Origin of the sequence: Bacillus shivajii (genome assembly GCF_020519665.1) — a bacterium.
Taxonomy (GTDB): Bacteria; Bacillota; Bacilli; order Bacillales; family Salisediminibacteriaceae; genus Bacillus_CA; species Bacillus_CA shivajii.
This window is the reverse complement of the sequence record NZ_CP084703.1, coordinates 576,716-692,058: the sequence shown is the minus strand read 5'-3', so window position 1 is coordinate 692,058 and position 115,343 is coordinate 576,716. Positions and strand designations below refer to the sequence as shown.

99 protein-coding genes, 1 pseudogene and 3 riboswitches (2 of these 103 running past the window's edge) are annotated in these 115,343 nt (G+C 38.4%); of the genes and pseudogenes, 30 read left to right on the top strand and 70 right to left on the bottom strand.

Annotated features, from left to right (window positions below; all coding sequences use genetic code 11):
* From LGQ02_RS03355 to rlmD, 3 genes are all read right to left on the bottom strand, one after another.
* On the bottom strand, window positions 1-481 hold the 5' portion of the coding sequence (locus LGQ02_RS03355) for an aldo/keto reductase (RefSeq protein ID WP_226516824.1). It extends 455 nt beyond the left edge of the window; 481 of the gene's 936 nt are visible here — the first part of the coding sequence; its start codon is at window positions 479-481; its stop codon lies off the left edge, out of view.
* Between the two features lie 253 nt (window positions 482-734).
* Window positions 735-1,730 (bottom strand): L-glyceraldehyde 3-phosphate reductase, encoded by a 996-nt coding sequence (gene mgrA, locus LGQ02_RS03350; RefSeq protein ID WP_226516823.1) that lies wholly within the window; start codon window positions 1,728-1,730, stop codon window positions 735-737.
* Between the two features lie 243 nt (window positions 1,731-1,973).
* Window positions 1,974-3,353: a 23S rRNA (uracil(1939)-C(5))-methyltransferase RlmD gene (rlmD, locus tag LGQ02_RS03345; RefSeq protein WP_226516822.1), complete on the bottom strand. Its 1,380-nt coding sequence runs from the start codon at window positions 3,351-3,353 to the stop codon at window positions 1,974-1,976.
* A 299-nt stretch (window positions 3,354-3,652) separates the two neighbouring features.
* On the opposite strand from rlmD, the gene LGQ02_RS03340 reads away from it, so the two are divergent.
* On the top strand, window positions 3,653-4,669 hold the full coding sequence (locus LGQ02_RS03340) for a YecA family protein (protein ID WP_226516821.1): 1,017 nt from the start codon (window positions 3,653-3,655) through the stop codon (window positions 4,667-4,669).
* Window positions 4,670-4,727: 58 nt separating this feature from the next.
* On the opposite strand, the gene LGQ02_RS03335 is transcribed toward LGQ02_RS03340, so the two are convergent.
* Window positions 4,728-5,150, bottom strand: a complete 423-nt coding sequence (locus LGQ02_RS03335) for a hypothetical protein (protein ID WP_226516820.1) — start codon at window positions 5,148-5,150, stop codon at window positions 4,728-4,730.
* Window positions 5,151-5,451: 301 nt separating this feature from the next.
* Here LGQ02_RS03335 and LGQ02_RS03330 point away from each other — a divergent pair, with 301 nt between their 5' ends.
* The 7 genes from LGQ02_RS03330 (at window position 5,452) to LGQ02_RS03300 (ending at window position 11,181) form a co-directional block, all read left to right on the top strand.
* The gene (locus tag LGQ02_RS03330) at window positions 5,452-7,206 is read left to right on the top strand and encodes a carbon starvation CstA family protein (RefSeq protein WP_226516819.1); all 1,755 of its coding nucleotides are present in this window, start codon (window positions 5,452-5,454) and stop codon (window positions 7,204-7,206) included.
* Between the two features lie 186 nt (window positions 7,207-7,392).
* The gene (locus tag LGQ02_RS03325) at window positions 7,393-7,644 is read left to right on the top strand and encodes a cory-CC-star protein (RefSeq protein ID WP_226516818.1); all 252 of its coding nucleotides are present in this window, start codon (window positions 7,393-7,395) and stop codon (window positions 7,642-7,644) included.
* A gap of 55 nt (window positions 7,645-7,699) precedes the next feature.
* Entirely contained in the window at window positions 7,700-8,668 is a 969-nt protein-coding gene (locus tag LGQ02_RS03320) for an ArsA family ATPase (RefSeq protein ID WP_319003509.1), read from the top strand.
* Window positions 8,665-9,300: a pyridoxamine 5'-phosphate oxidase family protein gene (locus LGQ02_RS03315; RefSeq protein ID WP_226516817.1), complete on the top strand. Its 636-nt coding sequence runs from the start codon at window positions 8,665-8,667 to the stop codon at window positions 9,298-9,300. Before LGQ02_RS03320 ends, LGQ02_RS03315 begins: the two co-directional genes overlap by 4 nt.
* A 137-nt stretch (window positions 9,301-9,437) precedes the next feature.
* Window positions 9,438-10,259, top strand: coding sequence for a YihY/virulence factor BrkB family protein (locus LGQ02_RS03310; RefSeq protein ID WP_226516816.1), 822 nt, complete (start codon window positions 9,438-9,440; stop codon window positions 10,257-10,259).
* A gap of 110 nt (window positions 10,260-10,369) precedes the next feature.
* Window positions 10,370-10,750 (top strand): DUF5665 domain-containing protein, encoded by a 381-nt coding sequence (locus tag LGQ02_RS03305; RefSeq protein ID WP_226516815.1) that lies wholly within the window; start codon window positions 10,370-10,372, stop codon window positions 10,748-10,750.
* Window positions 10,738-11,181 (top strand): DUF948 domain-containing protein, encoded by a 444-nt coding sequence (locus tag LGQ02_RS03300; RefSeq protein WP_226516814.1) that lies wholly within the window; start codon window positions 10,738-10,740, stop codon window positions 11,179-11,181. Before LGQ02_RS03305 ends, LGQ02_RS03300 begins: the two co-directional genes overlap by 13 nt.
* 163 nt (window positions 11,182-11,344) lie before the next feature.
* Here the strand turns inward: LGQ02_RS03300 and LGQ02_RS03295 are convergent, their stop codons facing one another.
* Together LGQ02_RS03295 and LGQ02_RS03290 are read right to left on the bottom strand one after the other, a co-directional pair.
* The gene (locus LGQ02_RS03295; protein ID WP_226516813.1) at window positions 11,345-11,485 is read right to left on the bottom strand and encodes a hypothetical protein; all 141 of its coding nucleotides are present in this window, start codon (window positions 11,483-11,485) and stop codon (window positions 11,345-11,347) included.
* A 324-nt stretch (window positions 11,486-11,809) separates the two neighbouring features.
* Window positions 11,810-13,315, bottom strand: coding sequence for an AbgT family transporter (locus LGQ02_RS03290; protein ID WP_226518202.1), 1,506 nt, complete (start codon window positions 13,313-13,315; stop codon window positions 11,810-11,812).
* Between the two features lie 414 nt (window positions 13,316-13,729).
* Here LGQ02_RS03290 and LGQ02_RS03285 point away from each other — a divergent pair, with 414 nt between their 5' ends.
* The 3 genes from LGQ02_RS03285 (at window position 13,730) to LGQ02_RS03275 (ending at window position 17,285) form a co-directional block, all read left to right on the top strand.
* Window positions 13,730-15,547: a dihydroorotate dehydrogenase gene (locus LGQ02_RS03285; RefSeq protein ID WP_226516812.1), complete on the top strand. Its 1,818-nt coding sequence runs from the start codon at window positions 13,730-13,732 to the stop codon at window positions 15,545-15,547.
* Between the two features lie 285 nt (window positions 15,548-15,832).
* On the top strand, window positions 15,833-16,063 hold the full coding sequence (locus LGQ02_RS03280; protein ID WP_226516811.1) for a hypothetical protein: 231 nt from the start codon (window positions 15,833-15,835) through the stop codon (window positions 16,061-16,063).
* The gene (locus LGQ02_RS03275) at window positions 16,047-17,285 is read left to right on the top strand and encodes a DUF418 domain-containing protein (protein ID WP_226516810.1); all 1,239 of its coding nucleotides are present in this window, start codon (window positions 16,047-16,049) and stop codon (window positions 17,283-17,285) included. Before LGQ02_RS03280 ends, LGQ02_RS03275 begins: the two co-directional genes overlap by 17 nt.
* Window positions 17,286-17,363: 78 nt before the next feature.
* Here the strand turns inward: LGQ02_RS03275 and LGQ02_RS03270 are convergent, their stop codons facing one another.
* Window positions 17,364-18,326 carry an ABC transporter permease gene (locus LGQ02_RS03270; RefSeq protein ID WP_226516809.1) on the bottom strand — a complete coding sequence of 321 codons (963 nt, stop codon included), beginning with the start codon at window positions 18,324-18,326 and terminating at the stop codon, window positions 17,364-17,366.
* Window positions 18,310-19,278 (bottom strand): ABC transporter ATP-binding protein, encoded by a 969-nt coding sequence (locus LGQ02_RS03265; protein WP_226516808.1) that lies wholly within the window; start codon window positions 19,276-19,278, stop codon window positions 18,310-18,312. The genes LGQ02_RS03270 and LGQ02_RS03265 overlap by 17 nt, the downstream gene beginning before the upstream one ends.
* A gap of 453 nt (window positions 19,279-19,731) precedes the next feature.
* Here LGQ02_RS03265 and LGQ02_RS03260 point away from each other — a divergent pair, with 453 nt between their 5' ends.
* On the top strand, window positions 19,732-20,637 hold the full coding sequence (locus tag LGQ02_RS03260; protein WP_226516807.1) for a hypothetical protein: 906 nt from the start codon (window positions 19,732-19,734) through the stop codon (window positions 20,635-20,637).
* Window positions 20,638-20,848: 211 nt separating this feature from the next.
* Here the strand turns inward: LGQ02_RS03260 and LGQ02_RS03255 are convergent, their stop codons facing one another.
* Window positions 20,849-21,763 (bottom strand): diacylglycerol kinase, encoded by a 915-nt coding sequence (locus tag LGQ02_RS03255; RefSeq protein ID WP_226516806.1) that lies wholly within the window; start codon window positions 21,761-21,763, stop codon window positions 20,849-20,851.
* A 189-nt stretch (window positions 21,764-21,952) separates the two neighbouring features.
* Between LGQ02_RS03255 and LGQ02_RS03250 the strand changes: the two genes are divergently transcribed.
* Both LGQ02_RS03250 and LGQ02_RS03245 read left to right on the top strand, forming a co-directional pair.
* Complete coding sequence (locus LGQ02_RS03250) at window positions 21,953-22,423, top strand: hypothetical protein (RefSeq protein WP_226516805.1); 471 nt, start codon at window positions 21,953-21,955, stop codon at window positions 22,421-22,423.
* 87 nt (window positions 22,424-22,510) lie between these two features.
* The gene (locus LGQ02_RS03245) at window positions 22,511-23,662 is read left to right on the top strand and encodes an amidohydrolase (protein ID WP_226516804.1); all 1,152 of its coding nucleotides are present in this window, start codon (window positions 22,511-22,513) and stop codon (window positions 23,660-23,662) included.
* 84 nt (window positions 23,663-23,746) lie between these two features.
* Here the strand turns inward: LGQ02_RS03245 and LGQ02_RS03240 are convergent, their stop codons facing one another.
* Window positions 23,747-24,304 carry a group-specific protein gene (locus tag LGQ02_RS03240; protein ID WP_226516803.1) on the bottom strand — a complete coding sequence of 186 codons (558 nt, stop codon included), beginning with the start codon at window positions 24,302-24,304 and terminating at the stop codon, window positions 23,747-23,749.
* A gap of 184 nt (window positions 24,305-24,488) precedes the next feature.
* Between LGQ02_RS03240 and LGQ02_RS03235 the strand changes: the two genes are divergently transcribed.
* Window positions 24,489-24,740, top strand: coding sequence for a hypothetical protein (locus LGQ02_RS03235; RefSeq protein ID WP_226516802.1), 252 nt, complete (start codon window positions 24,489-24,491; stop codon window positions 24,738-24,740).
* A gap of 47 nt (window positions 24,741-24,787) precedes the next feature.
* Here the strand turns inward: LGQ02_RS03235 and LGQ02_RS03230 are convergent, their stop codons facing one another.
* Complete coding sequence (locus LGQ02_RS03230; RefSeq protein WP_226516801.1) at window positions 24,788-25,237, bottom strand: hypothetical protein; 450 nt, start codon at window positions 25,235-25,237, stop codon at window positions 24,788-24,790.
* 379 nt (window positions 25,238-25,616) lie between these two features.
* Here LGQ02_RS03230 and LGQ02_RS03225 point away from each other — a divergent pair, with 379 nt between their 5' ends.
* Entirely contained in the window at window positions 25,617-27,086 is a 1,470-nt protein-coding gene (locus LGQ02_RS03225; RefSeq protein WP_226516800.1) for an amidase family protein, read from the top strand.
* 474 nt (window positions 27,087-27,560) lie between these two features.
* Window positions 27,561-28,007 (top strand): GIY-YIG nuclease family protein, encoded by a 447-nt coding sequence (locus tag LGQ02_RS03220; RefSeq protein WP_226516799.1) that lies wholly within the window; start codon window positions 27,561-27,563, stop codon window positions 28,005-28,007.
* Window positions 28,008-28,218: 211 nt separating this feature from the next.
* Here the strand turns inward: LGQ02_RS03220 and LGQ02_RS03215 are convergent, their stop codons facing one another.
* From LGQ02_RS03215 to LGQ02_RS03145, 15 genes are all read right to left on the bottom strand, one after another.
* Complete coding sequence (locus tag LGQ02_RS03215; RefSeq protein WP_226516798.1) at window positions 28,219-28,671, bottom strand: GNAT family N-acetyltransferase; 453 nt, start codon at window positions 28,669-28,671, stop codon at window positions 28,219-28,221.
* Window positions 28,672-28,764: 93 nt separating this feature from the next.
* Window positions 28,765-29,130 (bottom strand): DUF3221 domain-containing protein, encoded by a 366-nt coding sequence (locus tag LGQ02_RS03210; protein ID WP_226516797.1) that lies wholly within the window; start codon window positions 29,128-29,130, stop codon window positions 28,765-28,767.
* 1,258 nt (window positions 29,131-30,388) lie between these two features.
* Window positions 30,389-31,822: an Asp-tRNA(Asn)/Glu-tRNA(Gln) amidotransferase subunit GatB gene (gene gatB, locus LGQ02_RS03205; RefSeq protein WP_226518201.1), complete on the bottom strand. Its 1,434-nt coding sequence runs from the start codon at window positions 31,820-31,822 to the stop codon at window positions 30,389-30,391.
* Window positions 31,823-31,835: 13 nt separating this feature from the next.
* Entirely contained in the window at window positions 31,836-33,290 is a 1,455-nt protein-coding gene (gene gatA, locus LGQ02_RS03200) for an Asp-tRNA(Asn)/Glu-tRNA(Gln) amidotransferase subunit GatA (RefSeq protein ID WP_226516796.1), read from the bottom strand.
* A gap of 13 nt (window positions 33,291-33,303) precedes the next feature.
* Entirely contained in the window at window positions 33,304-33,594 is a 291-nt protein-coding gene (gatC, locus tag LGQ02_RS03195) for an Asp-tRNA(Asn)/Glu-tRNA(Gln) amidotransferase subunit GatC (RefSeq protein WP_226516795.1), read from the bottom strand.
* A 178-nt stretch (window positions 33,595-33,772) separates the two neighbouring features.
* The gene (locus LGQ02_RS03190) at window positions 33,773-35,173 is read right to left on the bottom strand and encodes a sodium/glutamate symporter (protein WP_226516794.1); all 1,401 of its coding nucleotides are present in this window, start codon (window positions 35,171-35,173) and stop codon (window positions 33,773-33,775) included.
* Window positions 35,174-35,326: 153 nt separating this feature from the next.
* Window positions 35,327-36,778 (bottom strand): sodium/proline symporter PutP, encoded by a 1,452-nt coding sequence (putP, locus tag LGQ02_RS03185; protein WP_226516793.1) that lies wholly within the window; start codon window positions 36,776-36,778, stop codon window positions 35,327-35,329.
* Window positions 36,779-37,464: 686 nt separating this feature from the next.
* The gene (locus tag LGQ02_RS03180) at window positions 37,465-38,718 is read right to left on the bottom strand and encodes a CamS family sex pheromone protein (protein WP_226516792.1); all 1,254 of its coding nucleotides are present in this window, start codon (window positions 38,716-38,718) and stop codon (window positions 37,465-37,467) included.
* 96 nt (window positions 38,719-38,814) lie between these two features.
* Entirely contained in the window at window positions 38,815-40,821 is a 2,007-nt protein-coding gene (gene ligA, locus LGQ02_RS03175) for an NAD-dependent DNA ligase LigA (protein WP_226516791.1), read from the bottom strand.
* A gap of 12 nt (window positions 40,822-40,833) precedes the next feature.
* Window positions 40,834-43,098, bottom strand: coding sequence for a DNA helicase PcrA (gene pcrA, locus LGQ02_RS03170; protein ID WP_226516790.1), 2,265 nt, complete (start codon window positions 43,096-43,098; stop codon window positions 40,834-40,836).
* Between the two features lie 64 nt (window positions 43,099-43,162).
* Complete coding sequence (locus LGQ02_RS03165; protein WP_226516789.1) at window positions 43,163-43,849, bottom strand: heptaprenylglyceryl phosphate synthase; 687 nt, start codon at window positions 43,847-43,849, stop codon at window positions 43,163-43,165.
* Window positions 43,850-44,055: 206 nt separating this feature from the next.
* A complete protein-coding gene (locus LGQ02_RS03160; protein ID WP_226516788.1) occupies window positions 44,056-45,057 on the bottom strand; it encodes a nuclease-related domain-containing protein in 1,002 nt (333 codons plus the stop codon).
* 473 nt (window positions 45,058-45,530) lie between these two features.
* Window positions 45,531-45,830 carry a YerC/YecD family TrpR-related protein gene (locus tag LGQ02_RS03155; RefSeq protein WP_226516787.1) on the bottom strand — a complete coding sequence of 100 codons (300 nt, stop codon included), beginning with the start codon at window positions 45,828-45,830 and terminating at the stop codon, window positions 45,531-45,533.
* Window positions 45,831-45,879: 49 nt separating this feature from the next.
* Complete coding sequence (locus LGQ02_RS03150) at window positions 45,880-46,980, bottom strand: DUF3048 domain-containing protein (protein ID WP_226516786.1); 1,101 nt, start codon at window positions 46,978-46,980, stop codon at window positions 45,880-45,882.
* An 81-nt stretch (window positions 46,981-47,061) separates the two neighbouring features.
* Entirely contained in the window at window positions 47,062-48,807 is a 1,746-nt protein-coding gene (locus LGQ02_RS03145; RefSeq protein ID WP_226516785.1) for an adenine deaminase C-terminal domain-containing protein, read from the bottom strand.
* Between the two features lie 100 nt (window positions 48,808-48,907).
* Between LGQ02_RS03145 and LGQ02_RS03140 the strand changes: the two genes are divergently transcribed.
* Both LGQ02_RS03140 and LGQ02_RS21450 read left to right on the top strand, forming a co-directional pair.
* Entirely contained in the window at window positions 48,908-49,183 is a 276-nt protein-coding gene (locus LGQ02_RS03140; protein ID WP_226516784.1) for a YgaP family membrane protein, read from the top strand.
* A gap of 59 nt (window positions 49,184-49,242) precedes the next feature.
* The gene (locus tag LGQ02_RS21450; RefSeq protein ID WP_404802376.1) at window positions 49,243-49,359 is read left to right on the top strand and encodes an EYxxD motif small membrane protein; all 117 of its coding nucleotides are present in this window, start codon (window positions 49,243-49,245) and stop codon (window positions 49,357-49,359) included.
* A gap of 37 nt (window positions 49,360-49,396) precedes the next feature.
* Here LGQ02_RS21450 and purD read toward each other — a convergent pair whose 3' ends face one another.
* The 26 genes from purD to LGQ02_RS03010 all read right to left on the bottom strand — a co-directional run bounded on the left by purD (window position 49,397) and on the right by LGQ02_RS03010 (window position 78,148).
* Window positions 49,397-50,653, bottom strand: a complete 1,257-nt coding sequence (gene purD / locus LGQ02_RS03135; RefSeq protein ID WP_226516783.1) for a phosphoribosylamine--glycine ligase — start codon at window positions 50,651-50,653, stop codon at window positions 49,397-49,399.
* A gap of 84 nt (window positions 50,654-50,737) precedes the next feature.
* Entirely contained in the window at window positions 50,738-52,276 is a 1,539-nt protein-coding gene (purH, locus tag LGQ02_RS03130) for a bifunctional phosphoribosylaminoimidazolecarboxamide formyltransferase/IMP cyclohydrolase (RefSeq protein ID WP_226516782.1), read from the bottom strand.
* Window position 52,277: 1 nt separating this feature from the next.
* Window positions 52,278-52,862, bottom strand: coding sequence for a phosphoribosylglycinamide formyltransferase (gene purN / locus LGQ02_RS03125; RefSeq protein WP_226516781.1), 585 nt, complete (start codon window positions 52,860-52,862; stop codon window positions 52,278-52,280).
* Window positions 52,859-53,893, bottom strand: coding sequence for a phosphoribosylformylglycinamidine cyclo-ligase (gene purM, locus LGQ02_RS03120; RefSeq protein ID WP_226516780.1), 1,035 nt, complete (start codon window positions 53,891-53,893; stop codon window positions 52,859-52,861). Before purM ends, purN begins: the two co-directional genes overlap by 4 nt.
* Before the next feature lie 15 nt (window positions 53,894-53,908).
* Window positions 53,909-55,324, bottom strand: coding sequence for an amidophosphoribosyltransferase (gene purF, locus LGQ02_RS03115; protein ID WP_226516779.1), 1,416 nt, complete (start codon window positions 55,322-55,324; stop codon window positions 53,909-53,911).
* The gene (gene purL, locus LGQ02_RS03110; protein ID WP_226516778.1) at window positions 55,300-57,531 is read right to left on the bottom strand and encodes a phosphoribosylformylglycinamidine synthase subunit PurL; all 2,232 of its coding nucleotides are present in this window, start codon (window positions 57,529-57,531) and stop codon (window positions 55,300-55,302) included. The genes purF and purL overlap by 25 nt, the downstream gene beginning before the upstream one ends.
* Window positions 57,515-58,198, bottom strand: coding sequence for a phosphoribosylformylglycinamidine synthase subunit PurQ (purQ, locus tag LGQ02_RS03105; RefSeq protein WP_226516777.1), 684 nt, complete (start codon window positions 58,196-58,198; stop codon window positions 57,515-57,517). Before purQ ends, purL begins: the two co-directional genes overlap by 17 nt.
* A complete protein-coding gene (gene purS / locus LGQ02_RS03100) occupies window positions 58,195-58,449 on the bottom strand; it encodes a phosphoribosylformylglycinamidine synthase subunit PurS (RefSeq protein ID WP_226516776.1) in 255 nt (84 codons plus the stop codon). Before purS ends, purQ begins: the two co-directional genes overlap by 4 nt.
* Window positions 58,437-59,162 carry a phosphoribosylaminoimidazolesuccinocarboxamide synthase gene (gene purC / locus LGQ02_RS03095; RefSeq protein ID WP_226516775.1) on the bottom strand — a complete coding sequence of 242 codons (726 nt, stop codon included), beginning with the start codon at window positions 59,160-59,162 and terminating at the stop codon, window positions 58,437-58,439. The genes purS and purC overlap by 13 nt, the downstream gene beginning before the upstream one ends.
* A 105-nt stretch (window positions 59,163-59,267) precedes the next feature.
* Window positions 59,268-60,566 (bottom strand): adenylosuccinate lyase, encoded by a 1,299-nt coding sequence (gene purB, locus LGQ02_RS03090; protein ID WP_226516774.1) that lies wholly within the window; start codon window positions 60,564-60,566, stop codon window positions 59,268-59,270.
* Window positions 60,567-60,577: 11 nt separating this feature from the next.
* The gene (purK, locus tag LGQ02_RS03085; RefSeq protein ID WP_226516773.1) at window positions 60,578-61,720 is read right to left on the bottom strand and encodes a 5-(carboxyamino)imidazole ribonucleotide synthase; all 1,143 of its coding nucleotides are present in this window, start codon (window positions 61,718-61,720) and stop codon (window positions 60,578-60,580) included.
* On the bottom strand, window positions 61,717-62,202 hold the full coding sequence (gene purE, locus LGQ02_RS03080; protein WP_226516772.1) for a 5-(carboxyamino)imidazole ribonucleotide mutase: 486 nt from the start codon (window positions 62,200-62,202) through the stop codon (window positions 61,717-61,719). The genes purK and purE overlap by 4 nt, the downstream gene beginning before the upstream one ends.
* 206 nt (window positions 62,203-62,408) lie before the next feature.
* Window positions 62,409-62,510: riboswitch (purine riboswitch) on the bottom strand.
* A 752-nt stretch (window positions 62,511-63,262) separates the two neighbouring features.
* Window positions 63,263-63,484: an NETI motif-containing protein gene (locus tag LGQ02_RS03075; RefSeq protein ID WP_226516771.1), complete on the bottom strand. Its 222-nt coding sequence runs from the start codon at window positions 63,482-63,484 to the stop codon at window positions 63,263-63,265.
* Window positions 63,485-63,490: 6 nt separating this feature from the next.
* A complete protein-coding gene (locus LGQ02_RS03070) occupies window positions 63,491-64,030 on the bottom strand; it encodes a DUF2179 domain-containing protein (protein WP_226516770.1) in 540 nt (179 codons plus the stop codon).
* A gap of 234 nt (window positions 64,031-64,264) precedes the next feature.
* Window positions 64,265-64,783 (bottom strand): isoprenylcysteine carboxyl methyltransferase family protein, encoded by a 519-nt coding sequence (locus LGQ02_RS03065; protein ID WP_319003507.1) that lies wholly within the window; start codon window positions 64,781-64,783, stop codon window positions 64,265-64,267.
* Window positions 64,780-65,883, bottom strand: coding sequence for a type III polyketide synthase (locus tag LGQ02_RS03060; RefSeq protein ID WP_226516769.1), 1,104 nt, complete (start codon window positions 65,881-65,883; stop codon window positions 64,780-64,782). The genes LGQ02_RS03065 and LGQ02_RS03060 overlap by 4 nt, the downstream gene beginning before the upstream one ends.
* A 399-nt stretch (window positions 65,884-66,282) precedes the next feature.
* A complete protein-coding gene (locus tag LGQ02_RS03055; protein WP_226516768.1) occupies window positions 66,283-67,596 on the bottom strand; it encodes an NCS2 family permease in 1,314 nt (437 codons plus the stop codon).
* A 142-nt stretch (window positions 67,597-67,738) separates the two neighbouring features.
* Window positions 67,739-67,839: riboswitch (purine riboswitch) on the bottom strand.
* 100 nt (window positions 67,840-67,939) lie between these two features.
* Window positions 67,940-69,478, bottom strand: a complete 1,539-nt coding sequence (gene guaA / locus LGQ02_RS03050; protein WP_226516767.1) for a glutamine-hydrolyzing GMP synthase — start codon at window positions 69,476-69,478, stop codon at window positions 67,940-67,942.
* A 240-nt stretch (window positions 69,479-69,718) separates the two neighbouring features.
* Window positions 69,719-69,820: riboswitch (purine riboswitch) on the bottom strand.
* A gap of 110 nt (window positions 69,821-69,930) precedes the next feature.
* On the bottom strand, window positions 69,931-72,210 hold the full coding sequence (locus LGQ02_RS03045) for a DUF4129 domain-containing transglutaminase family protein (protein ID WP_226516766.1): 2,280 nt from the start codon (window positions 72,208-72,210) through the stop codon (window positions 69,931-69,933).
* Complete coding sequence (locus LGQ02_RS03040) at window positions 72,211-73,455, bottom strand: DUF58 domain-containing protein (RefSeq protein WP_226516765.1); 1,245 nt, start codon at window positions 73,453-73,455, stop codon at window positions 72,211-72,213.
* Complete coding sequence (locus LGQ02_RS03035) at window positions 73,452-74,375, bottom strand: AAA family ATPase (protein ID WP_226518199.1); 924 nt, start codon at window positions 74,373-74,375, stop codon at window positions 73,452-73,454. Before LGQ02_RS03035 ends, LGQ02_RS03040 begins: the two co-directional genes overlap by 4 nt.
* Window positions 74,376-75,029: 654 nt before the next feature.
* Window positions 75,030-75,320 carry a hypothetical protein gene (locus LGQ02_RS03030; protein WP_226516764.1) on the bottom strand — a complete coding sequence of 97 codons (291 nt, stop codon included), beginning with the start codon at window positions 75,318-75,320 and terminating at the stop codon, window positions 75,030-75,032.
* A gap of 153 nt (window positions 75,321-75,473) precedes the next feature.
* Window positions 75,474-76,115 (bottom strand): nitroreductase family protein, encoded by a 642-nt coding sequence (locus LGQ02_RS03025; RefSeq protein ID WP_226516763.1) that lies wholly within the window; start codon window positions 76,113-76,115, stop codon window positions 75,474-75,476.
* A gap of 289 nt (window positions 76,116-76,404) precedes the next feature.
* Window positions 76,405-77,034: a YpjP family protein gene (locus LGQ02_RS03020; RefSeq protein WP_226516762.1), complete on the bottom strand. Its 630-nt coding sequence runs from the start codon at window positions 77,032-77,034 to the stop codon at window positions 76,405-76,407.
* Window positions 77,035-77,128: 94 nt separating this feature from the next.
* Window positions 77,129-77,536: a potassium channel family protein gene (locus LGQ02_RS03015; protein WP_226516761.1), complete on the bottom strand. Its 408-nt coding sequence runs from the start codon at window positions 77,534-77,536 to the stop codon at window positions 77,129-77,131.
* Between the two features lie 129 nt (window positions 77,537-77,665).
* The gene (locus LGQ02_RS03010; RefSeq protein ID WP_226516760.1) at window positions 77,666-78,148 is read right to left on the bottom strand and encodes a hypothetical protein; all 483 of its coding nucleotides are present in this window, start codon (window positions 78,146-78,148) and stop codon (window positions 77,666-77,668) included.
* Between the two features lie 374 nt (window positions 78,149-78,522).
* Between LGQ02_RS03010 and LGQ02_RS03005 the strand changes: the two genes are divergently transcribed.
* Window positions 78,523-79,413, top strand: a complete 891-nt coding sequence (locus LGQ02_RS03005) for a helix-turn-helix domain-containing protein (RefSeq protein WP_226516759.1) — start codon at window positions 78,523-78,525, stop codon at window positions 79,411-79,413.
* A gap of 549 nt (window positions 79,414-79,962) precedes the next feature.
* Here LGQ02_RS03005 and LGQ02_RS03000 read toward each other — a convergent pair.
* The 5 genes and pseudogenes from LGQ02_RS03000 to betB form a co-directional block, all read right to left on the bottom strand.
* Window positions 79,963-80,994: an aromatic acid exporter family protein gene (locus LGQ02_RS03000; protein WP_226516758.1), complete on the bottom strand. Its 1,032-nt coding sequence runs from the start codon at window positions 80,992-80,994 to the stop codon at window positions 79,963-79,965.
* A gap of 387 nt (window positions 80,995-81,381) precedes the next feature.
* A complete protein-coding gene (locus LGQ02_RS02995) occupies window positions 81,382-83,088 on the bottom strand; it encodes a methyl-accepting chemotaxis protein (protein WP_226516757.1) in 1,707 nt (568 codons plus the stop codon).
* A 645-nt stretch (window positions 83,089-83,733) separates the two neighbouring features.
* Entirely contained in the window at window positions 83,734-84,702 is a 969-nt protein-coding gene (locus LGQ02_RS21575) for a methyl-accepting chemotaxis protein (RefSeq protein WP_449727686.1), read from the bottom strand.
* Window positions 84,703-84,741: 39 nt separating this feature from the next.
* Window positions 84,742-85,662 (bottom strand): annotated as a pseudogene (locus tag LGQ02_RS21570) (PDC sensor domain-containing protein); the annotation flags it as partial.
* 352 nt (window positions 85,663-86,014) lie between these two features.
* The gene (gene betB, locus LGQ02_RS02985) at window positions 86,015-87,487 is read right to left on the bottom strand and encodes a betaine-aldehyde dehydrogenase (protein ID WP_226516755.1); all 1,473 of its coding nucleotides are present in this window, start codon (window positions 87,485-87,487) and stop codon (window positions 86,015-86,017) included.
* Window positions 87,488-87,777: 290 nt separating this feature from the next.
* Here betB and cudC point away from each other — a divergent pair, with 290 nt between their 5' ends.
* Window positions 87,778-88,329 carry a choline uptake/conversion transcriptional regulator CudC gene (gene cudC / locus LGQ02_RS02980; protein ID WP_226516754.1) on the top strand — a complete coding sequence of 184 codons (552 nt, stop codon included), beginning with the start codon at window positions 87,778-87,780 and terminating at the stop codon, window positions 88,327-88,329.
* A 172-nt stretch (window positions 88,330-88,501) separates the two neighbouring features.
* Window positions 88,502-89,377, top strand: coding sequence for a glycine betaine ABC transporter substrate-binding protein (locus LGQ02_RS02975; protein WP_226516753.1), 876 nt, complete (start codon window positions 88,502-88,504; stop codon window positions 89,375-89,377).
* A 125-nt stretch (window positions 89,378-89,502) separates the two neighbouring features.
* Here LGQ02_RS02975 and LGQ02_RS02970 read toward each other — a convergent pair whose 3' ends face one another.
* Window positions 89,503-90,570 (bottom strand): GGDEF domain-containing protein, encoded by a 1,068-nt coding sequence (locus tag LGQ02_RS02970; RefSeq protein ID WP_226516752.1) that lies wholly within the window; start codon window positions 90,568-90,570, stop codon window positions 89,503-89,505.
* Window positions 90,571-91,488: 918 nt separating this feature from the next.
* Between LGQ02_RS02970 and LGQ02_RS02965 the strand changes: the two genes are divergently transcribed.
* From LGQ02_RS02965 to LGQ02_RS02945, 5 genes are all read left to right on the top strand, one after another.
* Complete coding sequence (locus LGQ02_RS02965; RefSeq protein ID WP_226516751.1) at window positions 91,489-93,018, top strand: spore germination protein; 1,530 nt, start codon at window positions 91,489-91,491, stop codon at window positions 93,016-93,018.
* Window positions 93,005-94,102, top strand: coding sequence for a GerAB/ArcD/ProY family transporter (locus LGQ02_RS02960; protein WP_226516750.1), 1,098 nt, complete (start codon window positions 93,005-93,007; stop codon window positions 94,100-94,102). Before LGQ02_RS02965 ends, LGQ02_RS02960 begins: the two co-directional genes overlap by 14 nt.
* The gene (locus LGQ02_RS02955; RefSeq protein WP_226516749.1) at window positions 94,099-95,223 is read left to right on the top strand and encodes a Ger(x)C family spore germination protein; all 1,125 of its coding nucleotides are present in this window, start codon (window positions 94,099-94,101) and stop codon (window positions 95,221-95,223) included. Before LGQ02_RS02960 ends, LGQ02_RS02955 begins: the two co-directional genes overlap by 4 nt.
* A gap of 636 nt (window positions 95,224-95,859) precedes the next feature.
* Window positions 95,860-96,264 carry a MarR family winged helix-turn-helix transcriptional regulator gene (locus LGQ02_RS02950; RefSeq protein WP_226516748.1) on the top strand — a complete coding sequence of 135 codons (405 nt, stop codon included), beginning with the start codon at window positions 95,860-95,862 and terminating at the stop codon, window positions 96,262-96,264.
* 14 nt (window positions 96,265-96,278) lie between these two features.
* A complete protein-coding gene (locus tag LGQ02_RS02945; RefSeq protein ID WP_226516747.1) occupies window positions 96,279-96,869 on the top strand; it encodes a Spy/CpxP family protein refolding chaperone in 591 nt (196 codons plus the stop codon).
* Window positions 96,870-97,148: 279 nt separating this feature from the next.
* Here the strand turns inward: LGQ02_RS02945 and LGQ02_RS02940 are convergent, their stop codons facing one another.
* The 3 genes from LGQ02_RS02940 to LGQ02_RS02930 form a co-directional block, all read right to left on the bottom strand.
* A complete protein-coding gene (locus LGQ02_RS02940) occupies window positions 97,149-97,310 on the bottom strand; it encodes a hypothetical protein (RefSeq protein ID WP_226518198.1) in 162 nt (53 codons plus the stop codon).
* The gene (locus LGQ02_RS02935; protein ID WP_226516746.1) at window positions 97,307-97,753 is read right to left on the bottom strand and encodes a YaiI/YqxD family protein; all 447 of its coding nucleotides are present in this window, start codon (window positions 97,751-97,753) and stop codon (window positions 97,307-97,309) included. Before LGQ02_RS02935 ends, LGQ02_RS02940 begins: the two co-directional genes overlap by 4 nt.
* 446 nt (window positions 97,754-98,199) lie before the next feature.
* Window positions 98,200-98,688 (bottom strand): hypothetical protein, encoded by a 489-nt coding sequence (locus tag LGQ02_RS02930; RefSeq protein ID WP_226516745.1) that lies wholly within the window; start codon window positions 98,686-98,688, stop codon window positions 98,200-98,202.
* A 398-nt stretch (window positions 98,689-99,086) separates the two neighbouring features.
* Here LGQ02_RS02930 and LGQ02_RS02925 point away from each other — a divergent pair, with 398 nt between their 5' ends.
* Complete coding sequence (locus LGQ02_RS02925; protein ID WP_404802375.1) at window positions 99,087-99,920, top strand: hypothetical protein; 834 nt, start codon at window positions 99,087-99,089, stop codon at window positions 99,918-99,920.
* 502 nt (window positions 99,921-100,422) lie between these two features.
* Here LGQ02_RS02925 and betA read toward each other — a convergent pair.
* The 9 genes from betA to LGQ02_RS02880 form a co-directional block, all read right to left on the bottom strand.
* A complete protein-coding gene (gene betA, locus LGQ02_RS02920) occupies window positions 100,423-102,108 on the bottom strand; it encodes a choline dehydrogenase (RefSeq protein ID WP_226516744.1) in 1,686 nt (561 codons plus the stop codon).
* 793 nt (window positions 102,109-102,901) lie between these two features.
* Complete coding sequence (locus tag LGQ02_RS02915; protein ID WP_226516743.1) at window positions 102,902-104,134, bottom strand: DUF438 domain-containing protein; 1,233 nt, start codon at window positions 104,132-104,134, stop codon at window positions 102,902-102,904.
* Window positions 104,135-104,535: 401 nt separating this feature from the next.
* Window positions 104,536-105,354 carry an ABC transporter ATP-binding protein gene (locus LGQ02_RS02910; protein ID WP_226516742.1) on the bottom strand — a complete coding sequence of 273 codons (819 nt, stop codon included), beginning with the start codon at window positions 105,352-105,354 and terminating at the stop codon, window positions 104,536-104,538.
* 190 nt (window positions 105,355-105,544) lie between these two features.
* Window positions 105,545-106,330 carry an IucA/IucC family C-terminal-domain containing protein gene (locus LGQ02_RS02905; protein ID WP_226516741.1) on the bottom strand — a complete coding sequence of 262 codons (786 nt, stop codon included), beginning with the start codon at window positions 106,328-106,330 and terminating at the stop codon, window positions 105,545-105,547.
* Between the two features lie 26 nt (window positions 106,331-106,356).
* Window positions 106,357-107,388 carry a FecCD family ABC transporter permease gene (locus LGQ02_RS02900; RefSeq protein ID WP_226516740.1) on the bottom strand — a complete coding sequence of 344 codons (1,032 nt, stop codon included), beginning with the start codon at window positions 107,386-107,388 and terminating at the stop codon, window positions 106,357-106,359.
* Entirely contained in the window at window positions 107,385-108,395 is a 1,011-nt protein-coding gene (locus tag LGQ02_RS02895; protein WP_226516739.1) for a FecCD family ABC transporter permease, read from the bottom strand. Before LGQ02_RS02895 ends, LGQ02_RS02900 begins: the two co-directional genes overlap by 4 nt.
* Window positions 108,396-108,533: 138 nt before the next feature.
* Complete coding sequence (locus tag LGQ02_RS02890) at window positions 108,534-109,562, bottom strand: ABC transporter substrate-binding protein (RefSeq protein ID WP_404802402.1); 1,029 nt, start codon at window positions 109,560-109,562, stop codon at window positions 108,534-108,536.
* 275 nt (window positions 109,563-109,837) lie between these two features.
* Complete coding sequence (locus LGQ02_RS02885; protein WP_226516737.1) at window positions 109,838-110,479, bottom strand: vitamin K epoxide reductase family protein; 642 nt, start codon at window positions 110,477-110,479, stop codon at window positions 109,838-109,840.
* A 385-nt stretch (window positions 110,480-110,864) separates the two neighbouring features.
* Window positions 110,865-111,605 carry a Fic family protein gene (locus LGQ02_RS02880; RefSeq protein ID WP_226516736.1) on the bottom strand — a complete coding sequence of 247 codons (741 nt, stop codon included), beginning with the start codon at window positions 111,603-111,605 and terminating at the stop codon, window positions 110,865-110,867.
* A gap of 812 nt (window positions 111,606-112,417) precedes the next feature.
* On the opposite strand from LGQ02_RS02880, the gene LGQ02_RS02875 reads away from it, so the two are divergent.
* Both LGQ02_RS02875 and LGQ02_RS02870 read left to right on the top strand, forming a co-directional pair.
* The gene (locus tag LGQ02_RS02875) at window positions 112,418-113,299 is read left to right on the top strand and encodes a patatin-like phospholipase family protein (RefSeq protein WP_226518196.1); all 882 of its coding nucleotides are present in this window, start codon (window positions 112,418-112,420) and stop codon (window positions 113,297-113,299) included.
* A gap of 975 nt (window positions 113,300-114,274) precedes the next feature.
* Window positions 114,275-115,343 carry the 5' portion of a bifunctional metallophosphatase/5'-nucleotidase gene (locus LGQ02_RS02870; protein ID WP_226516735.1) on the top strand. 539 nt of this gene lie beyond the right edge of the window, so 1,069 of the gene's 1,608 nt are visible here — the first part of the coding sequence; the start codon lies at window positions 114,275-114,277; the stop codon falls past the right edge of the window.

The window sequence follows — 115,343 nt, the reverse complement described above, 5'->3', positions numbered from 1 at the left end:
ACATCTCTTCACTTGTATCTACCGAAGCGCCATAAGCAGCGATTTTCCCTTCTTTTTTTAAATTCTCCAGTTCTTCAAAATGTTGCATATTACCATTCAAATACTGAAAGGGTGGATTATGTAAAAGAATCGAATCAAGATAATCAGTTTGGAGTCGTTTTAGGCTTTTATCAACAGATTTTTCTATCTCATTTGGGTCAAAGTTGATCTCACCATTATCTTGATGACCAAATTTACTACTTATGATCACCTTATCCCTCTTCCCTCTCAAAGCCTTCCCGAGGATTTCTTCACTTTTTCCTAAAGCATAATTTGGAGCTGTATCGAAGAAATTGCACCCTAATTCCAATGCTTTATCAACAATATTTATCCCTTCACTTTCTGTCATTGATCCCCAATTTTCTTCATTGCCTAACTGCCATGAACCTAATCCAATTTCAGATACAAACTTCCCAGTACTCCCAAATGGTCTTTGTTTCATAATTTTTCCCTCCTCTATTAATTCTTTCAGTTCTCCTTCTTGTTATCTTGAGTTAATACTCAAATATTATTATGCTATACTCCATCAGTAAAAAGCACGGTTTACACATCTGTAAACCGTGCTTTTTTATTGAATTTTCACAAATTAAGCTACAAATAAAGGTACAAATTAGTGTACATTTTTATTTGCAATTTACAATTTTGCGATAGGATACGGAACCCGTTACTGGAATCCTGTGTACTTTTTTTATTCTTTAATCGGGGTTTAATATGTTATCAATTAACTGTAGCTCTTCTGAATTAAATTCCAGATTATTGAGAGTCGCTACATTCTCTTCAAGTTGGCTTACTTTGCTTGCGCCTATTAAACAAGAAGTAATCATTTGCTCACGAAGTACCCATGCAATTGCCATTTGCGCAAGGGATTGATTACGTTGTTGCGCTACTTCGTTTAATTTCTGTATCTTTTGAATGACCTCATCCGTTATATCGCCACGATTTAAAAAGCTGTTTTCTTTAGATGCACGTGAATCTGCAGGAACACCCTTTATATATCGGTTGGTTAATAACCCTTGAGCAAGTGGAACAAAGGCAATACAACCTGCACCTTCCTCTTTTAGAAGTGAGGTTAACCCATCCTCAACCCAGCGATTAAACATTGAATAAGCCGGCTGATGAATTAGTAACGGAGTTTCTAATTCTCTTAAAAGATTGATCGCCTGCTTCGTTTCCTCTAACCCATAATTAGAAATCCCCACATAAAGGGCTTTGCCTTGCTTGACGATATGATCAAGAGCCATCATTGTTTCTTCAAGAGGTGTTTCTGGATCTGGTCTGTGATGATAAAAAATATCAACGTACTCCAGTCCCATTCTATTTAAACTTTGATCAAGACTTGAAACTAAGTACTTCTTTGATCCCCCATCACCATATGGACCCGGCCACATTCCGTAACCTGCTTTTGTAGAAATGATCATTTCGTCTCTATAACCAGCAAAATCTTGACGCAATATCTTCCCAAAATTTTCTTCTGCCGATCCAGGTGGTGGGCCGTAATTATTTGCAAGATCAAAGTGAGTAATTCCTAAATCAAATGCTTTTCTAATGAGAGAACGTCCATTTTCAAAGACATCTTCCCCACCAAAGTTATGCCACAGTCCTAGTGAAAGAGCTGGTAGTTTAATACCAGATTTACCACATCGATTATAAATCATTGATTCATATCTTTGCTCATTCGGTTGATAACCCATTATTAATTCCTCCTTATTTGAAGCTTTATTACCAAGATAGATGGCTGTTATTCAATTGTTTTTTCAACGGGATAATTTTATCCTAATTGCAGTATTTAATCAAAAAGGGGTACTTCATAATCATTCAAAGCTCTTTTTGCAGCCATTCACAATCTTTTGCGAGGCTCCATTCCCTAATAACGAAGCCAGATTTTAAATGAAAAGAGACTTTTCCAGCAATGAAAAAGTCTCTTTAGCTTAAGTTTAATTACCTGTATGCAGGAGTTGCGCCACGCACTCAACATGCCCCGTCTGTGGGAACATATCTACAGGTTGTACTTCTTTTGTTTCGTATCCATTTGCTTCTAAATACTTTAAGTCACGCGCAAGTGTCGCAGGGTTACAAGAAACATAGACGATACGGTTTGGATTCATGTTTACCATTGTTTCAAGTAATGATTCTTCACAGCCTTTTCGTGGCGGGTCTACAACAACGACTTCTGGACGAACGCCTTGAGCGTACCACCATGGCATGACTTTTTCTGCTTCGCCAACGGCAAAATCAACATTTTCGATCTCGTTTAATTTTGCATTATTTTTCGCATCAGAAATGGCTTCAGGAACAATTTCAACTCCGAGAACTTTTTTCGCTTGCTGAGCTAAAAACAAGCTGATCGTACCAATCCCGCAATACGCATCAATAACCGTCTCAGTACTTGTTAAGTTCGCGTATTCAAGTGCTTTATCATAAAGAACTTTTGTCTGCTCTGGATTTACTTGATAAAAGGAACGAGCTGATATCGCAAACTTAATGTCCCCGATATAATCGTGAATGACTTCTTCACCCCAAAGTACTTCTGTTTGCTCCCCAAAAATGACATTCGTTCGCTTCGGATTAATGTTTTGGACAATTGACTTTACGTTTGGTAGTTCTTTTCGGATCTCTTCTATTAAATTTTTCTTATTTGGGAGCTCTTTTCCTTTCGTAACAAGGACGACCATGAGTTCATCTGTCGTTTTACCGTGACGACTGACAACGTGACGAAGTGTCCCTTTATGTTTTTTATCATCATAACCACGAATGCCGTACTTTTTCGCAAGTTTCTTGACTACTTGAACGACGTCATCGTTTGATTCGTGCTGAATAGCACAACTTGGCATATCAACGATTTCATGGCTTCGTTCTGCGTAAAATCCTGCGATGAGTTTCCCGCGATCTTCACCAACAGGAACTTGTGCTTTGTTTCGATAGCGCCATGGCTCGTCCATCCCTAATGTTGGGTGAACACGGACATCTTGCAATCCGCCGATTCTAGCGAGGACTTCTCGAACGTACTTTTCTTTTTGTTTTAACTGGCCTTCGTAGCTTAAATGTTGCAACTGACAACCGCCGCACCTTTTAAAAATCGGACATGGTGGTTCAGCTCGGTCAGGGCTCGTTTCAGTGATTTCCATCAACCTAGCAAAACCGAAATTCTTTTTCACTTTCACGACTTTTATTTTTCCTGTTTCACCAGGGAGTGCGCGTTGAACAAATAAAGGAAATCCGTTTACTTTCGCTACTCCAGCTCCGTCGTGTGTTAAGTCTTCAAAGGTAACTTCTAATATTTCATTTTTTTCAACTGGGGCATTTTGTTGTGTCATCTTCTTAATCCTTTCCGTTCTCAAATTCTCTGCTCTTGATTGTACCACAATGATCGCTATTGAAAAAAATACATGGACTGATATGATAAGAGTGGTGACTTTTTTTTATGCTATTAGCATTTATTTTATTTATTGGTCGATAGTATATCTTTCAACTTAGGCTGTCGCTATTTGGCGGTAAGCTAAGTTTCGTTTTGCACTGTATGAATTTTCAAGTTCATTTAAAAATTAAATTATGAAAACACATGAGTTTTCGCCACTTTTGGTGATAAACTTAGTTTTTCTAATGAGGTGAAAGTATGGCAAAAATTGGACGTAACGATGCTTGTCTTTGTGGCAGTGGAAAAAAGTATAAAAAATGCTGTATGGGTAAGCAAAACAACGTAAGCATAACACCGCAAGATGCGAAGGATTTCCAAGAGCTTCTGCCTAGGTTATTCGATTATAGTAAGAAGTATGATGATGTATTACAACCGTTATACCAACGTTACACGAATACATTTGAGCGACTGCAAAGAAAAGATGCCCAAGCCTTTTCCCAGCTATTGTTTCATTGGCTCGTTTTCAACCATCCTAATGCTGGGGATGGCAAAACAATTTTAAAGAAATTTGTTGAGGAGCATCAATCTCAGTATTCGGATCGTTTTCAACGTTTATTAACGAAATGGAACGAAGAACTTCAGCCTCGGTTAATGTCTGTTGAGAAAAAAGAGAGTGAACAAGCTGTCCTTAAAGATGAGCTTGAGGGCAGTGTTGTTATTCCTGAACCTACAGGAGTTACTCAGCACCTTTCCGAGGGAGATTTATTAGTCGGATACCTTTATCCATCTCCAGCAGGAATTATTTTAGGTAGTGACGCAGTCGTTTTACCGAAAAAATATGAATCAGTGTTTTTAAAAGAATGGACAGAGTTGTACGATAACTATAATAAGAAAGAACAGAAGCAATCGTTTTACACTGCGAACTTTACATCAGTCGTTGGTGTGTTAACAATGATTGCCCTTAATAAAGTAGCAGGTTTCGAAGAGCAAGAGCTTTCAGAGCAAGCGAAAGGTGTATGGGCAGAGTTAACTTCTCATGTAAACTTGAATGATTATTCTTACGATGTTTTGCTAGATGCAAAAGCAAAATGGATGCAATATGTAGGTGAGAAACAGCCACGCATTCAAAAACCAGCTGTGTTTGCAGCAGCACTAGAGTATTGGATGACAAAGCAGGCGAATCAGTGGACAACCCTCACTCAAAAAGAAGCAGCGGCAAAGTACAAAGTATCCGCAGCAACCATCTCATCCCGCTTTAAAGAACTAAACGCATAATGTACGATAAAAAGTGCCAGGCACCTGGGGATTGATTTCCAGGCGCCTGGCGCTTTTCTTATGACATTGCTCCATTGTTTGGCATGTAGAAATAATGGCTAAACACTTTTGATAGATAAATTGAAAGGGTAATGGTTAAGGCGAATGATAGAATCGGATATACGAACATCATTGGAAGTGAATACGTATAAACAAGAGATTCAATCAACGAAAATATCCACCTTAAACTAATTAGTAAAATGAGAAAAAATGAAAATCTCATGAGTGGTAAATTATCAATAAGCCATGATGCTGACCACTTAGCAAAGATAACCGAAAAGATCAGTGCGAAGATAAAGAACGTTAACAATTGTAACAAATCATAACCAGGGGCTTGATAGAAGTTAAAAGGTATAGCCATCGAAATCTGTACAAACAAAAAATAACTAACGATCACGCCCGGAATGAACATAACTTTCTCTAGTTGTTCTTCCTTCATCATACCCCTCCTTTATACTTAGAGTTTTTCATGCCCAAAACTATCCTCTCCTATCGTAACACGTAATTTCTATTATTATCCAAGTGCCAGGCACCTGGAAAATGATTACCAGGTGCCTGGCACTGTAATTATTACTTAAATTTACTATATTTTAGTAATTTTAAGGAAATAGGCGTATATGCGAGAATACAGAGGAAAACACTCTATTTAAACGGAATTTTCATCAATTTACCTTCTTTTACTTTGTCCTAGTACAGTGACATAATATAACTGAATTTTCTAACTATAAAGGAGGAGAGGAAAAATGAGTGCAATTGTTTTAGCATTGATTGGAATGTTTGTCTTTTTTCTTGGTTATCGTTACTATTCAAAGTTCGTCGCCGAAAAGATTTACAGATTAGACCCAAATTACACGACTCCAGCACATAAATACAAAGATGGTGTCGACTTTGTCCCTACAAATAAGTTTATTTTATGGGGACACCATTTCACCTCAGTTGCTGGTGCTGCGCCGATTGTTGGTCCTGCTATTGCTGTATACTGGGGTTGGTTGCCTGCATTTATCTGGGTTGTTGCTGGTACTGTATTTGCAGCTGGTGTTCATGATTTTGGTGCCTTAGTTCTATCTGTTCGTAACAAAGGGCAATCAGTTGGAACATTAGCGAACAAATTAATTGGCCAACGTGCAAAGATTTTATTTTTATTTATTATTCTCATCCTAGTCCTCATGGTTAACGCTGTTTTTGCTTGGGTCATTTCCAACTTATTTATTAGCTTCCCTGCTGCTGTTTTATCCGTATTTATTCAAATTCCATTAGCGATTTGGATCGGTTATGTTGTGTATCGTAAGCAAGGTGGGATGCTACTTCCTTCTTTGGCAGCTCTGGCGACAATGTATATTGCTGCCATCGTTGCTTCACGTGTACCTGCATTACAAATAGACTTACCTAGCTATTTTGGCGGAGAAGAAAATATCGTTGCCTTTGGATTAAATGGCGTAGCGTTCTCTTTCTTCGTTTGGATTATTATATTAATGGTTTATGTATACATTGCTTCAACACTACCAGTTTGGAAACTTTTACAGCCTCGTGATTACATTAACTCTCATCAACTAGTCGTTGGACTTCTAATTTTATATCTCGGTCTCTTTTTCTCAAACCCAGAAGTTACTGCTCCAGCTACAAATGCTGCTGCAGATGTTCCTTGGTTCCCACTCTTGTTTATCACCATTGCATGTGGGGCAATCTCGGGTTTCCATGGACTTGTTTCATCCGGTACATCTAGTAAGCAGTTAAATAAAGAAACAGACGCTCGCTTTGTCGGCTATTTAGGGGCTGTCGGAGAAGGTTTACTTGCCCTTGCTGCTATTCTTGCAGTCGTCACATTGTTTAACTCTTCCGATGAATTTTTAGGGGTCTATAGTAGTTTTGGAGATGCGAGTAGCGCTGGACTTGGTTCATTTGTAGAAGGTGCTGGTCAGCTTGCCACTGGCATTTTCATCCCTGCGGACATTGCATCTACAATTGTTGCAGTGATTGTTGTTAGCTTTGCAGCGACAACACTTGATACATCTGTTCGTTTAATGCGATATATCATTTCTGAGCTTGGGCGTGAGTATAAGGTTAGACCTTTAACAAAAGTTCATGTCGCTACTACGGTCGCTGTTGTTTCAAGTGCGGCTCTTGTATTAATTCCAGAAGGACCACAAGGTTTCGGATCAGGTGGTTACGTATTATGGCCGTTATTCGGAACATCCAATCAACTTTTAGCCGGTATCACTCTTCTCCTCATTTCAATCTGGCTAAAACGACAAGGGCGAAATTATCTTGTCACTCTCATACCCATGGTCTTTTTAATGATCATGACGTTATGGGCAATGGGACAACAAGTCATCTTCCAATGGTCTGGATTAGGAGATGCAGAAATGAACCTTCTACTCTTCTTCCTAGGAGCAGTCATTCTTGTTTTCGCAGCATGGATTATCCTTGAAGCCTTTTCAAGCTTACGTAACAATAAACGATACGATCCAAAAGATGAAGACGAAGATCTTTCAGTTTAATAGAAAGAATAGTGAGCAGCCGTTTCGCTGTTCACTTTCTTTAATTCACATCCAATATTATCCAGGTGCCTGTAACCTGGATAATATTGTTATAAATGGTGTTAAATCAAATTATTACGCTTTTAAAGGGTTTCACATTTTTCTCATCGAATCATATAATTGAAGCTTTTTATAAGGGGGCTTATGATGAACATAAAGAAATTTTTTGAACTATATGATCAAATCCTTCGCCAAGGGCACCGTACAGAGATTGCCCGCGAACTCCGCGATGAAGATGATTTATTTATGCTGCTTTTATATTCCGATATGCTTGGCATTCCGAATCCAGCATTTTTTTATACATTAGAGTTATACCCGCATATGCTTGAACGTTTTCATGAATGGCATTTGAGAATGGGGATGGACAAATCACCGGTCAGTGGTTTTAGGTGCTGTTAACCATTGATTTCGATCTTCACCTCAAACGGGTGAAACATTTATTGGAGGGACATACATGGACATCAATATCGAAGAGAAAAACATCATTTTTATAGGTGGAAAAGGTGGAGTTGGAAAATCAACTTCCGCATCAGCACTTAGTTTAGCTGCTAGTAAAAAGAAAAAGCGTGTATTACTCGTTTCGACTGACCCTGCACATAACTTAAGTGATTTGTTTCATATTGAGCTTGGAAGTAAGCCTAAAGAAGTGTCAGACAACCTTTTCGTGATGGAGATCGACCCTGAAAAAGAAACAGACCGATACATACAACAAGTAAAACAGAACTTAGAAGGGCAAGTAAAAGCGACGATGATTGAAGAAGTTCACCGTCAAATTGATATGGCAAAAACGAGTCCTGGTGCTGATGAAGCTGCACTGTTTGATCGGATTACTTCACTTATTTTAGAGGAACTTCCAAAGTTTGATTTACTTATTTTTGATACAGCACCGACAGGTCATACTTTACGTCTTTTAACATTGCCCGAAGTCATGGGAGTTTGGATGGACGGGATGCTTGAACGACGAAAGAAAACAAATGAAGATTATACGCAATTATTAAATGACGGAGAACCTATTGACGACCCTATTTATCAAACGTTACAAAAACGTCGTGAGAAATTCTCGAAAGTACGAGATGTTTTGCTAAATAGAGATAAGACTGGATTTTTATTCGTAATGAATCCAGAGCGCTTGCCAATTCAAGAAGCTCGCCGCGGGGTTGACACATTAGAGAAGCACCGTATTCCAGTACTAGGACTGATTATAAACAAAATTTTACCTAATGAAGTAGACGGCTCGTTTTTTCAAAAACGAAAATTACAGCAACAAACATACTTAAGAGAAATCAATGAATCGTTTGAGGGGCTAAAACAAATTCACCTTCCACTATTGGAAGAAGATATTTCTGAACAAGCTCATCTATTGGACATGGCGAACCTGATTGGCAAACAACTATATCATCGCAAAACGGAGGCGAACCTATGAGTGCGATTCCATTTACAAATGTAATTACACATAAAGAGCAACTGTCCAATATATTAGGTGAACCAAGTTCATTGGCAAAAAATAAAGTGATAGACCTGCTAGATGAACATTGCAAAACCTATATCTCTTCTTCACCGTTTTTGATTTTATCAACGTCAGATAGTGAAGGAAAATGCGACAGTTCCCCACGCGGAGACGCCCCTGGTTTTGTCCATGTCATTGATGAAAAGCACCTTGTTATTCCTGAACGTCCAGGGAACAGGCGGGCTGATTCGTTAACAAATATCTTGGAAAATGGACATGTTGGTCTGTTATTTATGATTCCTGGCTTCGGCGAAACGTTAAGGGTTAATGGAAAAGGCTATCTTATACAAGATAGAGAGGTTCTGCAAAACATGGCCGTAAACGGAAAAGTCCCCCTTTTAGGCATTGCAGTTACTGTAGAACAAGCTTATATCCATTGTGCAAAAGCAATAAAACGCTCAAATTTGTGGGAAGGTGACAAATGGCCAACTGTTGAGCACTTATCATCAGCTGGAAAAATGCTAAAAGACCACGCAAATATGAAGGATCAGTCAGAATACGCTCTCAACCAGCAATTGATTGAAGGGTATAGCAACCGCCTTTACTAAAAAACACCATATTTAACCAAGTGCCAGGCACCTGGAAATTCATCACCAGGTGCCTGGCACTTGGTTTTTTTGTAATTCTTTTGTTATTGGGAACGATAATGATGAAAAATAGGCTTCTTGCAAAGGGGATTTATTAAATGTCAGTCATTAGTCAGGGGAAAGACCTTTTTCTTCGATTAAGAATTAATCATTTAATCGATGATGCAGCACAGCTTGCGTTTTATTTTTTTATGATGTTTTTCCCTTTTTTACTCTTTGCGGTTACCTTTATTCGCTATTTGCCTTTAGAATCGACAAGGTTTGTACAATATGTGATCTCTCATGCTCCGCCAAATGTCGGTCCACTCATCGAGCGAAACCTTACTGAACTAACGATCGATAAACGAGGCGGGTTGTTTTCACTCGGAATTGTAATTACATTAATTGCTACGAGTAATAGTATTCATGCAACGATTCGTTCTTTAAACAAAACATATGCAGTCGATGAGACAAGGTCTTTTTTTCTTGTACGCGGACTATCCATTGTTTTCTCATTGTTTGCGTTACTTGTTATCATTGTTCAGCTTACTTTACCTATTTTTATCGTAATGATCGATGAATATGTCGTCGCCCTTTATGATATTCCAAGAGACTCGATGTTCTCATGGGAAATCTCTTTATGGTTTCTTAGCTTAGCCTCTTTGTACGTTATCTTTCTCATTCTTTTTCGTTGGGCACCCAATCTCCCTTTACGCTTTCGTGACGTTTGGATTGGTGCACTGGTTTCGACAGTTATTATCCAACTGGCTACATGGGGGCTGACATTTTACGTTCGTTATATAGGTAACTTCACTTTTTTACACGGTAGCTTAAGTAGTGTAATTATTTTAATGCTGTGGTTTTACTTAATTGGACTAGGCCTTCTACTCGGCGGACAAGTAAATGCTTTTTTCAAAAAAGATAACGTATCATTCAAATAAATGACAGCACTTCTTTCGCAAAAAGAACGCCAAACGTTTACAATAGAATCAGGCAGGGAATTGTAAAAGCACTCACAAGTGGACAAGTTTCGCTAAAAGGAGTGCGTTATATGCCTTTGTCAAAGGACCAGGAAAGACGAAAAATCCAACCAAAACACCATAACAACTCAAAGCGGAACGATGAAAATGAACGATTCGAAAAGCTTCTAGATAAGCTTGAAGAAATGACGACAAAAGGTCGCTTAAAAGATATCGCTTATCACTTCACAAGTAAAAAAGAAGTGGTAAAGGTGAATCTGCTAGCTGGAGTTGCACGCGGAGTTGGCCTGACGATTGGTACAGCTATTTTTATCGGTATCTTCATTTTCGTTCTATATCAGATTGCCTCCCTCCCTGTCATCGGGGAATACATCGCTAATTTAGTTGATGTTATTGAGGCAAACCGCGAACAAACTACTATTTATCGAGGTGATTCAACATGGACTGGTTAGGTATTGGTGTATTCATTTTATCTTTAGGTTTTTCTGTACTCGTTTTTTACCTTATTCCTGTTTTAAAAAATTTAACGACAACGTTGTCACATACAGCAGATACTGTTAAAACAACGGAAAAAAGCATTGAAGAAGTGACAAGTGAAGCAACATTAATTCTTCACAATACAAACGAAACCTTGTTAGACGTAAATGAAAAAATTGGTCAGTTAAATCCACTTTTTAAAATAATTCATGACACTGGAGAATCCGCTCACCATTTAACATCTTCTATGGTCCGGCTAACATCTGATAAAGCAGAAAGAGCAAAAGCAGGAACTGATATATTAGATAAAAATGGTCTTGAAGGGATTTTGCGTGGTGCTGCATTCATTTACTACTTACGTAACGCTAAAAAACAGTATGATACGATGAAAAATAAAAAGGATTAAATTTATCGCAACAAGTAAAGCATACCTGCCACTAATTATTGTATGAAAAAGGGTTTTATGCTTCTTCTTGTTAACGACAGAAAAAAAGACAACCTGTCTTCTAATAGAGGGTTGTCTTTTTATTCGTCGTGATGATTAGCGTTCTCAACAAATCATACACTTATTACCTTTTTTCTATTCGTTGAAGCTTTCGAGATAGATTTTCATTTATAATATTCATCACTTCTTTCGTACACATATCAGGCCGCTCTTCACTTTCAGCCTTAATCTTTGACATGACTTCCTTTAAATCTTCGATACTCATGAACTCTCCTCCTAAAGTTCGCACGTATATTCTACTTTCCCGCTTCCTGTATAGATAATCATACATTCGGTTTAGCAATCATCTTTAAGTCCTCTTATAATATATAAATATTCACGAACTGAAGGACGGTTCATAGGGGAATTCATTAATCTGATTTATATACGAAACCAACGAATAAAGCATCCTAAAAAAGCCTAATGCACTCCAAATATTCATTCACCAAACAACCTATAGAACCATAAAGTTTATCATAATCATACAAAAAGGCTTATAAAGGTGCCTGGCACCTTTATAAGCCTTTTTTTGTATTTATAAGCTGATTGATTATCCTTCGTAATAGATTGGTGATCCTGGTCCTAAGTCAATACCGAACATCATCCAAACGATTAACATGATTGTCCAAATAATTGTAAATGCGATCGAGAATGGGAACATAACGGAGATTAGTGTACCAATACCCATCTTCTTATCGTATTTTTGTGCAAATGCAATAATGATCGCAAAGTACGTCATTAACGGTGTAATGATGTTTGTTGTTGAGTCTGCGATACGGTAAGCCATTTGCGTCATTTCCGGAGAGTATCCAAGATACATCATGATCGGAACAAATACTGGCGCCATCATTGCCCACTTAGCGGAAGCACTTCCGATAAATAAGTTAATAAAACCAGCAACGATGATAAAGCCAATAATTAACGGTATTCCAGATAAATTAATGCTATCTAAGAATTGTGCACCATAAACTCCGATAATCATTCCTAAGTTTGTTTCTGCGAAAAATGCCACGAACTGACCGGCAGTAAATGCAAGGACGATAAACATCCCCATTGACGCCATCGTATCAGACATTTGGTTTGCCACATCTTTATCGTTACGAATACCTTTTGTAGCAATTCCATACGCAAGACCTGGAATGAAGAATAATAAAGTAATAATTGGTACTAATGAACTCATAAATGGAGATTGAATGATCGCTCCATCTTCACCACGTAATGGTGCATCACTTGGAACAATTAATAATGCCGTTAAAACGACACCAACTAAAATAGCAATACCAGCCCAAGTAAGACCTTTCTTTTCTGTAGCGTCAAGACCTTGTATGTTCTCACGGAATTCACCTTTATATTCACCAAGACGAGGCTCAACAATTTTTTCCGTAACCCAAGCACCTACAAAAGTTAAAACAAATACAGAGGCGATGATGAAGTAATAGTTCATCGCAATGTTCATACCCTCAGCATAAGCTGGGTCAATTGTAGCAGCTGCTTGAATTGTTAGTTCCCCAAGTAACGGATCAGTCGCTGATAAGAATAAGTTCGCACTAAATCCAGCTGATACCCCAGCAAACGCTGCTGCAAGACCAGCAAGCGGATGACGACCAATTGCTGCGAAGATAACTGCACCTAATGGCGGTAAGACAACATACCCTGCGTCAGATGCAACACTAGACATGATCCCTGCAAAAACAAGTCCAGCAGTAATTAGACGCTTTGGTACAGATAATACAAATCCACGTAAGCACGCACTAATTAAACCAGTACGCTCAGCTAGTCCAATACCTATCATCGTCGCAAGAACAACCCCTAACGGAGCAAATCCGATGAAGTTATCGACCATACTCGTAAAAATGTATTCTACCCCTTCTGCACTCATGAGGTTATTAACCTCGACCATTGTCCCTTCTTCACCTGGGTGCTCAACACTGACACCAATCGCTGAAACAATTCCAGAGATCATAATGACAGCTAATGCTAAAATCGCAAATAATGTCACCGGATGAGGAAGTTTATTACCGAGTGTTTCAACACCGTCTAAGAAACGTTGAAACATACCTTTTTTCTTTTCCCCCACTCTTGAAAACCCCTTTCTTTTGTCAATAAAAATATAATATAAATGTTCTGAAAAATGCGATCAGTTTGTACAACTGACGACCTTATTATAAACATATAATAATCAAATATGAATACGCTTTCAAAAAGTTCGAAAAATCTAAACTATAATTCTTTTCTGATACGTTTTTTTGTGAAATCTATTAAAGCCTAGTATGATAGACTTCGTCTAGTAATGGAGAAACAATTCAACCTTTTATCTTCTGAAAAAATATATCAAAATAATTAACATATGTAACGTGCATGGACAAAATTTACATCCCTTCAATGACCCTGTATGATGTAAATAAATAACAAGTACACTTTATTAACATTAACATTAACATTCACATTCTTCACATAGGAGGCAAGGTAAATGCCAGATTGGTCATATCACCTCTTGTTTAAACCGGTACTTAATCACTTTTCACCAGAGCGTTCAAGAGCGTTCATACATAGAGCAATGAATGTAATCGCCTCAACTCCTGGGGGAAGACATGTCATTCATTTTCTTGGCCGAGAAGAATCTTCGCCCCTGCATAAAAAGCATGTCGAAGGAATCGACCTTTCTAATTCAATTGGGCTTTCTGGAAAATTAGACCCGCACCAATCAGGTACTAAAGCTTTTTCTCATTTAGGCTTTGGTTTTATTGAAATTGGGCCTATTACCAAAAGTCCAATTGACGTTAAAGCACCCATTGTAGACAGGAAAAACAAAGTCATTGACTTCCCTAGCGCGTTTGCATCCATCGGTTTAAAAAATACGAAAGAAAAACTGGACCACTTATCAATAAAACAACCATTATTCATTCGCTTATCCGGAAAACTAGAAGAGCTTTTGGACATGATTGATTCCTTATCGAACAATGCCAGTGCCTTTATCATCCATATCGATGATCTTTTAAACGTTGAACACACCCTTATAACTTCTCGCACGGAAAAACCAATATTTATAAGTGTGAATGCTCAGCAATTGAAAGATCTTCCCTTTAACAAGGTGTCCGATATTGAACGTCATTATTCAGGAATTGCCTTAGATGAACAACGAAGCATAAAAGATAAAACAAACCTTGATATGCTTATTAATGGCGTTAATTACTTACGAAGAAACGCTTTCACAAAAACAATCATTACTACGGGGGGAGTACTAGAACCCGATGATGCATTACAATTGTTCGATGCTAAAGCGGACCTCATTATGCTTTCTGGCGGCTATGTTTTTTCAGGACCTGGGCTACCAAAAAGGATAAAAGAAGCGCAACTAAATGACCAACATGAACCACGACCTCCGAAAGGTTGGGGCTGGTATTTCTTATTTGGCTTCTCTATGTTTATCGGTGGAATCATCGCACTTATTCTCAGTATGACGACTGTGATCCTCCCCTATGATGAACATTTTCTTGGGATGACGAGGGAAGAAATCATTGCGTATAATGAACGAATTTTTCACTTCATGGCTCATGATCGAATGACTCTAGCAGGGACGATGATATCTGGTAGCATTATCTATATGTCATTAGCCTGGTTCGGAATTAAAAACGGATTATTATGGGCTAAGCAAGCGACGGACACAGCCGCAATCATTGGTTTTTTAGGGATATTTCTATTTATTGGATACGGTTATTTCGATTGGCTTCACCTCATATTTTGGCTTATATTAGCACCATTTTTTATAACCGGGTTGATACAAACGAAACATATAAATGGAACACCAGCTTCTTCTAACCGGTTTAACGACAGAACATGGAAGCTGAGCATCATTGGCCAGCTCTCGTTTGTTATTTTAGGATTTTCCTTTGTCCTTGGTGGATTCATAATTTCATATATTGGTGTGACGGGGGTTTTTGTCGAGACGGATATACATTATCTCCACATGCCACCAGAGATGCTTCATGAGTTTAATGAACGGCTTGTTCCTGTCATCGCTCACGACCGTGCCGGGTTTGGTAGTGCATTATTAAGTGTCGGATTACTTGTCTTAATGCTTGCATTATGGGGATTTCATCAAGGAAAGCAGTGGATTTGGTGGACGTTTTGTCTAGGAGGGGTTCCTGCATTCGCCGCTGGAATCGGAGTACATTTCAGCATTCATTATACAGATTTCATTCACCTGTTACCTGCTTACTATGCCTTATTTTTATACATGATTGGTCTCATTACAACATTTCATTTTTTTCACCAAACGAGAGGATAGGCCTCTAAAGAAAACTCGCCGATTGGCGAGCCTTTTAGGCGAAGACAGAGGTGTTAGTTGCGACGAGCTTTACTTCTTGATTAAGCTTCGAGCTGCGACGAGTAACCGCAGGAGCCAACGCACAGGACGTGCTAGCACCGGTGTTGCGATAGGACATCGCGTTTTTAGCCGGTGAACTTATACTTAATTCTTGAAAATTTTTCACTACGTCGTGCTTCTACATCGCTAAAATTTTATAAACGCTTAACGTGAAAAAAGAATTTCAAACTTTAAAAGGATGATTTCATGAGTGAAAGAGTATTTGGAAATTTGATTCTTAGTTTAGCAATTGGAGTCGGTATATTTCTTCTGCTATCTTATTTGGCTGTAAGCTTCGATAAATATATCGCTATAACTGGTGGATTTGCTATTATAAGTAGCATTCTGCTTTGGATTGGCATAACTTTAATCGATTTACAAAAAAATGATTCCTCTCTTAATCATAAAGGAGAAACGAAAAATGACGATGAAAAATAAGACAGACATCACATCAACTATGACACCGATTGATTCGAAAAATCGGCTTCATCATATTGATAGTTTACGAGGCTTAGCTCTTCTTGGGATCTTACTAGTTAATATGTTCGCTTTTCAGTACGGCCTGATTGGCTACACGTACATTCTTCCTGAATTAAATACTGTTGACCGTACGACTTATCTTGTTATTGAGTGGTTATTGCAAGGAAGTTTCTACCCGATTTTTGCTATTTTATTTGGCTTTGGAGCCGCAATCATGTGGGAAAGGGCAGAAGAAAAAGGGCGGCCTTTCAAACGGGTCTTTGCTAGACGACTCATTCTGTTAATCTTGTTAGGCTGGCTCCACCTTCACTTTATTTGGGCTGGTGACATTCTCTTAACTTACGGTGGAACAGCACTGTTACTATTCTTTTTTTACAACCGCAAGAAAAAGACATTACTTGTATGGATCATAGCGCTAACAATTTTCATAAGTCTCACTGGATTTATGAGTGATGGGGAAGGTGACAAGTATTTTACCTTCAAACCTTTTGCCGATTATGAAGCTGAAGTTTTAGCAGAAGGCAGTTACAGTGACATCGTTGAACATCGTTTCACTAATAGTCCATTTGAGAAGATGAAGATGCCACCTGGAATCGACCCGTTAAAACAAGAGTTTATCATTGGCTTCACTGCCTTTTTCAGCTACGCAATTATGGTTATTCAGACGTTTATCCTATTTTTAATAGGTTTATTAATCACAAAATCACGCTGGTTGCATGAACTTGATAGAAATCAACATTCGTTTAAAAAAGTGGCGACAATTGCTATTACAGCCGGTTTAATTGTGAAAGCTGGAAATGTCTTTACGAATAGCGGCATATTAGAGTATTTTGGTTATTTCATCGGAGGACCTATCGCTGCAATTGGCTATATTGCTTTATTTGCCTTACTCTATTCGAAACTTCAGCAATACCTTTTATTCAATGGGTTTGGTTATGTCGGGAGAATGGCTCTTACAAACTATTTAATGCAATCTGTCGTCATGACAACGATCTTTTATGGATATGGCTTGGGTCTTTTCGGTCAACTTGGGACTTTAATCGCAATTCTTCTCGCAATGGTCCTTTTTGTCTTACAAATCATCTTTAGCCGCTTTTGGCTCGAACGCTATAAATTCGGTCCTGTTGAATGGCTCTGGCGTACCGGAACATATTGGAAGAAACAATCGATTAAAAAATAAACACTAATCCGTGATCCTTAAATAATATAGGAAACACCAGGTGTCAGGCACTTGGTGTTTTTTGGTAAAACTAGTTGATTAATAACTAATATCACGTTTTTGAAATAATAGTGTTGTTATCGATAAAAGGAGAATCATATAAACTGCTAATATCATTAATGAGAATGGCATTGTGACACCTTCCATTAAGGTGTCATGTGTTGCGTAATGCTGTAAATTTAAGTGAGGAATTAAGATAAATTTGTACCATACTGAATCTTCCAAAAGCATTGTAAACCCTTGTGACATGCTCGAGAAGAACAATGCAAAAATCCCAATTCCAACTGCTAAAGATTGACTCTTAAACAACGTTGATATCGAAAACGAAATAATAACAAACATAAACATATTCAGCGTATACAATCCAACCTTTGAAAGAAGCATTGTGCCAACGGTCGTTTGTATGATTTCACCATCAAACGGTCTTTCAATGATTGGAGCACTCAAACTTCCTTGCCCAAAAAAGATTGTTCCGACAAGCCAATTTACAATAACAAGCGTAATCACGAGAATCAATGAATAAAAAATCACTGTGAGAAACTTCGCTAAAAGAAATTGCCACCTTTCAAATGGTCGAATAACTAGCTGTTTAATCGTTCCACTGGCAAGTTCTGACGACACAATTGAACTGGCCACAATGACACTAAAAAGTGTAATAAACGAGGCAACACCAAGCATCACTTCATTCATAAAAACAAAGTTATTCGTTTCATAAGGGTTCACACCAGCATCTACCACTGCTTGATTGTATTCTTGTTCTCTCTCAAGCATTTCTCTTTCCCATTGTTCAACATCACCTGAACTTAAAGCCTCTTCATTATGTTCAATTTGAGTTTGTATGCCAACTTCCCAGTTCTCAGTGGTTCCTTCTGTATGAGGTTCATTAAAATTACTATAGATAAGCCCTGTGATAAAGGTAAATACAACGATAGCAATTAAAAAGATCCATGACTGTTTTTTTGCCCATAGCTTAATCCATTCATTTTTAATTAGCTGTATCATTATTTGCCACCGTCCCCTTATCTGTTTGATTAGCTGCAACCGATGTTAACTCAATAAATTTATCTTCAAGTGAAGTTTTCGCCGATTCAATCGCATATACATCGATTCCTGCCTTTACGAACATGCGATTGACTTTCGGTATATCGTCATTTAATAAATTGAAAGTAATTATTCGTTCACTTGCTTTTACGACCTCATATTGTACTTGTTCGGCTTTCTGTTTTGCCATTTCAATGTCACTGACTGTAAAACTTACTGGATTTAGCGATTTTTCGTTGCTTTGATCAAGTGATGACAACTCAGAAATATCAATGATTTTTCCCTTCTCCATAATCGTTACCCGGTCACACATAAGTTGCATTTCACTTAATAAATGAGACGATACGAGGGTAGATGTGCCTTCGGATGCAAGAACCTTCAAGTAATCACGAAGCTCTCGAATCCCTTGAGGGTCTAGCCCGTTTGTTGGCTCATCTAAAATTAACAGCGTCGGCTTATGTAAAATTGCCTGGGCTACACCTAAACGTTGCTTCATGCCAAGCGAATATTTTTTCACTTTGTCATTAATCGCATGATCAAGTTTTACGAGCTTTACAACTTCATCGATACGATCTTTTTCAATTGGAACACGTGCCATTCTCGCATATTGCAATAAATTTTTATACCCGCTCATATGATCATAAAATGCTGGATTTTCTACAATCGCCCCTACTTCACTCTTAATCATTTGACCATCTTGGTCCATATCTTTTCCGTTAATAAGTACCGTTCCTTCATTTTTTGAGATTAACCCAACAATCATACGAATCGTAGTCGTTTTCCCAGCTCCATTCGGTCCTAACAAACCCATAATTTCACCTTTTTTTACTTGAAACGTAGCGTTATCGACGATTCGTTTATTTCCCTTTACTTTTTTCGTCAACTCTTTGACGCTTAATGCATATTCACTCATCAGCTATCTCCTTCATTAAAGATTTTTTATAACAACGTTATTTACATGAAACAATTTCATAACTCAAAATAAGATGGGAAATTCAAAATGTGAGCGTGAACTCCACTTCAGACGGACGCTTTCCCGAGGGCTTGTCTTCAGCTAATTTCGATCACGGAAATTGATTCACATAGATTCCTAGAAAACCAACTAGGTAATTGTTCACAAATCTTTACGGGACCTGGTCCCTAACAATTTTCTGTGAATTTAAGTAAATGTTATAATTTCCCAACTATTTTGTGGTAAAATGTAATAATAAAATATTTGGATGGCTAAATTGTTCTACGTTAAAATCCCTAAATAGTTTCAGAGATTTAATTGTTTTTCCCTCATTTTTCCATAAAATGTGCCGATTTCATATAATCGTCCGGCTTTTTAACATGGAACTCACTTTGTCATACAAGGAGCGAATCGATGAAAAAACTTACAACAGTTCAATTTGAACAGGCTGCTCATTATGTCATGACGTACGGCCGTGAAGTTGATCAACGTTTGTTTGAATTTCATTTCTTAGATGGTTCAAATGATGATGTATTAAATGCTTTAGTGGCATATCAGAATGATGATGGTGGCCTCGGACATAGTATAGAACCTGATATCCGCTCACCTCATTCTAGTCCTATTGCTACCTCGATTGGGATGCAATTTGTCCGAGAAGTGAATGCACCATGGAAACATCCAATTGTAAAATCGATGATGAGTTATTTTACGAACGTATATGAGAAATATGGTTATTGGCCATTAAAGTTGTCTCACATGAATGATTATCCACGAGCTGACTGGTGGTCGTATTCGCAAGATACAAAGACATTTGAAGCAAATCCAGGTGCTGAAATTGTTGGCTATTATCACATCTATCCGCAATGCATGACACGCAACCTTTTGCCATCTTTGCACGACCACGTTTTTCAATACATTGAAAACGTGAACAAACCTTTAGAGTTCCATGAACTCTTATGCTATGTAAGACTAGTAAATGGAATGCCTGACCCTGGTAAAGCGATGATTATCGATATACTACGTGAGCAAGCGAAAGATATCATCACCTATGACACTGCAAAATGGAGTAACTATTGCGCTAAGCCCTTATGGTCGGCTCCAACACCGAACTCACCACTTGCGAATGTTTTAAGAGATGCCATCAATAAAAATTTAGATTATGAAATTGAAAACCAAACCTCTGATGGATCATGGGTTCCATTTTGGGAGTGGGGCCAATATCGAGAAGTATGGGAAGAAAAAGCAAAGCCTGAGTGGAAAAGCTGGCTGACCGTCCAAACATTAAAAGCTCTTCACGCCTATGAACGGATTGAAAATTAGCCCCAGCCTTTTAGGAGGTATTTTCAAAAAGCTCGATCGGCTATTATTTGTTCATTATTTTTTCGGAGCCCTCGGACTAATCAATTGGATTTTGATGATAATTTCTACCTTACTTTTTTGAGGAGTTTATGAATGACACACACTAAGCCCCCCTTAAATATATTCCGAAAAAGTTTAAAAGCAATTGGAGCCAAATACTCCAATTGCTTTTTTAATACAATTCCTGAAAGCAAGAAAGCTTCTTGTTTGGAATCATTACTTGTATATGATTATGCAAATTGACAAATTGTCCTGGTAACGTCCCACCATACTCACCATCGAGATTTAACTGTAACTGATCTCGACTATGAACTTTAATACGACTTGCTTGAACATAAATAATTCTTTCATCTTTAATATGTTCACCACGGAGTGCTGCCCCTGTCAATCTAACAACATCACCTAAATTCGTCTTCTTTAAAATGATTAAGTCGAAAAGCCCATCATTTAAAAATGCATTTGGCGCTAACTTTTCAAAACCACCGACTGAATTCGTATTTGATACGAGAAAGAGCATGATTTCTCCTTCAAACCATTTTCCATCATATTCAATCGTTACATGAGTTGGTTTTATTCTCGGAAGCTTTTCAAACCCTTTAACATAGTATGCAACTTGTCCCATCATCGTTTTTAAACGACTAGGCACTTCATATGTTAACTCTGTTAATGTCCCCGCTCCCGCAATATTAATAAAGTACTCTTCTTCCACTTTACCAACATCAAGGGATTGAAGACGCCCTTCTGTTAAAACATCACATGCCTTTACAATATCTCGAGGGATGTGTAGCGCTCGCGCAAAATCATTCGTCGTTCCTGCAGGAATAACCCCTAACGACGGACGAACCTCTTGTTCTGCAATTCCATTGACAACTTCATTAATTGTGCCATCACCACCTGCAGCAATCACAAAATCAAACCCACGTTCACACGCAAGCATTGCTGCACGTTTAGCACAATCTTTCCCTGTTGTTGCATGAGCAGAAGTTTCATAGCCTGCTTTTTCGAGTCGTTGTAATATATATGGCAATTGTTTTTTTACTTGTTCTCTACCAGAAGTAGGATTATAAATTAATCTCGCTTTTTTCATTGTTATTCTCCTCCGAGAATGGCATACTTTCGGCACTTTTACATCGTCAGTATATCATTGTTAGATAAGAAAGAGAATGAAAATCCTCCACCCGCCCAACGAACAAAAAATTTTTTTCTATTTGTGAGCAAAATCATAACCATTTTCTTTCCCTTTCTTGTAAAATAATAAAAAAGGAGGTTCACAAAAATGTCATCTTTCTTTCACAAATTGTTCATAAGTATGGTGTCTGTTGTGATGTTTAGTACCCTCATTGCCGGTTTTCATGTGTCGTTTTTAGGTCAAGAACAATTAAGTTTTGGTATGTTAGTAGGAATTTATACGTTCTATACAGCTCCTGTGTTTATTTTAGGAGGAATTCCTGCATCCTACATCATTGACCACTTACTAAAAAAACATAAAGATAAAATTGTCACAGAAGTACAGTCCTACGTTAAAACGTTCGGACTATATGGGTTAGCCGGAGTCATTGTTGCAATGATTTACTTCGGTGTCACTTCAATGGCAAGTGGCCAGTTTTTCTTTACGATTCAAGAATCCATTACGAGTATTATGATCGGTATTGCAGCATCGGCCGTATACTACCATATGCAATTGCTTCTCCAAATTACTTGGAATAACATTAAAAATAACCAATCATCTCGAGAACAAGAAGCTTAATCAGTTGATTTTGCTTCTTTTTTTTGCAGGAAAATTATTTTGAGTATCGAAATAAATTCTTATGAAACTTTAAAGGAGGTTCTTCAATTGAAAGCTTATACGAATGCAAAGATTTTAGACGGAAACGGTCAAACGTTCGAAAATGGGACGGTTCTTATTGATGAAGGGAAAATCATTACTGTCGGTGAAAACATAGACGTTCCAACTGATGCAGAGGTTATTGATTGTAATAGTGGATATGTTACACCAGGACTTATCGATGTACATACGCACCTTGGTGTCCATGAATCAGGGTTTGGTTTTGAAGGACAGGACTTTAATGAGACGTCCGAGCCGACGACACCTCACATTCGTGCACTTGATGGGATTAACCCGCTCGAAAAAGGTTTTGAAGATGCTCGCCAACACGGAATCACCACAACTCAAGTCATGCCTGGAAGTGCAAATGTTATCGGAGGAGAAATGGTTGTTTTAAAGACATTCGGTCATATCGTTGACGATATGTTGTTACGCTCTCCTTCCGGCATGAAAGGGGCCTACGGTGAAAACCCGAAGCGTGTTTACAGTGGCAAAAAAGTAAGCCCCATGACAAGAATGGGGACTGCGGCACTTATGCGACAAACATTTATGCAAGCACAAGATTACTTAAAGAAAAAAGAAGCAGGAGAAGTGAAAGAGAGAAACTTACGTATGGAACAGCTACTTCCGGTATTAAAAAAAGAGATCCCTCTCCGTACACATGCACACCGAGCAGATGATATTCTTACATCACTTCGACTTGCAAAAGAATTTGATATTGAAGTGACAATTGAACATTGTACAGAGGGGCATTTAATCGCTGAACGTATTGCAGAATCTGAAGTACAAGTCTCTGTAGGACCAACGATGTCAACGAGATCCAAAGTTGAATTGGCAGACAAAGGATACCATACACTGTTAGAGCTTAATAAATACAACATTCCATTTTCCATCACTACAGATCACCCTGTGATCGGGATTGAATATTTAACAACAGCAGCAGCTACCGCTGTCAAATTTGGTTTGAATGAACAATCAGCATTTAAAGCTATCACAAGCCAAGCTGCACGTCATATCGGTGTTGAAGGTCAAGTAGGAAGCTTAGAAGAAGGAAAAGATGCCGACCTTGTCATTTGGACGGAACACCCTTTCCACGCTTATACTCAAGTAAAAGAAACGATCGTTAACGGAATAACTGTTTACAAAAACGATGAACGTTAATAAATGAATGATTCACGATTCCCCCTAGGTACTAAGCAACCGGGGGGGATTTGGAATATTATGAGGTACATAGATTAAAACCCTCTAACCTTCATTCCATTTCACAACTTTCACATCACTAATATTTATTGTTCCTTTATAAAACACATGTGGTACATAGTGAAACAGACCAAATGGGCGATTTTCACGAATACTCTCTTTATAATATCCTTTCGTCTCAGGTCGCAAATTCTCCAACATTTGGAGCTCAGCACGTTTTATGAGCGTAATCTCAGAATCTAACAAATCTTCTCCTGGTCCTTGATAGGCCTCTGGCCGGTAATGGTAAAATGCAAATTCATTATCATCAGCAAATAACGATAGCGGAATTTGATAAAACGATAATTCCCTTTCTCGCATCCCTGCTTCCCGCAACGCATAATAAACTTTCCGTGGGTCAATAGGCAACATATGAATCACATCATTCCAATAACAATTCATTTTCGGGATTTTCCGCTTCAGAAGCTTCTTCCGTCTTGGGTGATCCATATACTTTTCAGTATACTTCTCATAAAGGTCTATTTCTGTTTCTTTTAACTTATTTAACGGCAAAAGATCCTTCCCTTTCATTTCTCTTGGAACGATATGATACAAATACGCCATACAAACCACTCCTCCCTTTTATTACATGGAGTATAACAGCGTTCTTATGAAAATCGCAGTCTATTTATGACACACATCATCTGGTATAATATAGGTAAGAAATCACGCAATTTAAGAGATCTTGAACTTCTCTCGATGACATACATCTTTTCAACGTTAACAAGCAAATGAGGTGCTGTAGTAAATGAAATTCTTACCTTATATTTTCTTATTTTTAATCGGTTTTCAAGCTTACTTATTGATGCATTTACTCTCTCCTACAGGTGCAGGTGAACCATCTGCCTTACTCGTTTCTGTATTAGGAGTGCTACTTGCGATCATCATTTTGATAAAAAAACAATCCTTTAGCTCTTATATAAAAACGATGGCCTTCACCGCCGGCGTTTTATCAGCAACCACAATTATTACTTACACTTATACAACACTTATATCATAAAAGCCGAGATACTCTGTCCATAGAGCTCTCGGCTTTTGTATGATTGTTTACTGTTTGTGGACCGTTAATTGCCATCTTTCCTTTTGGACTTTTCTTGCATAGCTTGCAAGCCACGTTAACAACACTTTCGTCAGTAGCACGATGACGACTGAATAAATGATTAAACCCATATTTGTGAAAACTAAGTCGGTCACTCGAGAATTTAATCCAATGATATAAAAAACAAATAACCCTACTTGAAGGAAAGTCACTACATATGGATAAATGATCCTTTTAATACGTCGCTGTACGGGAATAAAATGTAACCAATCAATGACTTGTAATGGAATGATCCAAAAGAACGTTCCTGCCGCAAATAGAACGACAGCTGTCCACGAATGTATTAAAACTTCTGTACCTGTAAATAAGGAAATCGAAGTAATGATTCCTGCAATCGTACCAATAAAAAAGCTAACAATACTTAATATAAAAAAGATGCACTTCACAAAGTCACTCAAACTATCCCTCCTAGTTTATCGAAACACGTTGAATAACAGTGTCTCCAACCCCCACCATATATATACAAGGTTACACCTCAAACACACGTTTGTGATTATATCATAGTGAGGATTAGAGTAAAGGCGAAGAAAAACGTGCTAATCGTAATCATCACTCTTCTGATTAGATAGGACTCTCTATCCTCACTTTTCTATAAACATGATCTTGTTTAATCATATATATAAGAAAAATACAAAAACTTACGCAATATTTATGTAAAAAAATTAGAAAACTCATTACTTATAAATTGTGAAATCTTACTTGATGCGCTACCATTAAAAACAATACAAATGAGACCACCAACATTTTTTCAAATGGACTAGGAAGGACATGATTCTTATGCTCAGCCCAAAATTACAGCATTTTTATGACGAAAAGTTAGAAGAATTAACAGTTGAAAAGATCCAACACTTATATGAAGAGGATACCTTAACCGCAAAAGAGCTCGTTCTCCTTTATTTTCAACGGATTTCACAGTTTGACAAAGGAGAAGATGGTGTAAACGCCATTTTAGAAATGAATCCTGATGCTCTCCATATCGCAGAGGCTTTAGATCATGAACGAAAATCGACCGGACCACGTAGTCCACTGCACGGCATCCCTGTTTTAATTAAAGATAACCTTGCCACTGCAGACAACATGCATACAAGTGCCGGATCATTAGCAATGAAGGACGCATACGCAAAAGATGACTCATTTGTCGTAAAAAAACTTCGAGAAGCTGGTGCCATCATTCTCGGCAAAACAAACATGACCGAATGGGCGAACTTTATGTCAGAGGGAATGAAAAGTGGTTACAGTTCTAGAGGAGGACAAGTCCTCAATCCATATGGGAAAGATTTTGACTGCGGAGGATCTAGCTCAGGATCAGGATCTGCCATCGCTGCAAATCTTGCGGTTCTAGCTATCGGTACAGAAACATCTGGTTCGATTTTAAGCCCTGCTAGCCAAAACTCATTAGTCGGCGTTAAGCCAACAGTCGGCGCGGTAAGCAGAACAGGCATTATTCCTATCTCGCATTCACAAGATACAGCTGGTCCTATGACTCGTACTGTGAAAGATGCTGCATTGATGTTAAATACGATCATTGCTGTAGACAATGATGATCCAGTAACAAAGACGAACGGGAAAATCTCTGAATTTGACTTCACATCAGTTCTAGACGAAAGCGGCTTACAAGGAGCAAAAATAGGTGTTGCCGACGACGGCTCATTCGATTACTTAACCGAGGAGAAAAAGCTCGTTATTGATGCTTCGATAAAGAAGCTCGAAGAGTTAGGAGCGAATGTCGTTCGAAATGTAACTCCCCCATCTAAAGAAGCCTCATGGAATATCGATGTTATGGTCCATGAATTTAAGCCAGCCTTAAATGCGTATTTACAACATTTTGCTGACAATACGACGATTCGTACATTAGCTGACGTCATTGAATTTAATCTAAAAGAACCTGAAAAGACACTTAAATTCGGACAAACTATTCTAGAAAAATCAGAAAGGACGAGTGGAACTTTAACAGAACCAGCTTATTTAACAGCACTCGCTTTCGACCAATATCAAGCAAAAGAAAATGGGATAGATTCAGTTATACAAGAACACGATCTAGACGCGCTCGTTTATCCTAACAATCTCGGAGCGTTCATTCCGGCGAAAGCAGGCTATCCTTCTGTAACTGTTCCTTCTGGATACACTTCAGATGGTGAACCCGTCGGTTTAACATTTACTGGTTCTGCATATTCCGAACCAACCTTACTGAAACTCGCATACGCTTACGAACAAGCGACGAAAACTCGAAAAGCACCAATTCTTTAAATAGTAGTCTCTTGCCCGAAGAGGTTCGGATCCATGATAGGATATGAACCAGGTTCGGTTGCTCTATAGATTATTAAAATAAAGAAAGACCTTACTTGAACTTTAACGAGTTCAGTAATGGGAGAGAAAACACTAAATTACACACTAAATAGGAGTACAATTCGTATAGCGTTTCGTACTCCTATTTTTATTGATATGACAACGTTTATTTTTTAAACACCCAGATTGACATAGTAAATAGCAACCATATTAGAGAACTTACATAGATTTATGTACAGCGTGTAATTAAGGTGCTAAAACGAGTGTTAAAAGATATGTTATTTTAAATGTGATATGTGATGAAAACGGTTCGTTCTATTTTTTGAAAAGGAAATTTGGGATTTTAAGTTAAGATGTATATGAGAGAAATAGAATGAGCTTATTCAACGGCAGTTTAGTGCAAGAAAATCTATGATATTATTAGGAGTGAGCAAAATGGGGATGAAAACAACAAGGAAAAATTTTACTGAATGGGAAATAAAGTATTTAAATCACCCTTTATCGTTTGATGATGTATGGGAATTAGGAAAAGAAAAATATAGGTTCGATACGCAAGATTTAATAGGTATATATGTGTTTCAAAACATCAAAACTAATCGATTTTATGTAGGTAGTTCACATCATATCTTTGGCAGGTTAAAATCTCACGCATCCTCTATGAAATCAGGAAAACATAGTTATCAAGAGATAAATGAGGATTTTAAAAAATATGGAAAGGATAGCTTTGTATTTAAAGTATTAACTTATTGTAATAATTCTCAATTGCATAGGTTTGAAAAAAGTTGGCTCCAAACTTATAGTGAAATAGAAAAGCTTTACAATAAAGTTGAACTTGATAATTGGGATACGGCAAAAGGTAGATGGATTAGAAATAGATGGTGAAAAATAATATAGGGTAGCTTTAGTTGAATAAGAGAAATTAAATCTTAAGATAAAAACGCTCAGAAAAATCGGAGCGTTTTTGATTGCTATATATACTGTTAAATAAGTTGTGAAATGTGTACTGATTTTTATGTTATTTCTATTTTTATTAACATTTTTATCTCCCAAAACTGAACCCGTTACTTGAACTTGTAAGGTCTTTTCTATTGGTTTAGATTTCTCGCCTCAAACGAATCATGTCCATACATTGAATCCCATTTTCAACTATTTTTTCATCGTAATGTTTCAAAAAGAAGTCTTTTTCAATATCTACTATACGAAATCCGCACTTTTGGTATAAGGCAAGTTGACTAATACTTGAGTTTCCAGTCCCTATTTCTACGGTTTTCCCCTTAAGATTTTTAGCCTCCTCCATTGCTTGAAAAACTAATTGCTTCCCTAGTCCCATCCCTTGATACTTCTCACTAATCGCAACATTTACAATTTCAATCGTATCACCTTTTGTAAAAAGCAGTACGAAGACACCGATGATTTCATCCTCTATTTCCGATACGTAGCAGAACCCTCGCTCTAAATAACGATCTACTATTTTTTTCGAAGGGTCTGCCAGTAACAACAAATCATAGGGCGCTTCCTCTCCTTTTAATAAACGCCTAACCTTCATGACACGTTTTCTCCTTTTCCTAAATCATTTTAATACGAGGTAGAATATAAATTACCTCTATATAAATATTCTTCCCTTGTAGGGATAATCCTCCTAATTGATGGCATAGTCCTCAATGACCCGAATTTTTCGAGCATCTGTTTGTAGCGGATAAGATTCTTTGACTCCCCCACGTTGCCAAACTTCAACTTTGTCTCCCTCTCGAACTTCATGATATGCAAGAGCTGAATTGTTGGCATGAACCACTTCAGTATTTTCTGATACAGAAAATGAAACGGCATCGTGACTATACCATTCTTCTTGATCGATCTCTCCATGAAATTCAATTCCTTCTACAACCAATACCGTTGATTCATTCTTTTGTACAACGACACCAGTAATAAAGGGCTCATCTTGTGTAGAGTTCGCACTACAAGCTGTGAATAAGATCATAGTAAAAACGAAAAAAATAAATTTCACGTTCATTCCTCCTAAAAGGGTGACTACTTTATAAGACGTTATTCTTTAATAAAAAGATTCAATTTTGAACATTCTCGTGTGTGATTATCCTCGCTCACGTGCGACCACGCTGGCTCGCGTGCGATCATTCCTTCTCACGTGCGATCACGCTGGCTCACGTGCGATGGCTCTGTCTCGCGTGCAATCATCCTGTCTCACGTGCGGTCATCCTGTCTCGCGTGCGATCATTCCTTCTCACGTGCGATCACGCTGGCTCACGTGCGATCATACTTGCTCGCGTGCGATCGTCCTGTCTCGCGTGCGGTCATCCTGTCTCGCGTGCGATCATCCCTTCTCACGTGTGATAGTTCTGTCTCACGTGCGATCACCTCTTCTCACGTGTGATCATTCCTTCTCATGTGCGACCACGCTGGCTCGCGTGCGATCATTCCTTCTCACGTGCGATCACGCTGGCTCACGTGCGATCATACCTTCTCACGTGCGATCACGCTGGCTCACGTGCGATCATTCCGTCTCACGTGCGATCATTCCTTCTCACGTGCGTTCATCCCTTCTCACGTGCGTTCATCCCTTCTCACGTGCGATCACGCTGGCTCACGTGCGATCATTCCGTCTCACGTGCGATCATTCCTTCTCACGTGCGTTCATCCTGTCTCGCGTGCGATGGCTCTGTCTCGCGTGCGATCGTCCTGTCTCGCGTGCAATCATCCTGTCTCACGTGCGATCATTCCTTCTCACGTGCGACCACGCTGGCTCGCGTGCGATCATTCCTTCTCACGTGCGATCACGCTGGCTCACGTGCGATCATTCCTTCTCACGTGCGTTCATCCCTTCTCGCGTGCGATCATTCCTTCTCACGTGCGATCACGCTGGCTCACGTGCGATCATACTTGCTCGCGTGCGATCGTCCTGTCTCGCGTGCAATCATCCTGTCTCACGTGCGGTCATCCTGTCTCACGTGCGGTCATCCTGTCTCACGTGCGGTCATCCTGTCTCGCGTGCGATCATCCCTTCTCACGTGTGATAGTTCTGTCTCACGTGCGATCACCTCTTCTCACGTGTGATCATACTTGCTCGCGTGCGATGGCTCTTTCTCACGTGCGGTCATCCTGTCTCACGTGCGATTACCACTTCTCACGTGCGGTGGCTCTATCTCACGTGCCATTATCCCTTCTCACGTGCGATCATCCTGTCGCGTGCGATTACCTCTCAAACACAAAGAAAAGAGCCTGGAACACAATATCCAAGCCCATTCCCTTTACCGCTTTTTTATTTCTTCAACTAGCAGTTGGTTGACCATTTGCGGATTCGCCTTCCCTCTCGATGCTTTCATCACTTGCCCGACGAGGAAACCAATCGCTTTATCTTTCCCATTTTTGTAATCAGTAATTGACTGTTGATTTGAGTCTAATACGTCATTAACCATTGTTGTTATTTCGCCTTCATCGCTAATTTGCACGAGCCCTTTTTCTTTAACAATTTCCTCTGGATCGCCGCCATTTTCAATCAGTTCTTTAAACACTTTTTTCGCGATTTTTGAAGAGATTGTCCCTTTTTCAATTAACCCGATCATTTTCCCAAGTGCTTCAGGGGTCATTGGGATGTCTGTTATCTCTTTATCATTGGCGTTTAAAAAGCCATTGACTTCACCCATTAACCAATTGGAAAGTGGCTTTGGTGGTGCTCCTGTATCTAAACCTTTTTCAAAGAAATCACTCATCTCTTTTTGCTGCGTTAAAACTTGAGCATCATACTCTGGCAAATCGTACTGTTTTACATATCGTTTTTGTCTACTATCAGGTAGCTCTGGGATTTGTTGGCGAACTTCCTTTCTCCATTCTTCGTCAATGTACAAATCAACTAAATCAGGTTCAGGAAAGTAACGATAATCATCAGATCCTTCTTTCACTCGCATAAGGGCTGTCTTCTTTTCAACCTCATCCCAGCGACGAGTTTCTTGCATAATTTCCCCACCTGATTTTAACACTTCTTCTTGTCGCAATTCTTCATAAGCAATCCCTTTTTGCACATTCGAAAACGAGTTTAAATTTTTTAGCTCTGTTTTCGTTCCAAACTCTTTTTGTCCAACTGGACGAATTGAAATGTTTGCATCACAGCGTAATGATCCTTCTTCCATTTTACAGTCTGAGACTTCTGTATATTGCATGATTGCTTTTAGTTTTTCTAAATAAGCGTACGCTTCTTCAGGGGTTTGAATATCTGGCTCTGAAACGATCTCAACAAGTGGAGTGCCAGCCCGGTTATAATCTACTAACGATTGTTTTTCCCCTTCAAGGTGGCTTAACTTTCCTGCATCTTCTTCTAAATGAAGACGTGTTATCCCTATTTTCTTGTTCTCGCCGTTCACATCAATTTCAATCCAACCATTCTCACCTATCGGCTTATCAAACTGGGAGATTTGATACGCTTTCGGATTATCCGGGTAAAAATAGTTTTTACGATCAAACTTTGTTACATCAGCAATTTCACAATTTAAGGCCATGGCAGCTTTCATCGCATAATCAACAGCCTTTTTGTTTAATACCGGAAGAACACCAGGGTGACCTAAACAAATAGGGCATGTATGACTATTTGGCGGAGCACCGAACGCTGTTGAACATCCGCAAAAAATCTTGGATGCCGTTTTTAGTTCTACATGGACTTCAAGTCCAATAATCGTTTCATAGTTCATCATGATCCCCCCTTTACAATTTAGGTTTCAGCTTATGGTGGTCTGTTGCTTGTTCAAACGCATGAGCAACTCGATAAACTGTTTCTTCGTCAAAATGTTTTCCGATAATTTGTAATCCTACCGGTAATCCATCCGCTAATCCACAAGGGACACTAATTGCTGGAACACCAGCTAAGTTTACAGGTACAGTTAAAATGTCATTGGCGTACATCATTAACGGATCCTCAATTTGTTCACCAATTTTAAATGCGGTTGTTGGTGTTGTTGGTCCGACAATGACATCATATTTCAAGAAAATATCTTCAAAGTCTTGCTTAATTAATGTACGAACTTTCTGTGCTTTCTTATAATAAGCATCATAGTAACCTGAGCTAAGGGCAAACGTTCCTAGCATAAGTCGACGTTTTACTTCATCACCAAAGCCTTGGCTTCTTGATTTTTTATATGTTTCGACAAGGTCTCCTTCTTCAACGCGTTCTCCGTAGCGGATTCCATCAAAGCGTGCAAGGTTCGCAGAAGCCTCTGATGATGCAATAATGTAATATGTAGCAATCGCATATTTCGAATGAGGTAGCGACACTTCTTCCCATGTTGCTCCCATATCTTCAAGAGTTTTTAATGAGGCTTGAATTTGCTCACGGACTTCTTTGCTAACCCCTTCACCTAAATACTCTTGTGGTACAGCAATCTTTAAATCTTTAATGTCACCTGTTAAACCCTTCGTATAATCAGGAACTTCATTTCCTGCGCTTGTTGAATCTAGTGGGTCGTGACCTGCTAGCGTATTTAATATGTATGCATTATCCTCAACGGTACGTGTCATTGGGCCGATTTGCTCTAATGACGAGGCAAAAGCGACTAAACCATAACGTGAGACTCGACCGTATGTCGGTTTTAATCCAACCACACCACAAAAAGCGGCTGGTTCCCGGATTGATCCACCTGTATCAGTCCCTAATGAAAAAGGCACTTCTCCAGCAGCAACCGCAGCTGCAGACCCGCCACTTGAACCACCTGGAACACGCGTTGTATCCCATGGGTTTTTCACGACGTTAAAGCTTGAGTTCTCATTTGATGATCCCATCGCAAATTCATCCATATTTAATTTACCAATTGAGATCGCTTGTGCGTCGTTAAGTTTTTCAACGACTGTTGCATTATGAAGGGGATCGAAGTTTTTCAAAAGCTGACTCGCACACGTCGTACGAACACCTTTTGTTACAATGTTATCTTTAATCCCAACAGGCATTCCAAATAATGTATTTACAGGATCCCCTTTGTCCATTTTATCTTGTAACTGGTTCGCTTGCTGTCTCGCTTGTTCTTCTGTTAATTGTAAAAAGGCACCGATTTGCCCGTCGACTTTTTGAATTCGCTTATACGCTTCATCAACAAGATCCATCACTGTTAACTCTTTTTTATTGATAAGTTGTTGAAGGTCCACAATCCGATGGTCAAACAATGACATACTATCCCCCCCCTTATTCAAAAACGGCTGGCACTTTCACTTGTCCATCTTGCTGGAAATCTGTATTCTTTAACGCATCTTCTTTCGATAAAGACGGTTTAACTTCATCATCTCGCAGGACGTTTTTCACATCTAAAACGTGGGATGTCGCTTCCACATTTGTCGTATCAATTTCATTTAGCTGTTCTGCAAATTCAATGATTTGATCGAGCTGATAAGCAAACTTTTCAATTTCACCTTCTGTAAACTCTAGGCGTGCTAAATGTGCGACATGCTTTACTTGATCTTTTGTAATTCTTTCCATCTTTGCACCTCCACGATCATATTCCCACTTCATACCATGCTTTATAATAGTACGATGATACCAAAGTAGAGTAGGACAAGCAACGAATGACACAGCAAAGAGAGGTAAATACCCATAAAATCCCAGGTGCCTGGCACATGGGATTTTATGGAATATCCCGATCTGGACGCATAGACAATTACTTCCTTCCAAAGTAAAAGAAACCTAACAATAGCCACCCAGTCGTAATAATGATCGCAGACACAAATGTCATTACTGGACCTAACGCAACAATAAGCGGAACTGATGCAGCTGTGACAAATCCACCACCGACAAAAATATCTAATAATAACTGCTTATAACTAAATCCTTCTTTCGATGGTGACTCATTTTCTGGATCAGCTAATTTTATTAACATGAGCCCGGCAGCACTCATACCCATCGCTTGCCCTAAATCTCCAATTGCTCTTTCAAACCAGTGAGAAGTCATTACTTTCGGTGCAATAACCAGAAAAGCAAACAAGTTCCATGCAATTGCAGAGACAGCCATAATTAAAAACGGAATAAAATATTCACCAATGACTGTGAGCGACAAGGAAGCAAGAGCCGAAACAATTAATAAATCTAGCGCTAATCCTTGGATACGGTTAATGACACCACGGTCGATCACATTGTACTTTATAAAACGATTTAAAAATAACTGCACGATCACAGCACCAATCATCGCTAATGGGAATAAGGGCAAGTGCGTGAAAATTTCTATCTGTTCAATCCATAACCACTCTTCTATGAATATAAATCCTTCTAGCAAGAGAAAGCCGACAAAGATCGCCGCACCAATATACCCGAAATGGACAGTAAGTGTTTCTATAAATTCAGATCTCGTTGTTTTCTTGCCTGCTGGTTCTTCCTTCTGATCTTCATCAGCGATAATCCCTCTTTTCATTTCATCTGACAAATCAGCTGGACTTTTTAATATTACTGTCTTTCCTTTTCTTGCTCCCCAATTAATTAATCCCATGCCTAAGAAGACACCAGATAATACACCCACAGTTGCAAGGCCAATCGCAAGGTCTCTTCCTTCCTCAAAGCCCACTGCCTCAAACGTATCTGACAACCCTGCAGCTGTTCCATGTCCTCCGACAAAACTAATCTCTAACAGAGCTCCACTCGCCGGGTTCATTCCAAAGAATGGGGTAAGAATAACAAGCACTAGGCCGATCCCGACAACATACTGCCCCCAAGAAAGGATATGAGCAAACGTAATTTGCGGACCTGCTACTTCCCACATTTTCTTTGTCTTCGGAAAAGTCATCCCTAAAAATAACGACGCGAAAATGACATTTATGAAAAGACCAGGTAAAACGCTCCAAACGTCAATCATCGCCATAGGAAAAATACCGCCATTATCAAATAAATGAAGACCAAATGCACCTAGTACTTCGGGACCGACAAGTAATCCAATTAACCCAGCAATCATTGAACTTGGTATAAAATAATTCCGAAATAACGGAGTAAACACGCGAATCCATTTTCCAATCAATAATAATATTCCTAATATAATAAAGCTAAAGCCGACAACATCCGCTGAAATGTCCATAGCCTCCACCTGCCTGACAACAAAATATTAAACTATTAACTTACTAACCGCTCAATAGCTAACTCAAACATCCACACCCTACGCCCCGCCGCAAGAAAAACCAAAAAATCCCAGGTGCCAGGCACCTGGGATTAACTGGTATTTACTTAAAAGTTATACTTCTTCTCTAACGCGTTCGAACTCTTCTTCAATTTCTTTACCTGGTCCATTACCAATTAAACTGAAGACAATGATTGCTAAAGTCGCTAGGATAAAGCCTGGTACAATTTCGTATAATGCAATTGGTGATAATACATCCCAAAGAATAACTGTTGCACCACCGACGACCATACCAGCTAACGCACCATTACGCGTCATCTTCTTCCAGAATAAAGATAAGATAACGACTGGGCCAAATGCTGCTCCAAACCCTGCCCACGCATAACCAACAAGCTCTAATACTGTTGCATCTGGGTTATACGCTAAGAAAATCGCAAATAATGCAATGAGTACTACCCCAATACGGCCAACTAATACAAGTTCTTTCTGTGAAGCATTTTTACGGAAAATCGCTTTATAGAAGTCTTCCGTTAACGCACTTGAAGAAACAAGTAATTGTGAGTCAATTGTACTCATGATTGCCGCTAAAATCGCTGCTAGTAAGAAACCTGCAACCCAAGGGTGGAATAACACTTGCGTGAACTCAATAAACACTGTTTCAGAGTTTTCTAGAGGTGCGTCAGCGAAAAACGCAATCCCAACAAAACCTGTGAAAATTGCTCCAAACAATGCAAATACCATCCATGACATTCCGATTAAACGAGCTTTCGGAATTTCATTTTTTGATTTAATCGCCATAAAACGAGCTAAAATATGTGGTTGTCCGAAGTAACCTAAGCCCCAAGCTAATAAAGAAATAATTCCTAATGCTGTCGTTCCAGTAAATACATCAAGATATACAGGGTCGATCTCTCCTACACGGTTGACTGTTTCTCCCCAGCCACCCATACGTTGGATCGCAACAACTGGTACGAGAATCAATGCCACAAACATAAGAATACCTTGAGCAAAGTCTGTCCATGATACTGCCAAGAAGCCTCCAAGGAACGTATATGAAATAATAACAATTGCACCGATCCATAATGCTTGTGTATAGCTTAATCCAAATGAGTTTTCGAATAGAATCGCTCCACCGACAAGCCCTGATGACGTATAAAAAGCAAAAAATACTAAAATAACAATTGCAGATACCATACGTAACACTTTCGAGCTATCTTTAAATCGGTTTTCAAAGTAATCTGGTAGAGTAATAGAGTCACCAGAGATTTCTGTATAAATACGTAACCTCTTTGCTACAAACTGCCAGTTTAAATAAGCACCTACCGCAAGACCTACTGCGATCCAAATTTCTGTCATACCTGCAGCGTACATTGCACCAGGTAAACCGAGTAATAACCAACTACTCATATCAGAAGCGCCGGCACTAAGTGCTGCAACTCCTCCACCTAAACGACGACCACCTAGAACGTAGTCTGATAAATTGTGTGTCATTTTGTATGCAACAAGTCCAATTGCTAACATACCAACTAAATAGATTATAAACGTAACTAAAGTTGAAGTTTCCAAGTTTAATTGCTCCTCTCAGTAAAGTAAGTAATAATAGATAAAATAACCAATAGTGGCATTGGGATGAATAACCAGAACCATGTAGCTGTTGTAAGCGCGTGTTCCATCATGTCACCTCCTTAGGAGTAATCTTTTGCTATTATGCTTGATTAACTAATTATAATGACCTATAACTCTAAGATGCTTAGTTATTCTATATTCGACAAATATAACTTATACACCTTTATACATTTTAGAGAATTTTCAGCATTAACCGACAACTACAAAACAAGAGCACAAAAGAAACTATAACACACCATAATTATCAGAACATTGCAAAGATTATTTTATTAATGTTTGAATGTATTTTTATACAAAACAACCCTGTAATAAAGCGCTTACAATAATATATAGACATATATATTCATTTAAAAAAATGAATATAAGTTAGGCAAAAAGGGAATTTCATCCTTTTTTAACAATTTTATGTATTTAGGCATGCTCCAACTTTACTTTTAAATTTACTCTACACTTCATAAATGTAAAACAGTTTTATTCTTAGATTTCCATATAAAAAGAGTAATTATAGACGATGTTACCTTTAACCATATGATGCGGTTCTAATCCTACTAAGAACGAGATGAAACGACATATTTCTAAAAAAAAAGAGTGTCACAGAAGGTTAAGCTTTCTGTGAACACTCTTTTTTATTTATATATATGGACATATGGTTCTTCTTCTGGATATTTGACAATTAGACTTTCCGGACCGCTAACCGATTCGATATACACATAGACGGGAGCCTGGTCTGAAAAAGTATTGGATAACCGCCCGCTCACAAATTGAGTAAGCGCAATGATCTCCGGCTTTCTTGATGTTTGAAGGTTAATCTCGATCTTCATTTCCTCAAGTGATTCATTTTTATAGCGTCCTTTTCCAACAACCCCGATCGTTCGATCGTAAAATCCTTCAACATCCGACTTAAATTGTGAAAAGGCACTGGCTTGATTAGGTAATGAGTCATTAGCTGCTCTAGATGGAAAGAAGAAAAACTGTTCGTCAATTGGCTCCCAATTTTGAATGGTTGTTTCTCCTTCTCCTACTTGCGTCATTGAAATGAATGACCCAGGGACAATGGACCCGCTACGTTCCTCTTGATAAAGAGCAATTGTAATTGGTTCCTCTTCCAAACCTTCCTCTTCTCTTAACCGCTCAATCATCACTTGGGCTGCTTCTTTTCCATACTCTATAGGGTCAATATCGATATCTGGATGGTCGAGGGGTTGTTCATGAAAATACCTACCACCATCTTCATCATCAGTGTGAAAATAATAAACAGATCGAAGGCCAATTCCTAGAACGACTCCTCCTAAGTGTAAACCGTCTTCTTCATTTCCGTAAAAGTAATTATGCTCCATAACATGAGAAAGTACTAGCGGGTTATACCGCATTCGATGTTCTCGATCTTCTCGTGACTCATCCTCTATTACATCCTGAATCGTTTCATATTCAGCATTATTTTCGATATCTTGCCAATATCCAAGTGAAGGATTTAATCCATTTTCATAACGGGATTCAGTTGGATCGTACCTTCTCAACCAACTATTAATTGTACCTGAATCTAGAAATTGCCCTTCTTGAAAGTAATACTGACTACTATCGTATTGCCCCATCGCAATTTCCAATAACCCTACTTCAAATTGATTTATGTCTATACGATTATTCATCGCGTGCGCTACATTTCCTCGCGTATGACTACGATGATATTTTCCATCGACTAATACGTTACGATAAAACTGCTCAGGTGTATCAATCGTTGGTGTGATGACATATTGTTGCTCTTCTCCCTCGTCCGTTTCTTCAACGACGATTACATCTTCCTCTCCCCGCTCCAACGCAGGAATACATCCGGATAAAATCAGCAAAAACGAGACACTTAACAAGCTGATTTGTTTTCTCATCCGTCGTTCACACTCCTCGCCCTTTGCTTAGCGCTCAGGCTTTCAATATATTTCACGTTAATCTCAGTATCAGACGATTTCACTGATATCATGTGTTTATCTTTTTAGTTCTTCGATTAACCGTGCTTCATCCCAAATTTCAATCTGCAATTCTTCTGCTTTTTTCAATTTAGAACCTGCTTTTTCCCCAGCTATAAGAAGATCTGTTTTCGCACTGACACTTCCTGTTACTTTGCCACCAAGAGCTTCAATTTCAGCTTTTGCGTCGTTACGATTTAACTCTTCCATCGTACCAGTTAAAACAATTGTCTTGCCAGAGAAGTAAGAATCATTCTCTTCTTGTGAAATCGGTTTTGGCCCTTTATATGTTGTATTGACACCTAGTTCTTTTAGCTCATCAATCAATTCATCTACTTGAGGCTTTTCAAAATAAGTAACAACTGCATCCGCCATTTTTTCCCCGATTTCATCGATGTCTTCCAACTGTGCACGCGTCGCTTCTTTCAGTTTATCAACGGTTTCGAAGTGCTGGGCTAATGTTTTTGCCGCTTTTGAACCAACGAACCGAATACCGAGACCAAATAAAAGTTTTTCCAACGAATTTTCTTTGCTTGCCTCAATCGCCGTTAATAAATTATCGACTGATTTTTCTCCCATTCGTTCTAACTGTAACAATTCTTCGCGCTTCAGTTTGTAAAGGTCTGCAACATCTGTAACCAACTGATGAGAGAACAATTGTGTAATGACACGCTCACCAAGTCCATCAATATTCATCGCATTTCGGGAAACAAAATGAATAAGTCCTTCACGAATTTGTGCCGGACATTTTGGATTCACACAACGAAGGGCAACTTCTCCTTCGAGTCGGACCAGTTCACTTTCGCACTCCGGACATTCTGTTGGCATGTGAAAATCTTTTTCACTACCTGTACGCTGTTCTGTTAAAACATTAACAACTTCAGGAATAATGTCCCCCGCTTTCTTAATCGTCACCTTGTCACCGAGCTTCAAATCTTTTTCACGAATGAGGTCTTCGTTATGAAGTGATGCACGTTGTACGGTCGTTCCAGCTACTGACACCGGATCTAATATCGCTGTTGGTGTGACAACCCCCGTTCTTCCGATGCTTAATTCAATATCTTGAAGAGTTGTCACCACTTCTTCTGCAGGAAACTTGAATGCAGTTGCCCACCTCGGGCTCTTCGCTGTAAACCCTAATTTTTCTTGATCCTTAAGCGAATCTACCTTAATGACAATCCCATCAATTTCATACGGCAAGTCTGCTCTTTTATCTAGCCAGCCTTCGCAGTAAGTGATCACTTCTTCAATCGTTTCACAATGCTTATGCTGGTCATTTGTTTTAAAGCCTAGAGACTCGACGTATTGCAATGCTTCATGGTGCGAGTCGATTTCTTTGTCTTGCACTTGTCCAATTGAATAGATAAAAATATCTAAATTTCTCTTCGCTGCAATTTTTGGATCGAGTTGACGTAAAGAACCAGCTGCAGCATTTCGAGGATTAGCAAATAATTGCTCTCCGTTTTTTTCCTTTGCTTCATTTAAACGATCAAATGAACGTTTCGGCATAAACGCTTCTCCACGCACTTCAATCGTTACGTCTTCCTTTAACCTGAGCGGAATCGAGGCAATCGTCTTTAAATTACTCGTAATATCTTCTCCCGTCGTTCCGTCACCACGTGTTGCTCCTTGAACGAAACGCCCGTTTTCATATTTCAAGGTCACTGCAAGACCATCAATCTTCAGTTCACAGCTATATGTTGGTGTATGCCCCAGCCCTTGCTGTGCTCGGCGGTCAAAATCACGTAACTCTTCTTCATTAAAGGCATTCGATAAACTAAGCATCGGAATATCATGCTGGACTTTTTTAAAATGATCTAACGGTTCGCCACCGACACGTTCACTCGGTGAGTCTTCTCGCTTTAACGCTGGGTGGTCTTGTTCAAGTCCCATTAAATCGCGTAGCAATTGATCATATTCTGCATCCGACACTTTCGGCTGATCTAACACATAATAATGATAGGCATATTCATTTAGTAAATCTGTTAAACGGTCAATTTCAATTTTCACATCTTGCTCGGACATGTTCTTCCCACCTTACACTTTCGTAATTGGTGCAAACTTCGCAAATAGTCGTTTTATCCCAACTTGAGGAAATGCAATATCTAATTCCACATTTTCCCCATCACCTTTCATGCTGACAACTGTTCCAACACCCCATTTTTTATGGGAAGCTTTGTCACCAACACTCCATTCAAAAGAATCTCCACCTGTTTTCGTCGTCGCCTTACGTTGCGTTGTACGTGTCGAAGAAGGTTGTGAAGGGGTTGGTCTTGCACTTTGGGGTGAACCTAATCCTGATCCTGCTGACCTTGACGTTTTCATCCACGGCGGTGTCGCTTCACTTTTTTCTTCTTTTAATGAATCTAATAAGTCCTCAGGAATTTCACTTAAAAAGCGTGACGCAGGATTCATATTTGTTCTACCGTAGAGTGTACGCATCCTTGCACGCGTTAAGTAGAGCTGTTCTTCGGCACGAGTGATCCCTACGTAAGCAAGGCGACGCTCCTCTTCCATTTCTGCTTCCTCCATTAACGACCGGCTATGTGGGAATACCCCTTCCTCAAGACCGATGAGGAAGACATAAGGGAACTCAAGACCTTTCGCCGAGTGTAATGTCATAAGCAAAGCCTTCTCTTGCTCTTCTTCATTTTCATCATCAACTTTATCAATATCCGCAATTAATGCTAAATCGGTTAAAAATGCGATAAGAGACTTGTCATCATTGCTTTTCTCAAACTCTTTCGTAACAGATAAAAACTCGTTAATGTTCTCTAAACGGGCTTCAGCTTCTAAAGATTTTTCATTTTTAAGCATCTCGCGGTATCCCGTTTTTTCTAGCAGTTCTTCCACTAGTTCTGTGACCGATAAATAGTCTTGCATTTGTACCCAGTTTCTTAGTTGATCGCTAAATTCACGTAACGTTTTATGGAAACGAGCACTTAAACCAATTTGATCGACTTCTTGTAATGCTTGGTAAAACGATAAGTCATGAGTTGCCGCGTAAGCACTAATTTTATCGACTGTTGTGTTACCTATCCCACGCCGTGGTACATTGATAATCCTGCGGAAGCTAATATCATCGTCTGGATTTGCCACTAAGCGTAAGTAAGCTAGTAAATCTTTAATTTCTTTTCTGTCGTAGAACTTTGTTCCGCCAACGATCGTGTAAGGAATGTTCGATTTCACAAACATTTCCTCAATCACACGCGATTGAGCGTTTGTACGGTATAAAACGGCAATATCAGCAGGAGAAACTTGTTGTTGTTCAGTTAACTCCTTTATTTTTCCGATGACAAACTGCGCTTCATCATGCTCACTATCTGCTTCATAATAAGATATTTTTTCGCCTTCATCGTTATCAGTCCAAAGTTTTTTCGGTTTACGATTCATATTGTTTTCAATCACTACGTTCGCCGCTTGTAAAATGCGTTTCGTCGAACGATAGTTTTGCTCTAGCATGATTGTCGTAGCATTTGGATAGTCTTTTTCAAACGATAAGATGTTTTTAATATCAGCACCACGCCAACGATAGATGGACTGGTCAGAGTCACCAACTACACAAATATTTTCATGACTTTCTGCAATCATCTTCACTAACTTATATTGTGCATGGTTTGTATCTTGATACTCATCAACCATGATATAACGAAACCTACGCTGATAGTATTCCAAAACTTCTGGTACTTGATTAAAAAGTCTAATCGTCGTCATAATCAAGTCATCGAAATCAAGCGCTTGATTTTTCTTTAACTCTTTTGCATAAGCTTCATACACTTTGTGTACGGTTTCTTCGTAAGGTCCAGAAGCTGTTTTTTCAAGGTCTTTCGGCGTTTTTAATTCGTTTTTTGCTGAGCTAATCGAACCTAAAATCGAACGAGGCTCAAACTTTTTCACATCAATGTTTAACTCTTTCATGAGTCGTTTTATAACCGTTTGCTGGTCTGATCCATCTAAAATCGTAAAGTTACGATTGACCCCTATTCTGTCAATGTCTCGGCGAAGAATACGTACACACATCGAGTGGAAAGTTGAAATCCACATTTCCTCTGCTTGTCCACCTGCAATTTTTGCCACACGTTCTTTCATTTCACGTGCCGCTTTATTCGTAAAGGTAATCGCTAAGATTGACCAATGCGGTACTCCATTTTCAGCAATTAAGTACGCCATGCGGTGCGTTAATACTCTCGTTTTCCCACTTCCTGCACCAGCCATAATGAGTAGCGGTCCGTCACCGTGCTTTACCGCTTCTTTTTGTTCAGGGTTTAACCCTTCTAACAACTGCTCTTTCATGCGTTCCATTTTACCACCATCCAAACATATGTTCTATAACGCTAGTTTATCGTAATTTCAAGAAATTGTATACTTACTTCCGTATAGCTTTCACCGTTTTAAGTGCTGCTTTTAAGTCATCATAAATGATATCACCTACGACAATTGTACTTGCATATTGCGCCATTTCTTTGGCTTTTTCCTCACTGTCTATGCCACCGCCGTAAATCAATTGTGTGGTCTCAAGCACGTCGGAAACTTTTGAAACGATTGTCGGGTCTCCGTAAGTACCGCTATATTCTAAATAAAAGATCGGCATGTTAAATAACTTGTCTGTCATTCGTGCATAGGCTACCACGTCATTTTCGTCAAGCTCGGTTTGTGCATCTGTCAGTTGCGCAACTTTGGAATCGGGATTTAACACGCAATACCCTTCTGAGAGGACTTCCTCCCAATTCATAATCTCACCGAATTCCTTTAATGCTCGGTGATGAAGACCGTTGAGCCATGTTACATGGCGTGTGTTTAACACAGAAGGAATTAAGTAATAATCAAATCCAGGTACAATCGAGTGCATATTGGATACTTCAAGTGCACATGCAAGGGAGAACCTGCGAACTCGCATAAGGAGATCTAACGTATTTTCTTCTGTTACTCCATCACTGCCACCGACAATGACCGCATCTGTTCCTGATTCACATATTTGCTCCAACGCTTCATCGGAAATCTGTTTGTTCGGATCTAGTTTAAATACATGTTTCCATTCTTTATATTCAAGCATTATCAGTTCCTCCAACATTGTCTTTTCACTCTGACTAGTATATCAAAAAACAGCAGTGGACTCATTAAGGAAGGTAAAATAAAGGTGATGGTAATTTATCCACTTTGGTTTGTCCGTGACTTTTTGTGTTTGTCCGCGGAAATTTTGATTTGTCCGTGACTTTTTCTGTTTGTCCGCGAAAATTTTGATTTGTCCGTGACTTAAAATCATTTTAATCTATACTCTTTCATTCGCTTTAAAACAAATTTTATCAGATCATACTCTCTATTTTTCTTTGCCCCATGTGTAGGGAGCCTTAGGTGATTTAGATGCCTATAGGCGACATCCATTGAATGAAGTAATGAGAAGTTCATGTATTCTCTTGTTTTAATCGTTGGGGAGATTAATAAAGCGTAGTCAACCAATGTTTCTTTATAGGAGTGTTTTGTTTTAGCTTTACAATTTTCGCAATACCAACAACTATATGCGCGGTCAATTGGGAGGGAACCACATTCCAAACATCGAATTCCTGGAATAATGTCATCTACAGGTACAAGAGGGGATTCATAGTCAGGTAACCACGGTGAGTGTGCTCTCTTTAAAACATTACTAATTTTATTTAACTCTTTCATGGATATTTTCTCTTCGCTACATCTCTTTTCTAAGGAGGTGATTCTGCGTAATAGATTTCTTCCTCTAACAACAGTGTCTCTTACTTTATTATCTAATTGTTCATTCATAATTTCAGCGCCTTGATTCGTAATAACAACTAGGCCATAGACCGGTAACTTCCTATCAAAATTTTTTCCTATTAAAAATTGCCCCAGTTGCCATACGTTGTTTTCGACTTGATTTATTGGGCAAGGAAAAATATCCTTTTTTTCACCGTTTGATCTTATTAGCTGCTGAAAAGCATGATCAAAAATTAATTGTCCTATTATGTTTTTTATTTCTAAAACAAGAATAAATTTTCGGGTGAGTATAAGCGTATCCATTTGAAAGTAAACACCTTTTAGGTGGAGGCGTAAGTCAGATAAAATAAGATGCTCCTTTGAAGCTTGGAGAGGTTGTAAAAAGTAGTCGGACAATCGTTCTCCTTTAAAACCAGCTGACCTTCTTGAAAACTCATCGTTGATTTTGTTCCATTGAGGGTGGGTTTCGGGGAGCCTTGCCAACAGGGCTTCGAGGCGCCTGAGCTCTAGAGGATACGTGCGAGGTTTAATAATCAATCGTTTCACTTCCTTTATGTAATTTTACGAAACAAGTTGATGTTCCTTCATACTTATATTAATCAATACGCATAATATTGTGAAGTAAAATGGTGTTAACTTATGATCAGTGTTTAAAAATAAGGTAACTGATTCACGAAAATTTTCATTTGTCCGTGACTTTTTCTGTTTGTCCGTGAGAATTTTGATTTGTCCGTGACTTTTTCTGTTTGTCCGTGAGAATTTTGATTTATCCGTAAATTTTTTCTGTTAACCGCAAAAATTTCAATTTATTCAGCAACTATCTCTGTTTATCCGCGAAAATCTCATTTTCTCCGTAACTTAGAATCATTCTAACTTAACCAATACAAAACTTGCGTTGAACACTCTCCGGTATCCATAAATATCCAGGTGCCAGGCACCTGGATATTTCTACCACTCGAAACAATTAAAAACCGCACTTTCTTTGAAACTAGAAAGTGCGGTTCTTATGTTTATTTTTGCTCATTATGCACTCGATCAAGTGTCATTTGATAACCGTCATTACCGTAGTTGATACAACGTTTTACGCGGGAGATTGTTGCAGTACTTGCCCCCGTGTCTTTTTCAATACGCTGATATGTATAACCGCCCATAAGCATACGAGCTACTTCTAGACGTTGAGCGAGAGATTGAATCTCATTCATTGTACATAGGTCATCAAAAAATTGGTAACATTCTTCTTTGTCCTTTAAGCTCAGCATCGCTTCAAAGAGTTGATCTAGTTCTTTTCCACGCAACTTATCAATTTGCATGAATTTATCCATCCCTTCTAAACTTTCTTATATAACCGTGTGTGATCAATTAAGATTGTTCTCCTTCATTCATTGTCACACGCCCCTCAATGCCTCCATTATTAGATGGCACGATATTAATAAATGTTTGTCCTGGTAATAGTGTCATAGGGTCTCCATCTTTATAAGGGAGAATGACACCATCTTCATTTTGCCATTCGACTTCATGGAGCATTCCTTCTTGAATTAAGTAAGCCTTTCCACCTGATTCAATATCAACATGACGCCTTCCAACATCATCAATGACACGGTGGTCTGCTTCAACGATAAACAAGTTTTTCGGTGCCACAGGTTCGTCTGTTTCTTGATCGTTCACTAACGTACCGCCGACCGAACGGATATAAACCATTTCTTCTTCATCATATTCATATTGAACATTATTCGTCGAACTTCCGTAGTTAATTTCAACCTTTGTGACGAATTCGTCATTTGCTCGATCTACATCTTCAGCAAAAGGAAGCTCTGGGGGCATTCTCTCTGTATCGTAACCATAATGTTCAGACGCTGCAACTAAATCGTCATATGTTGTGTACATATTATGTGGAGCTCTTCGGTCAGACGACCTAGAAAAGTATACACCATCATAATTAAGACCACTTATAAAAGCAACAGCACCTTGCTGAAACAATTCAAATGCTTGAGGGCTTCCTCCAGCGGATACATACATCGCATCATAGCCATTATTTAAGTAAATATAATAGTCACGCGCACTCCTAACCGGACCAATACGATCTGGTTGTTCACTATGGTAAAAAGCAAGTAGTCTTGTAATTGTTCCTTCTGAGAGGACTTCGTAAACCACATCAGCTTGATTCAAGCCTGTTTGCGGACGTGCCGAAAGCGAATTTTCAATCATAACGCCAAACGCACGGTGACCAACTTCTTCATTTGTCCCGATTCCAGTCAATGGATACGTATTTTCGTACTCAGGTTCTTGTTCTACCTCCTGCTCTTCTTCCACTGCTGGTTCAGACTCTTCTTCAGTGGGTTCATCCTCCGTTTCTTCTACTTCATCTTGTTCATTTGTCGCTTCTTCATCTGCCGAACAAGCTGCAAGACCAATAAGAAAAACGAGCATGATCACCATCATTGTATACGGTAACCGCTTCATATAAAGATCAAACCTTTCTTACACATGTCAAAATACTCCTATCTATAAGTGAGCATTTGAACTCCATTTACTTTCCTTAGTTTAACGCATAATTGAGGGAAAAAGTACCTTTTTCTTTTTCACATCAAAAATTCCTTTTTGTGTAATTCGCACATATGGTAAGTGGGTTGCTGAGAAAAATAATAAAGTGTATATAGGATCTGTGTATTTATACCCTCGTTTTTTTAGTTCATTAACAAGATGCGTTTCTTCATCTATTAATTGTTCCATGTTTTTCGTTGACATGACTCCGCTTAAATCAAGAGAAATGTTACTGACCACTCCTTCTTTTTCAAGCAGTACAATGCCTCCATTTTGTTTTTTTAACGCATTAAATGCAGCCAAAATTCCTCTTTTACTCTTACCAATCAAAATAATATCTCCACTATTTGAATAAGTGCTACCAAAACCATAAATGTCGTCTACAAACCCTTTTATCACTGTAGAAACTGTCCATTTCCCATGACGGTCAATTAACATAAAGAAGCATTCGTCCCTATTGGGATCTAAGTTTTCCTGTGTTAAATCTTGTGTCACTTGATACGGCTTCATAATGACATCGTTGACCATTTCTAGACCAATAGGGGTTGAAAAATGGAAGTCATCTTCTGTTAGTTGCCAATTAATTTTTAACGGGGTAAATCCGTAATCCCCCCATTCAAATGAGTGATTCGGAAACATCGGCTGATTATTTTTTCTCACCCACTCACCTTTAGAAAGGACATCTGTCGGTAGTGGTTCCTCTTTTGAAGATAAAAAATTCAAGTTCGCAAGCCTACCTGGTGCAATGATTCCTAAGACGTCGTCCATATGATAATGTTGGGCAACGTTATACGTACACATCCCAACAGCCTCTTCAAAAGGAACACCTTGTTCTACCGCTAGTGTAATGAGTTGATTCATCATTCCATCTTTTAAAAACCTCGGTGGTGAACCATCTGTTGTCATTAATAATCGATCATAGTTCGTGAAACCTTGATCATGTAATTGTTTTAAAATATTCGGTAAGTCTGGACGTATAGAAGAGTAGCGTAAAGAAGCAGTCATTCCCATATCCAACCGATTAATCACATCGTCACCTGTCATTGATTCATGGTCACCATCTACACCAATAAGTGCCATTTGAGTTAATGTATTTTCACCCGCTCCTGGAAAGTGCCCTTCGATCGGTTTACGGACATCCTTCGTTTCAAGAAGCCAATGCAACATAATGTCGTCACCTTGTAAAACACTCGGCCAATCGGTTAACTCCCCGCCTTGCACTACATATGGGTGGTCAAGCCAATCTCTCATATTTGAAAAGGAAAAAACATCGTCCTCATTCACCAATTCAGTCTGACAATCATACCGTGCCCACCAAAGCATTGCAGCTGGTGTTTTTTGAAGGTCATCTAATAAAGTAAGCGCTTTCTTTTTTTCCAAATGTAAAAACAACAACATATTATCATTGATTAAAGTTGTTGTACCTCGTTCAGATGCATATTGCGCGAGTGTAAGGGGATGATATAACTGAAATGGGTGAGCGTGATGTTCAATGTAACCAGGTACAATGTATTTGCCTTTTGCACTATACAACGTTGTTCCATTAAGATTGGCTGGCATTTTTTCTCCAGTATAGACGATACGATCATGGTAAATCCATATATTCCCTTGAACCCAGCACTTACGCACACTATTTAACCACGTAGCATCTTCAATAACAAGCGTTGGTGCACGATGCCCACGGATTACATCTAGTTGTTTACGTATTTGTCTTTTTGTCCAATAGTGAGAAAAACCTTTGACCATACAAATCACCCAATTTTTTCGAAAGTTTATACTATCTTAACATATTCTCCCTTTAAATCGATAAAGAAAATTTTACAATTTTATTACAGGAGGTTTTTTTATGGTTAAACCAAACATCGGTATTATTAACGCGATCGTTCGTATTACATTCGGGTTCACATTATTTGCTTGGGCATTATCAAAAATGATGAGACGCTCTTCCCGAACAGAACCAATGCCGTTATTTACTGTGGCGATGGCATCGATGAAAATCGCTGAAGGAATTACACGTTTCTGTCCACTGACATACTTATTTGAGGAAAACATGAGACATGAGCACCATGATCATTACGAAATTGAAGATGATTTTGAGATTTCTCCTGTAAATCCTTCGTAATAATAAAAAGGAATCATCCAGTGGAATACGCCATTAATTAATGAAGGAGGCGATGACAATTGATTGAGTATGGGATCGATACATTATTTGTCTTTTTATTGGTCTTCGGAAGTATTATCGCCGCCATGTTTTTTTGGGTGAGACTATCAAAAAAGAAAAAAATGGACCGTGAGTAAAGATCATTCGACAAGTGCCAGGCACTTGTCGAATTTTTTATTTTACTTTATGACCGATATCTTTACGATAAAAGAGTCCTTTCCACTTCTCGTTATGTAACACTTCATATGTATTAGCTATGGCTTCATCAATCGTGGTACCTAATGAAGCAAGAAGCAAGACTCTTCCTCCATTTGTAGACCACTGATCACCTTCTTTTTTCAACCCGGCATGAAACCACGTCTGCAAATGATCATCAACACGAGGGATCTGAACGATACGTCCTTTCTCGTATGAGGATGGATACCCTTCGGAAGCTAATACAACACCAACACACGCTTGGTCAGTCCATGTAATGTTTATTTCTTCCCCATTTAACGTATGTTCAAGAACATCTACTAAATCCGATTTCATTCTCGGAAGAATGACTTGTGTTTCAGGATCACCAAATCTCACATTAAACTCAATCACTTTTGGCCCTTCTTCTGTGATCATTAGCCCAGCGTATAAAACACCAGTGAACGGAACTCCTTCCTTCATCATCGCTTCAGCCATCGGACGCAACACTGTTTTTTCCGCAACATCAACCCACTCATTCTCTAAATGTGGTACAGGGGAATACGCTCCCATTCCACCAGTGTTTGGCCCTTCATCATTATCATATGCTCGCTTATGATCTTGGGCAGGAACCATTGGAATTACCGTATTACCATGGACAAATGCCATTAAAGATAATTCTTCTCCACGTAAGCACTCTTCAATAACGAGCTTACTTCCTGCCTCACCGAATGTTTTCTCCCTCATCATCGAATCAATCGCATGTAACGCATCTTCTTCATTTTCAGCGACAACAACACCTTTTCCAGCCGCTAATCCATCTGCTTTTATAACAATCGGGGCACCCATTTTTTTCACATAAGCTTTCGCTTCCTCTATCTCACCAAATGTTTCATATGCTGCAGTTGGAATGTCGTACTTTTTCATGATGTCTTTTGCAAATTGCTTGCTTCCTTCTAGTGCCGCAGCAGCTTTTGTCGGCCCAAAAATACGTAACCCTTCTTTTTCAAATACATCAACGATTCCTTCAACAAGAGGGGCTTCTGGACCGACAATCGTTAAATCGACTCCTTCTTCTTTAGCGAATTGAAGTAATTCACCGTGAGCGTTCATTTCTATTGAGATCGACTGAATGTTTTCTCCAGATATCCCATCACTACCTGGTGCGGCAAAAACTTTTTCAACTTTGCTTGATTGGGCCAATTTCCAACAAATCGCGTGTTCTCTTCCTCCACTACCAATAACGAATACTTTCACGACAACCGCTCCCCTTATTGAAGTTGTTCAAATGAGCCTGTGACAACCCTTTTCATTTACTTGTATCAAAATCGTGCTAGACGATTAATGTTTAAAGTGACGAACTCCTGTAAAGACCATCGCAATCCCATATTCATCCGCTTTATCAATTGATTCTTGATCACGCTTTGATCCACCTGGCTGAATAATTGCTGTAATACCTGCCTTGGCAGCGGTTTCTACAGTATCACTCATTGGGAAAAATGCATCAGACGCCATAACCGACCCTTTAGCTTCCTCGCCCGCTTGCTCGATTGCGATTTTCGCTGAACCTACACGATTCATTTGCCCAGCCCCAATACCAATTGTTCGATCCTCTTTTCCTAAAACAATGGCGTTTGATTTTACGTGCTTAACAACTTTCCAGGCCATCTTCAACTGTTTCCATTCATCTTCTGACGGCTCACGCTTCGTCGGGTTTGTTACTGAAACATCTTCAAAACTTAACGTATCTGTTTCTTGCATTAACGCACCACCTGATACCGTCGTAATTCGTTGTTCAGATGAATGATTATGCTCAAGATTTACTTTCAATAATCGAAGGTTTTTCTTTTCTGTTAATATCGCTAAAGCTTCTTCAGAAAAATCAGGTGCAATAATAATCTCAAGGAAGATTTCTTTCATTTTAACAGCTGTTTCACCATCAATTTTTCTGTTAGAAGCAACAATCCCTCCAAAAATTGAAATCGGATCAGCTTCATATGCTTTTTCGTATGCTTCAAAAACCGATTCACCAACTCCGACACCACAAGGGTTCATATGCTTAATTGCTGCAACAGCTGGATCTGTAAAGTCTCTTACCACTGCAAGTGCCGCATCTGCATCATTGATGTTGTTGTATGAGAGCTCTTTTCCATGTAACTGTTCAGCATTTGCAATCGATGCTGGATTCCCTAATGGCCTTTCGTAAAAAGCTGCTTGCTGATGAGGGTTTTCTCCATAACGTAACATTTGCTTTTGGTTGTATGTGACTGTCAGCGTTTCAGGCGCCTCATCTCCTACTTGTGTTGTTAAGTATTCAGCAATAAGTGCATCATAAGAGGCTGTATGACGAAATGCTTTTGCAGCAAGCTTTCGTCTTCTCATTTCCGTTAATTCTCCGTCATTTTGTTTTAATTCTTCTAAAATGACCGGGTAATCTTTTGAATCAACGATCACAGCAACGTCTCGGTGGTTTTTCGCAGCTGCACGAATCATTGAAGGACCACCTATATCAATATTTTCAATCGCATCATCATATGTAGAATCAGGGTTTTCAATCGTTTGCTGAAATGGGTACAAGTTGACAATGACATAATCGATTAAGCCGATGCCTTGTTCTTTTAAGGCTGATAAATGCTCTTCATTGTCACGTACGGCTAGTAATCCCCCGTGAATCCTCGGGTGAAGAGTTTTCACACGACCATCCATAATTTCAGGGAAGCCTGTTACTTCTTCAATCCCAATGACTTTTACACCCGCTTCTTGTAATGCCTTCTTTGTCCCGCCAGTCGAAATAACCTCTATACCTAAGTCTTCAAGATCTTGTACAAAGGGAATGATTCCTGTTTTATCCGAAACACTGACTAATGCACGCTTTTTCATATTATCCTCCACTCCTTTTTAACTTTTCGATTACGAATTGAATTGTTGCTGGATACAATGAATGCTCGATTCTTTGTATTCGTCTTTGGACCTCTTCTTTCGAATCCCTCTCATCTATTTTAACAGCTTCTTGTGTAATAATTGGACCAGTATCCATGCCATGATCGACAAAGTGTACAGTCACACCAGTCACTTTCACTTTTGCATCATGAGCTTGACCGACTGCATCCAACCCTGGGAATGCCGGTAATAAAGATGGGTGAATATTTAGGATCCTTCCTTCGTAATGTGACAATAAAGTCGGTCCAATAAGACGCATATAACCAGCTAAAACAATAAGCTCAATTCCATACTCTTCTAGTTTATTTAGAATCTTTCTTTCAAATGCTTCTTTTGAATCGAAAAGTTTTGGGTTAAAACTGTACACAGGAATATTGTAAGGTGCAGCACGTTCAATCACAAAAGCATTTGCATTATCAGTCACTAATAACTTCACATTCCCATCTATATTTCCGTTTCTTTCAGCTCGAACAACCGCTTCAAAGTTACTGCCGCTTCCTGATGCAAAAACTGCAATATTTATCACTGGAGTTCCCCCTTCAAAGAGACTCCTTTTTCATCTGTCACTGTTCCTAAAACAATCGGTGACTCACCGGCTTCCATTAACATTTTACAAGCCTGATCTACATCATCTTTTTTTACAGTAACGACAAAGCCTATTCCCATATTAAATGTCGTAAACAAATCTTCGTTTGAAAGCTTGCCTTTCTCTTTTAACCATTCAAAAATAGCTGGCACTTCCCACGCATCAAGGTCAATATCTGCTCCTAAGTGATCTGGTAACATACGAGGAATGTTTTCATAAAAGCCACCACCTGTAATGTGAGCAGCACCTTTAAGGATCTTTTCTTCGAATAATGGCAGTAATGCTTGAACATAAATTTTCGTCGGTGTTAAACAAACGTCTCCAATCGTTTTCCCACTCGAATCAAACGAGTCATTCCAAGATAACCCTTCATCTTTTACAATCTTTCTTACTAGTGAAAATCCATTACTATGGATCCCACTTGAAGGAAGACCAATGACTACATCTCCTGCTGTAATTGATGTGGAATTTATGAGACTCTCTTTTTCTGCAATCCCAACAGTAAAACCTGCAACATCATATTCATTATCATCATATAAATCAGGCATTTCAGCTGTTTCTCCACCTATAAGAGCACACTGCGACTGGCTACACCCTTCAGCAATACCAGAAACAATTTGTTCAACAATCGTTGGATCGTTTTTCCCAAGCGCTAAATAGTCTAGGAAAAACAACGGTTTTGCTCCTTGCGCGATCACGTCGTTGACACACATTGCTACAGCATCAATACCGATCGTATCATACTTCTTCATTTCTTGAGCGATCAACAGCTTGGTACCAACTCCGTCTGTTCCAGATACTAGTACAGGCTCTTTATACGAAAAAGCAGAAAGGTCAAATAGCCCACCGAAACTCCCTAGTGCTCCCATGACTCCTGGCTGTTTTGTTGATTCTGCATGCTTTTGAATACGACGAACACCTTCATATCCCGCTTCAATATTTACACCGGCTGCTTCATATGCTTTTGACATAACGAAGTACTCCCTTCAATAAACCTTTTCATATGGGTGATCAGATTCTGGATAAATTTCAGTTGGATAACTCCCTGTAAAACACGCAAGACATTGCCCACAATTTTCCATATCGTTTGACCGACCTATTCCTGCTTTCAAACCATCAACCGTTAAGTAAGACAACGAATCAGCACCGATTTCTTCGCGAATTTCCTCGACAGTTTTTGTTGCTGCAATTAATTCACCTTTCGTCGATGTGTCAATCCCGTAAAAGCATGGGTTTGTAATGGGCGGGGCACTAATCCGAACGTGTACTTCCTTCGCTCCTGCCTCTTTTAACAAACGAACAATACGGCGACTTGTCGTACCGCGTACAATTGAGTCATCAACCATGACGACTCGCTTTCCTTCAACCACCCCACGTACTGCAGAAAGCTTCATTTTCACTCCTTGTTCTCGGAGCTCTTGAGATGGCTGAATAAACGTTCTTCCTACGTAACGGTTTTTAATGAGTCCTAATTCGTATGGAATCCCAGTTTGCTCTGCATAGCCAATCGCGGCAGATATACTAGAATCAGGTACACCTGTAACGACATCGGCTTCCACCGGGTGTTCGAAAGCTAGCTGCTTCCCAAGATTTTTCCTTGCATGATGAACATTGATCTGATCGACATTACTATCTGGACGAGCAAAATAAACATATTCCATTGAACAAATCGATCGTTTCGGAGAGAGTGAAAACCGCTCACTACGAATCCCTTCATCATTAATAATGAGTAATTCCCCTGGCTCAACTTCCCGTTCATATGTCGCACCGATAATATCAAACGCACACGTTTCTGAAGAGACAACATACGCATCACCTAACCGTCCGAGTGATAATGGTCGCAGTCCATTTGGGTCGAGGGCAACCATTAAAGTATCTTCAACCATGACCATAAATGCGTAAGCGCCTTTCACCATCGTCAGCGCATTTTTCACGTTATCTTCGAGATGCTCATAACCACTTCGCTTTATAAGGTGAGCTAATACTTCTGTATCTGATGTCGTTTGAAAAATACTTCCCTGTCGTTCTAAATGATGCTTCAAAGCTGTCGCATTGACTAAATTCCCATTATGAGCGAGAGCAAGACTCCCCGTTTGCGAGTTAAACATTAACGGTTGAACGTTTATGAGGTCACTGTCACCAGACGTTGTATAGCGAACATGACCAATTGCTCCTGATCCGTGAAGTTGGTCGATTTCATCTGAATTAAACACTTCATTAACAAGGCCAAGCCCTTTTTTCGCTTTCAACTTCTCACCATCTGTTACAACGATCCCAGCACCTTCTTGGCCACGGTGTTGTAAACTGTGTAAGCCATAATAGGTAATATGAACAGCATCTTTATGCCCCCAAACTCCGAACACACCGCACTCTTCATTTAACCCTTTGATTTCAGTAAGCATGAAATGGCACCTCTCCATGTGTCTTCAAGGTTTTGAACGCTTTCTTTTGTCACAAGCTGACCTTTTGCGTTATATACAAATAACTCGTCACTTTTCGTTACTTCACCGACACAAGTTGCTTCTGGAACGAATTTTTCGAACATGTTTCTTTCCTCTTTTGAAACCGTCAAAATATAACGAGAAGGAGTTTCAGCAAAACATTGCGTGATAACATCGTCAGCGTTTAACGTAACGGATGCACTTAACCCAGTTCCAAACGCACACTCAGCTAGCCCAACAAGGAAACCTCCTTCAGATAAATCATGTGCGGATTGCACAGTGCCAGACTGAATCGCATGTAATACACGGCTTTGTCTTTCTTTTTCTACTGATAAGTCAATTTTTGGAGGTCGACCTGATATGTCTCCTTCAAGAAGCTTTTGTATTTCGCTACCACCAAAGTCTTCAGCTGTTTCACCGAGAAGGTAAATAAGATCGCCTTCTTGTTGGAACTGTTGACGCGTGATGTGGTCAGTATGTTCGATTAAACCAACCATCCCAATAACTGGCGTTGGATATACCGCCCCTTTTGCCGTTTCATTATATAAAGAGACGTTCCCCCCAATAACAGGTGTTTCGAGAAGTTCACACGCTTCGCTCAAGCCGTCCGTTGATTTTTCTAACTGCCAAAAGATTTCCGGCTTATCAGGACTTCCGTAATTTAAGCAATCTGTGACACCGAGGGGTTTCGCTCCAGAACATACGATATTTCTCGCTGCTTCAGCGATCGCAAGTTTTCCACCTTCATATGGATCGAGATATAAATAACGAGAGTTACAATCTGTCGTCATCGCAAGTGCCTTTTCTGTTTCACGAATGCGAAGCACAGCTGCATCTGAACCAGGCTGCACAACCGTATTTGTTCGAACCATATAATCGTATTGGTTGTAAACCCACTCTTTACTTGCAATTGTTGGTTGGCGTAATAAATCATGCCATGTTCGGTTGATGTCGTTTACTTTGGGTACATATGGAACTTGTTGCTGAAATTTTTCAAAGTAAGCTGGAACAGTTGAAGGCTTATGATAAACAGGGGCTTCTTCTGCTAACGCATCAACTGGCACATCTGCAACGACTTCTCCGTTATGAAGAAGACGAAGGCGATGATCGTCTGTCACATTTCCTACAACAACCGCTTTTAGTCCGTAGCGTTCAAAGAGTTCGATCATTTCCTCTTCACGACCCGCTTCAACAACGAGTAACATTCGCTCTTGTGATTCCGATAGCATCATTTCATATGCACTCATATTCCGCTCACGTTGTGGGACTAAATCTAAATTCATTTCAATACCTGAACCTGCTTTACTAGCCATTTCTGCTGAGGAAGACGTAAGCCCAGCTGCTCCCATATCTTGAATTCCGACTAATGCATCGTTTTTCGTAGCTTCTAAGCACGCTTCAAGAAGCAACTTCTCCATAAATGGGTCACCGACTTGCACCGCAGGACGTTTCGCTTCCGACTCTTCACTAATCTCTTCAGAAGCAAAAGTCGCTCCGTGAATCCCATCTCTTCCTGTACTTGCGCCAACATAGATGACTGAGTTTCCAACACCTTTTGCTTGCCCTTTTTGAATGTCTTTATGGTCGATTAAGCCAACGCACATCGCATTCACTAGGGGATTCCCTTCATAACAAGGGTCAAATTGGACTTCACCACCAACAGTTGGTATTCCGATACAATTTCCGTAACCTGCAATCCCTGCTACGACTTCTTCAAATAAATATTTCACTCGTGGCTTCGTTAACTCCCCGAATCGTAACGAGTTTAATAGCGCGACCGGACGAGCTCCCATTGAAAAAACATCACGAATAATTCCACCGACACCCGTTGCTGCTCCTTGATACGGTTCAATTGCTGAAGGATGATTATGGCTTTCGATCTTAAATACGACAGCTTGCTCATCACCAATATCGATAATGCCTGCTCCTTCTCCAGGTCCTTGTAATACCTTTTCACCAGAGGTTGGGAATTTCTTTAACAACACTTTCGAATTTTTATAACTACAATGTTCTGACCACATGACTGAGAATAATCCTAGTTCTGTATAATTCGGTAGACGTCCTAAAATATCTTCAACCATTTGAAACTCAGAATCTGTTAAGCCCATCTCACGAAATAGATGGTCTTCTTTGATTTTTTGTGGTGATGGTTCATGAAGTAATTGCATGTTGTTCCCTCCACTCTTTTAATATTGATCGGAAAAGTTGTAATCCATCGCCAGAACCGAGAAGTTCATCGACCGCCCGTTCTGGATGAGGCATCATCCCTAGCACATTTCCTCTTTCATTTGTGATCCCTGCAATGTTGTTTTTCGATCCATTAATATTGTCTTTATACGTAAATACGATTTGATGATTTTGTTTTAGCTTCGTAAGTGTTTCTTCATCACAATAATAATTCCCGTCCCCATGAGCGACTGGGATTGTAATTTCTTGTTTGCTTTCATATCCTGACGTAAACATCGTTTCATTGTTTTCAACGATGAGTGTGACTGGACGACATATGAACTTTAATTGTTCGTTTCTTCTCATTGCTCCAGGAAGCAGGCCGACTTCTAGTAAAACTTGAAATCCATTGCACACACCGAGGACAGGCTTACCTACTTCTGCTGCTTCAACGACTGCTTTCATAATCGGAGAAAACTGAGCAATCGCCCCAGACCGAAGATAATCTCCGTAAGAGAATCCTCCCGGTAGTAAAATACCATCGAATGAATCTAAGTTCTCTTGATCATGAGTCACGAACTCAACGTCTGCTCCTAGTTCATCCTTCATTGCATGGTACATGTCGATATCACAATTTGAGCCTGGAAAGACGATGACAGCAAACCTCATGAGCGAGCACTCTCCTTTATTTCATAGCGATAATCTTCAATTACTGGATTAGCTAGCAATTTTTCACACATTGCCTCTACTTGCTCATTCACTGATTGTGCTGTTTCATCTATCATCAATGTCATGACTTTTCCAATGCGAACCTCTTCTATTCCCTCAAACCCAAGGTGGTCTAATGAATTCTTCACCGCTGTCCCTTGTGGATCTAGAACTCCTTCTTTTAACGTCACGTATACTTTTACTTCGTACATGTTATGTCTCCTCCTAATCGTTGTAAAATCGTTTCATAACCTTCTTGTAAGCTCCCGAGTTGAAAGCGAAACAAATCTTTATCAAATGATTCTCCTGTGTGTATATCCCATAACCTACAAGTGTCTGGTGAGATCTCATCTGCTAGCAGAACGCTTCCTTTTGTGTCACGTCCGAATTCAAGTTTAAAATCGACTAATTGAATATCAACCTCTTTGAAGAGGTCGATTAATAAGTCATTAACATGGATAGCAACATCACGCATTTTGTCTACCTCTTCTTTAGTTGCGAGCTTTAAAGCATGGATATGGTCAATATTTATCAGTGGATCACCTAGATCATCGTCTTTTAAGTAAAATTCAACGATTGGTTTTTCAAACGTTTGGCCACGTTCTACCCCAAGTCGTTTCAATAAACTTCCAGCAGCGATGTTTCTTACAACGACCTCTATCGGAATGATCTCAACCTTTTTTACGAGCTGTTCATTTGCTGAAAGGCGCTTAACGAAATGACTTTGTACTCCTAAACTGTGTAACTTTGAAAAGAGCAGGCTACTAATTTCGTTATTGAAAACCCCTTTTCCAGTTAGGACATCCTTTTTTTCACCGTTAAAAGCTGTTGCATCATCTTTGTATTCGATGAACAAGATATTTTCTTCCGACGTTTCGTAGATTCGCTTCGCTTTCCCTTCGTAAAGCATCGTTCTTTTTTCCATGGTGAACACTCCTTGTTTTCGGAATATTGGCAATATTATCCCTACAAAGGGAGGTAATCCCTCTGATTATTTTTTGTTATAAAGCTCCTGCTGTGATTTCTTTTATTATTCGTTTAAGCCAACTCGTTCAAAAATTGTTTCGACATGCTTTAAGTGGTGGTTGTAGTCAAAGCAGTCATCAATTTCTGCGGGAGTTAATTTTTCAGTAATTCTTGCGTCAGCTTCAACTAGTTCTCTAAATTGGATGCCCTTCTCCCAAGCTTCCATCGCTTTAGGCTGAACAAGGTCATACGCTTCTTCACGAGCCATTCCTTTATCAATTAACGAAAGTAGAACTCGTTGAGAGTAAATTAAGCCGTATGTACGGTCCATATTACGTTTCATGTTTTCTGGGAATACCGTTAAGTTTTTCACGATATTGCCGAAACGGTTGAGCATATAATTTAATGTGATCGTTGCATCAGGCAAGATGATTCGCTCAGCTGATGAATGAGAGATATCACGTTCATGCCAAAGGGCGATATTTTCATATGCTGTCATCACATGACCTCTTAGCACTCGTGCAAGTCCCGTCATGTTCTCCGAGCCGATCGGATTACGTTTATGCGGCATTGCAGACGATCCTTTTTGCCCTTTTGCGAAAAACTCTTCAACTTCTCTCGTTTCACTTTTTTGCAATCCGCGAATCTCAACAGCCATTTTTTCGATGGAAGATGCGATTAAAGAAACTGTTGCGATGTAATGAGCATGGCGGTCGCGTTGTAATGTTTGTGTTGAAACTGGAGCTGCTTCTAGTCCAAGCCCTTCACAAACATACTTTTCAACGAACGGATCAATGTTTGCATATGTGCCAACTGCACCCGAAATTTTTCCGAAACGAACACCTGCAGCTGCTTGACGGAACCTCTCTAAATTTCGTTTCATTTCTTCATACCAAAGAGCAAGTTTTAAGCCGAACGTTGTCGGTTCTGCGTGCACACCATGGGTACGCCCCATCATAACAGTCATTTTATGCTCTTTTGCTTTCTCTTTTAAAATATCGATGAAAGTAACTAAGTCTTTTTCTAAAATTTCGTTTGCTTGTTTTAGTAAGTAAGAAAGTGCTGTATCAACAACGTCAGTCGATGTTAATCCGTAGTGCACCCACTTCCTTTCGTCACCTAACGTTTCAGAAACGGCTCTTGTAAAAGCAACAACATCATGACGCGTTTCTGCTTCAATTTCTTTAATTCTTTCAACATCAAAAGACGCATTTTCCCGAATTTTTTTCACGTCTTCCTTTGGAATATCTCCTAACTCAGCCCATGCTTCACATGCTTGAATTTCTACTTCCAACCATGCTTGAAACCTGTTTTCTTCCGTCCAAATTTGCCCCATCTCTGGGCGTGTGTAACGTTCAATCATCTTATTTCCTCCTAAAAGTCTCTGTTGTCATGCCAAATCGGCGATGCTTCAATTTTGTTTAATGCTTCTTCAATATCGTCAGCTAGCACTGTCACATGCCCCATCTTTCGCCCTTTTTTCGCTTCTTTTTTTCCGTATAAATGAAGATGAGCGCCTTTAAGGTCACGAATATGTGTCATTACATTTGGTACATGCTCTCCTAATATATTAACCATGACTGCAGGTTTAAGTAAATCTGTCTTTCCTAATGGCCAACCACAAACTGCACGAATATGTTGGGAAAATTGACTCGTTTGGCAAGCATCAATTGAAAAGTGCCCAGAATTGTGAGGTCGCGGTGCTAATTCATTGACGTAAACATCACCGTCTTTTGTGACGAACATCTCGACTGCAAGGGTACCGATGAGGTGAAAAGAATTTGCTAGGTGCTCGGCAATTTGCAATGCTTTCCTCTCAATATCTTTTGATATACGGGCGGGGACGATCGTTTGATGAAGAATGTTATTGACGTGAATGTTTTCTGCAACTGGAAAAGTCGTCATTTCTCCATGCACACTCCTAGTTACAATCACTGATATTTCTTTTTCAAACGGAAGCCACGCCTCTAAAACAAACGGTCCCTTCCCCTTTAATTGTTCCCATGCTCTATCTATTTCACTTTCTTCTCGAATTACCATTTGGCCTTTCCCGTCATAACCACCTCTTGTTGTCTTTAAAACTACAGGTGTACCAAGACTTGATGAGGCATTTTGCACCTCTTCATATGTATTCACTTTTTTATAAGGAACGACTGGCACATCAAAAGACGTAATCGCTCTCTTTTCTTCATTTCGATCTTGTGTAATTGAAAGGAGGTCGCCACCTTGTGGCAAATACATCTGCTTTTCTAGCCAAGTGGCTGTCTCTGAGTCAATGTTTTCAAACTCGTACGTTAATACGTCACACATTTGTGCGAGCTTTTCTGCACCTGATAAGTCATCATATGCTGCTTCGACTTGATCATCAGCGACTTGACCACATGGAGAATTAGGTGTCGGATCGAGTACCGCAATGTTGTAGCCCATTTGTCTTGCTGAAATCGCCATCATCCGCCCTAGCTGTCCTCCGCCTAAAATACCGATCGTTTTCCCAGGTTCGATCCAGCGTTCCCTCATAGTAGTTCACTTCTTTCTAGAACTTCTTCACGTTTGGCTTGACGACGCTTTTCAAGTGCATCGTCCACTGCTTCATCATGGACAGAAAGCTGTTGTGCGGCTAAAAGTGCGGCATTGATTGCCCCAGCTTTGCCGATCGCCACTGTGGCTACAGGGACCCCCGCTGGCATTTGCACGATTGAAAGAAGAGAGTCCATTCCATCAAGGGCTTTTGATTGGACAGGAACACCGATAACTGGCAATGTCGTTTTCGCTGCAACCATTCCAGGTAAATGTGCAGCTCCTCCCGCTCCAGCGATGATAACGTGTAACCCTCTCTCTCTCGCAGTCTCTGCATAATCAAACATGTAATCAGGTGTACGATGTGCCGAGACAACTTTCTTTTCATAACCGATCCCTAACTCATCTAATGTATGTACCGTATGTTTCATCGTCTCCCAATCTGACGTCGATCCCATAATGACACCAACTTTCACGGTCATTTGATCCCCTCCTTTAATAACATCAGTCCTGCTTTTTTTGAGTAATATAAAGTTTAGATGGCTTTTTGGCTCCCTTTTCCGATCCTGATGACATAAAAAAACGTGTCCATTTGGCCACATGAGGGGACAAACGAACACGCAAAACTAACAATCTATCATTGACGAAACATCTCTGTACTTATTATTAAATACACAGACCTAAACATTCGTCGCGCCGTCTCCCTCATAGTCCGATGATTTACGGTCATCAGGTAGAAACTTTCGGGCCATATTCCCAATATTATATGAGGTATTATTTAATTGTTTTGTTGAGTTTATCATATCAAATAAAAAAGACAGAAGTCAACTGTTTTTCGAACGTTTTAGTAGTAATTTTATTTAATGTTCGTGTTTTGACCGAGGATCTTTGCTCCGACTTAAATACACGTTCACATTTGTTTTTATAAGGCGGACAATTTATGTATGGCGTGGGTACGGATATGAATATAGGGGAGTGCCCTTGTTTGTTTATCGGTTTACTTGCGAGTTTAATCTTTTACTTGCGAGTTTTATGATTTACTTGCGTTTTATACTTTTGTTCATCACTCTCCTGATTTCTTCATCTCTTCCTTGATTTCACCCTCCCCTTAATTTCTTCAAGCTCGCCGATTCTTACTACCTCCGTTTCAAACATTTTAAACAAAACTTGGCGTATCATTAAAGAGATTCTTAGTACTCTTCACCTGCGACGAGTAACCGCAGGAGCACCGAGCAACGACTTCTTCGAAATCCCTTCGAGCTGCGACGAGTAACCGCAGGAGCACCGAGCAACGGCTTCTTCGAAATCCCTTCGAGCTGCGACGAGCAAGCGAAGTGTGCTTACTTAGAAGCTCTTATGCTTTAGTGCAAGCCCAATAAGGAACTTCGGCTAAAGTCGATCACGTCCTGTGATCAACACCGAAGCCACCACCTCCTGTGGAAGTAAGCCTTAGTTGCGGTTATACTATCAGCCGAAATTTTATAAACTCTGATAGTATAAAAAAACACAGTAGTAATCGCATATTGCGCCCTACTGTGTTCATTAATTTTGTATCTTTCCTTCAAAAACGATTTGTTGTTTTGCCACTTCGACTTCTGTCTTTCCATTTTTCGTAACTTCCTGCAAAATTGGTTCTTCCATCCGTCGCACGGGCATATAGCCTGCTTTTTTCATACGTTCAAGACAAGCATCAATCGTTTCTCCATCTTCAACATAAAACTTTTGCTTTTTTGGTTGATCGTTTTTCTTTTGTTTTTTTGCCATAAACAGTTACCTGCGTACTCCTTTCACCCAGAATCCGCCGAAGAATGCCTTCGTTTCATGCGAGATAATAAATGCGTTCGGATCCATATTTTTCACGGTCGTATACAAATCATATTCGGACTTCCTTGATGTTAAGATCTCCATCATGAGACGCTCCCCTTCACGCCCGTATGCAACCCAGTTTGTTACGCCGTATCCTTTATCACGGAGCGCATTCGGGATATCTGGTTCATATTCTTTTGTTATCACATTAACTGTAATATAACCTAAAGCGAGCTTCTCTTCAATCTTAATTCCAACAAGAACTCCAGTTGCATAACCTAACGCATATGCGATTAAATTCTCAATTCGGTCTAAATTGTCTAAAACGAGGCCTAAACCGATAATATATACAATAATTTCAACGATACTTACTATAGCTGCCGAATAACGTTGTCCTTTCAAAGTAAAGATCATTCGAACTGTAAATAGTGTTACGTAGACGATATTAATAACTAAAATAATCGCAAGCATCCCTACAGCATTTTCTAAAATGAAGTCTATCATTTTTCTCCCTCCCTACATAAATCAAGCAAAAAAACAGCAATATAAACCTTATAACTTGACTGTTCGTCATATAAGTCGATTAGGGTTATTTTACATTACTATTCGTACAATTCCTACATTATACTTCTGTTATCTCAATTATTGTAGTTGTTATTTTTACAAAAAGATATAGTTTTTCAGTAAAAAATTTAGACAAAAATTTTAAAAAGCCTTTTTATCTGGGAAGGGGAGAAATTATTTTGTTTCAAGAAGCCAATTGAGTGCTTCTTCTTCTTTCGGGATACGGACAAGCAATAGTATGCATGCATTTAAAATCGTAAAAACAACCGCTGTGATATAAGCTTGAAACAATAAGGGGAGAGAGACCAATTCAATCGCAACAATGACATAGTTTGGATGGCGAATCCATTGATAAGGACCTTTACGAACCTTTTCTTCACCAGGTAGGACAATAATTTTTGTGTTCCAATACTTCCCTAATGACGTGAGCACCCACACTCTGCCGATTTGTGCGACAAGGAAAATACTTAATACAAACGGCCACCAGCTAATTAGTTCAGCTCCTTTGTAAAATACTTCAACCGTTAATGAAATGAAAAAACTAAGGTGTAACAACACAATCCATTTGTAATGCTGTTCACCAAATTCTTTTGCACCACGTTCTTTCATCCATTGTTCATTCTTTTTTGCTAAAACTAGTTCAATACCACGTTGAAAAATAATGAGAAGAAGTAAAAACCAAAAGATCGTCACGCCATATTCCTCCATTCTAAATGAACAAGTTCTGAGCTAAAACCAGGTCCTAGAGCTGTCATAATCCCAACACTTCCCGACTGCGGTGTTAATTCCATATTTTCTTTTAACACGTACAGGACGGTTGGTGACGACATATTCCCGTGCTCTTCTAACACTTGTCTTGGGATCGTTGTCATGTCTTGTGAAAAACCAAGCGCTTTCTCGTAAGCTTCAAGTACTTTCTTTCCTCCTGGGTGTGCAACAAAATGTGTCACTTCATCCATGGATAGGTGTTGATCATTCAAAAATGTTTCTAAGTTCGGTCGGAGCCAATTCGTAATAATGGTCGGGATGTCCCGCGAAAAGATAACATGCAATCCTTCATTTTTCACATCCCAGCCCATGACATCTTCCGAATCAGGCATCAACGTTGACTGCGTACCTTTGATAAATGGGACACACCGATGCTGAAAGTTAGTGCTTTCTTTTTTTACCACTTCATCACCAGCAATGAGTGTACACGCAACGCCATCTGCAAATAATGATGTACCAACAAGATTGCTTTTTCGTGTATCATTTCTTTGAAAAGTAATACTGCACAATTCGATACACAGAACGAGTACTTTTGCATTAGGAAACGCAAGGCAATATTCATAAGCTCGACTAACTCCTGCCGCACCTCCAGCACAACCTAATCCCCAAATCGGAATACGTTTCGTATGTGGTGAAAAGAAAAGCTGGTTCATAATTCTCGCATCAATCGTTGGGGTAGCTAGACCAGAACTTGAAACGAAGAAGATCGCGTCGATCTCACTTTCGTGCAATTCTTGTTTTAAAAAGGTTTCGTTATTTAAACATTGAGTAATCGCTTCGCGTCCCATCTTAACCGATTTTTCAATATATAAATCGTTTTTCTCTTCAAACGAATGTTCTTTTTCAAACCACTCTTTCGGTACGACAAAGCGCCTTCTCTTGATTTGACCGTTATCAAAAATTTGCATCATTCGCTCAATGTCAGGAAACGATTCGCGAAATAATTCACGTACAACCGCTTCGGTTTCCCTTTGTTCAATTGTATACGGAGGGGGATTCGTACTAACAGATAAAATCGCTGGCATCTAGGGGCCTCCTAAGTAAATTAAGTTGAATCTAGTTTGTCCATATTCCCCATATTTATCCATTTAAAACAAGAAGGAATTGGGCTCGTTACGTGCGGTTATCCCTTCTCGTGTGCGATGGTTCTGGCTCACGTGCGATCATTCCTTCTCACGTGCGGTTATCCTCACCCACGTGCGATTACCCCTCCTCACGTGCGATTACCCCTTCTCACGTGCGGTTACCCCTTCTCAGGTGCGATCATTCCTTCTCACGTGCGATCATTCCTTCTCACGTGCGATCATTCCTTCTCACGTGCGATTATCCTCGCTCACGTGCGATCACCCTCGCTCACGTGCGGTCGCCTCTCTGAATACCATAAAAACCCAGGTGCCAGGCACCTGGGTTTTTATTCCAATCTACTATTCTCCTAAATAGACAAAGTAGAAGATAAAGACGAAGAATAGGATGTACATAATTGGATGTACTTCTTTTCCTCTTCCTTTACAAAGCATCGTAATTGGATACATGATAAAACCTAATGCGATCCCTGTTGCAATACTGTATGTGAGTGGCATTGCGATGATTGTTAAAAACGCCGGAACGGCAATTTCAAATTTCTTAAAGTCAATGTTTGATAATGCTGAAGCCATTAATATACCAACGATAATTAATGCTGGTGCAGTAACTTCTGCTGTTATAACAACGAGTAACGGCGAGAAAAACAATGCTAATAAAAAGAGTAAACCAGTAACTAATGAAGCAAAACCAGTTCGTGCTCCTGCTGCGATCCCTGAAGATGACTCAATGTAAGCAGTCGTTGTCGGTGTACCTAAAACAGCTCCAATTGATGTTGCAGAAGAATCTGCTAAAAGGGCACTTTTTGCACGAGGCAATTTGTTATTTTTCACAAACCCAGCTTGGTTTGCTACGGCATAAAGTGTTCCTGCTGTGTCAAAGAAATCGACAAATAAAAACGTTAAAATGACAATTAATAATTGATAAGTAAAAATTTCTGATAGGGCCATTTCACCAAATGGCGCAAATGCTGCACCGAACGTTGGCGCTAAACTTGGAATCGACCCTACAATCGAATTCGGAGTTGGAATAACTGTAAAGATGACACCAACGATTGCTGTAATGATCATTCCGTAAAAAATCCCACCACGAAGGCCAACCGCCATTAATATTACTGTAATGACAACACCAAAGACAGCTAACAATGTAGGTCCTTGACTTAAATCCCCAATTTGAACGAGGGTTGCTTCAGATAATACAACGATACCAGCACTTTGAAGTCCAATAAACGCAATAAATAATCCGATACCTGCTGCTGCTGCATATTTTAATTCTTCCGGAATCGCATTAATGATTTTTTCACGAATTCCAACAAGGGTGATAATGATAAAAATGACACCAGACATAAATACACCTAATAGTGCAGTCTCCCAAGGAATTCCCATTCCTAAAACAACCGAATAAGTAAAAAATGCGTTTAACCCCATGCCTGGTGCTAATGCAATTGGGTATTTAGCGATGAGCCCCATAATGATCGTACCAATTGCTGCTGCAAGAGCTGTCGCAACATAAATAGCACCTGTATCCATCCCCGTTGGTTCAAGAACGTTCGGATTTACGAATAAAATATAAGCCATCGCGAGAAAAGTCGTTAATCCTCCAAGAAACTCTTTACGATAAGATGTGTTTAACTCATTAAAACGAAAATAACGATCCATTTGTATACCTCTCCCTTTTTCGTGATTCTTTTCCTGCCAATAAAAAACTCCAACCACTAATCATGGCCGGAGTTTCCGTTCATACGAAACGACGAAAAATGGAAACGGATGAGCTGCAAATCACACATCTACCTTCTGCTTCCAAATATATATCATCGTTCGTAGTCAAGCCATTTACGGTAGCTTGGTAGAAACTCACGGGCCGATTCCCGAAATTATACGAACTTTCGACAGATTTATTTTTTACATTGTTAGTATATCAACGCCCACTATATGTGTCAATGAAAAAACGAACATTACAGTGGATCACCCACCATAATGTTCGTTTATATTTTTTTGCACCTTATTCCCACTCAATCGTTGAAGGTGGCTTTGATGTAATATCGTACACAACACGGTTTACATGCTTTACTTCATTAACGATCCTTGTAGAAATTACTTCAAGCACGTCATACGGGATTCTCGCCCAATCGGAAGTCATTCCATCAATGGATGTTACGGCACGAATACCGACAGTATAATCATACGTACGAGAGTCTCCCATCACGCCAACACTTCGCATATCGGGAAGCGCAGTGAAGTATTGCCAAATTTCACGATCTAAACCGGCTTTCTTAATTTCTTCACGTAAAATCGCATCTGATTCACGAACAATCTCTAGTTTTTCGTCTGTAATTTCACCTAATACCCGAATTCCAAGACCTGGCCCTGGGAATGGTTGACGCCAAACAACTTCATCAGGTAGGCCAAGCTCTGTACCGACAGCACGAACCTCATCTTTAAACAATGTATTTAACGGTTCAATCAAATCAAATTTCATATCTTCTGGTAAACCACCAACATTATGGTGAGACTTAATCGTTGCTGCAGTGTCCGTTCCACTTTCAATAATGTCCGTGTAGAGTGTTCCTTGTGCTAAAAAGTCAATACCTTCGAGCTTTCCTGCTTCCTCTTCAAAAACATAAATAAACTCATTACCGATGATTTTTCGTTTTTCCTCTGGGTCTTTCACACCTTCAAGTTTTGACAGGAAACGTTCTTGTGCATCAATCTTTACAACATTCATATCAAAACCTTCAGTGAAAGTTTTCATGACACTTTCTGCTTCCCCTTTTCGAAGCAGACCGTGATCGATAAACATACAAATTAATTGATCGCCAATCGCTTTATGGATAAGTGCAGCAACAACAGAAGAATCAACACCACCACTTAGTGCACATAATACTTTACGATCGCCAACTGCTTCACGGACTTTCTCCATCTCCATTTCAATGAAGTTTTCCATCGTCCAATTGCCTTCACATTCACAGATGTTATAGACAAAGTTTTTCAACATCTCATTGCCGTGCTCTGAATTTCTTACTTCAGGATGGAATTGAACACCATATAGACTTCTACTTTCATCACTCATTGCTGCAACAGGACATGACACATTTGTCGCATCAACCGAAAATCCAGCCGGCGGTTCAACAACTTTATCACCATGACTCATCCAAACAGATTGCTTTTTCGGTAAGTCTGCATATAATTTACTTTCATTTTGCACTTCCAAAATCGCTTTTCCGTATTCACGGTGATTCGCAGCTTCTACTTTCCCTTCAAAATGATGTGTCATAAGCTGCATCCCGTAACAAATACCAAGGACCGGAATCCCTAAATCAAAGATTCTTTCATCGCATCGTGGAGCTCCATCTGCATAAACACTCCCTGGTCCTCCTGAAAAAATAATGCCTTTCGGATTCATTTCTTTAATTTCTTCTACCGTAATTTTGTGAGAGTGCAGTTCACTGAAAACTCCCAAATCACGAATTCGGCGTGCTATTAACTGGTTATACTGTCCGCCAAAATCGAGTACGACGATTTTTTCTTTGATTTCTTGCATACTTCATCCACCTTTTCATTTTTTATGCATATATCTTTTTCAGTATAAACGTAGACCATCACTTCGTATTCACCTTTTTTCAAACGCTTCACACATCAATAAAAACATCCGTTATGAAAGGGCAGTTAGGATAATCTAATAACATTTTCCATCTTTTTTATGAAAATATAAAAAAACTAGAAACCTCCTTCGTGAAAAAAAGACACGAAGGCAGAATTCCTAGTTTCATCATATATACAAAAAGAGAAAATCTGCCTTCATAGTCAGGCTGTTATCGGCAACCCGGTAGAGACTCTTAGGCCTTATTCCTAAGGATATATGAGGCAAGTTTATACAGTTTTATCATTTCGTTCAAAAACGTTAGCAAACTCGTGTCGCTTTATGACGATATTCGTTCTATTTTTGAACGCGTGCTTTTAATGGATTCATTTTAACAGTCCATTTCTCCTTGGTCAAGAGTTCAGTGACTTCACCAATTCTTGCCAATGCTTTTGGTGTTTCTTCCAATCTATCTCTACATCACGTTTTCCATAGTAGATTTTTTCATACGTTTCAGTTAGCTTTGTCATCGACAATGAATTTAAAACTCTATCAACACGAGATGCATATTCCCTTAACGTCTCTCCATCTCCCATCGGTAAACCTTCATTTTCTAAAATCCATAACAATCTTCGATAAGCTGGAGTGAACTGATCGTCACTTTGACTCAACTTATATCGGAGCATAAAATAACGGTTTTGTAGAAGGTTTTGTTTTTGGTAGATGATCATAACAAGAACGAGCACAACAATCGAGATGAGAACGTTTTTTGGAGTGAGATATTCTGCAAAAAGATCAGAACTTCCTCCTCCGCCTCCGATTGCTGAAGCGTCAGTATCATCATAATCTTCCATTTCAGGATTCATATCATCCAAATTTGGCATATCGCGTTCTTGATCTTCAGCGTCTTCTCTTTCATCTAAATCGATTTCAATACTTTCTTCTTCTTCCTCAATAAATTCAACGTTGTTATCAAAACCTTGTGTCGGCTCGAATGGAACCCAACCAACATCTGGAAAGTAAACTTCTACCCAAGAGTGTGCGTTAGAATTTGTAATTTCAAAACGCTTTTTCCCATCATCTAACGTTTCAATTTCCTCACCTTGCGTAAAGCCTTTTACCCAACGAGCTGGAATATCAATTGCTCGTAACATAACGGCCATCGAGGTTGAATAATTATCGCAATACCCGTACTGTGTTTCAAATAAGAATTGATCAACGTAATCTTCACCCTCGTCGGGAATTGGAATATTTGTTGTTCGATATTCAAAGTCGTTTTCAGAAAAATACTGTTCAACAGCAACAGCCATATCATAGCGGTTATCGAGGTCCTCGGTAATTTCCTCTGCAAGCTCCACCACACGTTCAGGTAAATCATCTGGTAGTTGCAAATATAGTTCTCGAATTTCATCAGGATCTTCTATAGAACTGTTCTTTAACGCTTCAATTTCAAATTGAGGGTTATTATACTGAATCGTGTATTGAGTAAGCTGCAAGTCATCATTATTATTTGTTTGCGCCATCACTCTTCCGCCTACAATATCCGTTAAAAACTGTAATGGAATTCCACCACCACTTGTCCCATTTACTAAATAATCAAGTGAATCAACGTCTACATCTGTCAGTTCACCAGGATAAAAGAAGTGGTTAAATCCTATACCTTCCTCCATCATAACCGTTGTTTCTAGCTCTTCATTATACGCACTGTTAAACATGCGATAGTCAATACCTTCACCATAAATGGATCTTGAATCAACGTATGTCGGTTCTGAAACCCAGCCATGCCCTGTGTATTCATGCTTTGATTCTCCACGCCAATACGCCGGTTCTTCGATAGCTGCATAGAAAACTGTCCCGTGATCTTGAATGAATCCGCCACCTAGGCGCTCATCATTTTCTCCATATCCAACTCTTCGAACCCCTTCACCTGTACCTGTACCGTTCTCACCAAGGACGTATTGTTGAAAAGTCGGAACAGGGTCCTCCCATTGTGGTTCAAACTTCGGTGCTGTATAACCGATTGATGTCGCGATTAAGATCACGAAGATTAACGTATACATCCAAGCCGAAGAAATAAAAGCTGTAGACCTCCGCCCAATTGCTCTTTCAACTTCCTGGACTTTTAACATATGAAGTAACGTCATAATAAAAAATCCAATAATGACAATTCGAACAATGGCCATCGATGCATCAACCGGAGTAAACGTATCTAATACTGTAATGTAAATAACAGTTGCTAATAAGAAAAAGAAGATTTTTTGCGTGTAAAATACCCAAAAGTAAATTAAATAACAAACCAGAGCTAGTAGTAAAAAGAGTAAAAATGTCCGAAAGACGTCAGTTAAGGCCACTAACTCCCATGAAAAAATTAGTTGAATATTGTAAGTCAGTTCATGTAGAAAAGAGCGAATCGTTTCTCCTCCGCCTTCACGACTAAAAAAGCTGCCACCACTGAAAATATAATGGAGACCATATATACTGCCGATAAATAATGCAGGCAAGGAAAAGTATAAAGGGATACGCAAATAAATTAAGACCGCACTAAATAGTGCAAACAAAACAAAGACATCAATATGGCCAGTATTTGTTACAACAGGTATCGGCCGAAGCCACTCCCATAAAATTAAGAAAGCTAACGTATAAATAAAAAAGTGAGTAATCGTTGCTTTCGGTTGTTCGTTTCTCTTTCTCATTTAATCACCCGCGTTAGTTGTGATTGCTTGATCTAGATTTCCTCCAGAGAGCAAATAAGCCTCAGCACCTAATCGTTTTATTTCTTCAAACCGTTTTTCTTCCCAACTATCTTTTATGTTTCCTCGATCCATTAAGCAGAAGTACACTTGCACTCTACGAGACAAAAACACTTTGATTCGTTCCAACATTTGATCTGTTAACTCTGCAGAAACGATAATCATTGTTGTTCCTGTTGGGACTTCACTTTCATATTCTTTCAACCTTGATGCAAAGTTCCCTTTTCCATCTGCTTCCACTTTAGAAAGATGAGTGATCAATCTTTTTTGATGATCAGCCCCAGCATCAAGTGGGTAAGCTCGATTTGCCTCTCCTAACGTCCACAACCCAATTTGCAGCCTTTTTTTCGTTGCATACATCACAATAGATGTAACAAGTTCAATCCCTTTTTCATAGGCTTCAAGTTCCGGTTGATTTTTGTTCGGAACATGATTATTAAAAATTACTAAAAAGTTTTGACCAATATATTCTTCAAATTCCTTCGTCATTAATTTGCTTGCTCTTGCTGTTACTTTCCAATCAATACTTGTTAGCTTGTCTCCTGGAACGTATTCACGTGAACCCGCCACTGACGTAATATCTTCTACAAAATCCATTGAAGAAAGACGTGTTTCCATGTCATGCCGCTCAAAAGCTGACCATCGCTCAATCTCGTGATAATTTGGGTAAACGAGTAGTGATTCTTTAATCTCTATAAACTTTCTCTTTTTAAACAGCCCAAACATGTCGCTTGTTTCTAAATAAATACCGTACAAAAAGTACTCACCGCGTTTTATGCTGGAGACCGTATAAGAATATTCAAGCTCTTTTTTTACCGTCGGATAAAAAATCATTTTTGAATGGTGAGCAGGTATTTGTTTTTTTAAACTGTCACCAATTTCATCTGTGACTGATAAATAGAGAAACGGAAATGGCCATTTTCGTTGAATTCGTACAGTAACTTTCATTTCAGACCCGGCTATCCTTGCTCCTTCTCCCATATCTCGGGTCACATGAAAACTACCTAATGGAATTGCCGCATATAATAACATTAAAATTACGAGCATCGTTATCGTATAAAATAAAAACCAGCTAACAAATCCGCCTTGAAACATCGCATAGCTGAAGATTCCTACGAATACACCAATGACAAAAAGTACTTTCAAACTAAGCTTTATTGCCACCCATAATCGGTTTGGTTGCTTCATTTTGCTGATTCTTTCCCAACTGGAATAGTTACTTGCTCTACGATGTCCCGAACCACTCGCTCATTATTCATGTTTGAAAGTTTCGCATCCGAATTTAATAGTATTCGGTGTCCAAGAACAAATGGTGCTAAATATTTAATATCGTCTGGTACGACATAGTCACGGTCTTGAATATACGCATATGCTTGCGCCGCTTTCATTAAAGCAATGGAAGCACGTGGGCTCGCCCCTAAATAAACAGCATGGTGCTGTCTTGTTGCATTTACAAGATTAATAATATACTCTTTCACGATTTCATCAACGTATATATCAAGAACTTGCTGTTGCATTTCTACTAATTCATCAAGCGAAATCACAGGTTCTAAGTCTTCAATCGGATGACGCTTCTCTACTCGTGATAACACTTCGAGCTCTTCAGACTTTGAAGGATAACCGATTTTAAACTTGAATAAAAATCGGTCTAATTGAGCTTCTGGTAATGGGTATGTTCCGCCATATTCTATTGGGTTTTGTGTCGCCATCACAAAAAACGGATTTTGTAGTTCACGCGTCTGACCGTCCGTTGTCACACTTCCTTCTTCTAATGCTTCAAGTAAAGCTGCTTGAGTCTTTGGTGACGTACGGTTGATCTCATCAGCTAACACGACGTTTGCCATAATAGGCCCTGGTCGGAATTGGAACTCCAATGTTTTTTGGTTAAAGATTGAAACACCTGTGACATCAGATGGTAACAAATCCGGTGTAAATTGAATTCGCTTAAAGTCTGCACCAAGAGACTTTGCTAGTGCACGAACCATCATCGTCTTTCCAACACCTGGGACATCCTCTAAGAGAACATGTCCACCACTTAGTAATGCGATAAGACTTAATTCGACTTCTTTTCGTTTACCAACGACAACTCGTTCAACGTTTTCGACCATTTTATTTACACGAGGCTCTTTCACCACTGATTCATTCGATATACTACGCAAACCATTTCCTCCTCACGATATGTTCGAACATTCAAACTATTAAATGTACGAATCTATTACACACCCCTTATCATATCATGAACTACTCTATGATTCGTAGATATATAACCACGTTTTTTTAGAAAAATAACATAAAATTACCAGTTTCACAGAATAAATCTTCTCAACCTCCAACCTGTATCCATAATGAAATAATTTATACTTTGTATGAATCTTAAAAATCTTTCGATTTAACTTTGTTGGATTATTACTAGAATCCGTTACTGGCGGACGCTTTCCACGGGCAATGCTTCAGCCTCCTCCTTCGCATAAAACGCGCTCATTGCGGGGTTCTGTCTCTTCCTCTACTAGTATCGCTCTGGAGTTTTATCCGTCGAGACAACTCGAAGCTTATTCGTGAAGTAGCGCTCGTTCCTGCGGTAAAAGCGAGCCAGGCGAGAACCCACAGGGCGCTAGACCGAGGAGACTCGTGGATCGCCCGCAGAAAGCGAGTGGTGAATGGCATATCAACAACCACCATCACGGATTCAGGTCCAAGCTAAAAAACCAATAATCCCCAGGTGACAGGCACCTGGGGATTATTGGTTATGAGTGGTCGTTAAGTTACATACCTCTTCTCATTTGGTGGTGCGGGAAATGGTGATGATCTTTTGGCGTTTTCGGCTCCCGCAACGTATTGTCGTATTTGGAATTTTCATCATCGTATACATAATCAATATCTACTGTGACGACATAATGTCCTTGTTCAAAGAAACGTTCATACAGTTTAGCGTCTTCATTATCTCTTCCAATGATTTTAATGTCTTCTTCTTCATATCCTCGTTCTTTTAATTCTTGAAACACATCTTCCTTTTGCTGCAACGTATCCATTACCGCAACAACTTTTCGCTCCATCAGGATAATCACCTCCATAAGGGTGCGTTATTATTCTTTACCCGCATTTTTAAAAGGAAAACAAGAACAAGTTAATGGTTCTAAAAATTAAAATCGTAATGTGAAAAAAGAACCGTTCCTTTCATACAAGAACAGTTCTTTCCTTCTTTCAGATTAAAATGTATTTTTCACAATAACTTCTTCAAGTGGTTGTCTTGCTGACTGATGCGCAGGTTTTGCGGCTTTTCCAACTGTTAATAACATAACCGGTACATAGCGCTTTGGTACGTTAAATGCCTCAATAAATTTCGCACGTTGGAAGCCACCCATCGGGCAAGTGTCATACCCTTTTGCTTTTGCTGCGAGCATTAAGTTCATCGCTGCTAATGAAGCATTTAAAAACGCTTCATCTCTTGGAAAAGGAGTATCTCCTTCGTACGCTTTATTGATTTGACTAACTAATGTTTCCTTTACTTCCTCTGGCATAAACCCTTTATCTACCGCTTCTTGGTAAACACCCTCAGCATTCAAGTTTGCTTCTAGATCTCCTAAGATCGCAACTGTTACGGAAGAATCGACAATTTGTTGCTGATTATATGCGATTGGGAGCAATGTTTCCTTTTTCTCTTGGTCGTCGATCACAAGAAACTTCCAATGCTGTAAGTTCCAAGATGATGGAGCAAGTGTTGCAGCCTTAAGAATTTCATTTAATTCTTCTTCTGGAATTGTAATCCCAGGCTCGTACTTTCTTACCGTATGTCGTTCATTTATCGTTTGAAATAAACTTAAATCATTTGAATGTGTCGTTAAATTCATTACGGTGATCTCCTTCCACTTTCCATTAGTCATTGTAAATTCATGTCGAATTATAACAAGACTCCTTGAATCCCTCAAACTATTTGCTTACAAAATGAAAGTAATAGGATAACATATCGTCCCTATCAATTTTCTGCTGAGGACAATAGCTTCACTTTATTTTTCTTCTATACTTTCAAAAAATCAAATAATCATTGTACCGATACCTTGAATTAAACAGCCATAATTCTAGTCACACTGTATAATAGTACAAAAAAAAGAGCATCACTACGATCGTGACACTCTCTAATTACGACATCCACTTTGGTGGTGTGTTTTTATCCCAATAAATATCACCAAGGTTATGGTGCTCTTGAAAATCATCATTACTTAAATGGTAGTGAAAGTTAAACCAATAGCCTTCTTTCGGTCGCTTGTCACGGCGAACGTGAAACATCGCTACATCCTCTTCTGTCTCGTAATCATAAAGGTGAAAGATCTTTTCTCCATAGGCGGACGTACTTTCAGAAATACCATAGTATGGAAGTTTATCTTCATCCGCACCCTCTAAAATCATCGTTAAAACTTCCTCAATATTCGGTAATACAGTTGTTAACACGTCGTCTTCAACTTTTTCTACAATTTTTGGCCCTAATTTTGTAACTGTATATTCTTTCGCCTGCTCTGTAATCGCCTCGATGACGTCATTGATCGATTCATCATCTGCTTCAACGGACATATCAATGTCCAGCTCGACATCTTCATCGAATAATTCGGTACTAGAGGTAAGTGCGTCTTCCTTCGGTTCCCCATCTTCAGAAACCATTTTCTTAGCATCGCTGTTCGCATTTGCATTATCTAAGTAAGTCGGCGGAATATACATTCCAACCGTCATTAATGTAATAAGGACAACTGATATTTTTCTTAGCCAAAGTTTCATAGAAAAATCCCCTTCAAATCCGACGTTTCTTACCTTATATTCTACCATAGATCTCTTCGAAATCTATTATGTTGATCTGAATTTTCACGATTTTTCATGATTTATTCGCCTTAGAGCTAGTATACACTTTTAAAAAATAAGCAGCAGGTAGTAACAATCCACAGCTTGCTTGAATCAACGAAAAAAATCGCGCCCTTCCTACTGGAACGAAGTCACCATATCCAACGGATAAAATAGTGACACCACTAAAGTAAAGGTAATCTAAAAACGTTGCATTAGCAGGTTCGCCTGTAGGATCATTTATCCTTAAAACGACTTCATTAAAACCTAACAAATAATATAATAGAGCAAAGCCGATCGTAAGAGCAGTAAGTACGAAAAATAGCTTAAAAAATAATGAACGACTAAAAAAACTTTCTTGGTATGATTGCTCACTAAAAAAATAATATATATTCCAAGTTAAAAATAACAGTGTAAATAGTATTAATAAGGATATAACCAACGAAACACCTCCACTCTATAAAATTGGTTACCCATCAGAGAATGCCTCAAACTTCCCTCCTAATAATTAATGTCATTTTTCGAACAAAAAAACTCCCTGCTCATTGTCAGGGAGTTTTCGTTCACAATATTAACTTGTTGCTTTTCCAATACACCATCCCCAATTCGCACCTTTAATCGATGCTGTAATATATATGCACGGTGCGCATAACCAACCACCTGAACCAGCACACGCTGCTCCACAGAGCACTCCCAATGTACTAAGAACTGTCCAGTTAAAACTTAAATCATTGACTACACAACTCTGGAAATTTTTCCAGTTAAATAGTGAGCGAAACTCGATCACTGATGATTTAAAGACGTCCTCACCTAGTACAATACTCTGCGCTTGTACAGTTGAAGAATTTCCCACGATTCCATTACGCGATGCTATTGATTTCTCCTGAATGAAATGCTCCCAACCTAGGTCATACAAATTGCTTTCCTTTAATGTCGTCAATTCAATTTGATTTCTGGTTGTATCAGTGGCAAGTGTCATTCTCTCTGTCAGCTGAAAGGTTGATGTTAACAAAAAGATTACAATGAACGTAACTTTTACAATACGGTCGTACATTTATATCGACCCCCTATTTGTTAAAAACATCAATCAAATGAAACCTTTAGCTATTCACTAGACCCAACAATCCACTGACAGCACTAATCATTCATTACCCATGCTTAAACGGAATATCTTCATTTGGTTTCACATCGCCCGCTGTTTCTAGTGGCATAGTAAACATAGAAAGAATGAGTAAAGAAAATAGTAGTTTTTTCATAAGCTTCTCCCCTCCCCCCTATTATAATTACCATTATTTTCACACAAATGACATTTTTGTGTAATTCGGACTAGAGGTCATTAACAAATATTAGGAATATTAATACTTATCTTATCTTCTTTTTTTCAATAAAATGATGAATATAGGAATAATGTTAAAAAGGAGGTAAAAGATGGCGGTGCAGCTAGGGAGAAAAATAAAGGAGTTAAGACAATTTTATGGTATTTCTCAAGCCGAGCTTTGCGAAGGGATTTGTCATCAAAGCTATATAAGTAAATTAGAGAAAAGCGAAGTCCATCCATCTGCTTACGTATTATCGCATCTTGCTGTGCGCTTAGGTGTTAGTATGAATTACTTCTTTGATCAATTGGCAAACTCTACAAAAGTAAACTATATTCAAGACGTCATGAATAATATAGCAAAAAGTATGGACCATGCAAACTATGCAGAAGTACTCGAAATCATAAAATTAGAAAAAAACAATCCTCTATTCCAGACCAAGGAATTAAAGCAATACCTTTTATGGAGAGAAGGGATTTGTGTTTATCACCTTTATCATGACAAAAAAAGAGCATTATCTTTACTCAATGATGCCTTATCTTTAGCTACGACAACAAAGAGAAATCGTTCAGAAAGAGAACTTGATATCCTATCAAGCATCGCCATTATTCATAGTATCGAAGGTGACACAGAAACCGCTGAGCAAATTTACGAAGATTTACTTCAACAATGTGTAAACCTCCCACTGTTTAGCGACGAAAAGATTTACCTTCGAATTTTATTCAATGCGAGTAAAAATAAATATCGCCTTAACAAATTTAAAGAATCAAAAGACCTTGCACATAAAGGGGTGTTAGCCTGTTTAAACATTAACTCCATTTATATGTTAGGTGAACTCTACTACCAGCGAGGGAAGAGCCTGCTTTTATTTGATGGAGAAAAGGTCTGTCACGCTCTAGAGGATATGAAAAAGGCAAAGTTTATCTTTGAAATTAAGAAAAACAAAAAGTTCGTCTCCTATGTAGATGAGGAAATCGAAAAACTTCACCAAATAAAAATATAGATGAATCAATTTCATCATTCAGTTTTTTGCGCAATGAAACAAATGGTCGATAGTTTAACGGCAACTAAGGCTTTCGCCATTAAAAATTAGCGAAAAGACAAGTTTTGTTTAGAAGTGATCGTAACGAAAGGCGGCGACTCCCAGAGGATCAGTGCAGTCTGAAGATCCACTTAGGTGAAGAGTAATCGAGCCTAAGTTAGCTGAAGACAAGCCCTCGGGAAAGCGTCCGTCTGAAGTGAAGTTCACGCACATCATTCGGAATTTGGCATCATATTTTGAGTCATGAAATTGATTCAGATATAAACAAATCTCTCATGATTGCTTTACCAAGAAAAGACAAAAACGCCGGTGTAAAGCCTCACCCTCTGGACTAAAAAACGATCTTTCCAGTAAATCATGAGGGGAGGCTTGCCTGAACCACATTCATTGCAAATAATGACAATAAGTACTGTCTTCCAAATTCAATGAAAATCACCCCTTCTGTTAAACTGTGTCCCTTTTAATGTACCTCCCTAAAAAGGTGATACATGTTTTCATAAAGGTAAAGACTTAATGGCTTTTTCCACCCCTAAATATATGTTCAAGCTCCTCTAAAGAATCGTGAATAGACAGCAACTGAAAATATAATATTCGTTTCGTTGTAAAGTGATGAAAGTATTCTTCAGATTTTTTCATTTGATTGCTTTCATATTTTAGTGTTTGGTCTAAGTCATGTATGTAAGCATAATGTTCATCTGGAATCTCATACTTATCACTTTGTAATATATCACACAATGAACGCGTTACATTTAACACTAATTCCTTTTCACGTTCATGAAAGTTTCCAGGTTCATTTACGTATTGCAAATTCCCGAGATGAAGGGTAATTTTTTGCATGATCGTATTCACTTGCTTGAGTTTTGCAAAATATCGATATTCACTCAACTTTACTTTATGGTACTTCCATTCCTTTTCTTGAAATTGAAAAAGCGCAGCTGTCTTTTCAACCGACTGCCTTAACTTCAAGTAATCTCGACTAGCATTTGGACGTTCTACATATTTTCTTTCCACGATACGTTCAACCGTATCGGAAAGGACCGTTCTGGCTAGGAGAATGTTCGGTTCTAACCTATTTTCGATTAATGGTGTATATTTTGGTGGTAACATCGTGAAATTCACAATTGAAGAAACGCCTAAACCAATCATCGTTGTACCTAACCGTGACAAAAAGGCTAGCATGTAATTATCATGAATATCTGGGATCATCGCAACTGCAGTTAACGTTGCGACTAATATCCCTGCATGGAGTTTTAGTCTTTGACATAAAAAAATCGTACATACTGCTGCTAATGTATAAGACAGTGGAGACTCCCCGAAAAGAGCGACAAATAAAACTGCTAAAGCAGCACCAATTGCAGAAGCAGGTAAACGTACGAGACCTCTTCTAATTGAATCAGACGCTGTCGGTTCAATCGTTACGATCGCAGCAATAATCGCAAACTCAGCTGGCAGCCCTAAATATAGACAAATCATCGCTGTTATAAAAACTGAAATGGCCGTTTTTATAATTCTTCTTCCAATTAACTTTTGCGGTCTCATCATTGTCACCTTCTCGTCTCACGTCTTGTCTTTATACAATTTCATATTATACCAATTTTTATTATTTACCCCTTAATGGTAAAACAACATTCTGCAACTTGCCAATTCTAGACCGGGTAAAACAACCACACTATACAATATAAAGAAAACTCGGCGATTGCCGACCCTTCCGTTAATGGATAACCGTAGTTGTAACACACAGGACGTGCTAACACCGGCGTTCCGACAGGATGTCGGGTATTTAGCCGGTGAACATAACTGTACACGTACAAATTTTGACTACGTCGAGGATCTTCTTTCCTAACATTTTTAGGTGCTGCTTAACGTATAAAAAAGAGGCCGCAATAAATGGATGACCACTCATTAGACGACCTCAAATGATTTTTTATATTATAACTTAAACTTCTTAACCGAACTTTGTAAATCTTCTGCCATCCGACTAAGTGTTTCTGCAGATGATGAGATTTCTTCCATTGATGCATGCTGCTCTTCTGCAGAGGCTGCAACGTTTTGTGTATTATTTGCAGAATTTCTTGCAATGTCTCCTGATTCTTCAACAGAACTTCGCATAGATTCAGTACTTGAAGTAATCTGTTGCACCGAAGCGGAAACTTCTTGAACTTGTGTCGACACATCCTGAATTGCTGTAGAGATTTCCTCAAACGTTTCCCCTGCGTGATCGACTAAAGCAATACCTTCTTCTACTGACTTACGACCTTCACCCATCGAAGAAACTGATTCATCTACTCCTATTTGTATATCTTCAATTAAGGAACGGATCTGTCCTGCCGAGTTACTCGATTGTTCTGCTAGTTTCCTTACTTCATCTGCAACTACGGCAAAACCTTTCCCATGTTCTCCTGCCCTTGCAGCTTCAATTGCTGCGTTAAGTGCTAATAAGTTTGTCTGTTCTGCAACATCCGTTATGAGGTTAATGATCTTCCCAATCTCATTCGATTTCTCACTTAATTGTTCTACACTGTTTGAAGTGGAACTTGTCTTTTCATTAATCAGATTCATCTGATTAACAACTTGTTGAATCACGTTTGAACCTTCTTCTGATTTTTTACTAGTCGTTAATGAAGACTCATTTACTTGCTCCATACTACTAGCAATTTGCTCCATACCAGTAGAAATCTCAGTAACCGTATTCGTGACATAATTAACACTGTCTACTTGCCTTTCCGAACCTGAGGCTACTTCTTGAATGGATGAAGAAATACTATCTGTTGCTTTACTCGTTTCTTCTGCACTAGCGGTCAGTTGTTCAGAAGAGGCTGCTACTTGTTGTGAAGTATCAGAAATTTGATTCAATAAGTCTCTCAAACTATCAACCATTTCATTCATGTAACCACTTAGTTTTCCAAGTTCATCCTCTGAACTTGTTTGAACCTTCTCGACTTGAAGGTTCCCTTTACTAATGTTTGAAGCAATCGTCGTTACACGGGTTAATGTACGTGTCATATTGTTACTAAACAATACAAATAAAATCGAACCAACAACCATTGCGGTAATTAATGAAATTGCAAAAATGAATTTCGTATTATTAATGGCTCCATTTGCCTCGTCACCTGCAGAAGACATATCTTCAAGGACGGAATCTGAGAGTTCTAGAGCAGCCATCGCTGACTCTTCTCGGATCTCGTTTAAGTAAAGCATAATTGAATCCACTCTAATTGTACTTCTTAACAACTCATCCTTATATTCATCCATACTTTCATTATTATGTACGATCAATTGAAACAACTCTTGCTGTTCTTCTGTATTCATAAGACCTTCGATTTCGTTTAAAATGTTTAATAATGTTTCATCTCGTTCCATATAAAGCTCTTCATCGAATTCACCTGTTCTAGCATATTCACTAATGGGGATAAACTTCCCCCTAGTTAGTGCTGCTATATCTGTCACTAACACTGCACGTTCTGCACGACGCTCTAGCGTATTGATCTCTTCTTCAACACTATTCAATTGTAAAAAACTAACAGCAAAACCGATTGTAAACATTACTAAAATGACTGCAAAAGTTAAAAGTAACTTCAAACGAATGCCAAGTCTTTTCCATAATGACATGGCCTTAAATCTTTTCCATTTTGACATGATCTCAAACTCCTCCCACACCTACGTATTCACTTTTCCGCAAATAGTTATATTGAACCATATAAGCATGAAAATAAGTTTATCATAGTCAATATTGACTAGCAATGCTACTTTTCGACATTTTCTAAAAATTAAAATATATTATTTTAATAAAACTATCCCCTTTATAAATCACACTCCTACCGAAACACCCATTACAGCTATAATATATTGATATATCACTATATTTCACCTTTTTTACTAGTTGAATCAATTTCATAACTAAAAATATGATGCGAAATTCCGAATGATGAGTGTGAACTTCACTTCCAGATAAAACGTACACTTAATGAAATATTTATAATATCATTCGTTTCACTGCGCAAAAAACGTAATTATGAAATTGATTCGTTAGAATAGGTTTGATAACTTAGAAACCATTTATCATTTATCCATCATAATGAAGGAATATGGTTGTACAAATGATCGAGATAAAGACTGAGTAAATTGAATGTTTACTTCCTCTAAACAAAACTTGGCTTATCGCCAAGTCCTAATGGCGAAAGCCTTAGTTGCCGTTATACTTTAATCCTTTAGCAAAGTTAAAAATTCTTAAAGTGTAAAAAAAACCTTCTCAATCGTTAATGAGAAGGGCTTCGTTACGTTTTAATTACTTTCTTGTTCGTTATGATCGGTGAAGCGATTCATCACATGGACTAAATCCTCACTTGAGTGTTTCAGTTTTTCTGCCGAGTCTGTAATAGATTGCAGGGCAAGTAATTGTTCATCAGAAGATGCGTTTACTTGTTCGCAAGCAGCTGAACTTTCTTGAGCGAGTGAAAGAATATTTTGGATCGCATCTACGACATTTTCTTTAAACTCATTGACTTCATTAATCTCTTTAGAAGCACTTGTAATTGAAGTTGTCATTTCATCAATGATCATCGAAATTTCTTTAAAACTTGTCTCCGTGTTTTCAACGAATTGATTTTGCTCAGATACAATCTCTTTTGTACTGACCATCTTATTTAAAGCTTCATCTGATTCAGTTTGAATGCCTTTAAGGGTGTCACGAACTAAATCAGTCGCGTTTGACGTTTCTTCAGCTAACTTTCGGACTTCATCCGCAACGACTGCAAAGCCTTTCCCAGCTTCACCAGCTCGAGCTGCTTCTATAGAAGCGTTAAGAGCTAGTAGATTTGTTTGATCAGAAATATCATTAATTGTTTGGATGACTTTTTGAATTTCTTTCACTTTTGATGATAATCCTTCTACAGTGTTCCCAACAGAGTCAATCACGCTATTTGATTCATCTGATTTCTCTTTTAGTCGTTGGACTTGTGTCATTCCATTATCATTCAGTTCATGTGCCTTACTCGATTTTTCTAAAGCTAAATCTGTTTGTTTTTTCAATTGGTCGATTTGGTCTGACAATGCAAGTGTACTTTGATTCGTATCTTCAGCATAAGAGGCCGTATCATTTGTCCCTTTGACAATTTCTTCGATTGCTCGATTAACCTCTTCACTTGAAGCCGTTGTTTCTTCAGATATTGCACTTAAGTGATCAGAAGAGTGAGATACGGTATTTACCGATCGCTTTACAGTTTGAATAAGGTCACGGATATTTTGAACCATTTCATTAAAGTTCGTCGTTAACTGTCCGATTTCGTCATTTGTCGTAGGTTTTATTGTTACGGATAAATCTCCATTAGCGAGTTTATTGACTTCTTTGTTCAGTGATACAATTGGTTTAATTAGTCTTTTTCCAATAATGAAACCGACGATGACTAAACTTATAATAATGATTGAGCTAACAATAAGAATTTGATTTAGCAGTGTGTTTAATGGAGCATAAGCTTCATCTTCTGGAACTACTAGAGCTAGCTTCCAACCGGTTCTAGGAATCTCTTGATAAAAAACTTGAGAATCACCATTTTGTAGGGAAGTAGTGATCATACCAGATTCATTATTCATTAATTCACTACTAATGGCTCCTAACTCATCCTCGTCATGTAGAGTCGCTTGCATCACTTTTGATTGATCTGCGTGAGCAATAAACTCTCCACCTTCACCAACTAGAAATGCCCATCCTTCATCTACAGTTTCTATTTCCATCACTAAGTTTTGAATGTTCGTAATATCAATGTCACTAGTAACAACGCCTAGAAAACTTCCTTGTTGATCATAAAATGGGATTGTCGTTGTAATCATTGTCATATCTAGTGTTTCATCATAATATGGTTCTGTCCATACAACTGTCCCTTGTTCTCTTCCTACTTGATACCATTCATGACTATGATAGTCGTATTGAGCGGATTCATATTCGTCAGTAAAAAAGGTTTGACCGTTATCTTCATAGACGTACGGGCCGAAATAACGTCGTTCCTCGTCGTATTGATATGGCTCAAACCATACTCCCGTTCCAAACGTATCTTCATTAATTTGTACGGCATGTTTTAGCGTTTCTGCATAGCCTTCTTGATCAATATCTGTACCAGTAGCCTCAATAAGCGCGGCAATAGACTCCCCAATTCGTTGATGGGCAATAAACTGTGAGTCGATATTATGTATGACTTCATTGTTTATATGTGTCATTTTTTCCGTGATTTGTGTTTCTAACTCTGATTTTGAAAAAGAATAACTGAAATAGGATAAGAGAATAAGTGATATAAGTGCGATCGGAATAAATATAAGTACTTTGTAAAGAATACTACTCTTTTTTCTAAACATGTAATTTGTCTCCCTCTTGGTGTTAGTAATAATCGTTCAAGCGTGATTAAATTCACCAAGAGGCTTCCCAAAGTTCAATGAACTTATGAGAAGCCTCCATTAAAACCCTTAATGTTAACAGTATGTTATGATTTTTTTACCTCTTTACCTTTAGCCATCTCATATCTAACGCACTACCTTCATGCGTCACTTTAACACCGATAGTTTAGGTTGATGACTAGAACCAGTTAATAGGCTCAGGTTTAAGGTTTTGGAATATATGCTTTGTTTCTGTATATTCTTCAATACCTAGTTTTCCTAGTTCGCGTCCAATACCAGACTGCTTAAATCCACCCCATGGTGCATGTGGGAAGTAAAGGTTGAATTCATTAATCCAAACAGTCCCCATTCGCATCTTTGCTACACAACGTTCAGCTTTGGTAGTATCGTTTGTCCAAACGCCACCAGCAAGTCCATAAATAGAGTCATTTGCAAGCTTCACTGCTTCCTCTTCTTCACGGAATTTCTCAACCGTAATCACAGGACCAAACGCTTCATCTTGAACAATGCTCATGTCTGTTGTGCAGTCAGTGAAAATAGTAGGTAGATAGAAAAATCCATTTTGTAGTTCTGGTTCTTCTGGACGGCTACCACCAACTGCTAATGTCGCACCTTCTTTCATACCTGTTTCTACATACTCTTCCACTTTCGCAAGGTGTTCAGCTGAAATAAGTGGACCCATTTGTGTATCTTCGTCAAAGCCGTTTCCTAGCTTAAATTTCTTCACTCGTTCAACAAGTGCATGAACGAACTCATCATGTATACTTTCTTCTACAATCAGTCTTGTGCCAGCGGAACAAATTTGTCCTGCATGGAAAAATACCGCGTTTAATGCTTGGTCAACAGCTGTTTCAAAATCAGCATCAGCAAAAATGATGTTAGGGTTCTTTCCACCAAGTTCAAGTGCAAGTTTCTTTACATTAGCGCTTGCCGCTTGCATAATTTTCTTCCCAGTAACTATTCCTCCTGTAAAAGAAATAAGGTCGACATCAATGTTACTTGATAACTCTTCACCAACGGTGTTACCAGCACCTAGTACTAAGTTAGCAACACCAGCAGGGACTCCCGCTTCTTCCATAAGTTCGAATACTTTTATAGTAGTAAGTGGTGTAATTTCACTTGGCTTCATGATTAACGTATTTCCAGTCGCAAGCGCTGGAGCTAGTTTCCAAGACGCTTGAAGTAATGGATAATTCCACGGTGTAATCTGACCACAAACACCAACTGGTTCGTGAACCACTTTACTAATAGAGTTTGGCACTGGAGAATCAATCATTTCTCCTCCATTTTTATCTGCAAGCTCTGCATAATAACGAAATACGCCAGCGATATCATCCATGTCTCCACGGCTTTCTTCGACTGTTTTACCAGTATCTAATGATTCTAATCTAGCAAGTTCTTCTTTATCTCTTTCTATTAATTCAGCAATCTTCCTTACAATATTCCCTCGCTCTGTTGGTGGAGTAGAAGACCATTCCCCATGATCAAATGCTTCTCTTGCGGCAGTGATTGCTACTTTTGCATCTGATTCATCACCTTCTGGAACAGTAGCGATAACTTCTTGATTAAAAGGATTAATAATTTCACGCGTATTACCTGAATTCGCATTTACCCATTTACCATTAATGTATTGTTGTTGTTTAATACTCAAATCTATCAACTCCAATTTTTATAATATATTAAGTTTGTTTAAAATTTATTTAACGTTTCGAATGTTATCATGTCTTTTTATGGCTGTCAAAGATAAAATAAATACATATAAGGTTAGAAAATAATTAAAAGTTATTAGAAAAAGTTACGATGACTAAGTTAGTAGACATTTGTGATTATTTAAATGGCGTTTTCCATTTGACATTTCATCAGAGTTCTGTAACATAAAGTTTGTGAAAAAGAGTAAAAAAACATTTAACAAGCTTTACTTAATAATGAAGGAGCGCCTTTATGAGTGAATCTACAGAAAAGTCCAGAATGAAAATAGAAGAAGCAAAAGATAAAGTCATTGGTGCCATTGCAGAAACAATGGATTTATATGGAGTAACACCTGCTGCTGCAAATTTATATGCAACGATGTACTTTAAAGATCAAATGACTCTTGATGAAATGCGTACAGAGCTTGAAATGAGTAAACCGAGTATGAGTACTAGTGTCCGTAAGCTCCAAGAAATAGAAATGGTGAAAAAAACATTTACACGCGGTTCTAGAAAACATACCTATGTAGCTGAGAAAAATTTCTTTCGTTCATTTATGGTGTTTTATTGTCAGATGTGGGAACGAGAAGTAAAAATGAACATGGCAGCAATTGAGGAAGCACAAGAAGATTTAATCGATGCCATCAAAGATTCCTCCAGTACTGCAGAAATTGTTGCAGAGGCAAAAAAATACTATGATCAACTACAAGAATCTAAAACATACTATCACTGGTTGGATGACTTAGTGGCAAGTATAAGAAACGGTAAAATATTTGAGTTTTTACCAAAAGAACAGCAAGATTAATTTTTAAAAAAGTTATTAGGTAGTCTATAGGAAGCTATGGACTACCTCGCATATAAATATATCTTATCCCTTTTAAGATAAGATATGTGTTATTATAGTTATGACGTTAAATTTTTTCTTAACATATTTAACGTTTATAATATACAAAATTACTACAAAGGAGATTTTCTACATGAACAAATGGAAAAAAGAACTTAGTTTACTTTTAGCGGTGCTTATGTTTACTGTTCTGACAGCATGTGGCACTGATGAAGCAAGTGGTGAAGAAGAAAAAGCAAAAGATTTAACGTTTGCTCAAATTAGCTGGGCTGAAAATATTGCCGTAACAAATATGTGGAAAGTAATTTTAGAAGATAAAGGTTATAACGTCGATTTAAACTTATTGGAAATGGGTTTTACGATGGAAGCTTTAGAAAGTGGCGAGCTAGATGCTAGTTTAGAAATATGGTTACCAGTCCAAGATGCAAATTATCTAGAGCGATATGAAGATACGATTAATTTCTCAGAAGCTACTTGGTTTGATAATGCAAAAGTAGGCCTTGTTGTTCCAGCATACCTAGAAGAAGTTAATAGTATAGAAGATTTAAATGAACATAAAGAAATGTTTAATGGAGAAATTACCGGCTTTGACCCTGGCGCAGGTACGATGGAAGTGACGGAACAATTAATTGAAGATTATAACCTTGAGTTTGAACTATTACCAAGCTCTGAACCTGCAATGATCGCTGATATTGATAATGCCATTGAAAATGAAGAACCAATCGTGGCACCACTTTGGACTCCACACTGGGTATTTTCTGCATATGACTTGAAATTCCTAGAAGATCCACAAAACATCTACGGTGGTGTAGAAAAAATTCACCATGCAACAAGACATGGATTTGAAGATGATTTTCCAGAAGTGAGCGAGTGGTTTAATAATTGGAAGATGGATGATGAAGAAATTGGCGAACTGATCGAATATGTTGAAAGTACCGAAGAGCCTATTGATGGAGCTAGAAAATGGATTGAAGAGAATCAAGAATTGATCGATGAATGGGTAAAGTAAAGGCCTAGATTAATAGCAGAAACAAGAAAGAAGTTGGTCCTCATATTTGGAGAGACCAACTTTTTTTGTATTTCAATTGAATATTATCGTTGTACTGCGCACAAGATGACTTTACTTTGTTCCCCCTAACACACTTGATTTTTACCGCTTTTCTTTGCAACATATAGAGCCTCATCTGCTCTATTGACAATATCCTTTTTTAAGTCATTTTCAATAAATTCGCTAACTCCAAAACTCGAAGTAATCTGACCAATTTCACTATATTCATGTTTTGCAATTAAGTGTCTAAGAGTCTCAGCTAGTTTTAGTCCTGCTTCTTTGTTTTTTCCCGAGAACAAAACAAGAAATTCCTCCCCACCCCACCTACCGAAATATGTGCACTCAGGAAGGTGATTTTTTATAAGTGATGAAAGTTCTTTTAACACGGAATCACCAGCATCGTGTCCATATGTATCGTTAATTTTTTTAAAGTCGTCCACATCAAACAGGATGACGGATAAAGGTTGTTCTGTACTCCTAGCGACTTCTAGCTCCTTATCAAGAAACTCGTCCACTTTTCTTCTATTTGGAAGTCCTGTTAAATAATCTGTATTTGCTAAATGTTTTGCCATATCTACCTGTAAAAACACTTCAAAAACATATTGAACAAAGTAAAGAGCGATAATATATGCAAGTGTAACGATATAAAACTGTAACAATGTATCAAACGTTTGTCCATTTACAAATGGACTGTATAATAAATGATATACTCCTGGTAAAAAGCTTAACAAATAGACAGTAATTGATATTTTTAGTGCAACTTTACCTCGGAAAGTAAAGAAGAAAATAAGAAAGAGGAGAGGCACCCAATAGGCAACCGTACCTAAATAATAATTTCCATTTTGTCCTAAATAGGTAATGATATGATCATACATCCTAAGTAAGTATAATAATGATGCTATAATACAGAATGAAATTTCAATATATAGTTGAGAATGTTTGTTGATAAGTAGAATAATAAAACAAATTGTGAATCCGAGACAAAGAATTGAAAATGTAAATATATTTATAAAGCTTAACGAACCGTTAATTATATAAAGACTTATTAAAACTGTAGAAAAGGCGAAAACTAATACAGGCAAAAGGACTAGGTAAATTCGTCTTTTTAATGTAGAGAATGTTTCGTTTTTATATAAAAATGATCTTATTGCCAATTTGTTTACCACCTTGTGAAAGACATTAGGAATATATCTATTTTACCATGTTATGGTGTAAAAGAATGTGAAAGAAAATAACAAACAATTAAAAATCTAAAAATTACCTAGTGGGATTAATGTCAGTATGGAAAATGAATTTACAGTAAATTGCGATGGCAGTTTGCTTGATAATTGCAGATTATATTCCTGGTGCGCAGCAACTAATTGGCTATGTATGTTGTGGTTCAAAAAAATAGCCCAGTCCTTCTAGACTGAACTAATGATCACCTTAAGGCTTTATTAAATTAACGCTCACAGTTGCTTTAAGTACAATATGTCACAATTAATGGATTTAATATAATGAAGTAATACCTACCCAAAAACATCATTCCTCTAACTAAGGTAAATATAACTTCCAATATAACTTCCAATTTTTCACCGCCTTAATCTACCATTACAATGATGAGCAAGCTTTTTGAATTAATGCTCATCTGTAGAACAATAGCATTCTCTTCTAAATCTTCTACTGATAAACCCTTTCCATTTTGCACGGTAAAGGACATTGTAGATTCATAATATGTTTGGTCATATTCTCCTTCAACATCTTCATCCGATAATGGCTTTGCCCTAAGTAAATAATAATCAGCTGGACCTGTCGTAAATGTGATAACACCATTTTCATCTATTTCTACCTCTGAATCTGAAGTACTACCACGGATAAAAGAAATTTCAATCCCTTCCTTTGGTTCCCCTTATAAGCGCTAGTTTCGATTGCATTATCTGAACCGTTAGTTGGGATCTTCTTGCCCAAAGTACGATGTAAGGGCAAGTTTTTTTAGCACTTCAAAGTAAGCGAATTATTAGCATAAATTTAATTCGATTGTAAAAACTAATAATTACTTAACATAGATCCACTAGTCATGGAGGAATTAGTTCATGTATTTTTTAAAAAAGAAGAAATGGAAACGAACTCAACTCCAACATTCTCGAAAACATACAACAACACCTCGACCTATTCTTAGTAATGTATTGGAAAATATCGATTTAATAAAATCATTTCTTCACCATACAGATGACTTATCTGTTAGAGAATTAATTTTTAATAACAAACAAATTTCGCTGCTTTTTATTAATACTTTCGTTGATAGTGAAACACTAGAAACGAAAGTGATCCAACAAATTATAAATCATCCTTCAGATTCCATTATTAATACGGTTGCTGTTAAAGAAATTACCAAAACAGAATCACTAGATCATGTGGCCTTTAAACTCTCTCAAGGAAACACCGTTATTTTTTTAGAAAACGAAACGTATGCATTTATTTTAGATACGGTTTCGTTTGAGAAGAGAGCGATCGAGGAACCCATGGGCGAGCAAGCGATTAAAGGTCCTCGTGATGGTTTTGTCGAGCATTTAAATGTGAACATCAATATCATTAGAAGTAAAATAAAAAGTAAAAATTTAGTAATAAAAGAATGGATATTAGGCAAGGAATCTGAAACTCGTGTTGCATTATTATACGTATCTTCAATAGCTAATAAAGAGGTCGTAAAAGAAGTGGAGGGAAGACTGTCAAGCGTGAAGGTTGATATTGTTCAATCTCCCGGACATATGGAAGCATATATTGAAGACAACTCTTATTCTCCTTTTCAACAAGTATTAAGCACAGAAAGGGTAGACAGGACTGTATTTGGTTTAATGGAAGGTAGAGTTGCTGTTTTAACCGATGGAAGCCCATCTGCGCTCGTAATGCCAATAACATTTTTTGCATTTTATCAAACGTCTGACGATTACAATAACCGGTGGTTTATCGCCTCATTCTTTCGCTTAGTAAGACTTTTTTGTTTTTTTCTTGCGATTTCACTGCCAGCTTTATATATTTCTCTTGTCGCTTACCATTATGAGATTATTCCATTCGACCTACTTTTTAATGTCAAAGCGTCCTTGGAGCATGTACCGTTTCATCCGTTGATTGAGGCGATGACCATGCAAATTATTTTAGAGTTATTAAAAGAAGCTTCTATCCGACTTCCAAGTCCCATTGCACAAACCATTGGTGTAGTTGGCGGATTAGTCATTGGCACTGCCGTAGTCGAGGCCAGCCTAGTTTCCAACACCATGGTAGTTATTATCGCCCTGACGGCCATCGCTTCCTTTGTCGTACCCATCCATGAAATGGGAACATCCGTTAGATTATTGGGATTTCCATTAATGTTATCTGCTTATTTATTAGGGTTAGCTGGGATTGTATTTGGACTTATGGTTTTATTGGTTCATTTATGCAAGTTAGAATCGTTTGGATCACCTTATTTTGCACCGCTTGCACCGGTACGCTTAAAGGATTTTAAAGATACGTTTATTCGTGTCCCTTTATGGAAAATGAACCAAAGACCTACTACACCCCAACCAGATCAAGAAGAAAGACAGCGAAATGCTAGAGGATGGGACAACAGTGAAAACAAATAAACAAATTTCAACGAATCAATTACTCTTTTTAGTTCTGCAATCTCAAATTGGGATTGGTGTACTATCCCTTGCTCACGATCTCTATTTAAACGCATTTACAGACGGTTGGATATCAATAATAAATGCAGGTATAGTCAATTTACTGTTTTTATTTATCATACTGACGTTAAATAAACAGTATCCACAAGATACGCTATACGATTTTTCTCAAAAAATAACAGGGATGTTTTTCGGTAAATTATTTTCTTGCTTATATGTACTTTATTTTATTAGTGTAAATATTTTAGTTATCCACTTATCTACAGGTGTACTTAAAAAATGGCTTCTCCCATTAACACCTGAGTGGATACTCTTTTTAGTTTTTATCAGTGTTGCGGTTTATTTAGTTAAAGAAAATTTAAGAATCATTGCTAGGGTTTATGTCATTGTATCGCTATTAGTTATCGTTCTAATAGCGTTAATCCTTAGCGCTTATATGGAGGTTAATGTTAAATATATATTTCCTGTTGGACAAAGTGGAATCAAAAATATCATGTTGGCCTCTCATGAGGCAATTGTTGCCATGTTAGGATTTGAGTTACTATTGATCGTTTATCCATTCGTTCAAGCAAGTCATAAACAAAAAGTGAAATACTCTGCTTTGGCCGTAATCGCTGTGACAACACTTTATACATTTTTTGTGTTTTCGAGTTATATCTATTTTAGTCCTGATCAACTCGCCGTGATACCCGAGCCTCTTTTATATATGCTCAAAGCGGTAGACTATGAACTTATTGAAAGATTAGACCTTATTTTTTTAGTGATTTGGATAGTACCAATGACAACTTCAATTGGGATCTATATATACTTGTCGAGCATCGGTCTAAGTAAATTATTTCGTCAGCAAGATCACCAAAAGTCCAGTTTCATTGTTGGTGGTTTTGTGTTCCTATTTACTTTAATAATCCCTAGCACTCCTGAGTTCACAAAGCAATTTGGAGAAATCATTTCAACGTTAAGCTACATTTTTGTAGGAGGAATCCCTTTGTTCTTATTAAGTATAGTCTTTTTCAAACAAAAAATAGGCAAGAGGGAGAGCGTATGAGGTATAAACTAGTAATTGTTGCACTAATCAGTCTCTTTGTCTTGACAAGTTGCTGGGATCAACACTTATTAAAAGATGCAAGGCTTATCTACGGAGCCAGCTTTGATTTAAATGAAGACAACTCCCTGCAAACGACAATAGCAATCCGTGCATTAACCCCAGAAACCATTAGCGGAACCGAACATGGAAGTGCCAATATTGTACTCAGTGCAAAAGGAAATACATTGCGCGATACAAGAATAGCACAAGAAAAAGAACTTGCTGGTCAGTTTGCGTCTAATAAAGCTCGTGTATTCATCCTTGGTGAAGAGCTAGCAAAAACTGATCTTTATTCATTATTAGATATTCTATACCGTGATCCTAGGTTTTCCATAAGAGCATTACTTGTTGTTACCAAAGGACGTGGCGAGAATATTTTAAGGCTTAATAAGGTTCAAGAAAGATTTATTAGTGAGGAAGTCTTGGGGTTAGTTCAAGAGGCAGAAGACAAGTCGTATGTTTCAAGAGAAACGATCCAGTCCATTTTTCCGGTCATGTTTGATCCTGGTGAAGATTTCCACCTGCCATTAATCAAAAAAACTGAAGAAAACCAAACAAAGATCGTAGGAATGGCTTTATTTAATGGAAAAAAATACACTGGAAAGGACCTCGAGGGCGATGCTTCCACTGTTTTATTATTGCTAAAGAATGAACTTGGTGAAACAAATAGATTTTCGTTTGTCATTCATCCTGAAGAAGAGGAAGGACGGCAGCAAATCGTATCATTTACTGTTAGCGATTCCAATTCAAAAGTGAACATTACCACTACAAATGATAATAAAGTATCAGTTGATATCGATTTAAAGCTTAAAGTGAATATTGTCGAATATCCGAAAGAAGATATAATTGACGACGCTGTTGAGGAGATAACTAGGGAGCTTACAGAAAAATTCACAGAAAAAGCAAACCATGTCACTCAAATATTACAAGAGGCCAACTGTGATGGACTAGGCATTGGTAGAGAACTAATGGCTTTTCACCCAAAGGTATGGAAGCAGCTCGATTGGAAAGAAGAATATCCAAAGGTTAACTTTTCAACTACAGTTGACGTTGAAATTATCGGGACTGGGATCTTGAAATAACTTATGTTGACTTTTCCTCTGTAGATAAATTAAAGGACATTACATATTATCCATATTTATCAAGACTAAAATATGTTCTGTCCTACTTAATGAATAGTTGTATTTTTGTAAACAAAATACAACTATTCTTTCTCCTTTTAGTCATTCCTTTTTAAAAAAAATTTCTTTTATTATCTCTCTAAATTTAACATTATCCTTAATTATTCACGTTTTAATGTTTCTACAATTTTACACTGCTACAATCCTTCAAGATATGCCCCAGAATGGAATTAGGATTCGGAATCTTTTCCAAAATTTTACTCCTTTGCATAAGTACATTTTTTCAAAGGCACCTAAATATGTAGACATTTGTCGCACAGTAACCGTCAGATACGAAAGACGATCACATTTAAAGTGACCGCCTTAAAAATATTATATTCCGTTACCAGTATCGTTCTACTGTACAGCAAATAGATCTGTTATTTTTTCGTTTTTTTTATCATTAGCTCGCCGTTAGTGCAATATGCTCCTTTCTGCTGCTTTATAAAGTTCTTAAATAAACTTCTCTTTTATTGACAATAAACACAACTAGTTGTATTATGCAACTAGTTGTGTAGAGGGGGGATTGTACTGGTTAAAAATGATTTTTACAATCAGATGAAAGAAATCATCCGTTCTCTTGGACTCCATCATCCTAACCAAACTCCTTGTGGTCAGCCTATTTCAATATCTGAAGCACATACAATTATGGAAATTCAGTTAAAAGAGGAAGTTACACAATCCGATTTAACGCAGATACTAAATTTAGAGAAAAGTACGGTAAGTCGTTTAGTTCAACAGTTGGAGAAAAAAGATTGGTTAAAACGTGAAACAAGTCCAAAGGACCAACGAATGAAAATACTGAGATTAACTGAAAAGGGACAAAAAATAGCGCAACGCTTGGAAACTTCTCGTATAGAAAAGTTTAATAGTATATTGGCTAATATACCTGAAAATAGGCATAAAGAAGTTATTGTTGCCCTGGAATTACTTATCGAAGCGATTCCCCCAAGAAAAGATTAGGAGAAATGTAGAATATGAATAGAACTATAATATTGTTAACCTTGTTAATTCCAATTGCTCTAGCAGGATGTTTTTCATCAACGGAAGAAGAAAATTCAAACAAGATGGAAGCTGAAACAAGTCCTTACGTAGACCTAACAAACCAAGAAATTAAAGCCCTACCAGAAGGAAGAATTCAAGCATTACTTAATGGTGCAGGAGCTGGCTATGCTCTATCTGCTGAATTGAATAGCTACCCTGGACCCCTTCATACTCTTGAATTAGCTATAGAGCTATCTTTGTCCGATGAACAAAGGGAAACAACAGAAGAACTCTATAATGGGATGAAAGAAGAAGCACAAAAGATCGGAGAGCAAATCGTCAATTTAGAACTTCAACTTGAAAATGCCTTTAGATCAAAGGATATTACAAAAAACGATGTAGATAATATCACAAATCAAATTTCTACCTTAGATGGTAAATTAAGAAGTGTTCATTTAAAAGCACATATCGATATGATTGATGTATTAACTAATGAACAAATTAAAATGTATGATGAGTTAAGAGGTTACTCATCAGACCATGATCATACTGATCACGACCATCACCACGGTCATGGACACTAACAATCTATTTGCAAAAGTGAAAAAGCTGTTCAAAATAAGAACGGCTTTTTCTACTATAGACTATTATTAACCTTCCCATTAGTTTAAGTGAAAACCTTCACAAACCCACTACACTCTAACCAAATTTTAACATATATAACCATTTTGTTGTTTAATGTAAATGGAATGCTTAATGCGTATCATCAGTCTAATGTGCAGCAACCATATTTTGGTCACTACTAATAACCTTCCAACCATTTATAATAGAATTTTTAGTAAATATAAATAAGATATAAAAGTCTACTTTTTGGCTTGATCAAGTGCTTGGTAAGCAACCTGATACCTTCCTCCATCCGCAACTTCTGAATGGTACAATGCCTTGAGGGCATTGTTTTTTTCAAGATCATGCTCATCCTTCAGCTCTTTAAAGCGTGTATGCAATTCTTTGTTTTCCTTAATTATTTTTCAAGAGAAATAGCCTGTTTAAAAAGATGCCTAAATTGCTCCCTGTCTTCTGCTGTAAAAGGCTTTGGTCCCTTTGTTCGCTGTCCGCCTTTTCTAGCCATTGCACTTAAATAACGTGTTTGTAATAATTGGTCAATATTATCATTTGTATATCTAAATCCTTTTTGGTGGAGGACAATAGTTCCTTTTGCTAAACCTAGCGACGCAAGACCATAATCTTGCGTCACGATAATATCTCCTTTTTCCACTAACTTCACAATCCGATAATCTGCAGCATCTGCTCCAGAATCTACATAAACGGTTTCCACTCCTGATGGCTGTTCTGCATTAGAAAAATGAGAAAGGCTTGTAACAAGGATAACCGGAATTTCAAAATTCCTTGCTTCAGAAATAATAATATCTTTCACCGGACAAGCATCTGCATCCACATAAATTTTCATCTTTTTCCTCCTGTTAAGAAGTTCAACTTACTAATTAACTTTATCTTTCACAACAATAAAAGGGACTGGTGACTTGGGTTAAATACTAAACACGAGTTCTTCCTTTTGCTAAATTTTTCTTTTCTCATATTATACTTCATAGCATTGTGTTGGCAAATGGTCGTTGAATGTAAATGCCAACAAAAATCGGTTGCTAAATCATCTGCTTTTATTAAAAATTAATAAAATTTATAAGGTACCTTAGAACTAAAATACTTGATTAGAATCGTTGTTTATTGCGCAGTATCTAGTCTACTCTTTGATTGGGAAAAAGCGTAAATCTTATTCAGCTATTGTGCTCGTAAAAGTGATTTATTACAAATAAAAAATCCTTACACGAAAGAATGAGTAAGGACGGAAGAGATGGTCACATTGCTGGCCATCTCTTCCTTGTTAATAATATTAATTCATTTTTTATCAAACTTTCGCTTCGGCTTAAATCCTTCTTCAAGTAAATATTGCTTCGCTTCATTATACGATGGAAACGTTCCGTCTAGTTGTTCACCTGCATAGACGTTCCACATGTCATCTTCAATAATGATAGTAAGCTTATGCCCTTCTTTGTCCATCCATATTTCATCAATATTTTGAAGAGTTTCCTCTACTTCACTAACTGCGTTTGATTGCAGAGAGTCAATTGAGCGTTCAATGATCGAACGTAATTCTTCTTCTGAAAAATCACGGATATTAACCATCCCTTTAGGATCTTTCTTCGGCACTTTAAGTGTTGCAGCATAAACAAACCCATTTCCGTTTGGATGCAAATGGTATACGACATTTTTTTTATCACTGTCGCCTCCCACATAATGAAAATTAACACGATTTAGCGATACATCGCGGCGTTCTAATTCTGGGAAAGACTCGATAATTGCAAGTTTTTGATCAAATGTAAGCATAGTTCCTCCAAATAATTCTAATTTAATAATTCATTATATCATTATATCATTAGTAGATATTAACAAAAAATACACTTGCTTGCACAATCAACTAATTTTCAGATACGCCTAGTAGTGGGCTGCCCGCGAAAGAAACGAAGTTATGAAACGATGGCTTCTTATTAGTGCAAAAAGCCTTACTACCAGCACCTCTTCTAGTAGTAAGGCTTTATCTTTGTTGCGCATTAAAAGTCTACTACGTACATGAACCGTTTGCAGAAGACTTTAATAGGCATCTGACCCCAGTACGTCAAAACCTTCTCGTACTGGGGGATAGGAATCGTTATTAAAATTTTAAAAATCACCCTCCCCTTTTTTGGAGTTTGAATGTATCTATTCTTATAAAGGGGGAGATCAATGTGATGGAAAATGGACAAGTAACAATTTTTGCGGAGTATTCAAAGTTTGAGGATGTAGCATCCTTTAATGAAGCGATTCATCAATGGTTGGATCAATATCACGACTATTTTACAAAGGGGGAAAAATTAGCTCTTACTTTTTTGACTCGTTATAGTGTGAAAGTTGTCGGTGTTTCAAATGTGAAGATCGCGACGATCCTTAAAGTCATTCATGAAGAATATAATGGCAATGGTATTTCACGGTCTACATTTAAGAGGATGATCTCGAAAGCGAAGAAAATTGGTATGATCACGACATACACGATGAAACGAAATAATGGCGGCCAGTCAAGTAACTTATATGTGTTCCAACCATACTCCGATGATGGTGGTTCACCTTCTCGAAAAAGTCAATCTGGACAAGCTCAGTCCTATGTCCCTGAACGTCGCTTACATACAAATGAACCACCATACCAGCAAAAAATGAACCACCTAATAAAAACTAAAGAGTATAAAACGAATAAATTCATAAATAAACGTAAGGAGTCGTTGGACCACTCGTATACAAGTGACGATGTCCCTTCCACTTTTCGAAAGCTCGTTAAAAATTTCTTCGACTGTGCTGACACGATTGAAAGTTACTGGCGAATGGTACGTATTTGTGCGTATAAAAATAGCTACGAAACCGATCAAAACCTCATGATCGACAACGCTATCAAAGCCTTTAAACAAACTGTTCGTGCCATGAAAAAGAAAAACATTCGTCGTCCGATCGCCTATTTTTACGGGGTGCTACATAAAAAGTTTGAAGACGTTTATATGTTTGAATTAAATGAACTGATCGAACAGCAATAACGCACCTGCCCCCCGAACACGTTGAAGGCTTATCGTACTGGGGACAGGAACGTTATTAAATTAGTAAAAAATTCAGCCTTTTTGTTAAGACTGAACTTTCTTCTCAAGGCAATACTTCCTTTTCCACTTGTTTTTTTGATGAAAATATATGTGAAAATTATACCTTTAGGGTAAGATGGAACGATTTTTAGTAAAGAAAACTCGCCGATTGGCGAGCCTTGGGCGAAGACAGAGGCGTTAGTTGCGACGAGCTTTACTTCTTGATTAAGCTTCGAGCTGCGACGAGTAACCGCAGGAGCCAACGCACAGGACGTGCTAGCACCGGTGTTGCGATAGGACATCGCGTTTTTAGCCGGTGAACTTATACTTAGTTCTTGAAAATTTTCTCTACGTCGATCTACTTCTTCGCTAAAATTTTATAAATTCTTAACGTGCAAAAAAAGAAGGCACTCTTCCAATCAAATACATGTTGAAAGAGACCTTCATATAATAGTTTTTTTAATTAACTTTTTACTGTACCTGCGTCAGCTGGATGTACGCCATGGCGGTAGAAGTCGGCATGGATAGGCTCCAATGGTTTACGTTCAAGGATTAAGTCAGCTGCCTTTTCTGCCAACATCAATACCGGTGCATGGATATTTCCGTTCGTGACATAAGGCATAGCAGACGCATCGACCACTCGTACATTGTCAAGACCATGTACCTTCATCGTTTCTGGATCTACAACAGCCATTCGATCTGAAGCAGGTCCCATTTTTGCCGTACATGACGGGTGAAGCGCAGTCTCGGCATCTTTTGCTACCCACTCCAAAATCTCCTCATCTGTTTGAACAGAAGGGCCAGGTGAAATTTCTCCTGAATTGTAAGGTGCCATAGCTGGCTGGGACATAATCTCTCTTGTAATTCGTACCGCTTCAATCCATTCACGTCGATCCTGTTCGGTTGAAAGATAGTTGTAAACCATGCTCGGATGCTCTTTAGGATTTTTCGATCGAATCTTCAATGAGCCTCGAGCATCAGAGTACATCGGTCCAACGTGTACCTGGAATCCGTGTTTCGTGTCTGCTTTTTGACCATCGTAACGAACCGCTAATGGAAGGAAGTGGAACATTAAATTTGGATATTTAACGTCCTCGTTAGAACGAACAAAACCTCCGCCTTCAAAATGGTTGGTTGCTGCTGGTCCTTTGCGTCCGAGTAACCACTGCAACCCAATCCAAGGCATACGTGCTTTATTTATGTTAGGCTGCTGAGAAACCGGTTGTGGACAAGCGAATTGGATATAGGTTTCAAGGTGATCTTGAAGGTTTTCACCTACACCAGGAAGATCAACAACTGGTTTAATACCAAGTGAGCGCAAGTGCTCTGCATCACCTACACCTGACAATTGAAGTAGTTGCGGCGTATTGATTGCACCACCAGAAAGAATCACTTCATCTGCAATAACTTGATGCATCTTCCCATTTCGTTGATAGGTCACACCTTTTGCTTTCGTACCTTCGAAATCGATACTTGCAACAAAAGCACGAGTTTTCACAGTGAGGTTCTTACGCTTCATAGCCGGATGCAAATATGCACGTGAAGCTGACAATCGTCTACCTTTGTACACATGTTTATCGAACGGACCGAAGCCCTCCTGGCGGAAACCATTCACATCAGGAGTTCGTGAGTGTCCTGCCTCAACAGCTGCGTTAAAGAAGGCTTGGAATAAAGGATTCTTTGCTGGTCCACGCTCTAATTTAAGAGGACCATCATGACCGCGCCATTCATCGTCTCGATCCGAACCTAAAGCAGTTTCTAATCGTTTGAAATACGGGAGACAATGTGCAAAATCCCATGTTTCCATACCGTTGTCGGCTCCCCAACGTTCATAATCCATTGGGTTACCACGTTGATAAATCATTCCGTTGATAGAACTTGAACCGCCGAGCACCTTTCCTCGTGCATGCTTGACACGTCGTCCCCCCATATGAGGTTCAGGCTCAGATGCGTATTTCCAGTCATATAACGATTTCCCCGCTGGAAACGGCAAAGCTGCTGGCATTTGGATCAACAGGTCCCATGAGAAATCTTTACGCCCCGCCTCTAACACAAGAACATTACGTGTTCCATCTTCACTTAAACGGTTGCCGAGAACAGAGCCCGCACTACCGCCACCTATAATAACTACATCATATTTTTCTGTCATCTTAAGTACCTCCTTGGATGTTGAGAAGTGAATGGATCAATTCTCTTTCAATTATTGAAACAAGTTAATAGTTTAATAGTTTTTTAAATACATTTACTTAAACCCATTTAATTGCTTATGGTTGAGATTACGATAAATATGTTTTGTTTTTGTTTGCACTCTTACAATCTATATCTTCCTAACTCATGTGAGAGCTAGATTGGTTATATCTCCCCCACGAACTTGCGCAAAATATGGGTGATGTCTCTCAATCTTCCGGAACAAACCTCCACCTATTCCTCATTGAGTTAGCATGTCACTTCCCTTTATTAATTTTGTTAAATTTTTATTTAACATTTTTAATGTTTTAAATTTACCACAGTATAATTTTTTTGTAAACCGGTGTCTATATTTTTTTACATTCATCTAAAAAAGAAAAGGTAATCTTAGTAAGTTCAAGCTGGACATAATCACTATTGTTAATGACCAGATTGGCTTAGAAACCGATAGTAAACACACCTGTTAAAAAACTACATATCATTGCTATACAAAGGTAAATGTATTTTTTATAAAGTATGATGGATCATATAGACACACGATCACGTTACGTACCATCTACCTTCATGGATTGGAGAAATAAAAAAAGAAGCTTCCCAAAAGTTTTGTTAACTAATGAGAAGCTTCCATTTAATTGTCTAATCATCGAACATACCCCAACCGGTTCTCAACTCTTTGTTATAAATAAAATTCGTAACACTTTCTCCAGAGACCTTCGATGACTTTCTTTGTAACTCTCTATATTTTGTAGGAACTATCACGACAATATTCTTTTTTCCCCTTCAATTGCTTGGATAGGATCGATATTTTGCGTAAATTCCAGAGTACCCATGTATTCATTTTGCTCATCTCGAACCGCAAAGTAGCGAATATATACGTATTTATCCTTAAACTTGATCCAAAAATCCTCGCAATCCTTTTTCCCTGACTTGAAATCTTCCAGTATAGCTTCTACTATATGCGCACTTTTTGGTGGATGGCAATTTTGAACCGTGCGTCCTATTATTGCCTTCGTTCTTGCAAAGACTCTTTCCTTTCCGTGTGAAAAATACCGTACAATATCATTGTGGTCGATGAACGTAATATCAACTGGTAAATGGTTTAGCATGAGCTCCATCTGATTTAGAGATAGAACACCGGTTTCTAGCTTAATATATCCTTCTCCAAAAGCTTTCGATTCTATATCATGTCTTTTAGGCTTCCATACCGCTGCTGGACCTGTAAGACAGTACCCTATTTCATCACTTTCATGAGCGATGTTTATCCACTCATCCTCAGTTAAATGACTCATAGCCATTGGAAAGAGAATATGTTCCTCTCTGTATATCATCGCAGTTACTTGTTCAATTATATAGTCCAAAGTATTAAGAACTTTCTCTTTTTCTCCATTATAATCTGTTAAAAGCTTTTTCACTTCCTTGATTGAGTCACGGATATAATCATCAAGTCTCCACATATTGACAGAAGGAGCATTAATACCATATTTCTCAAGATAAGGGAACAATAATTGCTCTTTGCGTGTAAAATGCTTGTCAATACCATACAAACTGTTGCAATTATCAATTAACTTATAAACATTATCAGTAGAATCTTCTGTTTCAAATGCCTCTTTACTTGGGATCAACTTCGATTGCAGTAAACTCTCTAATTCTCTATTCTCTCTACAGAAGGTGTGAACGGGATGCCCTGGTATATCTTGAGGATATTGAACTTCTATTATATTTCCTTCAATAATGCTTAAATGAGCAGCAGATATTCTTTCAAATTCACTTTGAGACAAATCTTTTTCTTCTAAAAGTTCTTTTTGATACTTAGAAAGTTGGGCAATTTCATCTACTGTCACTTTCCCCAGTTTTTCATCAACGAAGGCTTTAACTTGATCGACATCTTTTCCATTATAGAGATCCCAAAAAATTGTTTTCAGCAGCTCTTGGCGCTCTGAGTTTTGGTCCTCGCCATGTTGCTCACGGTTGTTTATGAATTCACTCAAAAAATCGCTCTTTTTTTATCTATCACTGACATCAAGTGAGAATCTTTCTCAATATATAAAGTGTATCACTTCTTTTCTTCGAGCTTGGTGACCCTAATCACAACATGACCTAGAATTTTTTTGTCTAAAAGAGCATCTTACGCCTAACCTTTATACAATTGTTCTTTAGTTCTATTTCGTATCAGTATCAGTCGGTACAATATGGAACCTTCCCTCTTAAAATGAATGACTGTTATAAAAAAAAGCTACCGACCTAAAGTTAGGTCAGTAGCTTTTTTTATATTCAAGAACGATAGCCTCTTTAAAATTGTTTTAAAGGGTTGGCAGTCATCCGAGTACCGAATTTGTTCTTCTTATGTTTTCGATCTCTGTAAATGTAAAAACTGCCCCTTACTTTTCCATCACGCCTCAGCAACATCAAGGTGTTTTTGAATACAACGTCCCTTTCCAAATGGAATACATAAAGGTGTTCCAAATATTGGGTCAAATGTTACTTGACAGTTCATCTTAAATACATCTTTTACAAGCTCACAAGTAATCACGTCTTCCGGTTTTCCTTGCGCATAAATCTTCTTATCTTGCACTGCCACAATGTTATGTCCATAGCGACATGCCAAGTTTAGATCATGGAGCACCATGACAATCGTGCGGTTTTCTTTTTCATTTAATTCAAATAATAAGTCAAGTATCTCAATTTGATGAGTCATATCCAAATAAGTAGTAGGCTCATCAAGTAATATCGTATCTGTATCCTGTGCAAGAACCATCGCAATCCAAGCGCGCTGCCTTTGGCCTCCTGACAAGGAATCCACTTCCCTATCTGCCAATTCCGTCATCTGTGTAGAATCTAAAGCCCGGTTCACCTTTTCTTCATCATCTTTAGACCATTGCTTCAGCCAATTCTGATGAGGATAACGCCCTTGATTTACTAATTGGCGTACAGTTAGACCTTTTGGTGCTTCAGGCCCTTGCGGAAGAATGGCAAGCTTCTTCGCCACATCTCTAGTACCCATTTTTTGTACTAATGACCCATCAAGGAGTATAGACCCGCTTTTCGGCTTGAGTAATCTTGCTAATGAACGCAATAATGTCGATTTACCACAGCCGTTCCCACCGATAAAAATCGTAATTTCCCCTTTTGGAACCTTTAAATCTAAATTATCTATAATGACAGAATCGCCGTATCCAAGGGTAAGGGTGTTCGCTTCAAGTCCATACATACTCATTCACTCCTTCATTGAGTAGTCATTATCACCGATGCACAACAAAAAAATTTACTTATCGCACTATTTAAGTGTAAGTTAATTGATAATCATTGTCAATGTAATTGAGAGTGGTTATCATTTATAGCTATGACAATTATATGAACAGTTCACGATCATTCAATACAAAAGTAAGAAAAGATTGATGTTACCCTTTTTTCTTTAAAAGAATAGGACAAGTTGTGCAATACGTCTTTGGAGAAGAAACTTGATAGTAATAACAACACGTTTTTCTCATTCGTACACTTTCCCCTGTTGAACCCCCTGCCGTTTTGGGCCCATAATATTTATAAAGGGGATTATCCGCTTGCCCAAACAATTCTGCCGGTGCTTTATTTAGCAGATAGGCAAAGTCATTTTCCACCTGACACTCTTTCTCCCCACAAAGCTTTACAGCATTATTCAGAAAGCTCTCATAGAGCCAATATACATACACTGCCGTATTCTCCCAGAGCACAGACATAGGTACACGAGTAACGGTAGACAAGGCCTCCCAAACCTTCGAAATATTCTCTGAAAAAATCGTTTGAATCACTTGATCACGTTGTATCTGCTCTTGCTCAATAGGAGAAACGTGAAAATCATTTAATCGAAGCTTTGGAATCCAGATACCGTCTTGAAAACAGGACTCCAGATTACAGTTATCAATCCTAACATTCAATGCCTTTCCATATCTGGTCATGACAAACAGACTTGGAGCAACCATCATAAACGCATACCTCTTGCAAAACTGAGATGCTGTTACTTTAATCGAAGGCGATTGTAGTGTCGAGGTTAATTCATCCAAATACCGCTCCAGTTTCCTTAAATCTAACAGATCAAGGGCTGGCAACGAATAACGTCTGTCTTCTGATGGCATTGTTGTTACGCGAAGGTATTGTTGTAAAAAATCTAATTCTTCCTGTTTCAATGGCTCGTTTTTTCTATTTTTCATGTTAATCCCTCGTTATTTTCATCCCATCATATTTTTGTTTTAAACAATAAGTAGATAAAGAAAGGGGCACCAATACCCGCAGTAAACACACCGGCAGGAATATCTAACGGCAAAAAGGCAGTTCTGGCAACGAGGTCAGCAATCGTCACAATCAGGCCACCAATCAACGCTGCGGCTGGAACTAGCGCAGCAAAGGACATTCCGATCAACTTCCTGGCAATATGCGGAGCAATTAAGCCAACAAAACCAATCCCACCAGCAAAGGCTACTGAGGACCCTGCTAGAGCTACACTAATAAATAGGAGTAGAAACCGATAATATTGCACTCTTACTCCAAGTCCATGGGCTACATCATCACCAAGTTCTTTCGCATTGACGATTCTCGCAAGAACGAGTGTAATTGGGAGAAGAATCACTACCCAAGGAAGAAGTCCATAAACATCTCCCCAACTGGCTCCATATATACTTCCAGTAAGCCAAATATACGCCCTTCCAGCTGTAGCAATATCACTTGATACAATCATCATCGTTGTTAATGCACTCATTCCAGCAGCAATACCAATTCCGATTAAAATGAGGCGAATCGGCGTTACTCCATTCTTCCATGACAATAGGTAAATAAAAATGGAAACAACAGCCGCTCCAGTAATTGCAGCTAAAGGGAGCCACGACATACTAACTTGCCCAGCAAATGTGACAATAAAAAGGATGGCACCAACAGATGCCCCACCAGTAATTCCAATAATATCAGGGGATGCTAATGGGTTTCGGACAATACCTTGTAATATGAGACCTGATACACCTAAGGCTGCCCCAACTAAAAATGCTAAGAGTGCTCTCGGCAGTCGAAGCGTATTAATGACAAAACCATGTTCGTCAGTCATTCCAACCAACTGTTGCACTACTTGAATCGGAGAAATCCATGAACTTCCCATAGATAAGGATATGATAAACAGAAAGATTAAAGTCAAAAACAAATATAGCAGTGTATAAAAAGATTTTTTATCCACTTGAAAGGAGATCGATCCTGACTTATTTCGAATAACAAATTTACTCACTGCTTAGTGACCCCCTTTCTAGCGATGTAAATGAAGAATGGTGTTCCCAATAGGGCTGTCATAACGCCGATTGGCATTTCTTGTGGCATAATGACTATTCTTGCAGCAACATCAGCTAACAAGAGAACCGTTGCTCCAATGAGGGCTGAAAAAGGAATCACCCATCGGTAATCTACTCCAATAATCCCTCTAACGATATGTGGAACGATTAACCCAATAAACCCTATAGCACCACCAATTGCAACGGAACCACCTGCTAAAAAGACAACGACGATACCGATGACTAGTTTCGTTACGATCGTACGCTGCCCGAGACTCTTGGCAACATCTTCACCAGACATCATAATATTCGTGGCTTTCCCTAGCATCATAGCTATGATTCCTGCTACAAACATGAATGGAAGGATGGGAAGGAGCATGTCAATCGACCTTCCGGCAACAGAGCCTGCAATCCAGAACAATACACTTTGTAAATTTTGTTCACTGAGAACTAAAATACCTTGGGTGAACGAAACAAACAACGCAGTAATCGCCGCTCCAGCTAATACAATTCGAATTGGTGAAAGGCCATCTCCTCCAATTGAACCTAAAAAATAGACAAGTGCCGCAGCTATTCCCGCTCCCAAAAAACCAATCCACATATAATGGACAAGGGAGGTGACAGAAAGAAAACTTACGGAAAAGACGATAAAAAATAATGCCCCTGCATTAATCCCAAAAATATCCGGGGCTGCTAGAGGGTTTCTTGTAAGTGCCTGCATTAGCGCACCAGAGATCGCAAGACTCGCTCCTATGACAATCGCAATAACAGTCCTTGAAACCCTTGAGGTCATAATAATTACATGTTCTGTGACCGATTCATCATAATGAAAAAATGCTTCCATCACCATCGAAAAGGGAATTTGTGTTTTTCCAAGGACAATACTGAGAAAAATTGATATGAAAAATAACCCTATAAAGATCAATAAAATAACTGGTTTTGGCAGATTTGCAATTAACGACTTCATTTTATTCCTCTTTCTATTGCTTTTTTCTCTACGAAACAATAGTCATTTGTTCTTTTAAACTTAACAAAATGATATAAAATATTGTTGGAACAAAACAAGGGTAGAAGGAAAACTCCCCCTGCCCTTGCTTTTAATATATTACTGTTCTAAATCAAATCTTTCATAAATGTCATCTAGCATATTGTTAGCTGCGATGATTCCACCTGCCATGTTCCAAGTAACTTCATCAACCATGTGTACTTGATCGTTTTGTACAGCATCTAAATTATTCCAAAGGGGGTGACTAGTCCATTCTTCGAACGTGTTTTGAACAGCTTCACCTTCTTCATTAAAAATGTAGAAAATATCAGCATTCATTTCAGGAATACTTTCCTTATCAGAAAGCATCACACCCCACTCGTCACTTTGCTGGTTTTCTGGACGTTCAAAACCAAGTTCTTTGAGAATTCCACCTGCAAAGCCTGTAAAGTAAATACGTGCATGATCAGCTCTAAAGTTTAGAATTGCAACATTAAGTGGCCATTCATCGCCTAATTCAGCTTCTACTTTTGTTTGGAAATCTGCTACTCTTTCTTCCCAGTCAGCAAGAATTGTTTCAGCATCTTCTTCACGGTTCATAGCTTTCCCCATAAGCTCCACTGTCTCTTTAAAATATGATACATCCTCATGTGCCACAGTTGGTGCAATCTCAGAAAGATGCTCATAAATCTCTTCATGTCTTAATTGAGAAGCAATAATTAAATCAGGATTAAGTGCAGCGATCTCCTCTAGATTCGGTTGTGTCTCATTCCCAATGATTTCAACACCTTCTAAATCGTCTCTTAAATATTCATAAATAGGTTGTTCTACCCAAGATTCCACCACACCAACTGGCTTTACATCAAATGCTACAGCTACGTCCGTCGCACCTTGATATAGCGTTACAATCCTTGTAGGTGTGCCTTCAATTGTTGTCGTGCCCATTGCATGCTCAATCACTCTTGCACCAGCTTCATCTTCAGCTGTATCTTCTTCAGTTACATCATCTTGTTGCTCGGATTGCTCACCATTTACTCCTGCATCACTTTCCTCTTCTACATCACCATCTCCGCAAGCAGTAACTGCGAATAATAGTGTGACGACCATTACAAGTAATAATAAGTTATGTTTCTTGAATGATTTAATCATCGTTATCATGACAATTCCTCCATTACCTTTTTCAATTGATATTGATTCTCAATATCATCTACGACATAGTATAAAGTCATTCTCGTCAAATAACAACCACTTTTTTTTGGCATAGTTGAATCCATTTCAAAAATGCAGGCCCTTATGTGCGTGTTTCAACGTAAAAAAAGAAGCTTCCCATAAGTTTGGTTAACTTATAAAAAGCCTCCTATATATGTCAGCAAGATGTTTCTTTTTTTATCAAACATTATTATCTCTAGGAAAAGAATCAGCTTTTATCCACCAGGTGCGGGGATAATCGTTGCAAACCAAAAACTAAGCACTGGAAGTACTGACACGATAAGCATCAGGGCCATCCATCTTAGACCTCTTCTGTCCATTACAACATTAACATTAGCTAGAAGTTGACGAAGTGGTGGCAACTTACTCATACGCAACATCACTAACTCAAGGACAAAAAGAATTGTTGAAGCTACAGCTGACACCATACAAAAAGGACAAATCGCCTCAATAACAAATAATTGCAGATAAACAAAGAAAGATGAAGCGATCACACCAGTTGCTGAAATCGGCGTTAGAATTTTAAGCACTAAAGGATGACGCGTGTGATACCACAAACCTGCGAACAATAGTACCGTGAGATAATAGAAGGCTCCTAATAAAGCCAATGGAATACCTAACACATACGCCCATTCACTAGTCATCACTGCCCAAGGTGTTCCTGTTACTTCAAAGCCTGCTGGTAAAGGGAGTACCCAAAAATGAACACCAGTTAAGAAAATACTCACAGCCCAACCGATAACCGCAACAGCCGTAAAAATAGCAAATAGTTTGGGAACAACGCTCCCGTAATTATGTGGTGTATCTTGAATTGATTTTTGTTTTACTTGTCTTTCATGTAAGGCCTCTTTCATCATTATCCCTCCATTTATTTTTATATACCCTTCTAGGTATATACAGATTATATTATACCCCACATGGTATGTCAATAGGCGTCATTCATTACTTATTCGTTCGTTATTATTCGAGGGATAATTAAAAATTCAGGAGGAAATAGAAACTAGCTAGTTAAATTTTTTTCAACAGTAGGTGTCACACATGATCAGACCTTGGATCGTTCGGCCATTCATATGCCCAAATTAAACTGTGTACTTGTGACAAAAAAAAATGAAAAAAGAAGCTTTCCACAAGTTTCGTCAACTTATGATAAGCTCCTTTATATATGTCAGCAAAATGTTAGCATAGAAGATAAAATGAGGTATGACTGTTTATTTAAAGCTGACAATCTTACTTTATAATTTTCTAAGCGTTGTTATTTATTGTACTTAAATATAAGTTTAATGAATCTTCTACTTCGTTAGCGACTAACTTAATAAAGTCATCATATTCCTTTTGTGTATGTGCTTTATCTAATGCTTCATAATAAGCTATTCGATTTTCCACTTTAATAACAATCGGTGGAAAACCATCTTTCATGAGTTCTAAATTTAATAACAAACGCGATGTACGGCCGTTATCATCAATAAATGGGTGAATTCCAACAAAAATAGCATGTAACATAGCGCCACGAGCAACTGGATGCATTTTTTTCGTTTCTGGTTGTTCATACCACACCATCAACTGCTCCATCTCTTCTTTTATGAGGAAAGGCGCTGGGGGTATATGTTTTTCACCAGAGATAAATACTTGCTGATCCCGATATACACCTGCATATTCATCATCAATTCCTTTTAATACAAGTCGATGCAGATTTTTAATTTGCCACTCCGACAAAGGTTCACCCTTTTGTACAAACTCCTCTACAAAGTGAATCGCATCCCAATGATTAATAACGTCCAAATGTTCACGTAGCGTTTTGCCACCAACAATAATTCCTTCTAGAACTACCTTCGTTTCCTTGATCGATAACGTGTTTCCTTCAATTGCATTTGTATGATATGTCCATTCGAGTAATAACTTTTCACGTAAGCTTTTTACTGTATATTTAGGTAACGGTCGATTAGCATCTAGACGTTCTTTCTTTTGGTTAATATGTTTGAACATTCGCTTCACTTCTCTCACAGCAGCAATACTTTAGTTAATAATTCTAACATTTAACTGAATACCTTCTAATCTACATTTAATCAATTAAATAAAGGTATCCACAAAAATTTTACATTTAGCCATATGTTGCTATATTCCTAGCCATACATATTACACCTAATAGTCGAAAAGTATGTAGAGGCTTTTTGTTGCTCACCCTCGCTTCTACAATTTATTTATTACCATTAAATTCACAAACTAAAATTAACTTATTCTAATTAACTCTAGCTAAGTAAATCAATTTCATAATTACGTTTTTTGCGCAGTGAAACGAATGATATTATAAATACTTCATTAAATGTACGTTTTATTTGTACTATCAGAATTTAATAATTTATGGTCGATAGTATAACGGCAACTAAGGATTTCGCCATTTAGACTTGCACTAAAGCATAAGAGCTTCTATGTAAGCACACTTCGCTTACGAAGAATCTCTTTAACGAAAAGCCAAGTTTTGTTTATAAGTGAACGTAACAAAAGACGGCGACTCCCGGAGGATAAGAGCAGTCTGAAGATCCACTTAGGCGAAGAGCGGTCGAGCCTAAGTTAGCTGAAGACAAGCCCTCGGGAAAGCGTCCGTCTGAAGTGAAGTTCACGCTCATCATTCGGAATTTGGCATCATAATTTGAGTTATGAAATTGATTCAAGTATTAGATCGATAAAAAAGAACACTACATATGATATTTTTTGATAAACGATTAAAACAAAAAACAAGGTTTAAGGTTATGTTAATATATCATTATAAAAGCATTTTAAGAGAAGGGTTTGGACATATGGAAAATTGCGGACTTGTTTTAGAAGGTGGAGGGATGAAAGGACTTTATACTGCTGGAGTTCTAGAGTACTTCCTTGAAAAGAATATATTTTTCAACTATGTAATTGGTGTGTCGGCAGGGGCTTGTATGGGCGCGTCTTATTTATCAAGACAAAAGGGGCGTAATAAGAAAGTAAATGTTGAGCTCGTTAATGATCCCAGGTATTTATCCTGGCGCAACCTTCTTTTTAAAAGAGAGATATTTGGCATGGACTTTTTATTTGATGAAGTCCCAAAACATATTGTTCCATTTGATTTTGAGAGGTTGAGAAAAACGGAAGAAAGATTTTTAATCGGGACGATGGATTGTCATACCGGTGAAGCGATTTATTATAATAAAGATGAACACAGTACTGATATTTTGAAAATCATAAGGGCTTCTAGCTCCCTTCCCTTTATTGCACGTCCTGTAGAATATAATGGGAGAGTGCTTCTTGATGGCGGTTTAGTCGACCCGATTCCGATTAGAAAGGCAAAGGAAGATGGCAATCAGAAAAATATTGTCATTATGACAAAAGCAACGAACCAGCGATTAAATAAAAGTAACATTTCTTCTCTTTTAAAACGGTTATATAAAAAATACCCGGTTGTGGCAGAGTCATTTGAAAACCGACTGGACATATATAACGATACATTATCCTTTATTGAATCAGAGCAGGAAAAAGAACATGTATTTTTGATTCAACCAAGTATCGATCTACCAGTAAGTAGTTTTGAACGAAGTCAGAAACGACTGTTACAATTATACGAACTTGGCTACCACGATGCAAAAACTCAATTAGACAGCTTAGTAAAATGGTTAGAGATAAACAATGATGGTGTCATTCCCTCAGCACGGTAAAGCTTTCAATGCAATGGGGGAGTGGCGCCACTGTCCAATTGAGCTGTTCTTGAATATCCATAAGGCTACTCAAACCATTATAAAATCTTTCACTCTAGTTTTACTAAATCGTGATAATTGCTGGCAATCACTTATGAAATACGAGTGGTTTGTTAATTCTCATTCTAATAATGAATACGACAAGATCTTCTGAATTCTCAGTCGTATACCTCCCAATATAAATATGATTACCCCCTCACCTCCCTCTTAATTGAAAGCTTCTTAAGACTAGACACTCACCATCCAATAGAGATTCTCGTTCTCCCATCTTTTAACGACATCGATTGATTTCCTGAACTCTGTACAAGGTTCGGGCACCTCAATTTAAACTCCTATTAATATTTCTTATTATTCTTAACATCTATCGATTTCTTCATATAGGATCTTCGTCATATTTTTCCATAAAGCCAATTAAAGTTGCCATTTTTATACAAATGTACTAGCTTTTTATTCCTAAATCATTTCAATTATTTGACGAAATTATCGCGCAAAAAATCTTTAGAACTATTTCACGTGAACTCCATTTTATATATAATTTCGGATTGCTAGACTTGAGTTAGAAAGAAAGCAGGAGGTGAATCTCAGTTATTCAATAAAAATTTTAAGGTTGGACGTTTTTCTAGAAAATATTTAATTGTGATAGAGTCATAGGTTATCCACTACTTATTAATTGAGGGAGGAAAACGTATTATGAAGAATCACTCGAACATGTACAAGAAAATATCGGCCGTAGCCTTAGCTGGGGTCCTTGCCATGGGTGCATTTGCCACAGCCCCTATAGCCCAGAGTAACGGCAATGGTAATGGAAATGCAGTCAATGAGGAACGAGGCAACAGTGAAGGTACGCCTCACGGACCGAAGCGCAATATAGAGGAAGTTACCGTCGTTGATGCGACCAGCTTTGTCATTGATTTTGACAAAACATATCCTGCAGGCTTGGACATTAACAGAATGGTTGATGTTGAGGTTCAGGCAGATGACGAGACTTTTGAAGCCGAGTTGATGGATTACGAGGTTTCTTCCGAGGATCGGTCGATTGTAACAGTGGAGCACGAAGAACTTGATGGTTTGGAAGGTGTTCTGACGGTAAATGGTTTCGAAGTAGAATTTGATCATTCCGAAGAGGATTTAGAAAGAACTCTTTCATTGGACATTTTCCATACAAATGATATTCATTCAAAGATCGATAACTTTGGTCTAATGTCTGCTTTTATTAATGATCAGGCGGCTGAAGTAGACAATCACCTTTTCCTAGACGGCGGCGATATTTTTAGCGGAAATGCAGTCGTTGACCTACAAGATGGCGAGCCGATTGTCGCATTATTAAACGAAATGGGACTGGACGCCATGGCGATCGGAAACCATGAATTTGATTATGGCCAGGAAGCATTTGCCGAAAGAGAAGAGCAGGCGGAGTTTAACTGGTTAAGCGCGAATACGGAGGTTGTTGATCCTGAAATTCCAATCCAACAGCCGGAGCCGTATAAAATTTACGAGATTGACGGTGTGGACGTCGGAGTATTTGCTCTAACACAAGCACCACCAGCCACTAGCCCGTCTGGCATTGTTGGACTTGAGTTCCATGATTATGTAGAGACAGCAGAGGAATATGCGTACTTACAAGATGAAACAGATATCCTTATCGCATTGACACATATTGGGTTAGGCGCTGATCGTAACCTAGCTGAAAACATTGATTTCTTTGATGTAATTATCGGCGGACATTCGCACAGCCGCTTATATGAAGAGGAAATTGTAAACGGTACGCCTATTGTACAAGCAGGAAGTGATTCCAAGTACGTCGGTCATTTCAACCTTGAATTTGACGGGACTGAGGTCACATTTAATGATTACTACTTGCAGGATGTTGATGAGTTGACTGAAGTCAATGAAGACGTTCAGGCAATGGTTGATGCTTATAACGAAGAGGCCGAAGAGCTTCTCGGAAAAGTCGTGGGATATACGAATACCGGCTTAAGCCGTGAAGCGCGTTATGAGAGAGATA

Coding starts and splice junctions, on each gene's coding strand:
- LGQ02_RS03265 (WP_226516808.1), bottom strand. CDS start 19,278: ATGAGTGAATATGCATTAAGCGTCAAAGAGTTGACGAAAAAAGTAAAG.
- LGQ02_RS03290 (WP_226518202.1), bottom strand. CDS start 13,315: ATGTTTCAACGTTTCTTAGACGGTGTTGAAACACTCGGTAATAAACTT.
- LGQ02_RS02945 (WP_226516747.1), top strand. CDS start 96,279: ATGAATAGAACTATAATATTGTTAACCTTGTTAATTCCAATTGCTCTA.
- LGQ02_RS03005 (WP_226516759.1), top strand. CDS start 78,523: ATGGCGGTGCAGCTAGGGAGAAAAATAAAGGAGTTAAGACAATTTTAT.
- LGQ02_RS03305 (WP_226516815.1), top strand. CDS start 10,370: ATGCCTTTGTCAAAGGACCAGGAAAGACGAAAAATCCAACCAAAACAC.
- purC (WP_226516775.1), bottom strand. CDS start 59,162: ATGGAAAAAAGAACGATGCTTTACGAAGGGAAAGCGAAGCGAATCTAC.
- LGQ02_RS03220 (WP_226516799.1), top strand. CDS start 27,561: ATGGGGATGAAAACAACAAGGAAAAATTTTACTGAATGGGAAATAAAG.
- LGQ02_RS02875 (WP_226518196.1), top strand. CDS start 112,418: ATGGAAAATTGCGGACTTGTTTTAGAAGGTGGAGGGATGAAAGGACTT.
- guaA (WP_226516767.1), bottom strand. CDS start 69,478: ATGCAAGAAATCAAAGAAAAAATCGTCGTACTCGATTTTGGCGGACAG.
- LGQ02_RS03335 (WP_226516820.1), bottom strand. CDS start 5,150: ATGATGAAGGAAGAACAACTAGAGAAAGTTATGTTCATTCCGGGCGTG.
- LGQ02_RS03040 (WP_226516765.1), bottom strand. CDS start 73,455: ATGAAGCAACCAAACCGATTATGGGTGGCAATAAAGCTTAGTTTGAAA.
- LGQ02_RS03020 (WP_226516762.1), bottom strand. CDS start 77,034: ATGAAACTTTGGCTAAGAAAAATATCAGTTGTCCTTATTACATTAATG.
- LGQ02_RS03270 (WP_226516809.1), bottom strand. CDS start 18,326: ATGATACAGCTAATTAAAAATGAATGGATTAAGCTATGGGCAAAAAAA.
- purB (WP_226516774.1), bottom strand. CDS start 60,566: ATGATTGAACGTTACACACGCCCAGAGATGGGGCAAATTTGGACGGAA.
- LGQ02_RS03030 (WP_226516764.1), bottom strand. CDS start 75,320: ATGGAGCGAAAAGTTGTTGCGGTAATGGATACGTTGCAGCAAAAGGAA.
- LGQ02_RS02965 (WP_226516751.1), top strand. CDS start 91,489: ATGTATTTTTTAAAAAAGAAGAAATGGAAACGAACTCAACTCCAACAT.
- LGQ02_RS02950 (WP_226516748.1), top strand. CDS start 95,860: ATGAAAGAAATCATCCGTTCTCTTGGACTCCATCATCCTAACCAAACT.
- LGQ02_RS03340 (WP_226516821.1), top strand. CDS start 3,653: ATGGCAAAAATTGGACGTAACGATGCTTGTCTTTGTGGCAGTGGAAAA.
- LGQ02_RS02995 (WP_226516757.1), bottom strand. CDS start 83,088: ATGTCAAAATGGAAAAGATTTAAGGCCATGTCATTATGGAAAAGACTT.
- LGQ02_RS03155 (WP_226516787.1), bottom strand. CDS start 45,830: ATGCAAATTGATAAGTTGCGTGGAAAAGAACTAGATCAACTCTTTGAA.
- LGQ02_RS03010 (WP_226516760.1), bottom strand. CDS start 78,148: ATGTACGACCGTATTGTAAAAGTTACGTTCATTGTAATCTTTTTGTTA.
- LGQ02_RS03165 (WP_226516789.1), bottom strand. CDS start 43,849: ATGCTTGAATATAAAGAATGGAAACATGTATTTAAACTAGATCCGAAC.
- LGQ02_RS03310 (WP_226516816.1), top strand. CDS start 9,438: ATGTCAGTCATTAGTCAGGGGAAAGACCTTTTTCTTCGATTAAGAATT.
- LGQ02_RS03215 (WP_226516798.1), bottom strand. CDS start 28,671: ATGAAGGTTAGGCGTTTATTAAAAGGAGAGGAAGCGCCCTATGATTTG.
- LGQ02_RS02885 (WP_226516737.1), bottom strand. CDS start 110,479: ATGATGAAAGAGGCCTTACATGAAAGACAAGTAAAACAAAAATCAATT.
- rlmD (WP_226516822.1), bottom strand. CDS start 3,353: ATGACACAACAAAATGCCCCAGTTGAAAAAAATGAAATATTAGAAGTT.
- purQ (WP_226516777.1), bottom strand. CDS start 58,198: ATGAGGTTTGCTGTCATCGTCTTTCCAGGCTCAAATTGTGATATCGAC.
- LGQ02_RS03295 (WP_226516813.1), bottom strand. CDS start 11,485: ATGAGTATCGAAGATTTAAAGGAAGTCATGTCAAAGATTAAGGCTGAA.
- LGQ02_RS02905 (WP_226516741.1), bottom strand. CDS start 106,330: ATGAAAAATAGAAAAAACGAGCCATTGAAACAGGAAGAATTAGATTTT.
- gatC (WP_226516795.1), bottom strand. CDS start 33,594: ATGGAAAGAATTACAAAAGATCAAGTAAAGCATGTCGCACATTTAGCA.
- LGQ02_RS03045 (WP_226516766.1), bottom strand. CDS start 72,210: ATGAGAAAGAGAAACGAACAACCGAAAGCAACGATTACTCACTTTTTT.
- gatA (WP_226516796.1), bottom strand. CDS start 33,290: ATGTCATTGTTTGACCATCGGATTGTGGACCTTCAACAACTTATCAAT.
- LGQ02_RS03280 (WP_226516811.1), top strand. CDS start 15,833: ATGAGTGAAAGAGTATTTGGAAATTTGATTCTTAGTTTAGCAATTGGA.
- LGQ02_RS03025 (WP_226516763.1), bottom strand. CDS start 76,115: ATGAATTTAACGACACATTCAAATGATTTAAGTTTATTTCAAACGATA.
- LGQ02_RS02895 (WP_226516739.1), bottom strand. CDS start 108,395: ATGAAGTCGTTAATTGCAAATCTGCCAAAACCAGTTATTTTATTGATC.
- purK (WP_226516773.1), bottom strand. CDS start 61,720: ATGAGGGAACGCTGGATCGAACCTGGGAAAACGATCGGTATTTTAGGC.
- LGQ02_RS03285 (WP_226516812.1), top strand. CDS start 13,730: ATGCCAGATTGGTCATATCACCTCTTGTTTAAACCGGTACTTAATCAC.
- LGQ02_RS21575 (WP_449727686.1), bottom strand. CDS start 84,702: ATGGTTCAAAATATCCGTGACCTTATTCAAACTGTAAAGCGATCGGTA.
- purL (WP_226516778.1), bottom strand. CDS start 57,531: ATGCAATTACTTCATGAACCATCACCACAAAAAATCAAAGAAGACCAT.
- LGQ02_RS03060 (WP_226516769.1), bottom strand. CDS start 65,883: ATGCCAGCGATTTTATCTGTTAGTACGAATCCCCCTCCGTATACAATT.
- LGQ02_RS03260 (WP_226516807.1), top strand. CDS start 19,732: ATGAAAAAACTTACAACAGTTCAATTTGAACAGGCTGCTCATTATGTC.
- LGQ02_RS03075 (WP_226516771.1), bottom strand. CDS start 63,484: ATGGCAAAAAAACAAAAGAAAAACGATCAACCAAAAAAGCAAAAGTTT.
- betA (WP_226516744.1), bottom strand. CDS start 102,108: ATGACAGAAAAATATGATGTAGTTATTATAGGTGGCGGTAGTGCGGGC.
- LGQ02_RS02910 (WP_226516742.1), bottom strand. CDS start 105,354: ATGTATGGACTTGAAGCGAACACCCTTACCCTTGGATACGGCGATTCT.
- LGQ02_RS03240 (WP_226516803.1), bottom strand. CDS start 24,304: ATGGCGTATTTGTATCATATCGTTCCAAGAGAAATGAAAGGGAAGGAT.
- LGQ02_RS03320 (WP_319003509.1), top strand. CDS start 7,700: ATGGACATCAATATCGAAGAGAAAAACATCATTTTTATAGGTGGAAAA.
- cudC (WP_226516754.1), top strand. CDS start 87,778: ATGAGTGAATCTACAGAAAAGTCCAGAATGAAAATAGAAGAAGCAAAA.
- LGQ02_RS03255 (WP_226516806.1), bottom strand. CDS start 21,763: ATGAAAAAAGCGAGATTAATTTATAATCCTACTTCTGGTAGAGAACAA.
- LGQ02_RS03150 (WP_226516786.1), bottom strand. CDS start 46,980: ATGAAGCGGTTACCGTATACAATGATGGTGATCATGCTCGTTTTTCTT.
- ligA (WP_226516791.1), bottom strand. CDS start 40,821: ATGTCCGAGCAAGATGTGAAAATTGAAATTGACCGTTTAACAGATTTA.
- LGQ02_RS03180 (WP_226516792.1), bottom strand. CDS start 38,718: ATGAGAAAACAAATCAGCTTGTTAAGTGTCTCGTTTTTGCTGATTTTA.
- mgrA (WP_226516823.1), bottom strand. CDS start 1,730: ATGGGTTATCAACCGAATGAGCAAAGATATGAATCAATGATTTATAAT.
- LGQ02_RS03300 (WP_226516814.1), top strand. CDS start 10,738: ATGGACTGGTTAGGTATTGGTGTATTCATTTTATCTTTAGGTTTTTCT.
- purM (WP_226516780.1), bottom strand. CDS start 53,893: ATGTCAAAAGCATATGAAGCAGCCGGTGTAAATATTGAAGCGGGATAT.
- LGQ02_RS03000 (WP_226516758.1), bottom strand. CDS start 80,994: ATGATGAGACCGCAAAAGTTAATTGGAAGAAGAATTATAAAAACGGCC.
- LGQ02_RS03225 (WP_226516800.1), top strand. CDS start 25,617: ATGCTCAGCCCAAAATTACAGCATTTTTATGACGAAAAGTTAGAAGAA.
- LGQ02_RS02880 (WP_226516736.1), bottom strand. CDS start 111,605: ATGTTCAAACATATTAACCAAAAGAAAGAACGTCTAGATGCTAATCGA.
- purS (WP_226516776.1), bottom strand. CDS start 58,449: ATGTACGAAGTAAAAGTATACGTGACGTTAAAAGAAGGAGTTCTAGAT.
- gatB (WP_226518201.1), bottom strand. CDS start 31,822: ATGAACTATGAAACGATTATTGGACTTGAAGTCCATGTAGAACTAAAA.
- LGQ02_RS03190 (WP_226516794.1), bottom strand. CDS start 35,173: ATGGACATTTCAGCGGATGTTGTCGGCTTTAGCTTTATTATATTAGGA.
- purE (WP_226516772.1), bottom strand. CDS start 62,202: ATGACCGTGAAAGTTGGTGTCATTATGGGATCGACGTCAGATTGGGAG.
- LGQ02_RS03140 (WP_226516784.1), top strand. CDS start 48,908: ATGGTTAAACCAAACATCGGTATTATTAACGCGATCGTTCGTATTACA.
- LGQ02_RS03035 (WP_226518199.1), bottom strand. CDS start 74,375: ATGGTCGAAAACGTTGAACGAGTTGTCGTTGGTAAACGAAAAGAAGTC.
- LGQ02_RS02955 (WP_226516749.1), top strand. CDS start 94,099: ATGAGGTATAAACTAGTAATTGTTGCACTAATCAGTCTCTTTGTCTTG.
- LGQ02_RS02930 (WP_226516745.1), bottom strand. CDS start 98,688: ATGCTTACATTTGATCAAAAACTTGCAATTATCGAGTCTTTCCCAGAA.
- purF (WP_226516779.1), bottom strand. CDS start 55,324: ATGCTTACTGAAATCAAAGGGTTAAATGAAGAGTGCGGTGTGTTCGGA.
- LGQ02_RS03235 (WP_226516802.1), top strand. CDS start 24,489: ATGAAATTCTTACCTTATATTTTCTTATTTTTAATCGGTTTTCAAGCT.
- LGQ02_RS03325 (WP_226516818.1), top strand. CDS start 7,393: ATGAACATAAAGAAATTTTTTGAACTATATGATCAAATCCTTCGCCAA.
- LGQ02_RS03070 (WP_226516770.1), bottom strand. CDS start 64,030: ATGATAGACTTCATTTTAGAAAATGCTGTAGGGATGCTTGCGATTATT.
- LGQ02_RS02890 (WP_404802402.1), bottom strand. CDS start 109,562: ATGATTAAATCATTCAAGAAACATAACTTATTATTACTTGTAATGGTC.
- LGQ02_RS02935 (WP_226516746.1), bottom strand. CDS start 97,753: ATGAAAATTTATGTGGATGCAGATGCTTGTCCGGTGAAAGATATTATT.
- LGQ02_RS02975 (WP_226516753.1), top strand. CDS start 88,502: ATGAACAAATGGAAAAAAGAACTTAGTTTACTTTTAGCGGTGCTTATG.
- LGQ02_RS03330 (WP_226516819.1), top strand. CDS start 5,452: ATGAGTGCAATTGTTTTAGCATTGATTGGAATGTTTGTCTTTTTTCTT.
- LGQ02_RS03275 (WP_226516810.1), top strand. CDS start 16,047: ATGACGATGAAAAATAAGACAGACATCACATCAACTATGACACCGATT.
- LGQ02_RS03145 (WP_226516785.1), bottom strand. CDS start 48,807: ATGGTCAAAGGTTTTTCTCACTATTGGACAAAAAGACAAATACGTAAA.
- LGQ02_RS03315 (WP_226516817.1), top strand. CDS start 8,665: ATGAGTGCGATTCCATTTACAAATGTAATTACACATAAAGAGCAACTG.
- LGQ02_RS03055 (WP_226516768.1), bottom strand. CDS start 67,596: ATGGATCGTTATTTTCGTTTTAATGAGTTAAACACATCTTATCGTAAA.
- LGQ02_RS03250 (WP_226516805.1), top strand. CDS start 21,953: ATGTCATCTTTCTTTCACAAATTGTTCATAAGTATGGTGTCTGTTGTG.
- purH (WP_226516782.1), bottom strand. CDS start 52,276: ATGAAAAAGCGTGCATTAGTCAGTGTTTCGGATAAAACAGGAATCATT.
- pcrA (WP_226516790.1), bottom strand. CDS start 43,098: ATGGAACGCATGAAAGAGCAGTTGTTAGAAGGGTTAAACCCTGAACAA.